General features: G+C 47.9%; 121 protein-coding genes and 1 pseudogene (1 of these 122 running past the window's edge). 63 read left to right on the top strand and 59 right to left on the bottom strand.

Going from position 1 to position 115343, the window contains the following annotated elements; all coding sequences use genetic code 11:
• Positions 1–16, bottom strand: the 5' portion of a protein-coding gene (locus VIC_RS06065) for an alpha/beta fold hydrolase (protein ID WP_006958499.1). 761 nt of this gene lie to the left of the window's left edge; the window shows 16 of its 777 coding nt (coding positions 1–16); its start codon is at positions 14–16; its stop codon lies beyond the left edge, outside the window.
• Between the two features lie 410 nt (positions 17–426).
• Here VIC_RS06065 and VIC_RS06060 point away from each other — a divergent pair, with 410 nt between their 5' ends.
• Complete coding sequence (locus VIC_RS06060) at positions 427–1014, top strand: outer membrane beta-barrel protein (protein WP_006958497.1); 588 nt, start codon at positions 427–429, stop codon at positions 1012–1014.
• A 109-nt stretch (positions 1015–1123) separates the two neighbouring features.
• Here VIC_RS06060 and VIC_RS06055 read toward each other — a convergent pair whose 3' ends face one another.
• The 6 genes from VIC_RS06055 to budA form a co-directional block, all read right to left on the bottom strand.
• On the bottom strand, positions 1124–1801 hold the full coding sequence (locus VIC_RS06055) for a hypothetical protein (RefSeq protein WP_006958495.1): 678 nt from the start codon (positions 1799–1801) through the stop codon (positions 1124–1126).
• Positions 1802–1926: 125 nt separating this feature from the next.
• Positions 1927–3075 (bottom strand): PKD domain-containing protein, encoded by a 1149-nt coding sequence (locus VIC_RS06050; RefSeq protein ID WP_006958494.1) that lies wholly within the window; start codon positions 3073–3075, stop codon positions 1927–1929.
• A gap of 75 nt (positions 3076–3150) precedes the next feature.
• Positions 3151–4788 (bottom strand): ATP-binding protein, encoded by a 1638-nt coding sequence (locus tag VIC_RS06045; protein WP_006958493.1) that lies wholly within the window; start codon positions 4786–4788, stop codon positions 3151–3153.
• Between the two features lies 1 nt (position 4789).
• Complete coding sequence (locus tag VIC_RS06040; protein ID WP_006958492.1) at positions 4790–5503, bottom strand: winged helix-turn-helix domain-containing protein; 714 nt, start codon at positions 5501–5503, stop codon at positions 4790–4792.
• 256 nt (positions 5504–5759) lie between these two features.
• Positions 5760–7457: an acetolactate synthase AlsS gene (gene alsS, locus VIC_RS06035; RefSeq protein WP_039951513.1), complete on the bottom strand. Its 1698-nt coding sequence runs from the start codon at positions 7455–7457 to the stop codon at positions 5760–5762.
• Between the two features lie 24 nt (positions 7458–7481).
• Positions 7482–8270 (bottom strand): acetolactate decarboxylase, encoded by a 789-nt coding sequence (budA, locus tag VIC_RS06030; RefSeq protein WP_006958490.1) that lies wholly within the window; start codon positions 8268–8270, stop codon positions 7482–7484.
• Between the two features lie 108 nt (positions 8271–8378).
• Here budA and VIC_RS06025 point away from each other — a divergent pair, with 108 nt between their 5' ends.
• Entirely contained in the window at positions 8379–9275 is an 897-nt protein-coding gene (locus VIC_RS06025) for a LysR family transcriptional regulator (RefSeq protein WP_006958489.1), read from the top strand.
• Positions 9276–9335: 60 nt separating this feature from the next.
• Here the strand turns inward: VIC_RS06025 and VIC_RS06020 are convergent, their stop codons facing one another.
• Positions 9336–10220: a LysR family transcriptional regulator gene (locus tag VIC_RS06020; RefSeq protein ID WP_006958488.1), complete on the bottom strand. Its 885-nt coding sequence runs from the start codon at positions 10218–10220 to the stop codon at positions 9336–9338.
• Positions 10221–10323: 103 nt separating this feature from the next.
• Between VIC_RS06020 and VIC_RS06015 the strand changes: the two genes are divergently transcribed.
• Positions 10324–11061, top strand: coding sequence for an SDR family oxidoreductase (locus VIC_RS06015; RefSeq protein ID WP_006958487.1), 738 nt, complete (start codon positions 10324–10326; stop codon positions 11059–11061).
• A gap of 151 nt (positions 11062–11212) precedes the next feature.
• Here the strand turns inward: VIC_RS06015 and VIC_RS06010 are convergent, their stop codons facing one another.
• A complete protein-coding gene (locus VIC_RS06010; protein ID WP_006958486.1) occupies positions 11213–12175 on the bottom strand; it encodes a GlxA family transcriptional regulator in 963 nt (320 codons plus the stop codon).
• A 174-nt stretch (positions 12176–12349) separates the two neighbouring features.
• Here VIC_RS06010 and VIC_RS06005 point away from each other — a divergent pair, with 174 nt between their 5' ends.
• From VIC_RS06005 to VIC_RS05990, 4 genes are all read left to right on the top strand, one after another.
• Positions 12350–13066 (top strand): response regulator, encoded by a 717-nt coding sequence (locus tag VIC_RS06005; protein WP_006958485.1) that lies wholly within the window; start codon positions 12350–12352, stop codon positions 13064–13066.
• A 19-nt stretch (positions 13067–13085) separates the two neighbouring features.
• Positions 13086–14360 carry an ATP-binding protein gene (locus VIC_RS06000; RefSeq protein ID WP_006958484.1) on the top strand — a complete coding sequence of 425 codons (1275 nt, stop codon included), beginning with the start codon at positions 13086–13088 and terminating at the stop codon, positions 14358–14360.
• Between the two features lie 171 nt (positions 14361–14531).
• Complete coding sequence (locus VIC_RS05995; RefSeq protein ID WP_006958483.1) at positions 14532–16214, top strand: EAL domain-containing protein; 1683 nt, start codon at positions 14532–14534, stop codon at positions 16212–16214.
• Between the two features lie 107 nt (positions 16215–16321).
• Positions 16322–17101, top strand: coding sequence for a MipA/OmpV family protein (locus VIC_RS05990; RefSeq protein WP_006958482.1), 780 nt, complete (start codon positions 16322–16324; stop codon positions 17099–17101).
• 345 nt (positions 17102–17446) lie between these two features.
• Here VIC_RS05990 and VIC_RS05985 read toward each other — a convergent pair whose 3' ends face one another.
• The 5 genes from VIC_RS05985 to VIC_RS05965 form a co-directional block, all read right to left on the bottom strand.
• Positions 17447–17872, bottom strand: coding sequence for a hypothetical protein (locus VIC_RS05985; protein WP_039951359.1), 426 nt, complete (start codon positions 17870–17872; stop codon positions 17447–17449).
• Entirely contained in the window at positions 17869–19326 is a 1458-nt protein-coding gene (locus VIC_RS05980) for a methyl-accepting chemotaxis protein (protein ID WP_039951358.1), read from the bottom strand. Before VIC_RS05980 ends, VIC_RS05985 begins: the two co-directional genes overlap by 4 nt.
• Before the next feature lie 91 nt (positions 19327–19417).
• Positions 19418–20374: a GlxA family transcriptional regulator gene (locus tag VIC_RS05975; RefSeq protein WP_006958479.1), complete on the bottom strand. Its 957-nt coding sequence runs from the start codon at positions 20372–20374 to the stop codon at positions 19418–19420.
• A 378-nt stretch (positions 20375–20752) separates the two neighbouring features.
• Positions 20753–21109: a nuclear transport factor 2 family protein gene (locus tag VIC_RS05970; RefSeq protein WP_006958478.1), complete on the bottom strand. Its 357-nt coding sequence runs from the start codon at positions 21107–21109 to the stop codon at positions 20753–20755.
• A gap of 24 nt (positions 21110–21133) precedes the next feature.
• On the bottom strand, positions 21134–22036 hold the full coding sequence (locus tag VIC_RS05965) for a DMT family transporter (RefSeq protein WP_006958477.1): 903 nt from the start codon (positions 22034–22036) through the stop codon (positions 21134–21136).
• 104 nt (positions 22037–22140) lie between these two features.
• Here VIC_RS05965 and VIC_RS05960 point away from each other — a divergent pair, with 104 nt between their 5' ends.
• Positions 22141–23043: a LysR family transcriptional regulator gene (locus tag VIC_RS05960; protein ID WP_006958476.1), complete on the top strand. Its 903-nt coding sequence runs from the start codon at positions 22141–22143 to the stop codon at positions 23041–23043.
• On the opposite strand, the gene VIC_RS05955 is transcribed toward VIC_RS05960, so the two are convergent.
• Positions 23013–23918 carry a LysR family transcriptional regulator gene (locus VIC_RS05955; RefSeq protein WP_006958475.1) on the bottom strand — a complete coding sequence of 302 codons (906 nt, stop codon included), beginning with the start codon at positions 23916–23918 and terminating at the stop codon, positions 23013–23015. The genes VIC_RS05960 and VIC_RS05955 overlap by 31 nt on opposite strands.
• Before the next feature lie 123 nt (positions 23919–24041).
• Here VIC_RS05955 and VIC_RS05950 point away from each other — a divergent pair, with 123 nt between their 5' ends.
• Together VIC_RS05950 and VIC_RS05945 are read left to right on the top strand one after the other, a co-directional pair.
• Positions 24042–24581 (top strand): NADPH-dependent FMN reductase, encoded by a 540-nt coding sequence (locus VIC_RS05950; RefSeq protein WP_006958474.1) that lies wholly within the window; start codon positions 24042–24044, stop codon positions 24579–24581.
• Positions 24582–24593: 12 nt separating this feature from the next.
• The gene (locus VIC_RS05945; protein ID WP_006958473.1) at positions 24594–25217 is read left to right on the top strand and encodes a DsbA family oxidoreductase; all 624 of its coding nucleotides are present in this window, start codon (positions 24594–24596) and stop codon (positions 25215–25217) included.
• 21 nt (positions 25218–25238) lie between these two features.
• Here the strand turns inward: VIC_RS05945 and VIC_RS05940 are convergent, their stop codons facing one another.
• From VIC_RS05940 to VIC_RS05910, 7 genes are all read right to left on the bottom strand, one after another.
• Positions 25239–26594: a M4 family metallopeptidase gene (locus VIC_RS05940; protein ID WP_006958472.1), complete on the bottom strand. Its 1356-nt coding sequence runs from the start codon at positions 26592–26594 to the stop codon at positions 25239–25241.
• 2 nt (positions 26595–26596) lie between these two features.
• A complete protein-coding gene (locus VIC_RS05935; protein ID WP_006958471.1) occupies positions 26597–28276 on the bottom strand; it encodes an EAL domain-containing protein in 1680 nt (559 codons plus the stop codon).
• Between the two features lie 11 nt (positions 28277–28287).
• A complete protein-coding gene (locus tag VIC_RS05930) occupies positions 28288–29535 on the bottom strand; it encodes an HDOD domain-containing protein (protein WP_006958470.1) in 1248 nt (415 codons plus the stop codon).
• A 144-nt stretch (positions 29536–29679) separates the two neighbouring features.
• The gene (locus VIC_RS25990) at positions 29680–30606 is read right to left on the bottom strand and encodes a sensor domain-containing diguanylate cyclase (RefSeq protein WP_006958469.1); all 927 of its coding nucleotides are present in this window, start codon (positions 30604–30606) and stop codon (positions 29680–29682) included.
• A gap of 62 nt (positions 30607–30668) precedes the next feature.
• Positions 30669–31556: a ribose ABC transporter substrate-binding protein RbsB gene (gene rbsB, locus VIC_RS05920; RefSeq protein WP_006958468.1), complete on the bottom strand. Its 888-nt coding sequence runs from the start codon at positions 31554–31556 to the stop codon at positions 30669–30671.
• Between the two features lie 15 nt (positions 31557–31571).
• Positions 31572–33437: a methyl-accepting chemotaxis protein gene (locus VIC_RS25985; RefSeq protein WP_006958467.1), complete on the bottom strand. Its 1866-nt coding sequence runs from the start codon at positions 33435–33437 to the stop codon at positions 31572–31574.
• Between the two features lie 122 nt (positions 33438–33559).
• Complete coding sequence (locus tag VIC_RS05910; protein ID WP_006958466.1) at positions 33560–34324, bottom strand: phospholipase A; 765 nt, start codon at positions 34322–34324, stop codon at positions 33560–33562.
• 196 nt (positions 34325–34520) lie between these two features.
• Here VIC_RS05910 and VIC_RS05905 point away from each other — a divergent pair, with 196 nt between their 5' ends.
• On the top strand, positions 34521–35018 hold the full coding sequence (locus tag VIC_RS05905) for a GIY-YIG nuclease family protein (RefSeq protein ID WP_006958465.1): 498 nt from the start codon (positions 34521–34523) through the stop codon (positions 35016–35018).
• Positions 35019–35061: 43 nt separating this feature from the next.
• Here VIC_RS05905 and VIC_RS05900 read toward each other — a convergent pair whose 3' ends face one another.
• The 5 genes from VIC_RS05900 to VIC_RS25980 all read right to left on the bottom strand — a co-directional run bounded on the left by VIC_RS05900 (position 35062) and on the right by VIC_RS25980 (position 41378).
• On the bottom strand, positions 35062–36945 hold the full coding sequence (locus VIC_RS05900; protein ID WP_006958464.1) for a methyl-accepting chemotaxis protein: 1884 nt from the start codon (positions 36943–36945) through the stop codon (positions 35062–35064).
• 194 nt (positions 36946–37139) lie between these two features.
• Complete coding sequence (locus VIC_RS05895) at positions 37140–39185, bottom strand: methyl-accepting chemotaxis protein (RefSeq protein ID WP_006958463.1); 2046 nt, start codon at positions 39183–39185, stop codon at positions 37140–37142.
• A gap of 65 nt (positions 39186–39250) precedes the next feature.
• Positions 39251–39652, bottom strand: a complete 402-nt coding sequence (locus tag VIC_RS05890) for a hypothetical protein (RefSeq protein ID WP_039951356.1) — start codon at positions 39650–39652, stop codon at positions 39251–39253.
• Positions 39653–39877: 225 nt separating this feature from the next.
• Positions 39878–40744, bottom strand: a complete 867-nt coding sequence (locus tag VIC_RS05885; RefSeq protein WP_006958461.1) for an SDR family oxidoreductase — start codon at positions 40742–40744, stop codon at positions 39878–39880.
• Between the two features lies 1 nt (position 40745).
• Entirely contained in the window at positions 40746–41378 is a 633-nt protein-coding gene (locus VIC_RS25980) for a TetR/AcrR family transcriptional regulator (RefSeq protein WP_006958460.1), read from the bottom strand.
• Between the two features lie 151 nt (positions 41379–41529).
• Here VIC_RS25980 and VIC_RS05875 point away from each other — a divergent pair, with 151 nt between their 5' ends.
• Positions 41530–41889 carry a MerR family transcriptional regulator gene (locus VIC_RS05875; RefSeq protein ID WP_039951355.1) on the top strand — a complete coding sequence of 120 codons (360 nt, stop codon included), beginning with the start codon at positions 41530–41532 and terminating at the stop codon, positions 41887–41889.
• 51 nt (positions 41890–41940) lie between these two features.
• Entirely contained in the window at positions 41941–42516 is a 576-nt protein-coding gene (locus VIC_RS05870; protein WP_039951354.1) for an NAD(P)H-dependent oxidoreductase, read from the top strand.
• Between the two features lie 380 nt (positions 42517–42896).
• Here VIC_RS05870 and VIC_RS05865 read toward each other — a convergent pair whose 3' ends face one another.
• Complete coding sequence (locus VIC_RS05865; protein WP_006958458.1) at positions 42897–43781, bottom strand: flagellar motor protein MotB; 885 nt, start codon at positions 43779–43781, stop codon at positions 42897–42899.
• Between the two features lie 178 nt (positions 43782–43959).
• On the opposite strand from VIC_RS05865, the gene VIC_RS05860 reads away from it, so the two are divergent.
• The gene (locus VIC_RS05860) at positions 43960–44313 is read left to right on the top strand and encodes a hypothetical protein (protein WP_039951353.1); all 354 of its coding nucleotides are present in this window, start codon (positions 43960–43962) and stop codon (positions 44311–44313) included.
• Between the two features lie 64 nt (positions 44314–44377).
• Here VIC_RS05860 and VIC_RS05855 read toward each other — a convergent pair whose 3' ends face one another.
• Positions 44378–45148, bottom strand: coding sequence for a class I SAM-dependent methyltransferase (locus VIC_RS05855; protein WP_006958457.1), 771 nt, complete (start codon positions 45146–45148; stop codon positions 44378–44380).
• A 252-nt stretch (positions 45149–45400) separates the two neighbouring features.
• Positions 45401–45937 carry a TetR/AcrR family transcriptional regulator gene (locus tag VIC_RS05850; RefSeq protein ID WP_039951352.1) on the bottom strand — a complete coding sequence of 179 codons (537 nt, stop codon included), beginning with the start codon at positions 45935–45937 and terminating at the stop codon, positions 45401–45403.
• 198 nt (positions 45938–46135) lie between these two features.
• On the opposite strand from VIC_RS05850, the gene VIC_RS05845 reads away from it, so the two are divergent.
• The 3 genes from VIC_RS05845 to VIC_RS05835 all read left to right on the top strand — a co-directional run bounded on the left by VIC_RS05845 (position 46136) and on the right by VIC_RS05835 (position 48503).
• The gene (locus VIC_RS05845; protein WP_006958455.1) at positions 46136–46756 is read left to right on the top strand and encodes a hypothetical protein; all 621 of its coding nucleotides are present in this window, start codon (positions 46136–46138) and stop codon (positions 46754–46756) included.
• A 221-nt stretch (positions 46757–46977) separates the two neighbouring features.
• The gene (locus VIC_RS05840; protein ID WP_006958454.1) at positions 46978–47658 is read left to right on the top strand and encodes a hypothetical protein; all 681 of its coding nucleotides are present in this window, start codon (positions 46978–46980) and stop codon (positions 47656–47658) included.
• A 122-nt stretch (positions 47659–47780) separates the two neighbouring features.
• Positions 47781–48503, top strand: coding sequence for a protease inhibitor I42 family protein (locus tag VIC_RS05835; RefSeq protein WP_006958453.1), 723 nt, complete (start codon positions 47781–47783; stop codon positions 48501–48503).
• A gap of 83 nt (positions 48504–48586) precedes the next feature.
• On the opposite strand, the gene VIC_RS05830 is transcribed toward VIC_RS05835, so the two are convergent.
• The 6 genes from VIC_RS05830 to VIC_RS05805 form a co-directional block, all read right to left on the bottom strand.
• Complete coding sequence (locus VIC_RS05830) at positions 48587–50965, bottom strand: RICIN domain-containing protein (protein WP_006958452.1); 2379 nt, start codon at positions 50963–50965, stop codon at positions 48587–48589.
• A 431-nt stretch (positions 50966–51396) separates the two neighbouring features.
• Positions 51397–52383, bottom strand: coding sequence for a thermonuclease family protein (locus VIC_RS05825; protein WP_006958451.1), 987 nt, complete (start codon positions 52381–52383; stop codon positions 51397–51399).
• A gap of 165 nt (positions 52384–52548) precedes the next feature.
• Positions 52549–53502 carry a sensor histidine kinase gene (locus VIC_RS05820; protein WP_006958450.1) on the bottom strand — a complete coding sequence of 318 codons (954 nt, stop codon included), beginning with the start codon at positions 53500–53502 and terminating at the stop codon, positions 52549–52551.
• A 12-nt stretch (positions 53503–53514) separates the two neighbouring features.
• On the bottom strand, positions 53515–54057 hold the full coding sequence (locus tag VIC_RS05815) for a heme NO-binding domain-containing protein (protein ID WP_006958449.1): 543 nt from the start codon (positions 54055–54057) through the stop codon (positions 53515–53517).
• Between the two features lie 141 nt (positions 54058–54198).
• Positions 54199–54729, bottom strand: coding sequence for a GNAT family N-acetyltransferase (locus VIC_RS05810; protein WP_050778595.1), 531 nt, complete (start codon positions 54727–54729; stop codon positions 54199–54201).
• A 76-nt stretch (positions 54730–54805) separates the two neighbouring features.
• Complete coding sequence (locus VIC_RS05805) at positions 54806–55273, bottom strand: hypothetical protein (RefSeq protein WP_039951347.1); 468 nt, start codon at positions 55271–55273, stop codon at positions 54806–54808.
• 38 nt (positions 55274–55311) lie between these two features.
• Here VIC_RS05805 and VIC_RS26670 point away from each other — a divergent pair, with 38 nt between their 5' ends.
• The 3 genes from VIC_RS26670 (at position 55312) to VIC_RS05795 (ending at position 58736) form a co-directional block, all read left to right on the top strand.
• Positions 55312–55467: a hypothetical protein gene (locus tag VIC_RS26670; RefSeq protein ID WP_006958447.1), complete on the top strand. Its 156-nt coding sequence runs from the start codon at positions 55312–55314 to the stop codon at positions 55465–55467.
• Positions 55468–56255: 788 nt separating this feature from the next.
• On the top strand, positions 56256–57071 hold the full coding sequence (locus tag VIC_RS05800) for a phosphate/phosphite/phosphonate ABC transporter substrate-binding protein (protein WP_006958446.1): 816 nt from the start codon (positions 56256–56258) through the stop codon (positions 57069–57071).
• Between the two features lie 9 nt (positions 57072–57080).
• Complete coding sequence (locus tag VIC_RS05795; RefSeq protein WP_006958445.1) at positions 57081–58736, top strand: sensor histidine kinase; 1656 nt, start codon at positions 57081–57083, stop codon at positions 58734–58736.
• Here the strand turns inward: VIC_RS05795 and VIC_RS05790 are convergent.
• The 10 genes from VIC_RS05790 to VIC_RS05740 form a co-directional block, all read right to left on the bottom strand.
• Positions 58711–59064 (bottom strand): Hpt domain-containing protein, encoded by a 354-nt coding sequence (locus tag VIC_RS05790; RefSeq protein ID WP_006958443.1) that lies wholly within the window; start codon positions 59062–59064, stop codon positions 58711–58713. The two genes, VIC_RS05795 and VIC_RS05790, sit on opposite strands and share 26 nt — an antisense overlap.
• 22 nt (positions 59065–59086) lie before the next feature.
• Positions 59087–60388 (bottom strand): response regulator c-di-GMP phosphodiesterase, NosR family, encoded by a 1302-nt coding sequence (locus VIC_RS05785; RefSeq protein WP_006958441.1) that lies wholly within the window; start codon positions 60386–60388, stop codon positions 59087–59089.
• Positions 60385–62010: an EAL domain-containing protein gene (locus VIC_RS05780; RefSeq protein ID WP_006958439.1), complete on the bottom strand. Its 1626-nt coding sequence runs from the start codon at positions 62008–62010 to the stop codon at positions 60385–60387. The genes VIC_RS05785 and VIC_RS05780 overlap by 4 nt, the downstream gene beginning before the upstream one ends.
• A 23-nt stretch (positions 62011–62033) precedes the next feature.
• Complete coding sequence (locus tag VIC_RS05775; RefSeq protein WP_006958437.1) at positions 62034–63341, bottom strand: sensor histidine kinase; 1308 nt, start codon at positions 63339–63341, stop codon at positions 62034–62036.
• A gap of 12 nt (positions 63342–63353) precedes the next feature.
• Positions 63354–63938 (bottom strand): chemotaxis protein CheC, encoded by a 585-nt coding sequence (locus VIC_RS05770; RefSeq protein ID WP_039951344.1) that lies wholly within the window; start codon positions 63936–63938, stop codon positions 63354–63356.
• A complete protein-coding gene (locus VIC_RS05765) occupies positions 63935–64303 on the bottom strand; it encodes a response regulator (RefSeq protein WP_039951339.1) in 369 nt (122 codons plus the stop codon). Before VIC_RS05765 ends, VIC_RS05770 begins: the two co-directional genes overlap by 4 nt.
• Positions 64304–64312: 9 nt before the next feature.
• Positions 64313–65464, bottom strand: coding sequence for an HDOD domain-containing protein (locus VIC_RS05760; protein WP_006958434.1), 1152 nt, complete (start codon positions 65462–65464; stop codon positions 64313–64315).
• Between the two features lie 286 nt (positions 65465–65750).
• Positions 65751–66173 (bottom strand): hypothetical protein, encoded by a 423-nt coding sequence (locus VIC_RS05755; protein WP_039951337.1) that lies wholly within the window; start codon positions 66171–66173, stop codon positions 65751–65753.
• A gap of 88 nt (positions 66174–66261) precedes the next feature.
• Positions 66262–66927, bottom strand: coding sequence for a hypothetical protein (locus VIC_RS05750; protein ID WP_006958432.1), 666 nt, complete (start codon positions 66925–66927; stop codon positions 66262–66264).
• A gap of 208 nt (positions 66928–67135) precedes the next feature.
• A complete protein-coding gene (locus VIC_RS05740; RefSeq protein WP_039951334.1) occupies positions 67136–67543 on the bottom strand; it encodes a winged helix-turn-helix domain-containing protein in 408 nt (135 codons plus the stop codon).
• Positions 67544–67940: 397 nt separating this feature from the next.
• Between VIC_RS05740 and VIC_RS05735 the strand changes: the two genes are divergently transcribed.
• Positions 67941–68669 carry a winged helix-turn-helix domain-containing protein gene (locus VIC_RS05735; RefSeq protein WP_006958428.1) on the top strand — a complete coding sequence of 243 codons (729 nt, stop codon included), beginning with the start codon at positions 67941–67943 and terminating at the stop codon, positions 68667–68669.
• A 13-nt stretch (positions 68670–68682) separates the two neighbouring features.
• On the opposite strand, the gene VIC_RS05730 is transcribed toward VIC_RS05735, so the two are convergent.
• The 3 genes from VIC_RS05730 to VIC_RS05725 all read right to left on the bottom strand — a co-directional run bounded on the left by VIC_RS05730 (position 68683) and on the right by VIC_RS05725 (position 71259).
• Entirely contained in the window at positions 68683–70113 is a 1431-nt protein-coding gene (locus tag VIC_RS05730; protein WP_006958426.1) for a tryptophanase, read from the bottom strand.
• A 144-nt stretch (positions 70114–70257) separates the two neighbouring features.
• Positions 70258–70449, bottom strand: coding sequence for a hypothetical protein (locus tag VIC_RS26665; RefSeq protein WP_157622089.1), 192 nt, complete (start codon positions 70447–70449; stop codon positions 70258–70260).
• A 78-nt stretch (positions 70450–70527) separates the two neighbouring features.
• Positions 70528–71259: a hypothetical protein gene (locus VIC_RS05725; protein ID WP_157622087.1), complete on the bottom strand. Its 732-nt coding sequence runs from the start codon at positions 71257–71259 to the stop codon at positions 70528–70530.
• 192 nt (positions 71260–71451) lie between these two features.
• Here VIC_RS05725 and VIC_RS05720 point away from each other — a divergent pair, with 192 nt between their 5' ends.
• A complete protein-coding gene (locus VIC_RS05720; RefSeq protein ID WP_006958422.1) occupies positions 71452–72651 on the top strand; it encodes an aromatic amino acid transport family protein in 1200 nt (399 codons plus the stop codon).
• A 27-nt stretch (positions 72652–72678) separates the two neighbouring features.
• Positions 72679–74313, top strand: coding sequence for an MFS transporter (locus VIC_RS05715; protein ID WP_006958420.1), 1635 nt, complete (start codon positions 72679–72681; stop codon positions 74311–74313).
• Here the strand turns inward: VIC_RS05715 and VIC_RS26125 are convergent.
• The 3 genes and pseudogenes from VIC_RS26125 to VIC_RS05705 all read right to left on the bottom strand — a co-directional run.
• Positions 74301–74459, bottom strand: a pseudogene (locus VIC_RS26125) (ParB family protein); the annotation flags it as partial. The gene VIC_RS05715 and the pseudogene VIC_RS26125 overlap by 13 nt on opposite strands.
• Positions 74460–74740: 281 nt before the next feature.
• Positions 74741–75106 (bottom strand): hypothetical protein, encoded by a 366-nt coding sequence (locus VIC_RS05710; protein ID WP_006958416.1) that lies wholly within the window; start codon positions 75104–75106, stop codon positions 74741–74743.
• Between the two features lie 33 nt (positions 75107–75139).
• Positions 75140–75634, bottom strand: a complete 495-nt coding sequence (locus VIC_RS05705) for a hypothetical protein (RefSeq protein WP_006958414.1) — start codon at positions 75632–75634, stop codon at positions 75140–75142.
• A gap of 152 nt (positions 75635–75786) precedes the next feature.
• Here VIC_RS05705 and VIC_RS05700 point away from each other — a divergent pair, with 152 nt between their 5' ends.
• The 4 genes from VIC_RS05700 to sctJ all read left to right on the top strand — a co-directional run bounded on the left by VIC_RS05700 (position 75787) and on the right by sctJ (position 77549).
• Positions 75787–76128 (top strand): hypothetical protein, encoded by a 342-nt coding sequence (locus VIC_RS05700; protein ID WP_006958412.1) that lies wholly within the window; start codon positions 75787–75789, stop codon positions 76126–76128.
• A 61-nt stretch (positions 76129–76189) separates the two neighbouring features.
• The gene (locus VIC_RS05695) at positions 76190–76411 is read left to right on the top strand and encodes a hypothetical protein (RefSeq protein ID WP_039951330.1); all 222 of its coding nucleotides are present in this window, start codon (positions 76190–76192) and stop codon (positions 76409–76411) included.
• Between the two features lie 9 nt (positions 76412–76420).
• A complete protein-coding gene (locus VIC_RS05690; protein ID WP_006958410.1) occupies positions 76421–76768 on the top strand; it encodes an EscI/YscI/HrpB family type III secretion system inner rod protein in 348 nt (115 codons plus the stop codon).
• 16 nt (positions 76769–76784) lie between these two features.
• Positions 76785–77549 (top strand): type III secretion system inner membrane ring lipoprotein SctJ, encoded by a 765-nt coding sequence (gene sctJ / locus VIC_RS05685; RefSeq protein WP_157622126.1) that lies wholly within the window; start codon positions 76785–76787, stop codon positions 77547–77549.
• Between the two features lie 19 nt (positions 77550–77568).
• Here sctJ and VIC_RS27240 read toward each other — a convergent pair whose 3' ends face one another.
• The gene (locus VIC_RS27240) at positions 77569–77997 is read right to left on the bottom strand and encodes an A24 family peptidase (RefSeq protein WP_050778594.1); all 429 of its coding nucleotides are present in this window, start codon (positions 77995–77997) and stop codon (positions 77569–77571) included.
• A 232-nt stretch (positions 77998–78229) separates the two neighbouring features.
• Here VIC_RS27240 and VIC_RS05675 point away from each other — a divergent pair, with 232 nt between their 5' ends.
• From VIC_RS05675 to VIC_RS05610, 14 genes are all read left to right on the top strand, one after another.
• Complete coding sequence (locus tag VIC_RS05675; protein ID WP_157622083.1) at positions 78230–79180, top strand: sigma 54-interacting transcriptional regulator; 951 nt, start codon at positions 78230–78232, stop codon at positions 79178–79180.
• A gap of 107 nt (positions 79181–79287) precedes the next feature.
• The gene (locus VIC_RS05670) at positions 79288–79515 is read left to right on the top strand and encodes a type III secretion system major pilin HrpA (protein WP_006958404.1); all 228 of its coding nucleotides are present in this window, start codon (positions 79288–79290) and stop codon (positions 79513–79515) included.
• A gap of 53 nt (positions 79516–79568) precedes the next feature.
• Entirely contained in the window at positions 79569–80681 is a 1113-nt protein-coding gene (locus tag VIC_RS05665; protein ID WP_006958402.1) for a DUF1521 domain-containing protein, read from the top strand.
• 75 nt (positions 80682–80756) lie between these two features.
• Positions 80757–81668, top strand: coding sequence for an FHA domain-containing protein (locus tag VIC_RS05660; RefSeq protein WP_006958400.1), 912 nt, complete (start codon positions 80757–80759; stop codon positions 81666–81668).
• Positions 81669–81679: 11 nt separating this feature from the next.
• The gene (locus VIC_RS05655; RefSeq protein ID WP_413788330.1) at positions 81680–83014 is read left to right on the top strand and encodes a FliI/YscN family ATPase; all 1335 of its coding nucleotides are present in this window, start codon (positions 81680–81682) and stop codon (positions 83012–83014) included.
• Positions 83008–83463 carry a hypothetical protein gene (locus tag VIC_RS05650; RefSeq protein WP_006958396.1) on the top strand — a complete coding sequence of 152 codons (456 nt, stop codon included), beginning with the start codon at positions 83008–83010 and terminating at the stop codon, positions 83461–83463. Before VIC_RS05655 ends, VIC_RS05650 begins: the two co-directional genes overlap by 7 nt.
• Position 83464: 1 nt before the next feature.
• On the top strand, positions 83465–83890 hold the full coding sequence (locus tag VIC_RS05645) for a hypothetical protein (protein ID WP_039951328.1): 426 nt from the start codon (positions 83465–83467) through the stop codon (positions 83888–83890).
• 2 nt (positions 83891–83892) lie between these two features.
• Complete coding sequence (locus tag VIC_RS05640) at positions 83893–84609, top strand: hypothetical protein (protein ID WP_006958395.1); 717 nt, start codon at positions 83893–83895, stop codon at positions 84607–84609.
• On the top strand, positions 84609–84929 hold the full coding sequence (locus tag VIC_RS05635) for a FliM/FliN family flagellar motor switch protein (protein ID WP_006958394.1): 321 nt from the start codon (positions 84609–84611) through the stop codon (positions 84927–84929). The genes VIC_RS05640 and VIC_RS05635 overlap by 1 nt, the downstream gene beginning before the upstream one ends.
• Positions 84929–85579, top strand: coding sequence for a type III secretion system export apparatus subunit SctR (gene sctR, locus VIC_RS05630; protein ID WP_006958393.1), 651 nt, complete (start codon positions 84929–84931; stop codon positions 85577–85579). Before VIC_RS05635 ends, sctR begins: the two co-directional genes overlap by 1 nt.
• Before the next feature lie 8 nt (positions 85580–85587).
• Positions 85588–85845 (top strand): type III secretion system export apparatus subunit SctS, encoded by a 258-nt coding sequence (sctS, locus tag VIC_RS05625; RefSeq protein WP_006958392.1) that lies wholly within the window; start codon positions 85588–85590, stop codon positions 85843–85845.
• A 9-nt stretch (positions 85846–85854) separates the two neighbouring features.
• Positions 85855–86628, top strand: coding sequence for a type III secretion system export apparatus subunit SctT (gene sctT, locus VIC_RS05620; protein WP_157622081.1), 774 nt, complete (start codon positions 85855–85857; stop codon positions 86626–86628).
• Positions 86629–86639: 11 nt separating this feature from the next.
• On the top strand, positions 86640–87698 hold the full coding sequence (sctU, locus tag VIC_RS05615; RefSeq protein WP_006958390.1) for a type III secretion system export apparatus subunit SctU: 1059 nt from the start codon (positions 86640–86642) through the stop codon (positions 87696–87698).
• A 121-nt stretch (positions 87699–87819) separates the two neighbouring features.
• Complete coding sequence (locus VIC_RS05610) at positions 87820–88227, top strand: hypothetical protein (RefSeq protein ID WP_006958389.1); 408 nt, start codon at positions 87820–87822, stop codon at positions 88225–88227.
• 172 nt (positions 88228–88399) lie between these two features.
• Here the strand turns inward: VIC_RS05610 and VIC_RS05605 are convergent, their stop codons facing one another.
• Positions 88400–88936, bottom strand: a complete 537-nt coding sequence (locus tag VIC_RS05605; protein WP_006958388.1) for an RNA polymerase sigma factor — start codon at positions 88934–88936, stop codon at positions 88400–88402.
• Between the two features lie 233 nt (positions 88937–89169).
• Here VIC_RS05605 and VIC_RS05600 point away from each other — a divergent pair, with 233 nt between their 5' ends.
• Complete coding sequence (locus VIC_RS05600; RefSeq protein WP_157622079.1) at positions 89170–90267, top strand: HrpJ domain-containing protein; 1098 nt, start codon at positions 89170–89172, stop codon at positions 90265–90267.
• Between the two features lie 2 nt (positions 90268–90269).
• A complete protein-coding gene (gene sctV / locus VIC_RS05595) occupies positions 90270–92408 on the top strand; it encodes a type III secretion system export apparatus subunit SctV (protein WP_006958386.1) in 2139 nt (712 codons plus the stop codon).
• Between the two features lie 490 nt (positions 92409–92898).
• Here sctV and VIC_RS05590 read toward each other — a convergent pair whose 3' ends face one another.
• Both VIC_RS05590 and VIC_RS05580 read right to left on the bottom strand, forming a co-directional pair.
• Entirely contained in the window at positions 92899–93576 is a 678-nt protein-coding gene (locus VIC_RS05590) for a hypothetical protein (protein ID WP_157622077.1), read from the bottom strand.
• Between the two features lie 629 nt (positions 93577–94205).
• A complete protein-coding gene (locus VIC_RS05580; protein WP_039951324.1) occupies positions 94206–94685 on the bottom strand; it encodes a winged helix-turn-helix domain-containing protein in 480 nt (159 codons plus the stop codon).
• A gap of 491 nt (positions 94686–95176) precedes the next feature.
• Between VIC_RS05580 and VIC_RS05575 the strand changes: the two genes are divergently transcribed.
• Entirely contained in the window at positions 95177–95920 is a 744-nt protein-coding gene (locus VIC_RS05575; RefSeq protein ID WP_006958383.1) for a helix-turn-helix domain-containing protein, read from the top strand.
• Entirely contained in the window at positions 95917–96456 is a 540-nt protein-coding gene (locus VIC_RS05570; protein ID WP_050778593.1) for an RNA polymerase sigma factor, read from the top strand. The genes VIC_RS05575 and VIC_RS05570 overlap by 4 nt, the downstream gene beginning before the upstream one ends.
• Before the next feature lie 151 nt (positions 96457–96607).
• On the opposite strand, the gene VIC_RS05565 is transcribed toward VIC_RS05570, so the two are convergent.
• Together VIC_RS05565 and VIC_RS05560 are read right to left on the bottom strand one after the other, a co-directional pair.
• On the bottom strand, positions 96608–97234 hold the full coding sequence (locus VIC_RS05565) for an HrpE/YscL family type III secretion apparatus protein (RefSeq protein ID WP_006958382.1): 627 nt from the start codon (positions 97232–97234) through the stop codon (positions 96608–96610).
• Entirely contained in the window at positions 97227–97793 is a 567-nt protein-coding gene (locus tag VIC_RS05560) for a hypothetical protein (protein ID WP_039951322.1), read from the bottom strand. Before VIC_RS05560 ends, VIC_RS05565 begins: the two co-directional genes overlap by 8 nt.
• A 138-nt stretch (positions 97794–97931) precedes the next feature.
• Between VIC_RS05560 and VIC_RS05555 the strand changes: the two genes are divergently transcribed.
• From VIC_RS05555 to VIC_RS05480, 16 genes are all read left to right on the top strand, one after another.
• Complete coding sequence (locus VIC_RS05555; protein WP_039951320.1) at positions 97932–98162, top strand: hypothetical protein; 231 nt, start codon at positions 97932–97934, stop codon at positions 98160–98162.
• A gap of 28 nt (positions 98163–98190) precedes the next feature.
• A complete protein-coding gene (locus tag VIC_RS05550; RefSeq protein WP_006958381.1) occupies positions 98191–98400 on the top strand; it encodes a Flp family type IVb pilin in 210 nt (69 codons plus the stop codon).
• A gap of 123 nt (positions 98401–98523) precedes the next feature.
• Positions 98524–99315, top strand: a complete 792-nt coding sequence (gene cpaB / locus VIC_RS05545; protein WP_006958380.1) for a Flp pilus assembly protein CpaB — start codon at positions 98524–98526, stop codon at positions 99313–99315.
• A gap of 13 nt (positions 99316–99328) precedes the next feature.
• Entirely contained in the window at positions 99329–100657 is a 1329-nt protein-coding gene (locus VIC_RS05540) for a type II and III secretion system protein family protein (RefSeq protein WP_006958379.1), read from the top strand.
• Entirely contained in the window at positions 100654–101139 is a 486-nt protein-coding gene (locus tag VIC_RS05535; protein ID WP_157622075.1) for a hypothetical protein, read from the top strand. The genes VIC_RS05540 and VIC_RS05535 overlap by 4 nt, the downstream gene beginning before the upstream one ends.
• 4 nt (positions 101140–101143) lie before the next feature.
• Positions 101144–102379, top strand: coding sequence for an AAA family ATPase (locus tag VIC_RS05530; protein WP_006958377.1), 1236 nt, complete (start codon positions 101144–101146; stop codon positions 102377–102379).
• Positions 102376–103659 (top strand): CpaF family protein, encoded by a 1284-nt coding sequence (locus tag VIC_RS05525; protein WP_006958376.1) that lies wholly within the window; start codon positions 102376–102378, stop codon positions 103657–103659. The genes VIC_RS05530 and VIC_RS05525 overlap by 4 nt, the downstream gene beginning before the upstream one ends.
• Positions 103659–104579, top strand: a complete 921-nt coding sequence (locus VIC_RS05520; RefSeq protein WP_006958375.1) for a type II secretion system F family protein — start codon at positions 103659–103661, stop codon at positions 104577–104579. Before VIC_RS05525 ends, VIC_RS05520 begins: the two co-directional genes overlap by 1 nt.
• Positions 104580–105458 carry a type II secretion system F family protein gene (locus VIC_RS05515; RefSeq protein ID WP_006958374.1) on the top strand — a complete coding sequence of 293 codons (879 nt, stop codon included), beginning with the start codon at positions 104580–104582 and terminating at the stop codon, positions 105456–105458.
• A complete protein-coding gene (locus VIC_RS05510; protein ID WP_006958373.1) occupies positions 105445–106287 on the top strand; it encodes a tetratricopeptide repeat protein in 843 nt (280 codons plus the stop codon). The genes VIC_RS05515 and VIC_RS05510 overlap by 14 nt, the downstream gene beginning before the upstream one ends.
• A complete protein-coding gene (locus VIC_RS05505; protein ID WP_006958372.1) occupies positions 106284–106778 on the top strand; it encodes a TadE family protein in 495 nt (164 codons plus the stop codon). The genes VIC_RS05510 and VIC_RS05505 overlap by 4 nt, the downstream gene beginning before the upstream one ends.
• Positions 106762–107283 (top strand): tight adherence pilus pseudopilin TadF, encoded by a 522-nt coding sequence (gene tadF, locus VIC_RS05500; protein ID WP_006958371.1) that lies wholly within the window; start codon positions 106762–106764, stop codon positions 107281–107283. The genes VIC_RS05505 and tadF overlap by 17 nt, the downstream gene beginning before the upstream one ends.
• A gap of 3 nt (positions 107284–107286) precedes the next feature.
• Positions 107287–108510: a vWA domain-containing protein gene (locus tag VIC_RS05495; RefSeq protein ID WP_006958370.1), complete on the top strand. Its 1224-nt coding sequence runs from the start codon at positions 107287–107289 to the stop codon at positions 108508–108510.
• Positions 108511–108513: 3 nt separating this feature from the next.
• Positions 108514–109134, top strand: a complete 621-nt coding sequence (locus tag VIC_RS25975) for an OmpA family protein (protein WP_050778592.1) — start codon at positions 108514–108516, stop codon at positions 109132–109134.
• A 67-nt stretch (positions 109135–109201) separates the two neighbouring features.
• Positions 109202–111262 (top strand): type III secretion system outer membrane ring subunit SctC, encoded by a 2061-nt coding sequence (sctC, locus tag VIC_RS05485; RefSeq protein WP_006958369.1) that lies wholly within the window; start codon positions 109202–109204, stop codon positions 111260–111262.
• Positions 111262–111480 carry a hypothetical protein gene (locus VIC_RS05480; protein WP_006958368.1) on the top strand — a complete coding sequence of 73 codons (219 nt, stop codon included), beginning with the start codon at positions 111262–111264 and terminating at the stop codon, positions 111478–111480. The genes sctC and VIC_RS05480 overlap by 1 nt, the downstream gene beginning before the upstream one ends.
• Before the next feature lie 49 nt (positions 111481–111529).
• Here the strand turns inward: VIC_RS05480 and VIC_RS05475 are convergent, their stop codons facing one another.
• The gene (locus tag VIC_RS05475; protein ID WP_039951316.1) at positions 111530–112090 is read right to left on the bottom strand and encodes a GNAT family N-acetyltransferase; all 561 of its coding nucleotides are present in this window, start codon (positions 112088–112090) and stop codon (positions 111530–111532) included.
• Between the two features lie 184 nt (positions 112091–112274).
• On the opposite strand from VIC_RS05475, the gene VIC_RS05470 reads away from it, so the two are divergent.
• The gene (locus tag VIC_RS05470; protein ID WP_006958367.1) at positions 112275–113345 is read left to right on the top strand and encodes a S1 family peptidase; all 1071 of its coding nucleotides are present in this window, start codon (positions 112275–112277) and stop codon (positions 113343–113345) included.
• Positions 113346–113523: 178 nt separating this feature from the next.
• The gene (locus VIC_RS26795; protein ID WP_039951313.1) at positions 113524–115215 is read left to right on the top strand and encodes a hypothetical protein; all 1692 of its coding nucleotides are present in this window, start codon (positions 113524–113526) and stop codon (positions 115213–115215) included.
• The last annotated feature ends 128 nt before the right edge of the window (positions 115216–115343 follow it).

Here is a 115343-nt window from a genome sequence, read left to right as displayed (position 1 = left end):
CCTGAAATTCTTTCATTGGTTCCTACTTGTATTATTGGTGCCATGTAAAGTCGTGAGTGACAGCGATTTGTCCATACCTATTTGCTTGCCCAGCCCAATTCATGAAGGCAAAGGGCTTTTCATTGGGTGATACGGTCCCCCATTCGCCTAGCTCTTGACGTCGAACCTGACTCTAAGCCTCTGACAAGACTATCAAACTTCCAAACTCGACGTACAGTAATCCTTCACTCCCCTCCTGCCTTTTGATGACAACTTATGAATGATTGTGACGAATTAAGGTAAAAATTCATCCAAATTCTACATGTTTTAACCGATATCGATTGATTACTATCACTGCGTTTCGAAACCCAATGAAAAGGACAACATTGGCTGCCCAAGGACGTGGACTTTTGATAAATGACAATAAACGATAGGCAGTTAATCACAATGTTAAAGAAAACCATACTTGCAGCAGCACTTTTTGCCGCGTGCACCACAGCCAGCGCCAACGGTTATCTGGGTTTGTCGGCAGGCCAAGCTCGCTTCGACAACATCCAGGGTCACCTATCTTCTCCGATCTACTCGACCAGCCAGTCACTTGAGATCTCCGACGACGACAGCCCGGCCATCAAGCTATTTGGTGGTTACGAGTTCAACCAGTACATCGCTATCGAGGGATCGATTGGCGGATATGATGCGCTCGATGGTCAAACGGTATCGGTGGGCGACATGAAGTTCGCGGCAGTGCAAGCCAAAGGCATGTTGCCAATCGGCGAGCAGTTCAACCTGTTTGCAAAAGGCGGCTTTGCGTACTTTGGGGCGGAATTCAAGTCAAACCTTTACACCGTATCGGATGAAACGGTGACAGGCAAATTTGGCCTCGGTGCTGAATACGCCCTGACGCCGAATGTGCGCGTCATGGCCGAATGGGAGTACATGAAGCCGGAATTGGATCTGCTGAAAGCAGGCAGCGCCACAGCAAGCATTGATGCGGAAATCAACGTGTTATCACTGGGTGTGAGCTACCACTTCTAACCCGGAAGATCCTGGAATTCCCGAGATGAAAAGGCGTCAACCATCGTGTTAACGCCTTTTTGCGCTGCGCACTTATCCGCTGGTTTAGCATTTAAAGTATGTGGCACTCTTACAACGTCGTGTCGAGAGTATGGTAACGTTCAGTCCCCATCACCAAGGCATAGAAACCTTCTGACGATTTAATCTTCGCCATCACGGGGGCATGCAACAAGCGCGCGAGCAGTGTCTCCATGGCACAATAATACTCACTATTCCATCGCATACTTCTGGGTTGCTGGCAGTGATGCTGATAGGCCGCCTCCTCGAACCCATCCAATCCATAAAATGGCAACATGTATTGCGCCTCCCAACTCTCAGGGCAATGGCGAAGATGCTGTTTGAGAGCGAGCTGCTCTACACTTTGAGGCTGGCGCAGCGCCTGTCTCGCAGTGTTGACCGCAGACAACACCGCGGCTTTGTCCGACACCCTCAAATGCGTGGCATTCCCGCTGATTGACGGCAGTAGCGGAAACAGAGCACTCAGAGTTTCTAAATCATTCCATGTGTTGAGCCTACGCCCCTGGCTGTCTTCAAAGCTCGCCCAGTCTTCGAGATGCACATGCTCATCGGCCCACCAACGCTGGTACGCCTTCCACGTCCGTTGCCAACCGGCTTCGGTGTGGATAAATAAAGCGCCTTGGTCAATGACCAAGGCATAGAGAGATTCGTGCTGATGCGCGTGGATCAGTGACGTGAACAGAGGATCAATCGTCCGATACAACACGTCCGCATTTAACGCCTGGCTCATGCTCACTCTCCTCCTTCTGCTCAGAGTTGACTCGCGGGTTATCACAAGTGCTTGGTTATTATTATGAAACCAAGCTTATATCATTTCCACCCTTCGAGCTCTCTTAAGCCAGAATTTAAAATGCGTTATTGGTGTTCAGAATTGAGCGGCGCTGCGCCCCATAGCTTGATTTCTGGACTCTCTCCGTGACGCCCCAACGCCCAATCAGGGTAGAGCAAGACCGGAGGCCCTCCAGCCTCTTGCGCGGCCAAAAATCGCGTTAACTTGGTCTCCTTATTACCCTCCCTGTCCATCCGGACAGGCTTGCCTCCAAGCAGCGCATTGGCCCGGAGTGCATAACATTCAGGCTCAGCGGAGCGACGCCACAGACACACTGACGTGTCTTGATAGGCAAAAAGCTTGAAAAGGGTTAACTCCGTTTGCAGATCGCGGGCAGACGCCGTCAGCCCTGTCAGTACCCATTCCTGAGCATTAGGGTATCGCTGCAGTTCATGGCGGATGGCCTGTTCCAGCTCATGTGGCTGCCCATTCGGAACCCTTATGATACGCAGCGTCACAATACCGTTTGTCATCTGACTCTCTACCCTGGTTCCCGAACTTTGCCATGCCACCGTCTCGGGCTGCACGTGCGCCCGAAGATCGAGCAATAGCTGCTCCCATTGCGTCTCTGATTCTATCGCACTGGCTTTGAGCAAATAGGGCTGATAGATCTGCTGCCATTGATCTTGAATGACCTCGTACTGGCCGTAGTGCTCGGTCACGGACGTCCACATAACGTCAAAGTCGTCTGCATAACCTTGTGTACTTGCGGCCCTCAGTTGCGCCGCCACCTCACGCAAAACGACCGTCACACGGTCGGTGTTCGTTCGGCCCAGGCTATCTTTGGCATACAGTTCAAATTCGTAGGTGCCTGCTGCCGTTGGGTTGAGGGCCATCGCCGTCAGCTCGTCTTCATTCAGCAGCACCAACGGCTGAGGTCCCGAAACCTGCCGCCAATGGGTGGTTTTGATGGAGTATAAGTAATCAGGATACGTTTTGGCGGAGCCGCTCAGGATCAGGCGTTCGACGGGCAGCGTATGCGCTTGATCGCTGCCGGCGTTTACGGTGGGCTTCGTGTACTTTTCACCATCGCTGGCATCGTCCACACAGCCCACCAACAGGGGGAATACCATCAGCAGAGACAACCCTGCCAGGAAGTGGGCCAGTTGGCCCCTTGTTGAGGTCACGGAGCTGCGAGCGAGGGTTATCAGTCGGGCCAAGCGTCCTAGTGTCATGTGAGGTCCTTTTGAGTCACTGAATAAACGGTCTCTCAAAACTACCATTCACAATATTGATAAATCGTTGGCGTTTTATGGACTGATTGTGTCTGATTTGGTCACAATCCTCTCACCTTTACTCGGCGGTGGCGTTTGACAGGGCCAGCGTAACTCAAATTTCGCGCCTCCCAGTGAGGAGGTGTGCACCTGGACACTGCCCTCATGCCACAGCATGATTTGTTTCACGATCGCCAGCCCCAATCCGTGTCCTTTGCCGCTCGTGCGCGTGTGATTATCGAGTTGCACAAAGGGCTCAAATACTCGCTCCACTTCATCGGGTGGAATGCCTACCCCATCGTCTTCCACACCGATCACGTACTCGGTCTCGTGTTGCTCAAAGGTCAGACGAACGGATTGGCGTGCGTACCGCCCCGCGTTCGCGAGCATATTTTTCACGGCTCGCATCAACCCAGAGTGGTCGAGAAATAGCGTGTGTTGGTCGAGGGGATGCGGAGATAACCACTCCACAGTCAGGTGTGGGTGCACCAAGCGATACTCTTCGACTTCCTGACGCAAGGCCGGCACCAGGCGCGCGTGTGAAAACTGGCGCCAGTCAGTCATGCGGCTATAGCGCGCCAAGAGCAGGTTTTGGTTGATCAAGTGGTCCAAATCCTCAATGCTGTTTTGGACCGAGCGTTGATATTTGCTCTTTTGTGCTGCCGAGAGTGTCTCATCCTCAAGCATTTCCAGCGCAAAGCGCAAACGGTACAGGGGCGTACGCAAATCGTGGGCAATGGCGTTGGTCAGTTCTCGCTGGCCCGCGATCAGTGTTTCAATGTTATCGGCCATGGCGTTAAAGGAAACGCTCAACTGGGACACTACAGATAAGCGGCTGGCGCTGGCCCGTTGCGAGAGCTGCCCCTGGCCGAAGGCCGTCGCGGTGATCACCAAACGTTTGAGATCGCGCCACAGCGGATAGACCCAAATCACCAAAGCCAGAGAGACCGATAAAAAGAACAACCCTCCAACGGCGCCGGTGAGTTTGACTTGAGTGGTCTGAGACAAGTGGTCTGCCACCTGCAACCAGGTCCCTTGCCCTACTGGGGCTAGGAGTTCCACCAGCCCCTCTTCGTTGAGATAACTCACCGCCTCGCCCGGAGCAAGCGCAATGGCTGTCCGCGCCTGCGACGATAATTGCTCATCGCTTTTCAGCGTGACCACAAAGGGAATCGAGGCCGTGTGCTCGGCCAGATGCGACACCCATAGCGCAGTGGGCTGTGCCCGCAAAGACTCAGCCATTAGATACAAGGTGCCTTTGGCTTGATTCAGCGCCGCCTGTTGCGTGGATTCATTCAGGGCAAAATAGATCAGTTGATCGCTGTCTCCGACACGCTGCAGCAACGCCATGGGATCGCCATAGAGAAATGTCATCTGTCCCTTAACAAGGGATAGGTACTTGGCGTCGTTCTCTTGGTAATCCGCCAGCGCTTGTAGCCGAAGGGGGTAAGCAAAATGCTGGGCGTATTGATGCACCACCGATGGCCATTCTGCTTGCGGATAAGTCAGCAACGTTTGTGTTAGCGTCGATACGTTGTTGGCATAGATTTGCTGATAGAAGTCTTCGGAAAAGGTTTCGTTGAGACGTTGAATAGGGTTCCACTGAGTCGGGAGGAGGAGCAAGATAATGGGCATAAAGACCGCCAACCACAGCACAGAAAACGCACGGATCATATTAGGCTCCTTGAGTCGCAAGGCACAATTGGTACCCTATGCCCCGTACGGTCTTGATCAGAGCCGGGTCGTGGGGATCGTCATGGAGTGTTCGCCGCAGGCGAGAGATACGCCGGTCAATCGAGCGGTCAAGCCCATCATACTCAAAGCCGCGGAGTCGCTGAGCAATGTCATCGCGCGATACTACTTGGCCGGCGTGTTGGGCAAGCAACAGCAGCAGTTCAAATTCGGACGTCGTCAGTTTCAGTGCCTGTTGGTGGAGTGCCACACTGCGATGGTGCAGATTGATCACCAATGACCCTACTCTGAGTTCGTCTGCCGTTTCTCCCGCGACAGTGCGCTCGTGACGACGGAGTAAGGCGCGAATGCGAGACAGGAGTAGCCTCGGCTTCACCTGTTTAACGATGTAATCATCGGCGCCCAACTCAAGACCCATGACCTGATCCAAATCGTCGTCCAGCGCGGTTTGCATTAAGATCATACCCTGAAAATGCGACCGAACGGCGCGGCATACCTCCATCCCATTTTGTCCGGGTAACATGATGTCCAGCACTACCAAGTCTGGGGAGTCGGTGAGAATACGTTCAACCGCTTCTCGGCCGTCGGTCACAATCGTGACGGTAAATTCGTAGTTCTGGAGAAAGTCTCGGATCAATTCGGCGAGTTCCAGGTCGTCTTCAACGAGCAGGACTCGGTAGGGCGTTGGCACCTTCATAATCACCTTTTAGTGAATGTTTTCACATCGAACTATACCTTTAGAAAATACCAACTCGTGTGACCATTTGTGACCAATCCTCAAACTTGTGACGCGCCTTGGACAAAACTGACGCCGAGGTACCGGTCTTTTTGTGGTGCTTACCCTCAGCCTTCTCTTGTCATCATGGCCAAATCGGCGCTTTGGTATGAGGGGCGCAAAAAGCGCGAAGGACGCCATCGCAACGGCCGCCCTCCGCGAAGGGGGTAATCCATAGTCAGAGGACAGTAGCCCCTTGCTCAGCCCCTCTTTCCATCAACGCGGTGTACGGGGCCATGAGCTCAGGGTTGTGCGAATAGTCCACGGGCAGAGCTACCACCACGGGACCTGATATCGCCATCGCACGTTGCAAGATCGGCATCAGCGCTTCGGCGCACGTGACGGTAAAGGCTGTCGCGCCAAAGGCCTCAGCATAAGCCTGAATATCCAGCGGACCAAACTTGACGCACGAGCTGCGCTGGTATTTTTTCAACGCCTGCATTTCGACCATATTGTAGGCATTATCTACCCACACCAGATGCAACAGGTTACTCTCAAGACGAACAGCCGTTTCCAGTTCCATACTCGATTGCAAAAACCCACCATCGCCTGACACGGACACCACTTTTGCATGGGGGTTGAGCAAACTCGCAGTGATGGCCCAAGGCAACGCGACACCCATGGTTTGCTGACCATTAGACACCAGCATCTGTCGAGCCCGGCAGCAATTCAGGTAGCGAGCGATCCAGATATGAAAACTGCCCATGTCCAAACACAAGGTCGTGTCGGGTGTGATCAGACGTTGTAAGGCTTTCACCAACGTCAAGGGATGAATACCGCCCGCTCCCCAAGTCACGGGACACGTTTGGATCCGCTGGCGCTGCGCGGCGACGATGTCCAACACCTGTCCGGCCCGTTGGGATAAAGGAGTGACTGCGCTCACCTGCTGACTGATTTGCTCAAGACTGTGCGCCAGATCACCGACGATTTCTAAACAGGGCCGATAGTGATTTTGATAGTCAGCGGGATCAATATCGATGTGGATCAGCTCATGATACGCTGGCATCCACAATTCAGGATCGTACTCGATGGGGTTGAAACCAATTGCCACTATCATATCCGCCTCGCGCAGTAACACATCACCAGGTTGGTTGTTAAACAGCCCTACCCGACCGGCAAACCGGTGATAGTAATGCGTACTCACCGCCCCAGCCGCCTGATAAGTGCCGACAACGGGCAGTTGGGTTCGTTGAAGAAAGGAAGTCAGTGCATGGGAGACGCGCGGCACACTCGCATTTAACCCTACCAGTACCACCGCACGCTCCGCCTGGGCGATCCGCTCCGCTACGGCGCAGGCACGGTCCCGATCAAGTGTGGCTTGGGGGCGCAGCGGCGTGGGCACGATAGGCGTACGAGTGGTTCTTGCGTCGAGAACATCTTGAGGCACACTGACAAAACACGCGCCTTGACGGCCGGATTCAGCGATACGAAACGCATTGGCCAGTACTTCATTGGTGGCGTCAACATGGCTGATCTCGGCACTGAACTGTGTGATGGAGCGAAAAATACTGACCGAAGCCATGCTTTGATGCGTTTGTTTATGTTGATCGCACCGTTTGACGGCCCCTCCAATGGCGATCATCGCATCTCCTTCCGAGTTCGCCGTCGCCACACCAGTGACCAAGTTGCCGCACCCGGGACCTGACGTGACTAACGCGACACCTGCACGCCCTGTCAGACGGCCCACACACCCCGCCATAAAGGCGGCGTTGGCCTCATGACGAACGGGGATCACTGTAATGCTGGTGTCGTTTAGGGCATCGAACAATCGGTCAATTTTGGCGCCGGGGAGGCCAAAGACGTATTGAACTCCTGTTGCTTCAAGTTGTTGTGCCATCAGTTGCGCGCCTGTGCGCGCTTCAAGCGGTGTGTTCATCATGACCATTCTCCTCGTGTTAACTCAACGTTCGGCGTGTTCAATGGCCGCGTGTAGGTGTTCTGGTGTCAAATTGGCGTGAAGAAAATCCGTCGTAGTCGGGGTCTCGATCACCACGCGTGACAAGGTCTCAATCTGCACCTGCCCTGACTGCAACACATAGTCCTGAACGTGTCCCCCACCCGTACGATCGTGCGTCACGAAATGTTCATGATACCCCGGTACGTTGATACCTTGCGTATAGGTAGGGTTACGGAACGCGACAATCGACCCATCCTGCCCTTCGAATGTGAACGTGGGTTGGCCTTTGATGGCATCCACCATAGGAGGATAAGGGCTCACCTGCTTGGGCACGGTCCGAGTGCGAACCTGCATAAAGCGGCCCTCGATACGAATGGCACAGTACAGGTTATCACTGGGCACCCGTGCATCGATCTCTTGATGCAGCTTCTGGCGCGACATCGGTTCCCTGACGGCGAGCTGCTGATGAGGGGTAAAACGCGTCATGACCGCAAAGGGGACACGCTGATGAGGAGGCGCCACGCAGGCGGAGCCATCCGCTCGAAGTTGGTAGATCTGCCCATCTAATGCCACCAGTTCCCCATCCAACTCGTGAAACGTGCCTAGGCCAAAATCGCCTTGTTGCAACAAAGTCCCTACCGATGTGCTGCCTTGATAGACACCTGCGATCAGCGCACTCATTAACGACGTCTGGTATATCACGCCTTCACCCCAGGTGTGTGGTGGGGTTATATTTTCCCTGCCTATCTGACTGGCCAGCGGCACCGATGATCCGTGCGTCACCTTCTCCATACCTTTGCTCCAATATGCATCAAAGTGTGTATTTAGATTGACTTTTATCCTTGATGGAATCCAATATAAAAAAGATTTATTTTGATATGAAAATTATATAGGTCTGTGATGGAGTTTCGTTATCTCAAGTATTTTGTCACTGTCGCTGAAACTCGCCATTTTACCCGTGCGGCAGAACAATTAGGGATCGCTCAGCCGCCGCTGAGCCAGCAGATCAAAAAACTGGAGCGCGAACTGGGAGTGACCTTATTTGTCCGACGGTCGCGTGGCGTCACACTCACTGAAGCTGGGCACTTATTGTTGGACGAAGCCCGGGAGATCTTGGCAAAGGTCGAGCAGTTAAGCCATACGTTGCAGCAGCGCGCACGAGGAGAACATCGGTCTCTGCGATTGGGCTTTGCGTCTTCCACTACCTGCAGTCGACGCGTCCTCGATGCTCTGCGACAGCTTCGTGAGCAGCATCCTGACCTGGTCCTACACGCCGAAGAACACAGTATGCCCGAGCTGGCGCAGCGATTGACCACGCACCAATTGGATGTCGCCGTGATGCGGCTGCCGTGCTACGCGAGTGCCACGCTGCAACACCAGAACTTATTTGATGACCCGTTTGTTGCCGTGATCCCAGCTGCACATCCGTTGTCGCTCGTCCCCATCGTCACCTTGTCCGACTTGCACCAAGAACCGGTGTTGATGTTTCCGCGAGAAACCGGCCCGGCGCTGAGTGATCAGCTTGAAGCGGCCTTTGCCGCGGCGCAAGTGGGGATCGATCGTGCCTACACCGCTCCTCAATTGCGGACGGCAATCACCATGGCCCAAGCAGGCCTTGGCATTGCCATTGCGCCCGCTTCTCTGACCGAACGCTTAGACGACTCAGTTTGTATTCGTCCTTTGCAAGGCCACGGCCTACTCAGTCACGTGGCGCTCGTATGGGCACCAGACCATCAACACCCCGGCCTAAGGCGCTATCTCTCGAGCATGGCTCATACGTCCTCCGTTGGGGCTTGATGATCCACCGTGTCACCGCCGCAGACCACACAGTGCACAGCCGCTCGTTATCAATCTTTTTTAAAACTCCAGCGTCTGTTGGAGCCACTCGATGAACACCCGCACGCGTGAAGACGCCTGACGATGGGGCGGGAACAACACCCAAACAGGAGAGGGCTCAGGCGGATACGCCTCGAGTAACGCCACCAGTTCCCCCTGTGATAAGGCGTTCGCCACGTGATAGCGAGGCACTTGAATGATCCCCAGATCGCGCTTGGCCGCCTCCACGAGAGACTCGGCCGAATTGACCCACAGTGACGCGGCTAAGTGCTGTGTGGTCACTTTGCGGTTCACCTGAAACTCAAGGGGCATCGCCACCGACTGACCGGATGCGCAATACCCCACCATCTGGTGATCCTTGAGCGCATTCAACGATCTCGGGGTACCCAACTTTGCCAGGTAGGCTGGCGAAGCAACGGTCACCTCTTCGAGCAGGCCAATCTGGCGCGCCACCACATCATCTTGCTGCAAGTGGCCAATACGCACCACACAGTCAATGCCTTCTCTGAGTGGATCCACTCGTCGGTCTGCTTCGCTCAGAAACAGGTTAATACCGGGATAGCGTTGTAAAAACGCCCCAAGCCTTGGCAAAATAAAATGCCGACTGAAAGAGCCGTGGGCATCGACTCGCAACGCCCCTTTGGGATTTTCATCTTGAAACGCAGACTCAGCGTCATCGATATCACGTAGAATTTGGACGCAGCGCGCATAGAAATTGTCCCCATCTAAGGTCGGGCTCACATGACGGGTGGTGCGTTCAAGCAGCCGTACTCCCAGTCGGGTCTCCCACTTCTTGACGGCGTCCGTGACGGTCGATCGTGGCAACCCCAAATCCGTTGCGGCCAAAGTAAAGCTTCGCCGTTCCAAAACGCGGGTGAACACCCGCATGGCATCAATTCTGTCCATGATTATTCGTATTCTCCGAACACAGATAACAATTTATACCCCATTATCCGATTAATTCTCAATGGTAGAGTGCACGTACTGTTTTCAACAACGGAGCTCAATCATGACTCAGCCCACTTCTCTTGCTCTCATCACTGGTGCCTCTGGTGGCATTGGTACCGCGATTGCTCAGCGCCTGTCCAAGGACGGGGTGGCCGTTATCCTTAACTACGCTACCAATAAGACCGCTGCAGAGGAGGTCGCACAAGAAATCCAATTTAACGGCGGACACGCCTTCCTGCATCAAGCGGATGTCTCCGATCCCCATGCCATGGCCCAGATGTTTGATGACATCGAACAACAACATGGGCCGATCGACATTTTGGTCAACAGCGCAGGGATCATGCACCTCGCTCCGTTAGCGGAAGTCGATGACGAAGCGCTCAGCCGGCAGATCGCCATCAACTTGAACGGAACCGTCTATGGGTTGAGAGAGGCGGCCAAACGCATGCCTTCTGGCGGGCGCATTATCAACCTGTCTACGTCGGTGGTGGGATTAAATCTGGGAGGGTATGGCGTGTATGCCGCGACGAAAGCGGCCGTAGAGAGCCTGACACGCATCGGCGCCAACGAGTTCAGAGGTCGGTCGGTGACCGTCAATGCGATCGCACCTGGGCCTACTGCCACAGAGCTGTTTTTGAAAGGCAAATCCGAGGCGCAGATTGCACGGTTGGCCAACATGGCCCCGATGGAGCGTCTTGGTACCCCAGAAGACATCGCCTCGATCGTGGCTTTCCTCTGTGGCCCTGAAGGCCAATGGGTCAATGGCCAGGTCCTGCGAGTCAACGGCGGTTTAGTTTGACGAAGTTTACGTAGTTGAGCTAATTGACTTTTGGACAATCATATTTATTGGATGACTATTGTATTACCTCCGTCGAGTTAACACTACGCACACGTATTCGTCACTCCAAGCAATAGCCTCCCAAGCATTTGGGGACGTGTATCGTTAGACTCTATGCCGCAGGAGCTTGCTTATATTCGCTGGGTAAGCGTCCTGCGTATTTTATGAAAGCGCGCTTCATGTTTTCAGCTCTTGAGTAACCGCAAGAAGACGCGATATAGCTCAGAGAATGATCTGACTGCTCTACCAAGCTCACCGCCACATTGAAACGCTCTTGGTCGATCAATTTTTTTGGGGATTGACCGAACTTTTGATGACAATGGCGCGTGAAATTCCGGGGACTCATTGCCATATGGTTTGCTAATACATCGACCGTCAAGGCTCGTGAGATATTTTGTCTGATCCAAGGGATCAATTGCTGCCATCGTTCCTCGCTGCTAGAAGTTTGAATCTGCATTTGAAGCGGCAATTGTTGTTCCTTTTCTCGACGAACCCCAGGCATCACCATTTTTTTTGAAACAACATTGAATAGCTTCCGGCTACCAAAAAGATTCAAGAGGTGCAGACTCATATCGATGGCTGTGGAACTGCCTGCACATGACCAAATGGGCCCGGTAGCGTAATAAGAGATATCATGTTTTACATGCACGTTTTCGTATTGGCTTTCTAAGTTTTTGGTAAAACGCCAGTGAGTCGTCGCCGTCAACTGTTCATTGATTAGGGCTGCGGCGACCGAAAAGATGCCCGTATAGGAGGTACAAATCAGTACTCCCTGTCGAAACCTTTGTTGAATGAAAAGCTCCAATTTCGGCTCTACCTGCGCCAGATGGTCCTCACTACCGACGACCCAAACAATGTCGTTCTCGAATACTTCGACCGTATCTAACGCCACGGTATCAAACGCAATTCCCGAGCGTGAAGTTATCTTACCCCCATTTGCACTGCAGATGATCATTCCAAATTGCGACAAGTTTTCTGGCATCACTTGGTTAGCAATGGAAAATACATCGATAGGTCCTGCTAAATCCAATAAATTAAAATTTTCTTCACAAAAAAATATCAGTTTCTTAGCCATACATCACTTTAGTAAATATCAATACCACAGATTCGACGGTGTATGTTATTAACAATAAAATTGATAGTATTAATTAGTGTGGACGTTTTCATTCACAAATATGTTATCATATGTAATATTAGTACGTGATATGTATCACAAGTTATTTATGTCTATATTTAGGTGAGCGTTTATATGAAAACTAATATACTTGTCGTTGAAGACCATATTAAATACGCGCAGCAAATCACTCGTTTTTTAATGACCCACCACTATCATGTCGACGTCATCAATAATGGTAAGGAAGCCTTATCCGTAATTAACCACCAGCAGCCGGATATTGTTTTACTGGATATAGTCTTACCTGGAATGAGTGGTTTCGAAGTCTGTCGCTCCATCCGCCCTACATTCACAGGTAAAATTTTGGTACTAACGGGTTGCGACGAAGACTTTGATCAGATAGCAGGACTCGAATTGGGGGCTGACGGATATCTTGTGAAACCGATCAAGCCGCAGGTTCTTTTGGCTCATATCCGCCTACTCGAACGGCAGCTTGGGGCGCAGAAAACTACCCAGAGCTACTTGTCATTCAAACATCACAATGTACTCACTGTGAATCAACTGACTATCAACCTAGATGCCAAATCGGTCAGTTACCGAAATACCTTGCATAGCCTTCGCCCAGCGGAATACGAGGTCCTTGTTGTTCTGGCAAAACATGCCGATCAGACAGTCACTCGCGAGCATATTATTCAAGCGCTTAGAGGTATTGACTACAATGGACTCGACCGTTCCGTGGACGTCAAAGTAGCAGCTCTACGTAAACAGTTTCGCGACCAAGGAAATGAGCCAGAAAAAATTGTGACACACAGGAATAGAGGCTATCGATTGATCACCAGTGCCTGGACGTAAATAAGACTCTCACCCTACTATGTTTAAATTGTTTTTCCCTATATATTTGTGTATTTTCTCGACTTGGCTCTCCAGTGGGTTATTGCTCAAAGAAGCCGTCATCACGCTATTCCCTGAATCCGTTGCCAGTGACATTCGGCACGATTTTTCCGGGGGCATGGCCATGGCAGAACAGTTGCTGCTTCAAACGCCTGAAGCAGATTGGGGCTCACTTCTGAACACTATTTCCTCGCCGAACATACCAGTAAAGATCGTCACTCCACAGGCACTGACTGCGAGCCAGAAAATGGCCTGGTTAAATGGCGAGCTCGTCGTCACTGATGTCGAACACGCCATCATCATCAAACGACTGCTTTCTGATGGTCGAACTCTTCAATTTGGCCCCGTCAGCACACACCAAACGCTGGTTTTTCATCAGTACATTTCTGCGATCGGGCTGACCGGATTATTCGCTGTGGGAGTTGTAATCTGGACATGGTCACTGCAACGAAAACTACAGCACTTCAAGCAGGCCCTAGAAACTTTCTCAAGTGGAAAGTTAAGTGCTAGAGCATCAACAAGAGATGGATTACGACTCGGAACACTCAATGCCCACTTTAATACCATGGCATCACGTCTAGAAGATGCCATTACAACGAATCAGCGCTTAGCAATAGGCGTATCACACGAACTGAGAGCCCCCCTAGCTCGTATTCAATTTGAGCTAGAACACGCCCGTAAACCAGTCACGGACAGCGATTGTAGCCAGTCACTCATCAGCATTGAAGACGATTTTAAAGAACTCGAGGCCTTAGTGGATGAGTCTCTCCTCTACGCTAAACATATGACTTACGATACTCACGAGCCCACAGAGTTTCTCACTTCCACTTTCCTACACCAGTGGTTGGACAATTTCAAACCTTTGCCTCAAGTCCGGACTATTCCGATTTTTCGCCAGTCATCAGGCTTGGAAACAGAGTTCCTTATTGATGGGCATCTGTTAGCTCGGGCGTTGGATAACTTACTCCACAACGCGCTTAGACATGCCCACAGCTACGTTGAAGTCTCGTGGTCCCTCTCCTCTGCTCATTTATCTATTTCGGTTCGAGATGATGGTCCAGGCATCGCCAAACCGATACGAGAGCAGATTTTTCAACCCTTCTTCCGTGCCCCAAAAAGTGGTCTTCAACCCGGGTATGGGCTTGGACTGTACATCGCTCAAGGGATAATCGAACGGCATGGGTGGCAGATAGAGGCGAACAATCATCAACACGGCGGCGCTGTATTTACCATTGGTTTCACCAACACTTTGTAGATTAAACCGATGATTACAACGGCAGTGTAAAGCGCCTTTCCTGACAACAAACGCGCATTTTCGGCCAGCTATAAGAGGTGAGGTAGCATTGTCGAAGGCGATGTGCTGAAGTGATATCGTCGGCAGAAGGCTCACTCACAATACAATCGTCGACGCAAACTTGGATGACACATGAGCAAAGAATCGCGCGACGTATACAGCAACACTAATCTATGCCAGATTTTCAACACGACCAAAGAAGGCCTGTGGTCCATGTCTGGCGACAACGAACTCTCGTTTTTCAATCATACGTTCTATCAACAATTCTCTCTACCCTTTGGCCGAGTAACGCTGGCACATTGGAAATCACTGATCCACCCTGCCGATCTTCAACACTTCTCTCGTACATTGGACGAACAAATTCAATACGGTTTCGACAAGATCACGGTGCATTATCGCGTTCAAAATCGTCAGCAACGTTTTGTTTGGATTGAGGCCACTAGTTTGGTCGTCTATGAAGCCGACGGGGAACACTATTTAGTCGGTAACCATCGCGATGTCTCCGAAAAAATGTGGGTTGAAGATTACCTGACTCACGCTGCCTACCACGATGAAGAAACTGGAGTATACAATCGGCGTAAGTTATTGGATGACAGTGACTTTGACGTCAACGCCCATACCGTTTTTGCCCTTCGCATACCTAAAATGGGCGAACTTATCCGTCGCTGGGGCCATCATATCGTCTCGGAAATCGCTTACGATCTTATCTCAAGACTCAAGGACACCTTCGGTCATGCACCCTATCGAATCTACCGCTGTACTCTCGATATGTTTGTCGTACGCGCCGCGGGAGACTACTCTCGAAGTAAACTAGAAAATATTACCTCGAAGTTGCTTGCGTCATACTTTGTCAAAGACCATGAACAGAAATGGCTAACTTCTCAGGACATTGCTATCGGCATTATGACTTCGAACATCAAGATGGCACCAGATAGGCTACTCGATACCTTGAGTAAACTCTGTGAGCACGCCCAGTCACTTCCGGTCGACCGTGTCGCACTGTATACCGGAAAAATTCAAACGAATATTGAACGCTATTTTGTCATTCGGGCCACATTGCCTCAAGCCATCCAGACTCAAGCCATATCATTCCAAGTTCAACCAATATTCAGTCTTGAAACGACTCAGGTCACTGGCTATGAAGTCTTCGCCCGTTGGGTTCACCCTGAGCTGGGCTTGCTCGAACCAGACGAATTTGTCATCGTCGCTGAACAATTAGGCCTCATACAGTCATTAGGATACTCTATTTTCCAGCAAGCCTGCCGATACTTTTCTACATTGGAAGTACATCATTTTGAACTATTCTCTGTCCATTTGAACATCTCTATCCTTGAGTTGCTCAACCCACAGTTTGCGCTCCTGCTCAGGCATACAGTAGAGCGGTTTAATCTCCAGCCCCACTATATTGTTCTGGAGTTATCAGAACTTCAGTTGGAGGATTTTGATACTCAAATCCTCCATCAGTTGAGCCAACTGCACCGCCACGGATTCCGCTTAGCAATTGACCAATTTGGCACCAGTTTGCAATCATTAACCCACCTTATTAAACTCCCCGTATCACTCATCAAAATCGCACCAGGGTTGGTGGCAAGTGCCCAGCACGATCCAAGGTGTTATCAGACACTGCAGATTTTGATTGAGTTCAGCGTCGATCGAGACATTGAGGTTATCGCAGTTGGTATTGAAAACGCCGAAGACAAAACATTGATTCAAAAACTTGGAGTGCATCTCTATCAAGGGTTCCTCTCCTATCCGCCAGTGGAACCGAACTCGTTTCTCCCTAAGCCTCCCCACTCAGCAAACCCTCCAGCCTAAAGGTGGTCAAACTGTTCTGTCCTTTTTTGCACGACATTGGGCCAAAACAGGCAACAAAAACAACGTAGCATGAGTCCCCGCATCTTCATGAACCAAGGGAATTAACGATGATGAATTACACTCCAATCATACTAAGCGGTTGCGCTTTGCTGGTGAGTGCATCGAGCCATGCAACTGTGCACATCAAGCATGGCAACGTGTATACGAACGAGAATACGTGGCTCATAGGAGCGGGACTGTCTTTTGGCCAAGAATTGTATCGTGGCACTGAGAATGAATGGATACCTGAGGTAGATATTGGATATCTTGGCAACGATTTCTCTTTAACTTCGTCGGGTTTAGGCTATCGATTCCTCGGTAGCGACACCAGTCCTATTAACCTAAGTGTCAAAGTCAATCTAAGCCACAGTGGTTATGAGGCTGACGACTCTGAATTTCTTAAAGGAATGCAAGAACGAGAAGCTACTTATGATGCGAGCTTGGTGAGCGACTTTTACACACCTTGGGGCGTGTCTTCCGCCTACATTGCTCACGACATTATGGGCCGATATAAATCTTATAATCTAGGACTCACTCAGTTCTTTCCGATCGATATGGGTAAAATTACATTCACTCCATCCATGAGCCTTCATTATTTTTCTAAAAAGTTTACTCAATATTATTTTGGGATAGAGAGTAATGAGGAAAATATTAGTCGCCCCCGTTATTCCACAGACAGTGAAATTGCCGTAGATTTTTCTTATTATTTTTCTTATGAGTTTTCCTCAAAGTGGCAAATAATCAATTCCACCTCTTGGGTATTATATGGCAATGAGATTAAAAACTCCCCCATTATATCAAATGATCACCAATTTTATTCCTCTCTTTCCGCTTATTATTATTTTTAATTTAACCATAATTACTTAAAAATAAAATAGGGTAAAGAAATTACCCTATTTTATCCCCTTTCAGACATTAAAACGGAGGGGCTTAGGCCAACATATTGCTCTTCCATTTCTCTCACTGCGATTTCTACCATACTCGGTCAGTAATTCGCCACCTCAACGACCAACTTTATGCTTGAACAGCTCAGCAACCAACTCAAGCCCCTCTCGTGCCCCTTTCAAGAAGGAAGCCACCCGTTAGATTGCTGTCTAGCCATCGATATGGTCCACGCCACAAGCATCCCCGGCACCTCTCACCGCCAAGATAATGGCCCAGCGAAAGCTAGAAACGTGTCGTAAGCTTATCGTTCATGATGGGTTGCCTAGGACAGGCAAACGCATCCCAACGCGATCCTGCTCAGGAAACACGATAATGCGCATCGCTTGGTTTGAGCAATATGGGATCATGACTCGATAACGGTTCTGACCTAACGGCTCTGCTTTGATCGTGCCAAATCTCTGGTCATCCGAACTCACATACAATGTGCCTGCCTCTGGCCAGCTCGCCGAAGACTTCCAATGAAACAGAGTTTCCCGGAGTGGCGTAAATTGGCCCACTTCTAAAGTCAGAATCACATCCTCGGCGTAACATCGCCCTCCAGAAAGTTGACAGTCTTGGACGTGACTCGGTAGAGCAGCCTCTATAAATGTCTGCTTCTTAGGTAATACGTCTGGCAATCCAAACCCAAGTAAAAATGCGACGGTCGTTGAGAGCAACATTATTGCTTTACTCATTTATCCACCAATTTCTCGCTCATTGACCGAAGCAACTGCATTTGCGCTTGCAGCTCGTCGATTGATTGGCGCTGGGATTCCATGCGAGAGTTCACGCTTTGTGAGGAGGTATTGAGCGAAGCCATATTATTGTTGATTTGGCTTAAGGCGCTATTCTGTTGAGTGATCGCAGATGACACTTGGTACATCTCATCATTCACGGCTGTCACATTTCCTGAAATATCCTGATAGCCCCCAATCAATTCATCCAATGCATGACCCACTTGATCCGCTGATTGCAGCATACTGGCGACGTGACTATTGGACTTCGTCACGCTGTCGGCCAGTTGAGTCAAGGATTTCTGTATGTGATCTAAACTGGTATCAGTTCGGTTAGCAAGTTGGCGAACTTCGTCTGCCACCACTGAAAATCCGCGCCCTGCCTCCCCAGCCCGAGCGGCCTCAATCGTAGCATTCAATGCCAGCAAGTTGGTTTGGTCGGATAACGTGGCAATGGTCTCCAGTACCGCCGAAATCTGACCGGCGTCCTTTGTGACGTTCTCAATAATAACTTGAGTATCACTAGCCAAAGTCATCAGTGCATTTAAACCCAAACGACAATCCTCGGCTTTTGACATACTGTTCTGGCTGAGCTGGTGGGCTTTTCCAGTATTTTCATTACACTGCTCTGTGGACGAAGTAATCGTGTTAAATGAGGTCCCCAACTCTTCGATGGCGGTTGCCACCATTTCAGTGTTCACAGCGTGAGAAGAGAGTTCATCATTAATACTTTGGATATCTTCCCCCAAAGAGCGAGTCACACTAGACACAGAAACGACGGCGTTACTTTGCGCAGCAGCCAACTCTTTAAGACGATGAATCACTTGGTTAAACTTGACTTCAAACTCTCCGTCGTCTTTAAGTAACACATCCAAAAACAGTTTGTCATCTCTAACCATGTGCTCAATTGAAGTTTCGACATAGTCCAGTTTGTCCAAGTTTTGACGAAGAGACAAACTGCCGTAAATGGAGACAAAAGCTTGCAATGCCGCGTACAAGCAGTGTTCGATAGTCATTAAAAATGGGCTATTCGGTGGGAATATGAAAATAGGAAATTGGGCGTTAAATTGAAGGTAGTAGAACAACAAATGATGCACAGCTGCAGCAATGAGGCAATGAAACACCACTTTCCAGTCATTATAAATTGTCGTGCAAGCCAATAATATGAAGACCTCAAAGTGCAACATCGTATCACCGTAGGCTTGATGAATATGCAAGGCGACAAAACCATACAGTAAATACGGGAGTAGCGTCTTGAATCGCTCTTGATTGAGCATCAAGATGGCCGCTACCAATCCAACATTGACGAACAGGTCAAAAGTCGAATACCCATACCTGAACATGTACAGAAAAGTCAGTAGACTCAGTGGTGCGAGAATAACGTATGTCTTATCAGTAAATTTGAGTGTTTTCATTGCCGAAACTATTTGGTTAGGGGGTGGTCTATCCATAACATCAGAAAATGGCCCCCAAGAAACGACAATCACACCGCAAAAAATGACAGAGTTATGAGGATCCTCTAACCAACCGGCGCAACGCAAAGGGCGTCATCCCTTTCCCTTTTAAAAATGCTCGTTTCATGTTTTCCTCGCGACCGTACCCGCACCGATTGGCGATGTAGGACAGGGAATAGGCCGTTTCTTGTAGGAGAGAATTGGCCAATTCTATGCGAATTCTGTCGACCAGCTTCTTCGGCGTGATGTCAAATTCTTGCTTACATCGCCGCGTAAAATTTCGTGGGCTCATAGCCATAAAACTGGCCATCTTTTCGGTGTCCAAAGGCGTGGCGATATTTTCTTGGATCCAATGCAGCAGGTTCTCCCATTTCGTGTCACTGCATTCAAATTGCAACAGAAGATGGAAGCTCAACTGAGCATCGTTTTGACGGCGTCGATTGGGTAAGACCATCGCCATTGTAACTTGCTGAGCGAGACGGCGCCCACAATGTTGCTCTAACAAATGCAGCGACATATCGATGGCCGTCGAGATCCCAGCAGAGGACCAGAGCTTGCCATCATTCACAAAAGGCGCATTGGGATGCAACTCTATATTTGGGAACTTCGATCGCAACACATCAAAATAGCGCCAGTGAGTCGTAGCTTTATAAGGCATGTGCCGCAGAGCCGCGGCAAGGATAAATAATCCTGTACAAATGGTGCATACTGAACTTGCTCGATCATGCGCCTCATCAAGAAAACGCACCACCGCGGGTGACGGTAATCGCTCCACGTCGAGCCCATTGATCACAAATAGCACATCTCGTTCGTCAACGATCACGTCATTGATCGAGGATGTTTCAACTTCAACCCCTGAGTTAGACCGCAAGCGCCCCCCGAATTCACTGACATACTGCATGGTAAAGTGTTCCACTTCAGATAGAATATTGGCGATCGCAAATACATCAGCGGGTCCAGACAAGTCCAGCAGTTGAAAGTTGTCTGCACAATAAAACAGCAGTCTCATAAAAACACTTTTATCAGTAATAAGGTTATTTCAAGCATAGTATAAACTTACCAACGCAATAACAAGCCAACGCCTTGTCCGAAAATGCGTATTCATTGTCTGCACATTATCCGTTTGTAGTATTAAGCTTAATGTGTATTATCTCCTGACGGTGACTGGTCACTGCCTCCTTTGAGCTAATGCTGTGTTTTTTCCCTCAGGATCTTCGGGTCCCTTCACCGATAGGGGTTAGACATGAATACTGTGACACTTTAGTGTGAAAATGGTGGAATGCGGAGGAATAACCCTTTAGGCGATGGAGCACTGCTTTGAACTACAGGCTAATTGGTGAAGTTAAGCTGCCAAATTGGCAGCTTTTTTTTTGACAAGTAAATTACGCTAGAGCCCAGATACATCAGCAAAGATTTTATACTGGTAAATCAGGCCATCTTTTAACGTCAGAATTGTTGCAAATTTTGCGTCATACGCACTGCCATCCAAGCGGATATAATCCACTTGCCCTTCACAAACTAAAGTATCTCCCACCTCGTACATACCCGCAAAGGTATGGTTCATCGTTTGGATAGACGCGAAAAACTGCGCATTGATTGCCGTCACCGCATTCACTCCACTCACCGTCTCGGCATTGGAAAAAGTAAACATCACGTCCGGGTGAAGCAATTCCGCTAATGCGCGAGCATCTTTGTTATCTACGATTTGATAAAGGGTACGAATGAAGTCGCTATAATGAGACATAGTCTTTCTCCTATTAAAAATAACCTAAGATTTATTGAACAAGTACAAGCTAGCGCCCAATAGTAGAGTCGCAGCACACAACTCAACGGTGATCGCTTCACCGTATACAAGCACGCCCAGTAAGACCCCTGTTACCGTGACGACATTGCCTACTTGGCTGAACCCGATCCCATCTGTCACTTGTTGAAATCGAAAGGTCAATAGATAACTAAGCGAGGCGTTTACAGCCATAACGCCTAGCACCCATTCCTCCCCTGATGGAGCAAGTAAAATTGACGGATTCGCCGCTGGTAACCAAAGCCCACTTTGCAGGGCAAGCATCCCAGCCGCCAACGCAACGGGGTTGGCGTTGGCGGGAAATGCACGACTGCGATATACATTGCCAGCGCCTAACAACAAAGGCACTAACAAAGCAATTAACACACTGTATCCATCCACCTCACTCTGCATCGAAGGCGTGATCGTCACCATCATTGCAGCCAGAACTCCCACTGTGATGGCCAAAATTTTAGGCATGGTCAGCGTGCTGCGTTCAAAAGGAATCGCAAACAATAACGTGAATATGGGTGACAAAGTCACTAGGACACTAAATGTACTGGCATTAAGATTTTGAAGCGCGACACTGGACGCTAAATTGGGCAAACTCACGCCCAATAAGCCTGCGAAAAAGTAATAACGAATGTGACGAAACTCCTTGAATCGCCACTGACGCTGACTCACCAGCATCAGCATCAGTAAAGCCGCAGCGCCCACCATAGGAAAAACCGCGACATCGATCGGTTTGATCCCTTGATTAACGGCGTATTTGGATAGGGTAAAGTTAATCGCTACTAACCCACCAATACACACGACATAAAGCAGCTTCTTGAACCAAGCTGGATCATGATGTGTGATTCGCTTCTCCACCCCAGTATCGAGTGTTTTCATAGTTCGCTCTCCCTTATTGATGTGGAAAAACCAGTTTACGCTCACTGTAATGGTTAGAGAACAGAGCATATACTATTCACACTGTATCCAAAAAGGTGACAATCATGACGCATTTAGATGCAATCCCTTTTTTCCTTGAGGTAGTTAAACACGCCAGTTTTGCTCAAGCAGCACGGGAATTAGGCGTGTCTCGATCCGCCGTCAACAAACGTGTGGTTCAGTTAGAAGAGGGACTAGGTGTGCGTTTGCTGCACAGAACCACACGACAAGTGTCTCTCACAGAGGCTGGCATGAACTTCCATCAGCATGTAAATCAGGCTTACTATTGGTTGCAAAAGGCTGAGGATGCCGCCACCAGTCAACAGAGTCAGGCGATTGGAACACTTAAGATCAGTGCCCCGATGTCGTTTGGGCGGTTAGTCGTTGCCCCCATTATTCCCACTTTCCTAGAGCAATTTTCAGGCATTCAAATCGACATGACCATGAGTGACGATTATGTAGATATTGTGGCAGGCGGCTATGACTTGGCCATTCGAGGAGGGGATCTTGATGATTCCAGTTTGATCGCTAGAAAGCTCATCAAGAGTCGCAGCGTCGTATGCGCCTCCCCTCTCTATTTTGAGTCTAACGCACGTTCCGTCCCAAGCCATCCTAGAGAGCTTATTCAGCATAATGCTTTAACGTATCGACACACATCAGAGACGGCAGAATGGGTTTTCGCCCAAGGGCACGAAATTGAGAGCATCTCTGTAACCGGTAATTACCGAGTCAATAACAGCGAAGCCTTATTGTCGGCCACAACTCAAGGGCTTGGTATTGCGAGACTGCCCGATTTCATAGCCAGACCATACCTTCATTCGGGAGAGTTATTGCAATTACTCCCACAGTATGTAATGCCAGAAAAAAGCATCTATGCTCTCTTCCCGGAGCGCGACCATATGCCTATCAAATTGCGAGTATTTCTCGACTTTTTGACTCAGAAGCTAGCTTCAAGCGCCATCTCTTGAGATAAAAAACGGATCAGTTCGGCCACCATTAGGGAATGCTCTTTGTGCTGCGGATAGACAGCATACACATCGTGATTGGGGATTCGCCAATCGGTCAAAATAGGTTGGAGCACACCGCGAGTAAGTTCTTCTTCCACCATTATCTTGGGCGCCAGCATCACACCTAACCCTTCAACGCAAGCTTGCTTAAGCGCTAGGGTGTTATTGGTTTGCATTCGAATCTGATGAATGGCGATCTGACACTCTTCAGCCTCTGAATAAAATAACCAGTTTGTTGGCGAGGTAGACAAGCTGTAAATCAAGCAATCATGATGGCTAAGGTCCGAGGGATGATTAAGAGGAAGATCAATATCGGCCAAATAACAAGGGGCAGCACATAATACTCTTGGGAGAGTATCAAGTTTACGCGCATGCAGCGTCGAATCTTTAAGATGCCCACTGCCACGAATAGCGACATCAATACCTCCAGTGACAAGATCAATTTGCTCATCTGAAAGAAGAACATTGAGCAGTAGGTCTGGATACTGCTTGGCAAACTGACACAATTTGGGTTGAATGGACACCAAACCCAGCGACATCGGAATGCTGACAGTGAGAGTCCCTTGCATTCTGCTTGAAGCGGCCATCGCCTGTTGATCGGCCATCGCCCACATATCCAGCAATTGGCAAACCTGGCGATAGTACTCCTCACCAGTCGGTGTCACGCGCATAGTGCGTGTAGTGCGCGTAATGAGTGCAACCCCAAGAAATCCCTCTAGCTCAGCAATGTTCTTACTCACCGCAGATCGAGACAAGCCAAGGTCGTCTGCCGCGAGGTGAAAACTGTCCAATTCAACCACTCGCTTGAACACGTTGGCCGCCACCAATTTATCCACTGTATTTCCTCCTCCAAAAAATTATTTACTGATAGTGAATTATATAGTCACAAAAAGGAACTTTATCATCCTACAGTAAACATTATAGTGAATCACGGATGATTCATTTAACAGGAGAATATAATGAAAAAGATCCTCGCAATTTCGGGAAGCAACCACCAAGGCTCTATCAACACCAAGTTGTTAAAGCAAACGGTGTCGCATTTTCAATCTCACACCACGACCTTACTGGATTTGATAGAGTACCCTTTACCCATCTACAGTCAGGACATTGAATCCAATGGTATTCCTGACAATGTACAATTACTCTGGGATATTTTCTCTGAGCACGATGCACTGGTGATCGCCGTCCCAGAACATAATGGCTTTATGCCTGCTTTTCTGAAGAATGTTATCGACTGGTTATCTCGTTTATCGACGACAGAAACCGGCTTTTTTGGTACTCACAATATTCCCGTTCTGTTGCTCAGTACGTCACCAGGGGCAAACGGCGGAGCTACTAGCCTGCAGACTTTGCATAGTCTAATGCCGTGGTGGGGAGCTGAAGTCAAAGCTACGTTTAGTCTTGGCTGCTTTGGGACCCATTACATCGAAGGCCAATTCACTTCGGACACGGACCTTACGTTAAAACGTTTGGCGACCGAATTTGAAGGCATGCTTTAAGAGGAGCCGACCATGACCATTCATATCGAGTTCTTTCATGATGTGGTATGTGGTTGGTGCTACATCCAATCATCAGTGCTTCGACAACTAGAGAAAAAATACCCTCTGAAGATAACGCACCGTAGCTACGTGCTTCAGCGAACACCGCAGGACATGGCTGAGCGTTTCGGTTCTTTGGCGCAAGCAAAACAAGAGATCCTAGCGCATTGGGCCTCGTGTGAACGGTTTGAGGGCTCAACTGATCGATTCAATATTGAGGCGATGGCAAAGGCGTCGTTTAGCTATCCGAGCGGTTTGCTCGCAGCGCAGGCAACCCAAGCCGCGGAGCAGTTGGCAGGCGAAAACGGTCATTGGGACATGTTTGATGCTTTACAACGAGCTCACCTCCAACGAGCGGAAAACATCGCTGATATTGATGTGCTACTCAATATCGCTCGAACGCTTGGTTATGATACGGATGCCTTTCTCGAAGTCATGTATGCCCCAACAACCTTTGCCCGTTTGGACACCGATCGTCAGCGCGCACAAGCACTAGATATTCGATCGATTCCTACTTTCATCGTTAACGGGCAAGAGCTGTTTCGTCAAACGACTCGCTATGATGACTTAGATCGCTTTTTCACCTCACTCCTCTAATGTACTCAGCCATGCCGCTGCTTATAACAGCGGCATGTTGACTGCGTCAAAAGCTTCATAAACATCAGACGTCGGATACCCTAATTGACCAGCGGATGACACGATGCACCGTGCCCCGTCAATCAATGTCGACTCAGCTGTCCAGCACCGAGTAGCATCAATATAAACCTGATATGTCGATTCTACCCCCCACTTCTGCGACAGTAGATAAAATGGGTAGGTGATCAATCCTATTCTCAAGTACGGATTGTTGCCCGCAGTGGCGTAATCCAGATAGCTTGACACTGCGGCGGATTCGGTTTGAATTTGGTTCAATTTACGAATTGAGCCGTCGGTTTCTTCACCATGCCACCAAAGGTTGGTAGTCGGATCAAGCCAGTGCTTAGCCATTACGCCTGATAGATCACTGAACGCTTCCGATAGAGTTTGCGCATCTAGACCTAACGGTGTGGTGTAAGACATCGAGGATAGGCGCAGCAGCACCCCATGGGCGACTTCGTGCGCGATAATATCTAGGGACGCCGTCGAGTATTGAAATGGATAGGCATCAGAAAAGTTAGCATAAGCTCCATCCCAAAACGCCCGGACTGACGAACGGGGACCGTAATGTACCCGCAAGCGGATTTGATGATCTAACGGTGGTTCTCCAAGATAATGGACAAACATGTTGTGCACTATCGTTCCATAATACAGAGCATCATTTAACGCCGAGTATGTCCAAATACCCCCACTGTCACTGATACTCTTTTGAGCATGGTATGTCGACGCCGAACAGTCAAAATTATAGGGCTGATAGGTATCATCGTCTATGCGATTTGCCGCCATAGGCGAACTTTGTGGGTCGGTGGTATTCTGCATGTCAATCACTGCAACTATGCCATTGTTAAGGTAACAATGATTGCCCCTGCGAGTAACACGCAACGAAGGACGCTCAATACCATAGAGCCAAGCCTGCTTGGCGTTGCCTCCTGGCCCCTGAACCTCAATCTCGCCGGACGCATCGAAAAATCGAACTGCTTGCTGCACGTTGATAAACTGTTCGCTCTCCAACTTCACTAACAAACGGTCGACAAGAGCTGTATTCAACGAAGACTCTGGAATTGAAATCGTAGTCGGTAAACTCGTGATGGTTTGCTCCACTATGTCTTGACTACCAAGTGATACTGTTAAAGTGGCAGGTCCGTTGAGCAAAAGGGGCTCGCGACGCGTTTGTCGAATTTCCAGATCTCCCGAAATGACTTGTTTATGGTTCTGGGTATCCACAAACGCCATGATTAATGTTGGCAACGTCTGAAGATGCATGTCGGTACTCGAGGAGCCCCCACCACCGCAGGACGTCAGCCCTGCCAATGCTAGGCCCACTGTTGATTTACGCAATTCTATTTACTCAATTGATCGCAAGCAAAACGAGCCTGCCATTGTGTGATAGCTGCCGGGTGCTCGATCGCAAATCCCTGTAGGTGGGAAACATTCAAGGTGGCACATTGATCGATTTGGTGTTGATGCTCGAGTCCTTCAGCGACAATATCTATCCCATTGACCTCACCAAGATCGGTCAGAAAACGGATAAAAGCCTGACATGAGCGATTATGCTGCGCTTCAGAGATGATAAGTTTGTCGATTTTAATTTGGTTGAATGGCAAGTTGAACAGCCCGTAAACGGAGCTGTAACCAGACCCAAAATCGTCCAACGAGAGTTGAAACCCTAACGCTCGCAACCGGTACAATTTCTTAACAATACTCTCATCGGCATCAAGCAATACCGATTCGGTGATCTCTAACGTAATACGTTCAGCGGGCAGTCCCTGTCTTCGGAGCACTTGCATGGCTTTTTTCGCAAAATCGTGTCGCATAATCTGCAACGCAGAAACATTCACGTTGACCTTGATTGCTGGCTGGCCTTGTCGATCGGACATTGACAAAAATTGACATGCTTGTTCCAGCACGCTCAGGCCCAAAGCATGGATCAATCCTTGCTCCTCTGCCAACGGGATAAACTCATCTGGCGTTACGGAACCAATGTCAGGGTGCGTCCATCGAGCCAGCGCTTCGTAGCTGACCGTTCTCATCGATCCAGCCAGACAAATGGGCTGCAAAGCTATTGATATTTGCTGTGACTCGATCGCCGATTTTAACGACTCCTGAATGGTAAAAAACCGTTCAATATGTTGCTGAACCTCTCCATGATAAATGGCCACTCGACCAGCGCATTGTCGTCCCGCGTAATCACACGTCTTATCCAAAATTTCCAGCGTTTTCTCAGCCGAAGTAGTTTGGCAAATGAACACTCCGCCAATCGCTAATTCATCGCCAACAAATATCTTGCTGGACGAACCAAAGTCGGCAAAAAAAACGCGCATTTTCATGGCAAGAGCTCGCAGTGCGTTGACTGACATATTCATCGACATGAGGACTGCGTAGACACCCGATTTCAGTCGATAAAACGTATAGCTTTCGAGGTTTTGTTTGAGCATAAAGGCATGAATAGCCGAGACAAATTCGTCCTCCACCGATTGTCCATACTGACGCGAATAGAGGTGAGAACGTTGGATGGCTAACTGCAAAATTTGCCCCTCTAAATCGACGCGTTCCTCTAGGAGATCTACCCTCAGCTTGTTACGGTTCATCAAGCCAGAAACAGGGTCGAAATACGCCGTTTGGTACAGATAGTCCTGCATCAATTTTCGATCGGAAATATTGCGATGGCAACCGACCATGAATGCACCTTCCTCATCCACCATCATGACTCCAGAGGCCTCTATCCAAAGATACTGACCTTGCCGGTTCTGCACTCTGTACTCGGACACTACCCGTTCCTCTTTGGCCATTGCGTGATGATGCATTTGCGTGCGAAACGTTTCGATATCCAGAGGATGAATAAGCCGGATCCAGTCTTCTACATCAGCATCTTCTTGAACAATATCAAATTGATGATAAAAGTCGTCGTTGTAGTAACGAATCCTCCCATTCATTCGCATCAACCATAATCCCTCGCTTCCCGTATCAAATACGTTCAGCAACTTGACCCTTTGATCGAGCAGTCCTTCGTGGGCTTCCATTCTCACCTCTGCTATTGGTATGGCTTCAGCATGCCTGGATGGCTTTGCTGCAGCTTTGACAAAGCCTCCCCACTCAGGCGTACATTAGCAAACCAATGAGGGGCAAATTTGGTCGGAAAGATCTGATTTTTATCCATGTTATCGAACACTGCGAACGCTCTTCCTTGGCCCAGTGCTACTCCATAGATTGAACGAGTGTCCAGAGGAGCGTCCTCCAAATCTTCCAGCAATGCTCTAGCTAGGGGCATTGCGCTCGGCCCCCAATCTATGTGTGCGATCAAACGCTCAACGATCCCTCTCTCATGCCTTTGTAGGAGCTGTGGCAGCAACACCAAGGGCATTTTTATCTCACTGCAAGCAAAATACTCCGTCATACAGTTACTCTGTCGATAGTCTTGCATCACTTGCAGCAGCGCTTCTTCAAATTGTGTTTGAAAGTGATTAATCACCACTAAGAGCCCAAGATGTCTGATCGTACCAAGTAACATGCCCTGCTCTGGAGAAACAACGCCAGCCTCTTCAAGCCGGTGGTGGGTAGCATTGGCACACACCAGTAAATGCTGCCAGACTTTATTACTGATGGAACTCATGACCCCATCAGTGGGTGTAGCAAGCGGTCGGGCCATCAGCAAGGGAAGGAACCGCCGACAGTTTTCTATTCCCAATTGTGCGAGAGCTACCTTCGGGTCGTCTAGAGCTGTCGTACGGCGAGTGCCTTTCATCGAGAAACGAGGGCTTTTGGCTAAGTGGATAACTTGCTTAGACAACGCTCGGTTGAGCTCACACATCGGATACAAGCGACTGAATGATAACGAGGGCTGGTAGGCCACGCTCACCAAGTAGCTGAAATCGGGTACTGGATTCAGTAGCTTCGAGAGATCGGCTTCCTGGAATAAAGTGGCCAACCTTGCTTTCAGGGTATTTTCAACGTTCTGCATCACGCGAGACTGGACTTTGAGTTTTTCCGCATGCGCGTCTTGACGGCTGGACTGGCTCGCTTGTTCACATTCAAGCAATTCTCGTTTGAAGCGCTGGCTGATGGCCTCATCCTCTTCCGAGAGCCCCCTAGATTTCGTCCATTGCTCGTCCAAAAAAAGGTCATCTGCATGCTGTAACGCGTACTTATGATTGACGAGCCACAAATGGTACCGTGTCATCACTTTTGACGTCAGCTGTTCCATTTTGTGTCGGTCATGAATTGAAAGTCTGCGGCGTCCCATCAAAGTATTAGGTGGGGTTAGGACACTATCTTTTGTCATTGAAATCACCAAAATGGTTTGTAAATAGCTTGGTTAGGTGGCTTTCTAACGATGATAAAACTATCAAGAACTTTAGAGCGGACAAATCCAGAGCAATTTAAGACAAAAACCGATTTATAATCTGATCACGCCTTCAGCGTGTTGTTATTGGGACGGGATATCCTGGACAAACAGATAAGGCATCGATTGTGCCTTAGAGGCGTACATAGCCTTATCACATCGATCGATCAGTACCTCCCATTCTGGGTGGTCCTCCGGGTAAACTCCCAGCCCCATATTCATAACAAGTGAGACGTTCAAGCGCTTATCCGGCAGATAAAACGGCGCAGCCAGGACACTGCACAATGCATCAGCTTTAATCCTCATTTCGTCACGTCCTTGGCCTTTCGATTGCAACTCGAACAACACCAAAAACTCATCTCCCCCCACTCGTATCGCTTTATCTTGTGGTCTAAGCATCTGTTTAAGTCGTACCGAAAATTCCCGCAGCACGGTATCCCCGCACTTGTGGCCATATTGATCGTTGATGTGCTTAAACTTGCCTAAATCACAATAGGCGACCCCCACTGATGTATTGCTTTTCGGTGATCGCGTCAGCCAGTCTTCGAGGTAACGTCCGTTAAACAACCCTGTCAGCTTATCCGTAACCGCGTCCTGGTTAAGCTTCGATATGAGGTCGTAGACACTGGAGTAGTCATGAATGATAGCCATTCCATATCGTGAACCGCCTGCTTCAATACTCGATACGGATACGCGCGCATTGAAGACTTGCCCATTAGCACGCACGCATGGGATCGCCTCTCTCACTAGAATCGGGGAGGAAGAACGCTGAATTGTCCGAGAGGGGTGCTGATTTCGAATATACGTTCGCATTCTGTCGTTGTGGCCTTCTCGAACCCCGTGATTCGCCATTAGTTGTTCTACCTTTAAGGACACAAACTCCTGCTTGGTGTATTGAAACAGCTTTTGGCTAGCACTGTTGGCGAATACGACGTTCGATTCCTCGTCCACCACCACCACCGCATCCCCCAAATAATCCAAAAATACCTCAATATCCTCCAAGCTACGCACTGTCATTCCTCCCGTTTAGCGCTCCTTAAATTCCATCCGTCTACCATATCCTTCCAAAGGCGTTATTTGGGCGTTGGACCAGTGATCAACTTCAGTTCAACCGGGATATAAGCATCAACAGAATGGTTCATCATAAATCGCTGAACGGTCGCAACCGCGGTCGAACCAAGCAGTTTAGGTTGCTGTGCGATTGTGGCATGTATGATCTTCTCACTTACTGCCTTAATTCCCTCATCTGTGCCGTCAAAACCAATAATAATGACAGATTTCTGCGCAGCCATAACGGCTCTGGATGCTCCGAGCGCCATTTCATCGTTTTGGGCAAACACAGCTTGAACCTCGGGATACGAAACCAATAGATTCTCCATCACACTTAGCCCCTTACTGCGATCAAAGTCGGCGGGCTGACTCCCTAAAACCTCAAACTCTAATTGTTCGGCTGCCGAGATAAATCCTTGTCCTCGTTCTCGTGCAGCTGACGTACCTGGCAAGCCTTCCAATTGCACGACGGAGGCACCATGCCCTAACTGTTCTGCTAAAAACTGGCCCGCTAGGTATCCACCACGAACATTGTCGGATGCAATATGAGAGACCACCTCGCCATGACTTACGGTTCTGTCTAAGGTAAACACAGGCACAGACGCTCTGTTGGCAGCGCGAACCGATGCGGAAGAAGCATCACTGTCTGTCGGGTTAAGGAGCAAAGCATCCACTTGGCGTACCAACAAATCTTCGACAATTGCGAGTTCTTTTGCTGGATCGTTATGGGAGTCAAGAACAATCAAACGGTACCCCAATTGATTAGCTCGTTGCTCTGCCCCCTCTTTCATCGTGACAAAAAACGGATTGTTGAGACTCGAAATCACCAACGCTAACGTCTCTTGAGCCTGAGCAAATGACGCAATAAGTCCAGCTAAAACGCCAACGGTTCTAATCACATAATGTTTCATTTAGTTCTCCTTTAGTTAAACGACAAAGCCTGAAACGGCGTCCTTTTGCGCAAGTGTCAATGACATCTGACAGGTCATTCTCTCATGCGTTTGTGAGGCGGACTCCGATACCCCCTGTGACAACACCTTAATATCATTGGTGTTTGAGCTAACTTCCAATGCCACTGTCTTTTGCTGGTCTGCCGCCATTTCTGTGTCGTTGATCAAGTCCGAAATCGTCAGAACAGACATTTCAACTTCCTCGAGCATCTGGTGTGACGCCTCACCCTGTTTGACGGTGGTATCTGCCGTGATCAAACTCTGCTTCATCACATGACTGGCAGCCATCGCACTGTCTCGCAGTTGGATGACGGATTGCTGGATCTGCCGTGTGGAGTCCTGAGTTCGTTTGGCCAAGGAACGGACTTCGTCGGCGACTACCGCAAACCCGCGACCAGATTCGCCTGCTCTAGCAGCTTCAATAGCGGCGTTCAGTGCCAAAAGGTTGGTTTGTTCTGCGATATCCTCGATCACCGACATCACGTGCTCAATGTCGTTTGCATTCGCTTGAACCCGTTCAATAACATTGGCCGCATCTTTGATTTCCCCCGACATCGATGCAATCGCTCGACGTGTTTCATGCACAACGGTACGTCCTTGTGAAACAGATGTTTGCGCTAACTTTGCCGACTCCGCCGCTTGGTATGCGATATCAGCCACCGAGTGAGAAGAGGCGGAGAGCTGTTCCATGGCCACTGACAACTGTTCCAATTTGTCAAGCTGGCGCTTTGCGACATCGGACACACCATTGGCATCACTAGAGGTTTGCTGTGCGCCTTCATGCAATTGCTCATTGAGGCTCTTTACTGTGTTTATTGTGCCGTGCAATTTGTCCGCAAATTGGTTGACATTAAGTGCAATTTCAGCGAATTCGGTCTCCTTAGGTAACGTCAGTCGACGAGTTAAATCACTGCTCCCCGAAGCCAAGTCCGTAATCATGCTGGCCAGACTCTCTAAAGGTCGACATAGGTAGCTCAATAGCCACACCATAAAACCTGTCCCTAAGATCACTATACCCACCGTCAAAGCTCCCATATCACGAGTCATCTGGGTAAGACTCGCGAACGCCACACTGTTAGGAGTAGCTACACTCAGAGTCCACACGTTCGCTTGGGAAATAGCTACCGTTTGTTGGTACACCGAAGTCAAAACGCCTTCAATGACCTGCTCTCTTTTCTGTAGCTCTCCAGATGCGATATGGCTGACGTCACTCGTGAATAGCGGTGTACCCTGCAGAGGTAATGAACTGTAAAGTACGTCACCGTGATTATTCTGCAGATAGATATCTACATCATGTTGCTCCGCTTTTTCGATGAAAGAATGCAACTCATTGAGTGGCTTGGTTGCTTTCAATACACCACGATGCTTGCCTTCATAGTAAAATGGCACCGATACTTGTAACGCGGTCTCGTTGCTGCTCAATGTCATTGCTTTCGCGCGAGATGCACCTTGGTACCACGCTTCTTTGCGTGGGTCGTAAAAATACACATTACCGATCCCAGTGTCAGAGTGATAAGAGCGCCCGTCTTGGAAAGCGACTAGCACTTCGCTGGCTCGGGTCGCTTTTTGTATTTGCTCCACCATCAATTGGATTTGAAGATCACGACGATCGATTGAAAAGTCCGGCGCCACTTGTTCGACAGCGTGTGTGAACGACGACGCCCATTGCGCAATACCATCAGTCAGGATCTGCAGTTTGAGGTCGGAAATTGTCTCTATGTGCTTTTTGGCGTCTGAAGAGACGAGAAAGTAGGAAAGCGATGTCAGGATAATGAGACAAGCAAGCAAGAGCGACGAGGTCGCGACCAAGATTTTCGATTTAAAAGATCGTATGACTACCACTCATCCTTCTTAGCAATAAGATATGCATAACGTTGAATTTATATACTCAGTAAATCAGACTTTCCCTCTTCAAACATGCCAAAGCTTACGCTTTTTGAGACAATCCTTGACCTATCTTGAAATCAGAAGCGTGAAGGGAACAGTCGGAATCCTAATGTAATGCGGGTGTTACGAGTTCGATAATCCAGCAATGAGTCCCCATATCCTGAGCGATACTGGGCAAACACCGCCAGATCATGGGTTAGCGGATGCGTCACTGAAGTCTCAATAAAACCGCGCGATGCAGGTCCTCCATAGGCACCAGTAACAGCCCACTCCCCCCTTCCAATGGGGACGTTCACATCCAACTGCCACGGAGGAATAAAGTGGGAAATATCAGGATTATCACTCAGTGCGAACGCATGCCACCCTTGAAGAGTCATCCCCCAAGAGCCCGTATCGAAGTGCATGGCCAAAAAGTAACGCTCCCAGCTCCGAGAGAGTGCGCCCCCTCGTCCATTCGACTGATGACGATAGCCTTGAGATACGCTTAGCCTGCGGCTCACATGATGCAGGCTAAAGAGTTCTGGACGGTAATTGCTGTCTCTAAAAGGAGAAGATCGGTCAGTGTTGCCTAATTGCCAAAAAGACGTCTGCGTGAATGCCCCCATAATGGCCCTATCTCGCTGTTCAAAGAGAGGGAATTTCAGACTGAACTGAAATTTCGCTTCAGTGTTTTTCATTCCTTGATACTCCCCATGCTCCCCTTCAACTGCGACGCTAGTATTGACCTGGTCAACATAGCCAAAAGTGAAATAATTTGGTTCATGAAGCGTAATTTTACCTTGTGCCCCTGACGCTAACAGAGCACTTGCGACTGCCATTATCACATTTGTAATCCAATTCATCTTTCCTGCTCTTCACATGGACGTAAGCGTCCTACTTTAGACGGAGCGTTTCGCTAAAATCAGACAAAACAGCGCAGTTTTCAGCCAAGCGTTCAGGACGACATAAATTGCCTCCTCTTTGTCCGTTATTGAAGAGAGGTTTTAGCGACACTGGAGGGCAATGACACGCCGCTTGTGACCTTTATTTGGAGACCACATGATGAAAATTCTAGAAATGACCTTTGACGGCTACTGGTTGTATCGCCATCGCCACCGACTGCCAAAAATTGGCGGACTGTATCTTGTTTATACCTGTGAGTTTGCCGTTGACCGTAACACGCTCAGGCTGCTCAACTTAATTTATGTCGGCTGTAGCACTGACATTCATCGGGCTTTTTCTCAACACCCGCTCAGCCTCGACTTTCTCGCTGAACTAGAACCAGGTCAAACACTGTGTATTGCGACGACCCCACTAGCGCCGTTTGAACGTCACCTAGCCAAAGCCGCTCTCGCACAAACCTTCTCCCCTCCATGTAATCAAGAAGTGGAATTTCAGTTAGAGGAACAAGCCATCCAACTGTCACTCTATGGTCGAAGTGGAAATCTTCCAACCCACTTTAGCACTCAGCTATTACGCATTGCGCCGCCACCTCCCACCCACACTCCCAAACCAGAGAAGCCGACCTTGAGTAAGGTATTCCATTGCACATGGTGACGTGACTAAAACCTCAGCCTTGGCTGAGGTTTGAATACGGAACTTAGTCGAGTTCAAAACGAGTAATTTGTTCATCCATTGAGTTTGATAATGCCATCAGTTCTGAAGCAAAACCGCGGTTGCGTTCAGAGCCTTGTTGTGTGGTGGTGGCAATGGTATGGGCGTCATGTACTGACTGATTAATTTGGCTACCCACCACTGACTGCTCTTCGGTGGCCGTCGCCACCAAACCATTTTGGTCTTGGATAATTAGCACAGAGCCTTCAATAGTTTGTAGGGCGACCGAGGCAGACTGAGAACGATTCAATATAGTGTGAACATTCTCAGTGTTACTCGACATGATAGTCACGGATCGAGTAATGGTGCTCTGCAACCCTGTAATCAGTGACTGGATTTCCGCCGTGCTGCTTTGAGTTCGACTGGCCAACTGGCGTACTTCGTCAGCCACAACAGCAAACCCACGCCCCTGCTCCCCAGCCCGAGCCGCTTCAATTGCCGCATTCAAGGCCAGCAAATTAGTCTGTTCGGCGATCGCTTGGATCACATCCAAGATTTTTTCTACTTGTCTCGACTGCTCTTCCACCAACTCGATAGCTTGTTGCGCCTCACTCACACCTTCACCCAGAGAGCGCAAACCCGTATCCACTTCAGCCACCAAGGCAAGCCCTTGGGCGACATCTCCCATTGCCTGTTGTACAGACGACGAGGCTCGATTTGCATTGCTAGCCACGTCGTCTACGGACGAGGCCATCTCAGTCATGGCTGTGGCCGTTTGCTCTAACTGCTGCATTTGGTTGAAGGCGTTGCTATTGACATCAGCAGCACCGCGATCGATAGCGCATGCGATTTCCTCCACTTGCCCCGACAGATAGCGGATCCGCATCAATAAAGATTTGAGCTGTTCAGCCATTACCAGCGTTTCGCGGTAAATACCTGAGGCCGTGTTGGATGGCAAATCAAACGTCAGTTGCCCGTTGGCCACTCGCTGCATGAGCGTGACTATCTTTTCTGGCTCCTCACCAAGCGGTCGAACGACATAAAAATGAACACATCGATACATCAGCCCTAATAATAAGGCGCCAAAAAGCAAAGCCATCCCCCCGAGTTCCAAAAGATTCTTCTCTGAGGCTTCAGTCATACTCTCCCACTCCGTCCACTCCCACACCGTCCATCCTAGTGAAGGAATTTGGTGTGACACGACAAAAAATTGGGTCTCCCCGAGCCAATAAGTATGTTCACTCGCCTTATGATTTTTGAAGGCACGGTAACTGGGTCGGACACCGTAAATGTCTTCCCCAATCAAATCTGGGTATTTTGCTGCCAGTATGTAGCCATCTTCACGAGTCACCCAAAGCTGATTGTCGTGAGACAAGCTAGCGATGTAGCGCGTCAAGAGATCCACTTTCATGTTCGACACTAGGGCGGCGACAACTCTTCCCTCTAGCATGACGGGCACCCCTAACGCCATCACCACCTCACCTTCCGCACTCAGGTATGGTGCGGTAATCACCCGGGTTTCCCCTGAAAAAATACGTTGGTACCATTCTCGTTGTTTATCTCGAGCGTTGAAGTTCGGCACAAACCCTCCCGATGACGTGGAGAACGTTTGGCCATTTTCCAGCGCGACATAGGCGTTCAGCACCTCCAGCGTATCCACGATCGCCTCAAGTGTGCTCAATGTTGACGAGGCATCCAACGAATGCGTTGTCAAATCAAGTTGACGAGCCGCTAAGTTCAATGTATCAAAATTGCGAGACATTCGTTCATCGACCGCTTGCCCAATCAGCCTTGCTTCTTCTGACAAAAGGTGGCGAGATTTTGAAATGGATTCATTGCGAAATTCAACATAGCCAACCCCTGTCGTCGTCATTAAAGTGACAGAGAACAGCACTCCTAGTATCAACATCAGTTTGTTGTTCAGTTTCATAAAACCCCTTACTCAACATATTCCCTCTCTCCGAAAGATGCAGGCATTAGTAAATGTACGATTAGAGAGAGGATTCAATGCTATACGTGTAACAGATCCATATACAGGCGCCTATCGGCAGACTGCTCTTGGGTATCTTTTTGTCTGCTTTTGCGCCGCGGTTGTCTGAACATCACTTCTAAAGGCCTCCAGCTTCAAAGTTGAAACTTGTTCAGCTCACCGCGCAACGTGTGCATTGACCTCTGTATTTCACTGGTGAGATTAGACAGATGATCGGCCGTTTGCGCTGCGGATTGGTTGAGAGTGTCAATGTGGTGCGCTTGATTGGCGAGAGATTGAGAGACTTGAGCCTGCTCTTCGGTGGTGGTGGCAATTCCGGCAGTTTCGGTATTGATGTCGTCAATCAGGTGACCCATTTCTGATACGCTTTCTTCCAGTGCTATCATCGTGCTATGCATTTTTTCGCTTTGCTGAGACGTTTTAACCATACCATTAACTACTTCATGGACACGCTTGCCTAAGGCCTCCGTCATGGTTGATATTTCCCGAATCGCTGCTTGAGTTTTTGCAGCTAGGATACGTACTTCGTCTGACACCACCGCGAATCCTCGTCCCGCTTCACCCGCGCGAGCCGCCTCGATGGCAGCATTTAACGCCAGCAAATTAGTTTGCTCAGCCACCTCGCCTATCAGACCAGTGACCTGCTCGATTTGAGCGGCTTGGACCTCCAGAGCCCGAATTTTGTCTTTCAGCTCAGCCTGATCATTAGCCATCTTATCCAATGAGTCTCTGGTTTGATGAGCGGAGTGTTGACTCGCTTGCCCTTGCATCCTGGCTCTCTCCGCTTTTTCGGATATCTTAATAACTTGTTCAGCTATCGCGCCAGAAGACGCCGAGAGCTCTTCTACCGCACAAACCATCTGACTCAACTGTTCCTGAGCATTGTGTGAGTCCGTCTTCAATCGCGCCGCGCTGCTTTCCAAACTCGAAATCTGGACATCACTTGTGGAAGCTATCTGCTGATTACTGCTCAAGATAGCACGAACTGACCAGACCATATTTCGCGCGGCCTCATTTAATTTACGGACCTCATTCTGCCCTGTCTCTTGAGAGCTTGCTGCCATACTCACATTAAACTGCCCTTGGCCCAATCGATGCAATAGCATTGTAATCTCTAGTAGGGGAGCAAATACTCGAGCCACACACCAGTTGAGACTTAATATCATCAGGAACGAACCAAAACCAAACACCCCTAGGAGTTGCATGATCACCGTTTTACTCTCCTGAGCCAGCTCAGATTCAAACGTTCCCCCCATGATCACCCAGTCCCACCCTTCAACATATTGGTACGCAGTGTATTTCCGTTGAGCGTTTCCAGCTCCAGACGCCAACTCATACGACACAATTCCAGAGGTGCTTTCAAACAACTGTCGAAAAGGGTTAGTGTCTTCTGTCGCGCCGATATCAGTAACTCGGTCATTCGAAGTGTAATGAGGGTGGAGCAAAAACTGTCCTTGCCGCTCCCCCGATTTCCCCTCTACCACCATAGAATACCCCGTCTGCCCCCATACAATCGCTCTTAGGCTTGAGAACAACTCTTTTTGCACCTGTTGCAAAGGAATTCCGACAAAGCTCACACCAATCACTTGGTCGCCCTCAGTGATCGCTTGGTAATACGATAAGTATTCTTGCCCAAACAGCGACACTCGACTGCTGTACTCACCGCCAGCCCGCAGAGTCTCGTAAGCCGGGTGTGATTTACCTAAGGTGGTACCGTAGGCTCTTTGATAATTGGACTTCATCAGCGATGTCGTGATCCGAATGAAATCGCCATCCTGCGTCGCAGCAAAAATTGTGGCCACGACACCGGTATCCTGCAAAAACTGATCGACCTGAGTAAAACGTTCAGTCACCCTTTCACCCTCGGTGGTCAATTCCTGATACTGGACTCCGTTTAGCATCCGAATGGCAGTGGCGGACCGAATACTCGGTAAATACGCTGAGCGTAGTATCTGATTGAATCGTCGCGCTTTTTTTTGATATGTCTGATATTGGTGTTGCAACTGTGTCGACAAAGCAGAAAGCTGAGTGCGAGTACTTTGTATTCCTTTGTTAATCAAAATAGCGGACACTTGGTGGTAAGTCATATTCCCTATGAATGTTATAGCTACGAGCAAGAGGCCACAAAGCGTCAACTTAAGTTGTGTTTTGATACTCTGTTTCTTGATCCAATCTAGCATTGCCTTTTCCTTTAAATGAAAGCACCTGCAGTGATATGCAATCAACCGCAGATAAAAGGTTTGAATCATCGAGAAGAGTGATTTGAAAATGAGGGAAGATCTGGTTCTAAATCGGAAGCGGTTAGCTGGGCAATACTTTCTTTAAACTGGGTGATCTCTCGTAAGAACTGAACTTTATACTGCTCTTCGCCAGAGAATGCGTTAGTAAAAATGGTACGAGAAAGGGCTTCTAGTTCACTGATTAGTTGCGACACCTGCTGCCGCTCAAGAGCCGATAGATGCTCAGTGCGGTGTAGAGAGTTAAACACGCGCTTCTTCGACACTTGAAGCACCATACTGTAATAACTCCACGGTTTGACATTTTGTGCATTGTCCAAGCAAAGTGTGATGCATTCTGTGCAAGCTTGATGTATCGGTTCGATATTGTCATGATTTCCTAGACAAATTCGGCAAACAGATTTTGACATTGTGGTTCCTTTTCCGTCTCGTTGTATGACGTTTTACGCTATCGGATACCCACTATTGCAACAAGGCCATCACCTAACATTGACACTTTTTGCGCGTTGATTGACACTTATGATTATGACTTCATGCCGACAAAATTTCTCTCCTCATACCGCACTAGAGGCGCTACTTCCCCTTTCCCAGATAGATGGCAGAGAGGGGATGCGACACCCAACCTTACGTTGTATTTATTGGCCCTCACGCGCCAGTTCAGTATAATGCGCCCTGAGCGAGTGCGTACCAACTTGCGGGGCAATCATATCCCGTGCCGTTACGGTTAAAAAGAACTCTGCTGGTCCTCCCCATTTTTCGGGCAGCCACCCTACGAACCTCAATCCGATCTTTCTAACCCAATCGGGGACGTGTACGATCGAAGGACGCTTGTGCTGCGCTTCAAAAGCCAATTGTGCGATCTCGGTCATGGAGAGAATATCTGGTCCGCCCACGTCCAGTTCGGTTTCAGAAGCATCGATCGCTTCGACACAGAACTGCGCGAGGTCCGAGCCATGAATAGGGTTCAATCGAGCCTCACCGGAGCCAAACACGTACGCAGTCCCCCTGCTTGCCATGTCGTACACTTCTTTGAGATCGGAGAAGAAACCATTTGGTCGGATGACACAAGGGGTGATGGTCTCCGACGCTAGCAGTCGTTGGGCAAACTGTTCTTTGGCATGTAACAAACGCACCTCTTGATGCAATGGCGCATTTAATGCTGACACATAGATAAACTTCTTCACCCCTGACCTTTCAGCGTCTTGCAAGACGTTAAGGTTTGCTTGGTAGTCCACATCCATGTACCCAAGGCCGTCTTTTTGACGCGTGATACCCAAACACGAGATTACAACATCGACCCCTTGGCAGATCCCTGCTAACGACGCGGACGCCGTCACATCAGCTTGGTGGATCTGTGACTCAGGTACCCCCATAGCAATCAGTTTAGATGAGTTTCTGACCACGGCCGTAAACGTTCGCTGCTGGTCCAGCAATACTTGGACAATATGACGTCCAAGATAGCCAGTTGCGCCAACGACAAGAATCTTTGGTTCACTCTTCATTTCAATCATTCCCCATGGTAACGCTTCGAAGAAAAAAACGGGTACGAGAGGCAACATGCTCGTATAGTTGCGACTCGGTCACCGTCATGTTGCCTTTTACCCGTGCCGCATCGTAGATCCCGCTGCGCCACAGATGAAACAAAATGTCAGCTAGGTCCTCTATGTCTGATTCTATGCCCGCCATGAGCAAAAGCTGGGCTATGCGCTCATGCAGGCGCTTAGGTCCCTGAACATAAAGTTGCTCTCTTAGATCACCGAATAATTGACCACTCCCCAATAAAGCATTGTCAAAAGCGATAACACGAGGATTCCCAATCAGATTCAGAGTATCAATTCCCAGAACAATCAGTTGTTCCTCCAGCGAACGCACGTCAAGCCGGACAGTCGCGTCCAACTGAATGGAATGTGCAGCTTGACTGGTGTAGTACTCAACGTACGCTCTCAGCATGGACTCTAGTGTTCCAAAGCGGCGATAAAGTGTCACTTTTGATACGTTTGCTATCTTGGCAACTTTTTCTATCGATAGCCCGGCGACACCTTCTTCCACCAAAACGGTATCAATAGCATCGAACATCCGACGCGTGCGCTCGTGATCAATTGGTCGACCGGGTTTGACCACTGTTGTGTTGCTCATAGGTTCTCCTTAATGCTTAAAAAGCATACACCAATAATTATGAAACGCAAGCGTAACATAATTATTTTCACTACGGTTGTCCTACTAGTGTTCTGGGATAGAATGGCATACACTTTCTCGCACATATTCATAGATACGCAAGGGATACGCGATGTTTATAGGAGAGGTAGCCAAAAAAACAGGCTCGACCCCCAGAGCAATCCGGCTGTACGAATCACTCGGTTTATTGCACGTAAATCGCCATGGGAAGTATCGTGTCTACACACAGCAAGATGTCGAATTCATTGTCATTATCAAAGAGGCTCAAGCGCTGGGCATCAAATTAGCGGAATTGCAGTCTCTAAAGACTCGACAAGCTGATCTCGATTGGGTCGCTGTCTTATCAGTTCTAGACTCAAAACGGACGGAGGCTTTGGCGGATATAAGAGAGCGCCAACGTTACCTAGAAAAAGTGCAACAATGTAAAGAAGAAATCATAGCGTGCATAAAAGCACTTGACTCTGCCCCTTAGGTCACAGTGTATCTTCTGCTTAACTTCACACTATCTTGTAGAGGATTTACCATGAAGAAGATACTGGTCATCAATGCCAACCCTAAGTCAAGCAGTCTATGCCATGCTTTAGCCGAGCACTACGCTGAGTCCGCGTCTGTTCGACACGAAGTAAAAACAATTCACACCGGGGGCATGAACTTTCAACCTGACTTAAGTGAAGGATATGATAAGCTTATGCCCCTCGAAGCAGACTTGATCCAGTTTCAAGAAAAAATCTCTTGGGCCGACCACATTGTGATTGTTACCCCAGTCTGGTGGGGCACTGTTCCGGCAAAATTTAAAGGCATCATTGATCGCACATTCTTATCGGGATTTGCTTTCAAGTACGAAGCAGGTAAAACTCTTCCTAAAAAGCTGCTCAAGGGAAAAACGTCCGAGCTTATCATCACGCTGGATACGCCCGTTTTTTGGTACAAATGGGTTCAAGGTAATCCAATTTATCATCACCTCAAACGCACAATCTTAGACTTTGCCGGCATCAAGAATCTATCCACACTCTTCTTAGGACCGGTGATTCATTCCAAGCCTGAGAATAGGGAAAAATGGGTGAAGAAAGTGCAGCGCAGAGGCGCCACTTTCGCTTAGACTGGCACTTTTTGCGTAAATGTTGTCAGAAAACACCGTCCTCTTTTGGATACACTGGTTTTCCTTTCCAAGTCCAATATGCAGGTCTGCTAAATGGGACGGACTTGGGGAGTACTAAGCTCGGTTAGTGGGGCTAGTTGAAACATCATATTGAGTATTTCAATATACCACAGCCAACCAGTTCTCCTTCTTGGTTGGCTTTTTTTCAATTCTTCTCTTTTTCCTGTTTGATGGACCGTTTATGCCGAATTCTTTTCAGCACTTTTCCCCTTACAAAGCCATAACGAATTGGTTTGATTGATCATACTTTGTAGCTTGAGCATTATTACGATCACTCTCACTACGTTTATTTCATGGCTAAGTGATGAACCCTCTCACTATTATTGAGGTGAGCCTACCTCTTGATCTTGTACACTGACCTCATCACTGATTGTGGGCTCACCTTGTCGCAGACTGATCTCCACACGCCGACTACTCCCAACTGAATTAGGGTATTGCTCGGAAGACAAAGGCTTGTGTTCAGACCAACCTTGTATCGCCACACGGTGAGAATCAAATCCCGGGACCTTTTCCATTTCCAACACCACTGAAGCAGCTCGCAACGCTGACAGATCCCAGGAAGAACGATAGAGCTCGGAATCAAACGTCATCGACGAGGTGTGGCCCGCGATCCGGATTTGACCAGGCACATCTTTTATTAAATCGGCTAGCTGCCGTATCAATGGCCGAAAAGCAGGCTGGAGGAAAGCCGAGCCTTGAGGAAACATGCCCTTCTCTCGGATCCGTATCACTAACTCCTGCCCCAAGTCTTCCACGTCTACCATCCCTTCATCCACTTCTCGTTTGAATGCGGCTTGAATAATCGCAGCCAAAGCTTTATTGGCCTCATTTGACTCAGCCTCCTCGTGCCCCTTTCCCCCTCCTTGCCGCTCCTCACCGGGCTGGAGATCTAGATGTGGTTTCGTCAGTTCACTGGTGTGCTGCATGATGAAGTTCAGCGGAGTCGGTTCCGGCCTTCCAGGCCGAAATTCGGTGGCGATGACGCTCGTGCCTTTTGGGATGTCGACCACCTTTATCTGATGTTGCACACCAAAAGCATACTCCATTGAGCCGGCGATTTGCTTAAACTTGAGCACGTCCATTTCGGAAAACGACAACAATAGAACGAAAAAACACATCAGCAGCGACATCAAGTCAGCAAACGTCGACAACCACTTCGGTGCCCCCGGTGGTGGGCAAGTTACTTTGTCGTCATCTAGGAGCATTTTTTGTCACCTTTTAGGCGTTCTTTTCAAGACTATACTTATCATCCTAAAGCTTCCCAGATCATGGATATAGCCTCAGTAGAGAAGCTGTCTATTTCTGCGGCTGTATTGTCCTTTTCAATGACGCACGATGCGGTTAATTTCTTACACCTATGTCCCCCTATAAGGTCTTCAGACTATGGTCGAAACCACCCCACCACAGCCTCAAACGCTGCCAAGTCTTCGTGCTTCTTGGACGGTGGAAAACAAAGTCGAATGGCTCCTATCGGAAGGTCCACCGAGGCCGAAAGCAGTCAATGCCACTCAACGACACCAGAATTTATTACTATTCTGTGATTTGCGAGAAAGTTCACACCTGCTAAACCACGTAAACCTACTGGCAGTGTTATACAGCTTACACTGGTTCGCCCTGTTACTGCTCTGTCTTGAGTGGATGTCTTGGCCAGCTTTTCTTGTCAACTTCGGTCTGCTGGCTGGGGGACAAGTTACGCTTATGGGTCGTTTAAGGCGGCGGATCTGCACGGCCAGCTAATTAGAATTTCGGCCCATTAGCCCTCCCTCGCGGAAGAGAGACGCTCATAAGCGGGCAATTGTCATCAACCTTTGGTCGCTTTGATTGAAAACAGCATTGGAACCTGCTGATTTTGATGTAAAAACTGGTACCCTTCATTTGGGACATATTCAAGCCCATCGAAGCAGTTGTATGGGCTAAAAGGATGTTCCGAAAACGCATTGATAATCAACCCAGCATCGAGTAACGCCGCTAGAATTTCTCCGAGTGAGTGCGACCACGTCACCGTCGTAGACTCTGTCCCATCACAGTTTTCAGTGTAGGTCCCTTCTTGCTCAATTTCAGGTTCTTGCATAGGGAAGTAGGAATAACCACCGAGCAAGTCGTTAAACGGGTGAAACTCAACTAAATGGAATTCGCCCCCAGCTTTCAGAGCACCCGCGATCATTTGCGCCCACTGAGTCAAGTCAGGTAACCAGCTGAGCACACCATACGAAGTAAACACGATATCGAACTTTTGATGGTTGTGCTGTCCAAATTGGATCACGTCACTTTCAACAAACGAGGCCTCCAAACCAAGAGCGTGGGCAAGCGATTTCGCTTGGTCTATCGCCTCGCCGGATAAGTCAACTCCTGTAACCTTCGCTCCAAGCCGGGCCCAAGACAGCGTATCTTGACCGAAATGACACTGAAGATGCAGTAACGATTTCCCCTCCACATCCCCGACCTGTTTAAGCTCTACGGCATTGAGTGAACTCTGACCGTTCATGAATGATTCAACATCATAAAAGTTTGAGTCGACGTGGATTTTTGTGCGTTGATTCCACGTCTTTTTATTGATGTCCAAGTAGTCCATAATTTTTGTTCCTATTGATCAGCTTAACTAAATAAAGGTTCCAGTACCCTAGTGTTATTCGCTTGGGCTGGGCGTGTTATGCGCATTTGCATCCTCAGTTTAGTAAAGATAGACACACCAGAGCGGAGTGAGCGTCTCAGCGACCTTCATTTCACAGCTCCCCTATACGCCCCGTACAATACGCTGGTATGGAAACAAAAAATGACAAATTTCAGGAAAAAACAGACAAATCATACTGCGTCAATATAGCCATTACTCACTTAGAGCAGTAATCCAAGACACAACTGTATCAATAGGCGTTGGGTTGGCGCTCAATAAACGCATCAATAACCCCCCCATGAGCAAAGCTAACGCCTGCTGCGCGTTCGATTTACCCACCCACTTCTCCAACTCGATCAGCAACCTTTCATCAGACATTTTCAACAGCACGTCGTCGGCCAATTGTTGTCGGTCTTGATTTTTCACATAATCCAACAAGACCGTCATCTCACCTTTAAACCGGAGATCCAGTGAACTTACCAATTTTCTCAACGCATCCTGCTTGTTCTCTGGGACTGACTCGCCAGAGGATAAACCGTATAGGCTCGAAGGTTCTAACACAGATTCCGTACACGCTGTAAACAATGCCTCTTTGGTCGAAAAATAATAGTAAAGTGCCCCCTTGGACATACCAAGTGCTTGCGCTATTTTTCTCATTCCTAACCCGTGATAGCCATGTTCAGAAAATATCGTTACCGCTTTTGTGACGATCTCTTTTCGGTACGCTTCATGATCAACTATTTTTGGCACTTTGAGCTTCTCTTTCGGTCAACGGATACCATCATAACGTGTTTTCATCAGAGTCAGTACCCTTACCTTCCAAATAAAAGTCCACTTGGACTAAAAAGTTGACATAGTGCTCAATTTCGAATTATATACATTTTAGACCGATTGGACTTTTAAAGTAATCAGCTTTTTCACCCTATTTTTCAAAACGAGGAGCGACTAGTGTCAGAGAACCACATTACTGTAAAAGGTGCCGTTATAGACTGGCGCTGTCAGGGGAGATTCAATTTTACCTCCGGCTATGGCGCCACTCGTGCAGAGCATGCCCTCGCCAATTATGCGGCACTTATTGTCCCTGTGATTTTGTATTTCTTTTCGTGGCGAGAGTTAAACTGGAATCTGTGGCAAGTAGGCATTGCAGCGGTCTTGACCCTCGATATGGTTGGAGGTGTGTTGACCAATTCCTTAAACTCGATGAAGCGTTTTCTGCATACAGAGGGGAACGTAAGCAATGAGAGCTGGCTCGCGCAACTAGTCAGAAGTCGATTTTTGTTTCCTGCGATACATGGCCAGCTGTATCTCGTACCGTTATTCTTTGACATTGGGTGGTCATATGCGTTCATCTGGTACACCATTATGATGCTGTCTGTTTTGCTGTTGCATTTTTTGCCCCTATACCTTCACCGGCCAGTGGCCTTACTAGCAGTCATGCTGTCCATAATCCTGTCTGATCTATTACCTTCCCCGATCGGCTTGACTTGGCTAGCCCCTGTTTTCATCATTAAACTGGTGCTGTCTCATGGCGTTCGTGAAGAACCCTACCGCCCTAAAGTGCTGGTATGAACATTGAGACATCAATGCCATCCGTTTCATAAAAGAGCCCGATTACTATAACCATCAATCATCGTGGTAAACACTCTTTAGCAATGAAACAAGAACAATTCCAACGAAGTACAAAATAAGCCTCAATGCAGGCTTTTTTGTACTTGATACCGAAATGAGACTGCACAGCTGATAAAAACAGGGTTCAATAAAACCACCCCCATCGTTACCGTGGAAAAGATATGTTTTTGTTAACCCATCCTGAACAACCAATGCCTCATCCCTTTATCTCTTCGCCTTTGGCGTTTCAAATCTCTTCTTTAACTTGGTTTCGCACCCAACAAGTGTTTGACGTGAGTGTGCAACCTGAACCAGATACCGCCCCTCTGCGCGCTATTTGGTCTGGGCAATTTGCCTTTTCTCATCAAACATTTCCGGACGCATTGCCTCATGATTTAATGACGCAACAAGGGAAGAACGAAGCTGGCTTACAGCTTGCACTCCGCATAAGCAATGACAAGGTCCGCCCACGCTCAACCTTGACCATCCCCACGAACGCCTTTGTGCTCAGCCAAGCGCACATCGGGACCTTCATTCTCTCAGCATTTGACGACATTGACGCCATGGTGCGCTTTTTTTGCTCATACCCCGTTTATGTAGTTGATGCTCCTTTCCTTGAAGCCAACGGTCAGACAATGGATTGGCAGCTCCATCTGAGCGACGCGCACCATCGCCGCGCCGTTCTCACCAAAACGCAGCAAACGCTGCACATTCATTGCTCAGCCCTGCCCCCTCCTCTTGCCAACGTCACCCACCTCCCTTTTGCTTTCCGTTTCGATGGGTACCAAGTGGTGATTGACACGCTCCCTACCACCAACCGGTTTTTATCCGAGAGCGTCTTCATCGCTCGACACATTGAATGATACCGAATTGATACTGCCTGGACGCCTCATCCTGCCTAGAGTATGGACGTCACGCAAACAATCACATTCACATGCGGGACAAGGCATACGCCTTTTTATTATTCAACGTCAGGAGAAAACCAATGACCACACTCCAACAAAAACACATCAAAAAGGGCAGCACTTTTCAAATCGAACTCAAAGGCAATGCATCCACTGGTATGAATTGGTGTCTAAAAACGTTACCCTCTAGCCTGATGCTAGTAGGCACAGAGGTGTACCCAGATCCGCATCCAAGACACGTCGTCGGCTACGGTAACACCCAGGCATTCACCTTCAAAGCGATCGCCACGACCACTCAGCCGCAATTGCTTGAATTCGTTCTGATGCGCGTTTGGGAGACCGAAGCGGTTGAGACTCAGCAATTTGAGGTGACCGTCAGCGAGCATGACCATGAAGTGTCATACCAGGTCATCAACAATTACTTCAGTGGCAACACGCTACCTGCGGACGAACAACGCTATTTCGTGTTTGATGATCTGAAAGCCTTCCAGTCGGTCTTTTATCCTGCTGCAACCATGGGGCCTCAAACTTGGCTCACCGAGAAGGACTTCAAACACCATTTGGTGGTTGCAGTGGTCGAGCCCGAAGCTCAGGCCATCACTGAGTACGCGTTCAACACCCCACCTTACATTGAAAATGACACCTTAGTAATTAACTACCGCACTGAACAGCGCCCTATTGTCGGTACCACATTCCGATTTAGTAAAATCATCATGGTCGAACGTGAGGATTACCAAACCGTGCGCTTTATTGACAACGAGCACGAGATCACCGAGCCAGTGCCAGCGCTCACCCAGGCGTAACACCTAAGTTTGAATGAGGTAAAACCGATATTAGTAAGGAAAAAAGGCGCGAAAACGCGCCTTTGGTTGCGAGTACCACCCGATCAAGGCGTTGAGAATGTCCAGGCTTTACTGCTCTCATCACTACAATTGATCACCACCGCACGGTACGAATTCCACTGGTTGGCCTGCATGGATTTCAAGCACTTTCCGGTGCTGCGGTTTCGGATCTGGAACTTATCGTTATCATAGGGCCCCAAGAAATCCCAAGTGGCGCTGTCACTGGCCGTACTGACGGTGGCCATCGCCGCAAAGTCATACTCGTTGGCCCCTTCGTCGGCCAGGTAGGTTCGATTGCCCGTGTCCATCAGCAGATACCCATCGTTGTGGCTTTCCAACGACAGGTGCTGTTTCGACAGGCTGCACATGCCCACGGCGTAACCGTCAGGCGAGCCGGCGACGTTGTATTTTTTCGCCAAGCAACGACCGTCGTCCTCAAGTGCGAGGTTTTGTCCCACAGGTGGGGTTTGGTACTCCAGAGCCCAGACTTCAGTCGCAGCACTATCGCCACACGCTTGGGCGCTGGAGCCAGACACCATGCACTGACCTGTCGATTGATTACGCAAGGCGAAATAGCCATCGCCATTGGTATCCAGCACATACCATACGCTGTCACCGTTGATGGAAATCGTCCCTCCTGCGCGAGGCGCATCATTGTAGTAGTAAGTGGTGGTAGAAAAGACGATCCCGCTATTTTGGTGTTTGAGGTACGCCGCATCCGTCCAGCGTTTGATTTCGTAGCCATCGGCCAGTTCAGTCAGCACAAATTCATACGCATTGGCGCTGCACGCTTGGCTGAGACAGGTTTGAGTTTGTACATTTTTGAACCGCACTAAGCGATCGTCGGTGGGTACATGGCTGCCATCGATGTTCCAGGCGTAGGTATCCCAAGAACAGGTGGTGGTCATGACTGCATCGCTGTCATCGGCCTGCAAGCACAATTGGGTGTGCTTGTTGCGGATCTGATAGGCGCCAAGCGTATTGGGTCCGTCGAGATACCACGTTGAGTCGGTGCCGCGCACCGAGCGGATCACAAACCCTGTGTCGTCTTCCCCTTTGTCTTTAAGGTAACGCGCGTCTTCGGCGCGCATGATGGAATACCCATCACTGTAGGGTTCAAAAACAAAGTGGTTGGCGTTGGTTTTGCAGTAGTCCGTCACCTGCCCGGCGGCGTTCATACAACGATTGCGTTCACTGTGCCTGAGGCGCAGCGCGTTATGAAAGTCAATCGCCCCCACGGAGTCAAGGTGCTCGTTGCGCGTCTTAATAAGGTTAGTCAGATCCCACGCATCAAGCACATGAGCCAAATCGTAGAGTGTCGCTTTGACATCCGGGATCTTCGAATCGGGATCCACCAAAGACGCGTTGTACACCTCAGCCACTCGATTGTCTCGCCAGGTGGCACACATCGAGCTTGGGTAGCTGGTGTAACCACTGTATTCATCGGTGTAAGTTTCCCCACTGCACTGACCAATAAACGAGGCTCGGTAATCCATCAGCTTAGAGTTGGCGAAGTCAACATTGACAGAGATAAGGTGGGCGTTGCGGCCATTGGCCACCACCTCCAAACCGATCTGTCGCAGAGTTTCGCCCCACAGGCCTTGTTTGACATTCATGAAATCAAAAAAGGTGCCGTAGCCGAGGCTGCAGTTGTAATCGTAGGTTTTGGCCGTCTCCGGGCGCGTCAGCACCGATTCGATATCGATGTTGTAGTCGTAGACATCAAATAGAGTGGTGTACGCTGGCAACGCATCATTGTCCACCCCATTCCAATACGGCGGCTCTGCTAGGTTTTGGCAATAGTGATCGAACTCGGCGCGATGCAAAAACGCCATTTGCATCGCCGCAACAAACCCAGGAATGGTGGTGTTGGCCAGAGTATCAAACACGGCGACTGAGCCGTGCCCATTCTCCATATCGGCAAAGCGATCTTGGATCTTATACGCCAATTCATTGGCCAAATCCGCGTAACGTTCTGCGGCTTCGAACTGGTAGTAGTCCAACCCAGATGAGACATTGCGCTGCACGTCATGAATGATGGTTTCCAAGGCGTACATGTCGTCAGTCAGTTGGTCCACTTCCAAACTCGACAAACGTGATTCGAACTGGGCAAGACACGCCACCAGCTCTGGATCGGCGCCAGTCACACTTTTTTCGGCGATGCCGCTGGTGATGGTAAAATACAAGATGGGATACAAGGTAGCGAGGGCCGACAGATCGGACGAACTGCCGAGTGCAAGGCCCACCAAGCTACGGACTAGGGTGGTCGATGCGGCTTGGTAGTCAACGGACGTGGAGGTGCTGCTGGTTTTGGAGGCATAGTCATAGCACGCGCCATAAAGGCCGGAGGCTTGCGCCGAAGGCGTCGTGATGGCGGCACCTAACCCAAGCGAAACGGCCAACGCCAGAGTGGGTTTGTTCATGGAGTCTCTCTTATTATTGATTAGTGAGGTGAAATAGTGAATTCCAAATGTTGCCCGTCTCACCGGAGGGGGAGTTCCGCGTCAACTCATCCGCAAACAAAATACTAATGACAACAATTATTACCAAAAGTAAAACCAATTTACAAAATAGCAACATTTGGAGGGCGCGATTATAGGTTGCCATCCGTCGATAATGCAACCGTTCCCACTACGAGCAACAACGCCCTAAAAAACAATTTAACTCCTTGATATTTAATTATTTATAATCTATAAAACCAGGCTCCTCCGACCACGAATTCGTCGCCCTTTCCGAGCACAGAGTTGGATCCCGATCCCTTTCTCAACAGATCCCCTTCCTATCCCTGTGAGTCTCAACCCTCGCTGACAAAAAAGCCGCATCGAGTGCGGCTTAAAGGAGCGTTTGTTCATGATTAGGTCTGCTTTGTCCAGCCTCGTTGCTCAAACAATGGAACATACTCTGGTGGAATGAACAGTCGGTCTTCTGGCCGCGTGTGGATGTAGTTACACGGCGCGCAGATCACGTCGTCGTCCGCCGACAAATCGATAAAGGGGCGGGACGGGGCACAGCGGCGACTGAGGAAGCGCAGCTCAAATGGCTCAAGCAACAAGGGGGCAACGTCGGCCCCTTTTGGATCTTGCGTGTGACCAAACACGCCTTTCTGCGACTCTCGAGCGCGACGAACGGCGGTTCTGGCACGTTGTAACGAGTGATCTCCCCGCAGTTGTTGCCTAAAGGTTTCTGGATCGTCATACACCGCGGCCAGCACACTCTCTGCTCGTCGAAATGGATTGACATTGGGCCAAATGAAGTAAGGCAGTGCGTGGCCCGTTTCTAACAAATGTTGATTGTAGGACATCACATAAGCCGGAGGCACTTCCATCGCGGGGTTGCGTTTGTCCAGTTGCACGTAGCTGAGTAGTCGCCCGTAGCTATCGACGATATCGTAGGCGAAGGGAAGAAAGAACCGAAAGGTCTCGCGCGTCAAACCGTAAATATGCATGTCGGCCTCAATGAGCGCTTCGAGCTGTCGTTCGGCACGCTTAGCGTGCACACTGTGGTTGAACGCCACGGCAGGCTGTGCCAGTCGCTGGCGCAGATCGGCACTCAATGACTCACCGAGCACGACATCCATGTCAGACCAATCCTCGACTAGGGCCTCAAGATAAGCGTGCCAAGCTTGGGTACCCAAGGACTGAAAATCGCCATCCCCTTGGATCTCGAACGACGTTTCAGGGGTATCAATGCCCAGAAAGCGAATGGAAAAATTGCCGTCTACAGCGATGGTCAGCGTGTCTCCGTCATGCACCGCTTGCTTCGCCGAGCCAATGTGATCACCATAGCGCCCAAGTTGACCGCTGGTGTATTTGAGGGTGTTGCCTTGGATCACTTTGCCCATGGGGTCCTCTCCTTGCTGTCGTCTGTCCAACGAAAAATGAAACTATGCGCATAATCATTCACAAGCATAGACGATGAGAAACGGACAGTTGCGCGCGAGCACTGTAAACAGCAAGTTTTGAGCGGACGATCACACCGCGTAAATGATCACGCTGATAATCCCTCTTCACTCGCTCGCTGGCCCAAGGGGGAGAAAAATACCAAAGCAGGTCCCCACCCCCACTTTGCTGTTGACACTGATGTGACCTCCGTGTTTTTCGACCAAATTGTGGGTCACGGACAAGCCCAACCCGGTGCCTTCGCCCACTTTCTTAGTGGTATAAAATGGGTCGAAGATTTTCTCTTTGACCTCGTCGGACATCCCTGCTCCATCGTCTTTGACTTTGATCAGGATACCTTGCACGCCTTTGTAGACCTGCGTCTGCGTGCTGACGGTGAGTGTCCCTTTATCCTCACACGCGTGGGCGGCATTGATGAACATATTAATGAGGATCTGCTGAATGCTTTGCCCATCTGCCTGCACCGAGGGAAGCTCGGGCAGCAAGTGCTTGGCCACCTCCATCTTGTATTTGATTTCATTCCACACCACTTTCAGCGATTCGTCGATGCAGCGATTGATGTCGCACAGCTCCCTCGAATTGCCGCCTGCATGGGTCACTTGCTTGAGGCTCGATACGATGTTGCGAACTCGGTCAAGTCCGCCAAGCGTTTCATCGATCAGCGCCTGCGTGTCGTCTTTGAGTTCGTCCATTGCCAACGCTTGACGCTGCTGCTCGTATTGATGTTTCAGATCATCGGGAAGTGCCGCTTGGGTCATCATCCACTGGTCGAGTTGAAAAATGTGTGACAGGTATTCACTCAGGGTTTGGACGTTGCTCATCGAGAACCCGACGGGGTTATTGATTTCATGAGCCACCCCGGCGGCTAGTTGGCCGATGGACGCCATTTTAGCGGCCTGAATGAGCTGCTTTTGACTCACTTTTAATTCTTCCAACGTCTTTTCCAGCACGATCACGTTGTCGTACAAATCTCGCGTTTTGTCCGCCAGCAAACGCTCGGCTTCGGTTCGCGCTAACCGCTCACGCTCGTAGGCGCGCTGATAATTCACCCCACCGCTCATGGTTATGCTCCATTAATCAAATGAAACGATGATCTTGCAGTGCTGATCGTCCCGATGCAGGCACTCTGGGTGCGCCAAGTGGATGGGTTGGTTGAAATGTTCAGAAGCGCCAACAATCAGTCCTTCCGCTAGTTCACACAGCGCTCTGTCAGAATTATAATAAATCACCAACGACCCATCGTCTTGTTCCTCGTACGCGAATGTGGGCAAATAGGCTTGGGGGTAGAGCCGTTTGACTTCTTTGTGAATGACGCTGTCGATCGCGAGCAGGAAGGTTTTGAGATCGGTGATTTGCGAGATGTCGGTGGGGCAACTGTCATAGAGTTTTTTGAACAGGTAGTGGCCAAATGCACGCACCAGTTCCCCGGCGGGCAGGTTGGTCTTCTCGGCTAACGCACCAACCATGTTGATCAGCTCACTGTCGGCGTAGTTGCCACCTGCGGTGTAGACACCGCCGGATTCTGGTTCGGTCGAGTCGATCAGATCATCGAGCATCTCCATGCCCATTTTTTCGATGATCATATCGGAAAATGCTGTAAAGACGGCTCCTTGCATACCGATCTCCTTCTCTGTTGGCTGATGAGGGGTCAAACGCCAGCGCCTGGAAGCTCACACTGCTTCTTTAAGGTATAGCACCAAATGGTTAAAAAATCGGGGAAAAATCGTCCATTTTGTTACGCTAATGTGCCCAATGTCTTACTGTCCATTCTCACCAGCGCTAGATCGGGAATACCAGCTCGAGGCCTTCAATATCCACTGCCCCTTCGCCGTCTGAGGCTGCCTGCTATCGCCTTCGAAGCCGAGTCGGGACAGAAAGAGGCACGAGCGAGACTGAGGGGCAGGCGCTAGGGCGTACACCGCGTTCAACGCCAGAGAGCCGAACGCATAACGAAGTGCGAACGTCGCGGCCTCTTGAGCCAAGCCAGCCCCCCAATAGGTGGGGGACAGACGCGCATCCAACAGCACCTGCTCTTCGCCCAAAGGGGATAGCTCCAGTTGCAACCCCGCAAAGCCAACGAAGGCGTGGGTGGCTCTCAGCTCCAACGCCCACAGCCCCCAGCCGCGCGCTTCAATGAGCGATTCACACTGCGCTGCGAAGCGGTCACTGGCATCACGCGATTGCTGATCTGCGCAGCAACCCACCATGTTAGGATGTTGGTTGAGCTGGGCGAACGGCGCTCGGTCGCTAGGGAGCCAAGATCGAATGATCAGTCGGTCGGTGTGCATAGTACGCCCTCCTTATTGACGCCCCTCTGCCTGAAGGCCAAGGGTGATTTTCATACGGCGCCCTTTCCGGTCGCGATCACCGTCGCGTCGTCAGAGTCGCTGAACGGGCTTTGGTCCATTGGCAGGGGCGCCCTTCACTGTATGCCAGCAAACGATCATTGACTTCCGATGCACTCCACAGCAGAGTCGATTCAAGAGGCAGGCATTGTTCATAGGTGGCTTCACGGTGGCTCTCACAACTGACGATGGCAAACGTTCGGGTCAACGGATCGTAGCGGTAGAAGTCAAACGAACGCTCAATCCAAGGGTGGTCGATCACCTGACCGATCACCTGCCAATTGTCCGGACACTGGTTCAAGTGTTTCATCCTGAGGACAAACGTTGGCCAGTCAAACACCGAGGTAATGGGCTCAGGGCAGACCGTCAGCGTCATTCTGGAAAACGCCATCAGAGGGGATCTGAGCGCGAGGCCAAAACCTAATCGCCCATTATTCAAGGTAATTTGCACAATACTGCCAGGGAGGGTTTGAGGTTGGGGTATCATCACATGTCTCCTTGTTGCAGATGCCCTGTGGATGGGTCGTGACCTCTGAATCGACCATCAGTGGCCTGGTTGTTTACTGGCTGTCTCCCTCACTTGCGGCCTGCCTTTGGGTGGACTATGGTTACCACAGCGCGGGTGGGGCTGGGCGACTAGGCACACATGCAAATGGCCGCTGGGCGGCCATTTGGTCTTAGCTTAGGAGACAGTTTCTAGCTTGTTGACGTCGTTTCTCTGGTGCGAGAAATCTTCAATCGTCCAAACCCAGCTTCACCCCGGCGCGTGCTGATACGCTTCCTTTCCCCTGCCCCGTGATTATGTGTGTTTTTTCGGAACCGTTCGGGGGTGTCATTGGGTTTTCCGGCCGGTTTGGCGCAAAACGGTCTTCGCCTATCGTTCCGGCCGCAGCATAAGGGACGAAACGTCAGAACGACGGGAAGTGAGTCTGAAAAGGTTCCCGCCCCACCCACTAACGCATTTTCATGCAGGGACAAGTTCGCAGGTGCAGCGAAACGCTGGACAAGATGTGCGTGTTCATAACCGTGAAACATTCTCAAACTCCCGCTTTGACCAAACCTAACCGGAAAAGAATGCCAACTGACCAAAATTCTTGTGTTTCCTTAAACGTGGTGCATGTTGAGCACTCTGTCAAATAATTTTTTTTATTCTCATTATTGAGACAACTGCGTCATCACAATGACACTATCCCGAATAACAAAAATCCAAGTAAAATACTGATTTTAATTATCTTTCTATAACAATGCATAATAGATGCCCAAGTTTTGACGTTGCGTCGATTGCGCCCCCGATGGCGACCAAGTGTTGGACGATCCACAGAGTTCCCCCTCGCCAAGTTAGGGGGCGAGAAATCACTCGACGGTGTCACATTACGTTTCTTCAACGCCATGAAAACTCATAAAAAATTCGAATTTTTCCACCTTTTGTCTACGCTTTAAGTAAGTTGGCTATGGAAAGGGATAACAACATGAAAAAACTGGCATTGGTGGCGTTAATCGTCGGGCTGCCGCTGCAGGCTCAGGAAAACGTCCTGACGTTCGGCATAGTTCCACAACAATCGGCGATCACCCTCGCCAAAAACTGGGGCCCGATCTTGCAGCACCTATCCGAAGAGACCGGCTACAAAATCGTCTTTCGCACCGCCAAGGACATCCCAGAATTTGAGCAGCGCGTGCTCAAAGGCGAGTACGATATCGCCTACATGAACCCTTATCACTATACGGTGTTTCATCAAAAACCGGGGTACGAAGCGTTTGCCAAACAAAAAGACAAGCTGATCCGTGGCATCGTCATCACCAAGAGCGACAGTCCCATCCAAGACTTGAAGGATTTGGATGGTGAGACGTTGGTCTTTCCTTCGCCCGCAGCCTTTGCCGCGAGTGTCGTCCCCCGGTCGTCGTTGCAAGCGATGGGGATCACCTTCACGCCGCAATATGTCTCTTCGCACGATTCGGTGTACATCAACGTCGCCAAAGATTTCTTCCCAGCAGGGGGCGGAATAGAGCGCACCCTTAACAACACCGATCCAGCGGTACGCAGTCAGCTCAAGGTGTTGTGGCGCACCCCCGGCTACACACCGCATGCATTTGCGACCCATCCCGCTCTGCCGCCAGACGTAAGCGCGAAGATCGCCGAGGCGATGTTGGCACTGAATGACGACAGCGAAGGACAAGCGCTGTTAGGGCGGATCAAATTCAAGGGGATCGAGCCGGCGCAGGACAGCGACTGGGACGATGTCCGTGCCCTAAATATCACCTTGCTCGACAAGTATCTAACGCCTTAGGTTCGAACCATGTCACTGAGACTGAAAACCATCCTCGGGGTGGCCCTGATTGAAGCTGTGCTGTTGGCTATTCTATTGACGTTGACGCTCAATTACTTACGCACAACCAACTTTGACGGTTTGGATCAACGCGCTTTTTCCACCTCTGACTTGTTCGCCTCCACGGTCAAAAATGCGGTGCTCTCTTACGATCTGGCGACCGTCGAATCCTTTACCCAAGAGTTGCTACGCAACGAAGACATTGTCTATGTGGCGGTGTTCGGTGAGGGTGGGCAAGTCTTGTCAAGTGTCGGTTCAGTGCCCAGTGATCACGATCCTTCACGCTTGGAGAAGGGCTCGCATCTAGTGACGGATGGTATTTTTGATGTTTCGAGCCCGATCGCCGAAGCTGGAATCGAATTTGGCGCGGTGTGGCTTGGTTTTGACCTGTCGGCCCTTAATGCTGCCATCGATTCGGCCAAGAAATGGAGCACGCTTATCGTGGTCGGTGAAATGACCTTAGTGGCGCTATTCTCCTATGTGCTCGGAGCGTATCTGACTCAACGATTGAGCGAACTGCGACGGGCCGCAGACGACATCGCGGCGGGTGCGAGGGATGTCGACGTTCGCACTGACGGCCGAGACGAGCTGGCCACGGTATCGCGCGCCTTCAGTAACATGGTCGCCCAGATCAAAGTGTCCGAAGACAAAGCTGAACGCTATCATAACGAGTTGGCGGAAGCCAACGCGACATTAGAAACCCGAGTACAAAGGCGCACGCAAGCGCTGACCGAGGCCAATCATCAGTTGACGGCCACGAATGAGCAGCTTAAAAATACCCAAGAGAAGCTGGTCGAGTCGGAGAAACTGGCATCGATTGGTACCATGGCTGCTGGGGTGGCGCATGAAATCAACAACCCCATGGGGGCTGTGAGCAGTAACCTTCAAATGTGCCAGACCTACCTAGGTACTTACCAAACGTGGATTGAGCGCAGTGAAGCGTTGCGCGATGGCAGCGATGCTCAAGCCAATCAAGACCTAGAGCAATGGAAACAAGCCCAGTACGTAGAGTGTCTAGAGGAAGACTTTCGTGACAGCCTGAACGATGCGCTGGTGAGCGTGGACCGGGTCCGAGCGATCGTCACGGCGTTGCAACGTTACGCCACCCAGCTTCACCAAGAGAAAGGCACTCGAGAGCCCATTTTGCTCAAACAGTTAGTGACTCACTGCCTAGAGACGCTGGCGCCGCCGGAGACATTGAGCATCACTGTCAGCGCGTCGCTCACTGACTTACCCCAATGGCGCGTGCACCCAGACGACTTTCGACAATTATTCACTGAACTGCTGAGGAACGCCATTCAAGCGTGCGAGCTCAAGCCTAACCCAGAGGAAGGCCAGATCTCCATCGCCGCCCAACAAGACGGCCAACGTTGGGTGATCCACGTGGTGGATAACGGGGTGGGTATTGAAGCGGCGGATCTCAAGCGGGTGTACGACCCCTTCTTTACCACCTTGCCAGTTGGTCAAGGAATGGGGTTGGGATTGACCTTCGCGTATAATATCGTGCGTCATCATGATGGGGTGATGCGCGTCCAAAACCGCGATGTCGGCGGTGTGGTTGTCACGCTGGCCTTCCCCCTTTCACTCTCAGATCAGGCGATCAACGAGACTGCAGATAGTGCGTGATTTGCGTATTGATGTCTTTTAATTGCAGTTGAAGGTCGGTCGCCATGGTGGTGATGGCCCCGTTGCACACCGCGCCATCCTTACACGCCGTTTCCAAGGCGAGCGCCTCTTCGGCCACTCGCTCAGCCCCGACAAACTGGCTGGCCGCCTTCAGTGAATGCACCGTGCGATAAAACGTGGCATTGACCACTTCCCCTAGAGCCGGAGCGGGCATTGCTAAATATTGATTGGCCAACCCCTGATATTCGGTGAGCAATTCTTCAATGCCCTCCTCTCCCACTAACCCGGCGATGGTATCTGGGGAAAAGCCGTAGGTAGGTTTTGTCATATTTACCTCTCTTTCTATCGGATCAGACGTACACGGCAATAGGCACTTCCACGGACGCTTCAATTTGTTTCAGTTTATTGAGTAACGCCTCGTTGATCTCTTGGCCCGCAGACAGCATCATCTGACCATTCGGGTGATACACGTCCTGCTTAAGCACAGCGCCAATTTTAAGTTCATCAAGGCCGACACATAAGTCGACGTCGGCGTCTTCCACTTCGGTCTTGAGCACTTCCAAGAAATGGCGAACCACCTCAGGATCGTACAGCGTGCCCGCTTGTTGCTCTAAAAAGGCCCTCGCACTGCTCGGCTTGAGACGGGCGGAATTGTGCAGACTCGAGACAAAAAAATCGTAATTTTTGATCACGCGTAAAATTCGGGCACCGACGGGGATGGCATCCCCGGCAAGATGATCAGGGTGGCCAGTCCCGTCAAAGTTTTCGTCCTGATGACGAATGATATCTACCAACGGGCTAAAGCGCTGAATTTGACCAATGATGGTGGCGCCGACTTCCGCATTTGCCGGAGGAGCCAGGCGGATCTGCGCCCCCTCTCCTTGGGTCGTCAGTACTTCGGGCGCGGGGCTGTCACCTATCAAGCCAATTTCATGCAGCAGGGCACTCAAGTAACAATGGGTCACCTGGGCTTCGGGCAGTGCCATACGTGCCGCGACCAACTTAGTGTATTCGGCGACCCGCTCACTTTGGTGGTGTGGTTGACCCGTGGCGTGTTGAATAATGGCGGACAGGGCGGCGAGGATGTCTTTAAACGTTCGGGTCCGACTGGTCAGCAGCGCACTCATCTTCTTATTGGAATCTTGCAATGCGGCAGTGCGCTGTTTGACTTTGTCTTCTAGGGCGTCATTCCAGTCACTCAGTTGAGCGTTCTTTTGTTGCAGTTCATCAGTCAGCGCCTGCTTTTGACGGCGCAATTCGAACAGCTCAGAGGCTTTAGACAGCGTCAGTTTTAAGCCTTCGTTGTCCCAAGGTTTGGCAATGTAGGTGTGGATCCCCCCTTCATTGACCGCTCGAATGGTCGACTCCATGTCGCTGTACCCCGTTAAGAGAAACCGAATGGAGTTAGGACGGATCGCGCGGGCTTTAGTGAGAAATTCCGCACCGTCCATCTCAGGCATGCGCATGTCAGAGATGATGATCGACACGTCATGCTCTTCGAGATGCGCCAAGGCGTCATGACCGTTGTTGAACGACACCACTTGATAATCAAAACGCAACACACGCGTCAAGGACTTGAGAATGTCGGGTTCGTCGTCCAAGAGCAAAAGGTGTAACTTTTCTGCGGGGGCACTGACGTCAGCATCATTCATAATTCGGCTCCTGTCACACGGTTGTCTAAAAAATACAAAAATTCGTCTAGGGGCAGTGGTGGACTGACCAGATACCCTTGAATGCGAGTGCAGCCTTTGCGCTTAAGGTACTCGGCCTGACGGCGCTTCTCGACCCATTCTGCGACCACCTCCATTTTGAGTGATTTGGCACTGTTGGTGATCGAGGACAAAATGACCTCATCGGATAAATTGTTGCCCAGAGCACGAACGAAGCGGCCGTCAATTTTCACCACATCGAACGGCAGTTCGCACAGGGATTCAAAGCCTGAGTACCCGGTACCAAAATCGTCCATGGCAATCGTGACTCCCAGATCATGCAACTGATGAAACTGCGTGAGCGCCCGCGGGTAGTCGAAGATCTGATCACTTTCCACAACTTCGAGTTCGATATCACTAAGGACCACCGCAGGGTGGGGCTCAAGCTCACGCAGCAAGCGCTGGGCATACCCCGTGATCAGTTGCTTGGCCGTGACATTAACACTCACCGTCAACGTCCCTGGTGCGCCTTTGCGTTTCAACATGGCCACAGCATGACGCAGCATGACGACGGTCAGCAAGTCGTCGAGGTCATACTTATGGATCAAATGCAAAAAATCCGCTGGGCTTTGATAGGAACTGTCGGGCAGTCGGCGCCGAACCAAGGCTTCACAGTGCGTAATATCACCAGTCTCGAGTGTCAATTGGGGTTGGAAAAACGCCTCGACTTTGCCCTGCTCCAGATCTTGGATTAGGGTGCCTAATTCGGTGTACTCCTCAGCGATCGCCCGGTTGCCCTCTTGCACCAGCCAGTAGACGTGAGCATTGATGGGCAAAGCGTTGGTTTTACTCGACGACATCTGTTGCTCATTCCAGCCATCCCATTGTTTGGCCTCGCTAACGTAACAGCGCATGTCAACCGCTTGTGGGTGCGCTGAACAGATCGCCTTAATGCGCTGACTGAGGGTGTCAATCGTTTGATGGCCTTCGGCCGAGTATTCGGTGAGCGTGACAAACTTGTCATCAGCTCGATACCAGACTTGGTCCGTACTGCGCTGGATAGCGATGGCCATCTGCTGGATCAGGGTGTTGCCAGAGGCTTTACCGTGCGTGTTGTTGTAGGCGTCCAACTCGGCAATGTCGACAATGACCAGCAGCCAGGGCCGGCCATTCTCCGTGTGCTCAGGCAGCAACGCCAAACGTCGGTCAAGCTCTCGGCGAGTCGCCATTTGAGTTCGCCGATCTCGAACGGGATCGTGGTCATGCAACGTGGTGGCGATGGCTGAGGCCAGTTTATTGGCGTCCCAAGGTTTATCCACGTACTGATTGAGTACGCCAGCATTGATGGCCGCCGTCACCCCACTCAGATCAGCCTGGCCTGACAACATGATCGCGGGGACTTCTGGGTGTCGTTGCTTAACTTCCAGCAGCAGTTCGGTGCCGGTCATCCTCGGCATACGGTAATCGGTGATGATTAAATCGATGTGGTGGGCGTCGAGGACCTCGAGCGCCTGAGCCGCATTTTCCGCAGTGTGTACGGTGGCGACTTTAAAGCGCAACTCTCGTCGTAGCGCATTTCGGATGCTCATTTCATCATCCACTATGAGAATCTCAGCAAAATCCATGACAACCCATCCTGTCGACTGCGTTAACTGATCGGATCGGCGGCGTCCGCCGTGGTTTTGTGCACAGGTAGAGTCAGCGTAAAGGTGGTCCCCTTACCCACTTCGCTATCCACTTCGATGGTTCCCCCGTGTGCATTGACGATCCCATACGACACAGAGAGCCCCAACCCTGTGCCATCGCCGACGGGTTTGGTCGTAAAAAACGGCTCAAAGATCGCCGACAGGTTTTCTTTAGGGATACCCGCGCCGTTGTCTTCGATCTGAATTTGCACCTGGTCGTTCGCGAGTGGTTGCACCCGCACCCGGATCACGCCATTTTCTTGAATGGCGTGACTGGCGTTAACCAACAGATTGAGAAACACCTGATTAAGCTGCATAGGTTGGCAGTAGACACTTGGCACGTCGTCAGCGTATTCGCGCTCGACGGTGGCGGTGTATTTGATTTCGTTGTTGATGATGCGCAGAGTGGAGTCTAATCCTTGTCTGAGATCACTATAAAGCCATTCAGAGTCGTCGGCGTGGGAGAATTCTTTCAGGTTCTTCACAATCGCCATCACTCGGGAGGAGCCCTCCAGCGACTCTGCGATCAGATCGGTGACGTCTTCCAGCACATACGTCAGTTGAGACTGTTCCATCAACTGCCGTTTTTGCTCGACCAGCGGCGCGTCACCCGACCCGTCGATCGCTTCCCCCAGTGTACTCACGACGTCAGAGATCTTGCGAAAGTAGTCGTCCAACGTCTGAATGTTGGAGGTAATAAAGCCGAGAGGGTTATTGATTTCATGGGCGATGCCCGCCGACAATTGACCAATCGACGCCATTTTCTCCGACTGCAGCAGTTGGCTTTGGGCATTTTTAAGGTGGGCTAACGCGTCTTTGAGTTCTTTTTGTTCACGATGCAGGCGGCGAGACAGGCTCTTGAGTTCGGTTTGTTGACAGGCTTGAGCCGTGAGATCGTAGACACAGATGCACACGTGGTCCAGAGCACCGTCTTGGCCATGGATAGGGATAAACTCCAGATCTTGGAACATTTCCTCTTCTTGTCCAGATACTTGGCGAGAAGACTGGAACGGCAGAACGTGGGGAGCTTGTTCCCAAGACGAAAAGCTTGGCGATTCAATGACAAACGCCGTGTCGATTTTGCGTTTCAGTAACGCGGCGCCGTCTGAGAAGACCGACAAGACGTTTTGCCCTAGTAGCGCGTCTTTGGCGAGGCCTGCCCGTGACTGGAAGTACGCGTTGGCCATCACGATGGTGTAGTCTTTACGAACGATGCACATCGCTACCGACAGTTGGTTGAGTAAATCTGAGAGCGCCAGTTTTGCTTTCATATCTCCCCCTTGCTACAACCACTCGTCCAATCGGTTTACGATGACATTAAACCCATCTTCGGCGAAACAAATGATGGTCTTGGTTTCAAAACTTGCAGACTCGATCAAGAAAGAAACATGCAAAATGATCGCTTGTTGCCATTTATTGCTAGGAATGGGTTGGCGCGCCGGGGAATACATGACCGGAGGTTGAGTCCGCGTATCCAGCTCAATTTGCTCACACAGCCCTCTCAAGCTCGCGCCAGACAGGATGTTCGACACCTCGAGCAAACTGTCGTGGAGCGTTTGGCTATCGATCACTTGGTCATCGTCCAGTGCCAACAAATCACTGGCAATGGTGTGGCCCCCTTGCTTGGTCAGTTGGGTAATGACTTCGCCAGACATTTGGCCGAAAAACGGTTGCCTAGTGTAGTAATTGGCTTTGACATCACCGAACATTTCCATCAACTGACCTGGCGAAGCGATGTCAATGCTGGGAATAGTCAAGGTCACTGGATGATTGAGCAAAGTGGCCAGTTTACAGGCCGCCTGTCCCATCGAAATGTTGAGCAACTCTTTGAGCGAGTCTTCATGGTCGGCACTTAAGGTCGGATTCATATTATGCCTACCTCATGCAGCAGTTCTTTCAACATCGACGCATCCAGTGGTTTTTTAAGAAACGACACCGCGCCCAGCTCCATGACTTTTTGCTGAGACGTAGGCTGAATATCGGCGCTGATCACAAACACGAAGTTCCGTGCGGCCTGTTTTTTTAGCTCAGACAAAACTTCAAAGCCGTCCATGATGGGCATGGTCAGATCCAAAAACATGACATCGGCTTTCCCCTCATGGAATTTTTCAAGGGCTTCTACCCCATTGGTGGCTTCATAGACGTTGTCATGCAACTCTGGCGGCAAGGCACGCATCACAGCTTTCCGTGACATTTTAGAATCATCAACAATGGTGATTGAAATGGATGACATAGGCTCCTCCTACTCTTCCGGTGATAGCAACAGGGCCGGCAACACGGCCAATGGCTCAGGCAGGGAGTCCAGCCATTCGTTCAACGTCCCGGCATGCTGCGCTTGCGTATAGTCGTGGCAAAAGTGCACCAGTTGACCCATTTCCCACTGATGAGGTTCAGCGACGTCGGACGTCTGGCCGAGCGTCAGAATCGCTTCCGCCACGGGCAAATGGTAGCCCCACAAGATCAGCACGTAGGCACTGATCACGTCGGTGTCTCGATAGCCCACTTGTAAATCAAGCGGATTGTCGCTGTCCAGCGATTGCGTGTGGCCCATCTCCTTGAGGATCAATTCCCCAATCGCAGACAATAAACACACTAAATAGACGTTGTCTTGCTCTTCCACAGACCAATGTAATTGCTGGGCAAGAGCCCCAGCAAGGTTAGCAAGCGTTTGATGGTGTGCCACGATCGCCTCATGCTCTTCATCGCTAAGTTGGCGAAAAGCGTTGCGATTCATCATGGTCATCGCAATGCCGCAGACCACCTTCATGCCCAATCGAGACACAGCGGTACTCAACGAGTTGGTACGGCTTTCGAACCCCAAATACACGGAATTCGCGGCTTTGATCACCTGACCCACCAAGGGAGGCTCATTGGCAACGATATGGGCAAACTCAGCACTGCCACATTGTTCGTCGTCCATACACCGTTCCAGCTGTCGAACGATGCTGGGCAGCACTGGCAAGTTCTCGATACCGGCTAATTTTTGTCGACAGCGGGTGGAGAACGGTAAAGTCCTGAGCCTCTCAGCACACGTGAGAATTTGCTCAAAGTCTTTTTCGGAGAACGGTTTGGGTAATATAAAATGGGTCCAGTTATTGGTCAACGCTTCGATCTCGACCGTGGTGTCGCCGGTGATCAAGGCTCGGATGCTATTGGGAAAATGTTGGCTGACTTGCGCTAGAAGCTCGTCTCCCTTTAGCTCAGGCATGATGAGATCGCTCAACACCAAATCAGGGGATATGGCCTGAGCGTCAGTCAGATCCCGCCACGTCGCCGGATCTTGGATCAAGGTGATTGACCAGTCGGGTTTCAAACGCCTCAGCAACCGACTGGCGGCTTTCAGCATGAATTCATCATCATCGATGTAGAGAACCTGAAAACTGCTCTTTGCCATACTCTCTCGCTTGTCATTCTTCCTAAGATTCTGGTGATGCCCATCACGACTTCATAGCAAACTCAGTCGCTTAACTAAAGCATAGACAAAAAATTAGGCTTTGCTGGTAATCGCTCAACAAGTGTGAAAAAAATGCGTATAGCGAGGGCGAATCCGACCTCAAACGGTCCAGACAGAGGTTGTTTTTTTGACTTTCAAATCGCCAAGAGTTTGACGTCCATAACGGCAGGTTAATCAATGACGAAACAGACGTTATTGCGGCCTGCCGCATGAACACGACGGAGCTCTAGGCTATTGGTAGCCACCGCCCTTGCGTTAGGGTTTCTAACGCTGAAGGGCTCAGTTGAAGGACGACGTCAAGCTGCACTACGGGTAAGGTTATCCAACGTTGTGTCAACAGTCGACTATCCAATACCACCACCGAGGAGGCAGTCTGCGTCATCGACAGATCGGGATCAAACGCTTGTACCGAGTCTTGATGGTGGATACAGTGACCCAACGTTCGCCCGAGGGCACGCGCGATACGCTGTGCGCAAGGGGGGACCACATCGGCACTGATCACTAAGGTACTCTCCCCTCGTTCGGCTTGCCAGAAGCGGTGTAGGTGTGCATTGGGTTCTCGGGTAGGCGGATGGTGGACACGCACACTGTGGCCTTGTAAGGCGAGGAAGGCATGAACTTGTGCAATACTGAGGGGCAATGCAGTCATCTTGGTATCCATCCGGGAACGTCCCTTTACTTTACTGCACGCGTTATCTGTTGACTATAACAACTTTCTTGCGCACGCGGTTGTCCGATCATGGCCAATGTCGTTCCGAACGAAACCCCGACAGATGAATACTATAGTGGCGACATGGCATGGGGGTAGTTTCCCCCGCGCGAAACCCCATCACAAAACATTCCATGACAATCTGGTAGAGCATGGTGGATATGTATTGAGTGTCACGGTGGGACAATGGGGCGGATGCCAAGCGGTGATCGACGCTCAGCCAAGGCGGTCGTTCCTCCTCACGATGTTCCTCAATGGTCACCCAAAGGGTACCGTCAATGCGTAGACCCAGTATGCATACTGCGTCTTTCGGCCAAGTTACCTGATGAAGACGGGCGCGAAAAGCGGGGATATCCCCATCGGAACATACACAGATCACCAAGGGCCGACCCTGAGCGACCAGCAGATCTCGAGTCAGCCACTCGGCGACCTTCAACGCTCGATCGCTGTGGAGCACGACAGAAGAGAACCACTGCGCGGGTTGGCTTTGCTCCACAACAATACCGTAGCCTCGCGGCCCAAAGAGTTGGTGCTGCTGCGCATTAAGGTTCATTTGCACCACTTTCCCTTTTGAGGCATACAGTTCGCTTAGCACATGTTCGTGACAGGCTCGGTATAAGAACACCCGCTCAGCGACGGTCACGCGCTTGTGTTGAGGGGACAGAACAAAGGGTCGGATAAAGTAAGGGGGCATTTATGACCTCTCCAGGCTCAAGCCGCTCGCGATCCTATGGTGAGAACTGGATCAACCCTGCTGCAGGGGAGTCAGCACGCCTGGTGTTGATCGCTACGAAAACACAGCCGCCACCGCACGTCCTGACGACAGGATTGATCCAGAAGTCACCAGAATACGGCAAGTCGCGTCGATATCGGCATTAAAAATCTTTATATCAATTTATTGCTTAGCTGGCGGATGATTGCAGCATCACAATTGGTCTTCGGTCAATCAAACGCTTGTTTCTTGCGTTATGAAAAACGAAGCCTTTATTACGAAGGGTCACAATTTCGTAGGGACTGGCCGCGATCAGCCGCCGCACTTCATGCATCAAGACAGGCAAACTGCTCATGCCTACGATGCCGCCCTGCCAGACGTAGTCCTCGATTTCCGCTTTGGTAACAAGGCAATCCTGCATCTTGCAAAAGTAGCACATGGCTCGAACGGCATTCAGGCTGCAACCTATGTGTCGATTACCCTGTACCACGGACATTTTCCCATTGGTCGAACGAATTTGAATTCCTAGCACCTGTTCAATCAAACGAATTTCTCGACAAAACGCGCATGAAATTTTCGTGCATTCAACGGCCGACATGTCGCCTCCTTCTTCTCCCTGCTCCGATGTGATCTCTATTTGAAATAAATTATTTTATTATTTCAATCAATATATTAGAGTAATCACTTTGCGTTATTAATTGAAAAACATACACTTTTTTATTTAAATGTAAAAAAATGACTTATTTATCATTAAATTAGTTTTCTGCCATGTCGACCCTTTCCCGAGCGCTCAAAGTTATATTAATGATTATTAACGTGACCGTCGCCATTGAGGTACGTTTTTGGATTACGCTTAAGTGACGTCGTCACATTTAAAAACTGTTAATGAAGTCAGCGCACAGACCATCAAAAATCAAGTTAAAAATTACTAATAAGTTGAGAAACTCATTGCGTATGACAAGGTGGTTTGATGTCAATATGTGGAAAGTGCCGTCATGAAAATCTTGTTGCTGACGCAAACGTCTGTCGATTATAGTCAGGATGTGATCCATCGCCTCACTAACCTTGAGTCATTTGAAGTCCAAGTGTCGTATGCCAACAGCTACGCTTTTACCATTCCGATGTTGAGAGGCTATGACTGTATCGCGATCATGCGTCCTCTCCAAGCGGTGATCGACTTATTGGAGTCCCCTCACCTTCCTTACTTTCCGTCACCTTTACTATGGATAACCGATCGCTTGCCCGAAGAAGAGTCGATCCCCTGTCCGATTACGGGCATGCTCGATTGGATCATGATGCCCGTGACCACGCTCGAGTTGAAAACCCGTTTGACGTTTATCTTGGAGCGCTGGCATCACGGTGTGATGGCCGAGAGTCGCCTGGTTTATGGGCCCTTGCATTTGCATGTTCACGACCACACTCTCCGTTGCCAATCCGTCACCGTACCACTGACAGCGTCTGAGTTTGATTTTATGGCTTATTTGGTGCTGAACGTAAACCGCTATGCATCATTGGACGACATTGCAGTTTCTATTCGTCACAACCAACTTGTAAACCATGATGCAGTCCGGGTTTTGGTTTGTCGGTTAAGGAGGAAAATGCGGACAGAACTCGGGCGGTCATTTATTCATACCAAGCGTAACATTGGCTACCAATTGTGCTTGGCTGACGATGAAAAAACCCCATCCGATCAGGATGGGGGAAGCTTAGACATTACTCAGTAAAACCTACGTTGACTTATTGGTCGACAGGTTTGAGGCGAGCCAAGAAATGGCGTAACACAGGTGGTTCATAGTCAAACTCATAACCGCCTATTTGTGAGGCTCGAGCTTTGATACGACGTAGCACATCGACCACATAGGACAATTGATCATTGGTATAGACACGTCTAGGGATGGCCAATCGTGTCAGCTCAACACCACTTTCTTTTTGTTCTCCGGTGTCAGGATCACGTCCAATCAAAAACGAACCAATTTCCGCGCTTCGTACCCCACCTTCTAAATACAGCTCATTTGCAAGCGCATGGCCTGGGAACTGCGTCTTAGGAATGTGAGGAAGAAGTTGCGCGGCATCAACGAAAATGGCGTGTCCACCCACTGGAGTCTGGATAGGGATCCCAGCCTCAATCAGTTCTTTACCAAATGCTTCCACTTGGCTCACTCGGGCATGCAAGTAATATTCATCCACCGACTCTTTTAGCCCCACCGCCAAACATTGGATATCTCGGCCTGATAACCCCCCGTAACTGATAAAGCCTTCGTTCAAAATACACAGTACTTGCACTTGACGGAAGAGATCGTCGTCGTCCTTGACAGCTAACAGCCCCCCGATATTGACCATAGGGTCTTTTTTAGCGGACACCGTGATCACATCGCCATAAGTGAACATCTCCAATGCGATGTCCGCGATGGTTTCACTTTGGTAGCCGACTTCCCGCTGTTTAATAAAATAGGCATTTTCAGCAAAGCGCGCGGCGTCGATGACTACAGGGATACCGTGTTTTTTCGCCAATGCGTACGTATCTCTCAAGTTCGCCATTGACACGGGTTGTCCACCCATGCTGTTACAAGTGATCGTCATGACCAGACCAGCAACATTTTCAGCACCATACTCTTCGATCTGTTGTTTGGCCTTTTCTAGGTTCAAGTTCCCTTTGAACGGGTAGCTTTTACCAGTGTCAAACGCTTCATCCACCACGCTATTAATGGTTTTAGCGCCTGCTATTTCTGCATGTGCCGCCGTAGTATCAAAGTGGAAATTGGAGATAAAGACTGGTTTAACGTCTTTGCTCGCCTCACTACGACGTTCTTTCACCCGCTTTACCAAGATAGGAAAAAGTATTTTTTCTGATCCACGCCCTTGGTGGGTCGGAACAAAATGCTCATAACCATACACCTGTTTCACCGACTCAGTGAGCGCTTCAAAACTTCGACTCCCAGAGTAAGCTTCGTCGCCCACCATCAGAGCGGCCCACTGATCTTGACTCAAGGCTCCAGTCCCTGAATCGGTATGCAGATCGATGTACACTTCTCGACTTTTTAGACCAAAAGGGTTGTAGCCTGAGTCGATTAGAGCTTGCTTTCGCGCTTCCTTGGACAACAATCGAATGGGCTCAACCGTTTTAATTTTGTAGGCAAAGGCGGGGATTGCGCTGTTTTCCGTTGACATAACAGTACTCCTAACAGTAGTGGAGTGTCATCGTCTCTAGTCAATGACCACTCCGAGTTACGAATTAAACAACCTTTCAGGCATCGTACGCCAGCCTCTTATACAGCACGATTCATTATGATTTATTAGACATTAAAACCCTCATCATCGCTCAATGCTCACCCTGAGCATTGACAACTCATAATCCCATCGGAGTACCACACGGACACTGGCCCAACGTTCATCGGCTGCACTCCATCGTGCCATGCTCACCCTGAGCATTGACAACTCACAATCCCAGCGGAATACCACACGGACACTCGCACAACGTTCATCGGCTGCACTCCATCGTGCCATGCTCACCCTGAGCATTGACAACTCACAATCCCAGCGCAGTGCCACACGGACACTCGCACAACATTCATCGGCTTCACTTCATCGTGCCATGCTCACCCTGAGCATTGACAACTCACAATCCCATCGGAGTACCACACGGACACTCGCACAACGTTCATCCGCTGCACTCCATCGCGCCATGCTCACCCTGAGCATTGACAACTCACAATCCCAGCGCAGTGCCAAACGCCCATTGACCCAACGCTCATCGGCTGCACTCCATCGTGCCATGCTCACCCTGAGCATTGACAACTCACAATCCCATCGGAGTACCACACGGACACTGGCCCAACGTTCATCGGCTGCACTCCATCGTGCCATGCTCACCCTGAGCATTGACAACTCACAATCCCAGCGCAGTGCCAAACGCACACTCGCACAACGTTCATCGGCTGCACTCCATCGTGCCATGCTCACCCTGAGCATTGACAACTCACAATCCCAGCGCAGTGCCAAACGCACACTCGCACAACGTTCATCCGCTGCACTCCATCGTGCCATGCTCACCCTGAGCATTGACAACTCACAATCCCATCGGAGTACCACACGGACACTGGCCCAACGTTCATCCGCTGCACTCCATCGCGCCATGCTCACCCTGAGCATTGACAACTCACAATCCCAGCGCAGTGCCAAACGCCCATTGACCCAACGCTCATCGGCTGCACTCCATCGCGCCATGCTCACCCTGAGCATTGACAACTCATAATCCCATCGGAGTACCACACGGACACTGGCCCAACGTTTATCGGCTGCACTCCATCGTGCCATGCTCACCCTGAGCATTGACAAATTTCATGGGAGTATACAGGGAAGAAGTGTGTACGATGCCCGTCACTAATGTTGCTTAATAAATATCAATAACTGGCATTGCTCCCCATACATCAATCACGATGATTGTCCTCTAGGTCACCCACCACCGACGTTGGGCGATACCCTTAACAATACGCAGAGGAACCTAAGATGCGCCGTTCTCATCGTGTCACTCTCGGTACCAATACTCAAAAAGCCGTTTCTGGCGCCGCCGTGGTATTTGGTTCATGCATTGGATTAGGCTTCATTATCTTACCGGTCTTGAGCGTCACCGCTTGGACCTCCGGCGTCATCATCATTTTACTCGTCACCTTAGCCGTAAGTTATACAGCCAGCGTCAAGTACTTGGAAATTTCAAGCTATCACAGGGTTTCCGATGGAATGCGCCAAATCCTAGAAAAAGAAGTCGGCGCCTACGGTCGAAAGTGGGTCGATGCCATCATCATCCTATCTCTGTTTGTCTTGTTGTACGCGTATTTCTCGGTCATCAGTGAGCTGACTGTGTCTTTGTTGCCATTCCACCTTCCTCATGGCGTGGTTACTATTATCATCGGCGTCATCTGTTTTGTGATGATGGCTCTGGGTATCCGATGCATGTCGGCTGTTGTCCTAATCTGCAACGTGCTATTGCTGATCATTTTTGTCAGCCTAATTGTTACCTTATTCCCGCAATTGCACGTCCAGAACCTATTTGCAGAGGATGCGATGGGCATGCTGGACGATCCGAGAGTCGCTCTTCCTTTGTTGCCCATCTTCTTTGCGAATTGTTTTGGTTTCCAACCCATGATGCCCGCACTGAGAGTCCTGCATGACCAAGGGAGAAAGCGGAAAGGGGTAATCGCATCACTACGTCTTGGCGTCATCTTCATTGTGATTGGTTATGCCATATGGCTAGGCATATTTTTGAGTTTGTTTGACCAACAATCGGTGCTCAGTCAGTTGGCCTTGGACGTCAGTTCTTTCGATGTGCTGTATCAAGTCTTCTCTATGAGTGGGTTAACAAAAGCGTTTTTAATCGTTTGGTTGGTTGCTCTCTTAGTTCCTCCCATCTACGGGGTATCCAAAGGCCTCTACGATTACTTATTGTCTGATCAGATAAACGTGAGTGGGCGAGCATTCCTCCAGTCAGGGCTCATTGCCTTCATCCCTCCCATGGTGTTTTCGTACGTTTTCCCCCACGGGTTTCTGGTTGCCATTGGATTTGTTGCTGTCATTTTTGGCGCGATATGGTGTCTCCTCATCCCTTGGCTACATTGGCAACGACGCCGAGTGGGGTGGATATCGAGTGCCCTCATCGCCCTCTATTGGCTGCTAATGACCGTCTGTTTTTTTGTCTATTCCATTTTCTGAAGTCTTACTTTCCCTGGGAGAGCAATCATGGCCATGACTCAATCTCGCGCCGCCATTAATGCGGTTGTCTTTGCCTCAACGGTAGGTTTTATGGGGATCGGTTTGGTCGATCCCATTTTGGTGGCCATCGCAGATGGTCTGAATGCGACGCCCAGTGAAGTCTCACTCTTATTCACGAGCTATTTTTTGATCACTGCGGTGATGATGTTAATCACCGATATCGCCGCCACGCGCATTGGGTTGAAAAACACCATCATGCTTGGGGCTTTCGTCGTGGCACTCTTCGCACTCGGCTCAGGCAACTCAAACACCGTAGGTCAGTTAGTGGGCTACCGAAGCGGATGGGGCTTAGGTAATGCGTTGTTTGTCGCAACAGCGTTGACCTTAATAGTGACATTGTCACAAAAGAAAGGCAAAGAATCGGTTCGTCTTTATGAAGCCGCGTTGGGGGTGGGCATCGCCATCGGCCCGTTGGTCGGTGCATTACTGGGGCAGGGCTCTTGGCGCTATCCCTTCTGGGGGACGGCCCTCCTGATGTTGATAGGTTTTGTCTCCATCGCGTATTTTGTGCCGGCCACGCCCGTGCAGCGCCAACAGCGTCACTCCTTAGCGGCGCCCTTTCAGGCACTGAAGCAGCCCAAACTTCGTCTGATCAGCCTTAGTGCGTTTTTCTACAACTTCGTCTTTTTCGCCATACTCGCGTATTCCCCGTTTGTTCTTCAGTTAGGGGTACTGGAGATCGGGGCGGTCTTTTTTGGATGGGGATTGGCACTGGCCATCACTTCAACGCTCATTACCCCAAGATGGCAAAGCCGACTGCACCCAGTTTCGATTATCATCCGGTGTCAGTGGGTACTCGTGGTTCTGATGCTCATTATGGGTTACTTTGCCGCGCCCGCCCACTTTGACAAAACCCCGCTGGTGATTGCCATCATCGTGTCTGGCGCATTGTTTGGAGTAGTGAATACGCTGTTTACAGAATTAGCCATCGAAACCCACCCAACTTCCACGTCTATCGCCTCTGCCGCGTACAACTTTGTTCGCTGGTTAGGGGGAGCCATTGCCCCGATCTTAATCACACACATCGGCGAACACTATGGCTCGGCCTACAGCTTCTCGTTGGCGGCCGTCTTTGCCTTGATTGCGTGTGCGATCATTTCCAGGGCTAAACTACCCAAGCCACAAATCAGCCATCCTTTGCCGCCCCTAAGAGCGACAGTTGCAGCGCCTCGCCGTCCGGTAATGATTTTGATGGATGGCAGTCCGTCTGACACACTGGCTGTGGATTATGCGCATCAATTTCTTCAGCCCCAGAATCATCGACTGCTATTGGTGACTGTGAATGTTGTCGAAGGGGTAGAAGGGGAGGGGGTAAGAGAAACGCCCGTTCAGGAGATGGGGCAGCTCAAGCACTATCTTCAAAAGCTGAGTGAACGCGGATTTGATGTCATGAGCGAAGCCATTTCGGATGTGCTGCCCATGCAAGTGGCGAAAACGATTATCCGCCGGGGTGAGGCACTAGATGCGCAGTTGCTCGTAATGGTCAAGCACAGTCATGCTTCCTTCATCCAACGCGCGTTATCATTTTCAGTGACTCAAGAGGTGACCGAGCAGGCTCGCTGCCCGGTATTGGTGATCCCAAAAGGCGATCAGTCTTCGTGATACGCGTCTAGGACCTGGCACACCGCATCATCGAGCGCTTGCTGCACGGATTTGGGTAATCGCCCAAATTCGTAACTGAAGTTACGCCCTTTCACTCGCTTTCGGGCGAACTGCGCACTCGATGAGAACGCTTTTAACTGGGTGACTGACACGCTGGCATCCACCTGCTAAAAGCAGCGAATTGAGATCCGTCAGCGACGCTTCGATTAATTGCCATTCAACACTTTGTCCGCCCGACTCAACACTAAAGTGGGTGCCAATCCCGACGTAAGTAACGTTGGCCTAGAAATACATCAACATACGAGGCCTGAATTTTCACAATCCTCATACATCTTCGCCACTATAGTCTTTGCTAAGTTTCCCTCTTCGCAGACATCCAGTACAGTTGAAAGGATGTCTGCGAATCACACTACCTAGGCATTCTCAGTTAGAAATTGATACCCTTAGCGATTTGAGTCCCTGCATTGTTGAGCTTGTTTCCTGTATCTTGAACACCGTTGAGGATCGCCGCTATGGTATCTGTCGTGTGTTTATTCCTGTCCTGTATGCTCTTTACAATAAAATCGTCAGTCTCTTGCCGTGCCGTAGCCAATGCGTGACTCAGCTTCTCGCCCTGAAACGCACTCATTTGGTGTTCGTAACTATCGATGTCTATAGACGAATTAACATCTTTTGACTGCTCCTTTTCTTTTTTTTCATTTTTTCCATCGGCACTATCGTTGCTCTTTGGAACATCAAATCGATGGTTAAAGTCGCTAGGTAAATTGGTGGTGTTTGGGTTAGTAACTTGCATAATATGTTTTCCTCAAAATAGGGTTAATGTTGTTTAAAAGTGAATGGGGGAGTGCATATAGCCGCCATAGTGCTTGACGACATCACCTGTGCCTGTGTGGACAGCGTTTTCGGTGCTGTAAGAATCATTCAGAGTTTGAGAGAGTGCTTTGAGTTCTTCCTTATAACCATCTAGGCGCTCTTGAATTACCTGAATATTTTGCTGTTGTGCGTCCATTTCAGAGGCTTTGATATCGCTACTGTAGGGTCGAAATGCCTTTGTGATAGACCCTACAAAGCCTTCACCAGTCGCTAACTCCTCATTCGTAGCTAATCCATACCCGCTTGAATCGTTCTTCCAACTAGTAAAGGCCTGTGTGTGGTCAGTGAGCAATTTTGTGTCTTTCTTGATCAAATCATTTAGCTCCCCCTGTCGTTTGTGCAATTCTGCTTGGTTGTCGTTGATGGCATCGACTTGATTGCTCAGTGTGCCCCACAATGTCGTTGTTTCGGAAGGATGGATACCATTGTTCATGTCTTTGTGCCCCATTGTTCATGTCTTTCCATAGAATCTGTCGCTAGTAGGGACATATGGTTCCCAAATCACGAAAAATTGTTCTTGCGCGGAGAGTCATAAATGTTTGGAACTATCTTGAACAAAGCCCCACTCACTCTATACACATAATGCAGAGGTAGAGAATAATGCATATACAGAATAACCACTTGCTAACCAATATCTTTGACAAATCTTTTCAGTCGGGTACCACGGGTATCAAAAGCACATCGGGTATGCATAAAGCGGCGATGGCCGCTGACATGGTCGAAGCGGCAGAAGATTTATCTTCGGGAGACACAAAGTCTGCGGCGACCAAAACGGGCTCTGTGATCGGCACAGCGGGAGGTATCGCTTTGGGATCAGCGATTGGTTCGTTTCTGTTCCCTGGTGCAGGTACAGCAATGGGTGGCTTTATCGGCGGTTTACTCGGAGACCTTTCTGGTAAAGCGATTGCTAACACTATATACGACCATACGGCATCCGCTTAACCTAAGAACTCACTTAGCTTATCAGTGTTTAGATGAGATAAACTCTAGGAGAAATTAAAAAATGACATTACAGCTCAATCGGCTGCAGGAGATGCCATATGCACGAGTGTATGGGGCATCGCCGGATATAAAAGCGATGCAGGAGAATTTTGAAACCTTAATGGGGTTTAATCAAAAGAAAATATTAGTGGACACAAAGGTAGCAATGCTAGACAGCGCTAGCGATTCGCTCTCGAAAGCGTTAAACGCCAATATAAAGCAATCTGATAATATCAGTTTTTAGGGTGGAACGATGAAAATTCAACCTACAGAGCAGTGGTCGACCAATGCAGTTTCACATACAGATGAGCCAAATTCAACGGATGTCGACTGGTTTTCTGCACGAATTGAGCATGGGAATACTGAGTTGTTGCCTAATGCAACTGCCCTAGAAACGACGATGGTGCGCGAAGTTCTGGCGGCAGGGCGAAATCGACAGCGTTTCGACGATTCCATTCAAAAGGTCGTGAACACTAGAGATCCACTGGACTTATTGAATGTTTCTAGGTCGATGTCCGAATTTTACACACACACCATGTTAGCAACGAAAATCATCGCAAAAGGTGTACAGAGTGTTGAAAAGCTTACGAGCCTTCAGTGAGCTCACTCGCGTGTTTATGGGGATCTTACTAGTTTTGCTTACTGGCTGCAGTGAGCAAGTTGAGTTGAACTCCGGCCTTTTGGAGAGAGATGCTAACGCAGTATTGAGTGCGCTCTCTGATAAAAACATTTCAGCTGAGAAACGGATGGACAAAAATGGCGTGACTATATTGGTGAATTCAAATCAGATGGGGAAGGCATTGAGGGTCCTGAGTATTGCTGGACTGCCAAAAGCCCCGCATGATTCACTCGGCTCAATGTTTCCAAACGACGGAGTTATTTCAACACCATTGGAAGAGCAAGCTCGATACATCCACGCGTTATCACAGGAGTTAGAATACACGTTATCCGAGATAGATGGTGTGGTATTAGCACGTGTTCATGTTGTTTTACCAGAAAAAATTGCGCCGGGCGAACCGATTTCACCAGCGTCTGCATCAGTGTTTATCAAACATCAAACAACGCTAGACCCGGACGTTATCAAAAATCGTATTCAACGTCTTGTGGCAGGGAGTATCCCTGGCTTAATTGATAACAAAAACAAGCTGTCCGTCGTTTTTGTCCCTGTCCAGAAAACAGAACCCCCTGTTGAAATGCAAAAGTTTGGACCGTTTTGGTTATCACCTCAAAACTATTATTTGAGGGATGTTGTGACCGTTACGCTGATTTTTATCATATTGCTTACAGTCTCAGCCTTGCTTTTTGTAATGTACCAGAAAGGGGTATTTACGCCCAAAAAGCTGAACCTTAGAGAATTTAAGTTTCCAGTGAAAAAGAAGTAGTATCTGAAGGGAGATATGCCTAGTGCGTCAGTTGTGTCAATGAATAAAAGATAAAGCCACTGAGACTAATGGGAAGAGTAAAAGGCAATCCGCGATTCCTTTTCGATCCAGGATGAAACCACATATACAGAGCTTGTATACCACCTAAGAGTCCAATAACGATTAAGTAAAGCAGAACGAATTCAGGTTTGATACCTAAGGCCAAGGCTGTGATCAGTTTGACGTCGCCCGCCCCCATGACTTGAATAGCCCAAAGAGAAAAGAAGGTCATAAATATTACTACAGTCAATATGATCTGGTTGGTGAGCTCGTCTGAGGAATTTAAGCTAATTATTGAAAAAATAAATACTAGAACAATATAATTGTTTCGAGCTTTCCTTTTTTTAAAATCTTCTTTCACTATCAATATTAGACATAATGATAGTGGTATGGACCACCATAATTCCATTTTTATAACTAGGTTGTTTTTGTATCATTATACCTAAGGCTTTTTTTTTGTAAATATGAATTTTTAAGTGTTTTAAGATATATAAATTGGAACTTTTTTATTGGTGAGTAACTTATATTTTAAGTACTAAAATATAAGTTACCTTTACTCTTATATATCCTCATTTATTGGGAAATAGATCGGCTGTGAGAGTGCTGGGTGGGGAGGCACCATGCTGGGAGAGGATCGACCGATGATTGGCATACCAATTAACAGTAATCACGACTCAGCTGAACCTAACCTCGATAAGTTATCCATAGGTCCAAACTTTGAGTCGGAGCGGGCAGTAAATTATCTCTCAAAGCTGCCGATTGACATCGTATTGGAAGGTGAAACTGGGACCGGAAAAGACACGCTGGCCATGCTTATTCATCGCAAGTCGGGTCGGTCAGGGCGATTCGTCGCTATTCATTGTGCTGCGTTACCTGAAACGATTGCGGAGAGTGAGTTGTTTGGAGTGAATGCCGGGGCGTTTACTGGTGCACGCGTGTCACGATCAGGGTTGATAGAGTCATCGCACAATGGCACGCTCTATCTGGATGAGATTGACAGTATGCCTCTGTCTTTGCAAGTAAAGTTGCTTAGGGTCTTGGAGCAACGAGCAGTCGTGAGGCTGGGATCCACTGTGGAAAAAACACTGAATTTGCGGGTCATAACATCTACGAAAACGCCTTTAAGCCAGCTTGTGGGGCAAGGAACGTTTCGTCAGGACTTGTTTTATCGGTTGAGCACGGTGGAACTGCACGTTACTCCGCTCCGAGAGCATCGTTCGTGCATTCTACCGATGTTTTCCAAATTTATGACCCAATTTTCTCAAAAAATATCCTCTGATGTTCCCGAAATCTCGGGGGCTCTGCGCTGCCAATTGCTGCACTATTCTTGGCCGGGAAATGTTCGAGAGCTCCGGTTCTGTGCAGAGCGTATTGTAATTGGCCTACCGATTTTCACTCAGCGAAGAAAGCAAGGACTTCGAACATTAAAACAACAAATGATTGAACATGAAAAAAACATTATTCAGGAGTCAGTGGATTTCAATCAAGGAGAAATAGATATTGTTGCTAGGGATTTAGGGCTACCCAAAAGAACACTATATTACAAAATCAGCAAGCTTAATATTTCCCCTAAACAATGTTCTCAAAAATAAAATGTAGATGACTAATTACTTTGGAACCAATTTTTTCTATTTACGACTTAATTATTGGATGCAAAGTCGAGCATCTAAATAATTTGTTTTCAGTTAGGAGAATATTTATGAATGGTATGAATGGCGTTGGTGGTGGCAGTCAATCAGTACAAGCAAGTTATGCCGCGATGCAAAAAATGGATCAGACCATGGCGCAGACGACGGCAATCAAAGCGGAAGCCGACTCTACGAAATTGATCAACGATACGATGAACTCAATTATGGATGGTGCAATGGATTCGGCGACGAAATCCGGAAATGCAGCTACAAAGGCTGCAAAATCCATTCAGTATTAATTATGGCAGGGGGAATGCTCCCCCTGTCAGCTTTTATCTATAAAGGAGCGGCGATGATTATGGCAGAAATCAACTCATTTCAGATCAGCTGGTCGGTTAACACACAATCGCATCAACATCAGTCAAACAATACAGAAATGCACAGAAATCAAGTGAGTCGGGGTGGTCCTAATACTCAGACAAATAGCTCAAATGATACAACCAGCAGCAATGGGAGTAGTTGGGGAGGACCTGTTGAGCCAGATGATGGGTCCTCTTATGACCTGAAGTCTTATGAGCCTAGCTCCGGAAAGGCGACCTTAGAAAACGATCGCTACACCATTAATATAGACGAGTCTTCCTCTGAAATTGAAGTGATCGACAAGCAGAATCCAGAAGATTCGTTTCGTATTTACGGTGATCCGCACTTTGATATAGGAAATGATGGAGATACAGATTTCGATTTCAAAAAAGACATGTCGATTGAGCTAGATGATGGTACGAAGCTTCATATTCATACAACACCGACCAGTAATGGTGAAACGTTAGCTACATCGCTCGCAATTGAGGAACCAGATGGCAGCGGTTGGTACATTGAAGGGATAGATAGCGATCAAAAAGGCGATCTCGAAGTGAAGGAGTACAATAATATTAATTATTCCGGTGGAACAGTCAATGATGACGCAGCCTTAGAGCTCCAGGTACGAGATGGTAACTATTTCTTGAATTCCGATAATGGCTGGGAGACGCTTGAGGAAGACAAGAAAGCATCGAATGATGCCATTGTGAATGATATAGAAACAGCTATCAAAAACCAACCGTGGGGAATCTCGAATCAGGAAGACTTTCTCAACGATATGTATGCCAATAATCCCAACAGCCGAACTTTCGAAGACTACTTGAGTAGTGTGAAAGAGATGTTTGAGCAAATGGGAATAACATCAAATAACGTAAACGCGACGGAGCCGGATGAAAAGAGCGACAGAGAGAAAGTCCTTGACGCGCTATCTTTGCTTTCCCAGCTCTACAATACGCTGAACAATATGAATGATCGGATTAACAATCCGAACCAAACGAATCTAGGTGACTCAATCAAAAATGTCCATTCGTTCAACAATGATCAGCTATTTGGTCAAGGCCAAAACAATAACAGAGGCGTTGTTGTTATCACGATTAGGGCAGCATAAAAAATTCTATGGCATCTAGGGAACTAACTGCTCCGGCATACCACTTAATGGTCGTAACTTTAGTATGAGATCCCAATGCTTGAAATCAGAGTACTTACAGGGTTGTATCAAGGAGCAGTTTTCCCCCTTCTCGACGAAACGCTGGTGATAGGAGCGAGTGACGACTGTGACCTTACTGTATCAGATACTGGTGTATGCGACTTTCACCTGACACTGTTATTTAATGGTGCTGAGTGTATTGTCGACAAAAAAGAAGGGGATGTATTGGGTTTAGCAAATGAGCGACTAGCGGTTGGTCATTCGCTGTTACTTAAATCTCCTTTTCGTATTGGCTCAGTCTGGCTGATATATACTGACTCGAACGACGAATGGCTCGAGAATCCCTTTGAAGACGTTAAAGGTCGGGATGATCAGGCAGAGGCTCATCCGTCATCAGATGATAGTGAAAACTCCCAACGTGACTTCAGTATTCTGTCCCACTGGAAAGTGGGGGCTGCCATAGTGATTTCGTTGCCAGCGGTGCTATTTTTGCTGGTCGCATTTACAACGGATAATTCTAGTCCGAGTGTTTTGGAGCTTCAACCTCCCACCCCGACCCTGAACGTTGAAGATTCGCTGGCTAAACTAACCAGCATGCTTGACGAACGTGGATTGAACTTAGCTGTAGATACTCAGATCGTTGATGAGAAAAAGATAATCATGAGCGGGGAGTTGACGACGCATCAGTATGGTGTTTTTAAACGTATGTTGAGGCGTTTTCAGCACGATTATACCAGTTTGGTGTCCGTCATTGATGATACGCAACTGCTATCGACAACCCTACCTTTTGGTATCGTGACCGTAGTGGGAGGCCCGCATTCTCATGTTGTTACTGATGGCGGTGATTTCTTGTTCATCGGTGACGAAAAAGAGGGGTTTCGGTTGTCTGAAATTCGTCACGATACCGTGTTTTTTGTTGGTCCTTCAGAGGTTACGCTTCCATGGTAATAGACACCATCTTGACGGAATATCATAACCAGACAGATCGGATTTTGGCTGAGATGAAACAGGCTGCTTTGATCCGAGTTGAAGGTCAAGTAACCAGCATTCAAGGCACATTGATCGTCAGTCGATTTCCTGCACCCCGTATAGGTGACCTGTGCGAAGTGTGGCCGAATAAGTCAGCGACACTGCTCGCGGAGGTAGTGGCCTTTGATGATGAAAAGGTATGGTTATCTGCATTGAATCCTCTTGATGGTGTGGAAGCGGGGGCAAAACTAGTCCCTCTATATCTACCCCATAGAGTTCGAGTAGGAGATTTTGCATTAGGTCGTGTCTTGGATGGTTTTGGTCGAGATATGAAAGGCGAAGGCGGGGTGTTTTCTTTGCTAGATGTGACCCAATCCGGCTCGGCCAAGGTGCTTATTGATGATATTGATCCAACCGATAAGCCGAGGATATCTCATCCGATGCCTACTGGTGTCAGGGCGATCGATGCCTTGCTAACCCTAGGAGAGGGACAACGCGTCGGACTTTTTGCGGGGGCAGGGTGTGGGAAAACAACCCTCATAGCAGAAATTGCCCGAGGCATGCCCTGCGATGTGATTGTGTTTGGGCTGATAGGTGAACGAGGACGTGAGCTTAACGAATTCATCGAATATGAGTTGGATGAGGAGCTACAGGCCCGCACGGTCCTGGTTTGCGCTACTTCCGATAGAAGCAGTACAGAACGAGCTCGAGCGGCATTCACGGCAACGGCTATTGCCGAGGCGTTTCGTGATCAAGGGAAAAAAGTTCTTTTGATGATCGATTCATTGACGCGTTTTGCACGTGCACAACGGGAAATTGGCTTGGCAGCGGGCGAACCGCCAGGAAGAGGAGGTTTTCCCCCTTCAGTTGCGGCGTTAATGCCTAGGTTGCTTGAGCGCGCAGGTCCCTCATCAAAGGGGTCGATCACAGCTATCTACACAGTGTTAATTGAGCAGGACTCAATGGCAGACCCCGTGGCGGACGAAGCCCGATCGTTGCTTGATGGTCACATTATTCTTTCACGTAAGTTGGCCGATAGAGGACATTATCCAGCCATTGATGTTCTCCCAAGTTTAAGCCGAACCATGTCAAACGTGACAACGCAAGAGCATCAAATAGCAGCGCGCCGCTTTCGTGAACTCCTGGCGGCTTACCGAGACGTTGAGTTATTAATAAAACTTGGCGAGTATCAACCTGGAAGCGATCCACTTACGGATGTGGCGGTCGACCAACACGCGGCAATGATGACCTTCCTGCAACAGTCTCTGCATGAACCTCAACCCTTTGAAAACTGTCTTGAACAGTTCAAGCAGGTTATATGTTAATCACTCGCCAAACTGGGGCTAGTGAGCCTCCTATAGCTGAGGGGAGTGAATATGATGATGCGTTATGTGACCTATTAGCGGTGAAAGCTATCAAAAAACGTATTTTAGCCTCTCAAGTTTTGGCCTATCGACGCCGATGCACTGCAGCTCAAACTGAGCTCGACTCCCTCTCCATGAAATTTGCACGCAATTGCCGAGCGCGAGCATCTCTTGAAAAAGAGATCCTCTTAGCAGTCGCAGGTCAACGTACAGGGCTGGATGATATTATGCAGGTGAATCGTAAGGTTATGGCTCTCAAAACTCAAAACACCACGGAGCAAATGACGATTCAAGCGAAAGAAAGTGAACTAGACATGCTTTTGTCTGAAAAACGCAGTTTGGAACAAACGTTAAATGACTTAGAGCACCAGGAAGAGAAAATTCAAGCCTTGTTAGGGAAGGAGGCTTAGCATGGCTCGAGTGGCTAAAACATCAATCAGCCGTGTTGTTAGAGAAGATAAACTTCACCGCCTTTCATTTAGGAGTCAATTGCAGCGTCGACTGGCGGGAGTTTGGGCGGTCGCATTGAACCGCCCTCTTTCCAACGATACGTTATGTGAAGAAAGTATCGAAGAAATCGCTAGAGATATTCAGTATGGTCTTGAACAGCTGCCTCAGTACGCTCTGTCTGTGACCATCGTTACACCGAATTTCGGTCTGCTGGAGTTTCGGATCCGGCAACTGTCCGAATGCTGCACGTCCATTCAACTTTCACATGGCCAAGAAGCATCTGCCGCCTTTTTACATCGACATCGCTCGACATTATCTGCCGCATTGTCTCGTCAGATGAAATCTGACGTACAGGTCGATGTCTGTAGTTATTTAATACAGGGATGAATATGTGGACAGTTAAATCACTCACGTACAAGCAGGCAGAGGCGACACAGCTATTGTCAGCGGGTGTTATCCTAAATGAACCTGAGAACATACCTACCGTGATTCTAAAGAATGCAGACCATGCATTTTGCTCTTGTAGCTACGATTGGTATTTCAGTCGTTGGGGGCCTATTGCAATCGAGCATTACTCGATTTTTATGAGCCTAATGAATCCATATCCTGCTGAAGAATGGTCTCAATCAAAGGAGTTCGAAGCTCTTAGTTACGCGGTGCGTAGTCATGTAAGTTTGCAATCATCCTCACCACTCGTGTATGAAGCGTTTCATTGTATGAGGCCTGCGACGACCACACGCCCACCTTGGTTAGATAAAGCGATACCTGTTGTGATACAGCTGGGTTTTGACCGACAAGATTATGAATTCCGAGCACTAGTGACTGAAGAATTCATTCCCCTCTTAAAACGCGCTCGAAGTGGTTCTGTCGATCTTTCGAACTCTGCAATCATACAAGAGTACTCTGCTAGGATCGCGGAACTTGCGCTGTCATCTGACGAAATCTCACAGCTTTCTGTTGGCGATGTATTACTGTTTCATGATGTCCAGTTGAAGGGGGATATTGGAGGCACTGTGCGTTTTGGCAGTTTAAAACTGTCACCCTGTCGAGTTAGTGCGTGCAATGAACAATATCGAATCACAGTGTTGAACCTAAAGGAGGAATAATGGACGGACAGGATGACGTTAAGAGTGAAGACAGCGCCTTGCTACTGGGTGGTTCAGATGAACATTTAAGTTCGGAATCGGATATGCCTAACGATCAGACAGGCCGTATAACAGTAAATTTGGGGTTGGAGATTGGACGTGTTCGCTTGCCACTTTCGGAATGGGCACAGGTGGGACCGGGTAGTGTGTTGATGCTCAGTGGCGTTGGTGTGGGTGAAGCGTACTTAACCGATGCTGAAGGCGTAGTTGCTTATGGAGAGTTGGTCGATGTGGCTGGAGTGATGGGGTTTAAAATCAAGCGTTGGCGAGGTATATCGTAATGTCGTTGGACGGCAACCCTGTAACTTTGGCCCTATTTCTCGGAGCGATGTCTCTAATTCCTCTTATGTTCATCACTACAACGGCATTTTTAAAAATAGCCATGGTGTTGATGATCGTACGAAATGCGTTGGGCGTGCAGCAAGTCCCTCCTTCGATGGCGGTTTACAGTATTGCACTAGCAGCGACTTTCTTCGTGATGGCGCCCGTATTTTCCGAGATCCAAAATTCAGTTAAAGGTACAGAATCCGGCGCTTTAAACGAAGATCAGATTGTGGAGACTATAGATAGAATCAAGACGCCACTAATGGGCTTTATGGCATCAAACGTAGATACGCAAATCAGTGAGCGGCTGAAAAGCACAGCGCGTGAGATGTGGCCAGCACGCATGTCTCAGTCGATGACCAACGAGAGCTTCTTTATTCTTTTGCCTTCCTTTGTTATCTCAGAGCTTCAAGCAGGGTTCAAGATTGGCTTTCTCATATATATTCCGTTTGTGGTGATAGACCTTATTGTATCTAACATCCTATTGGCACTCGGTATGCAAATGGTCGCACCCATTACAGTCACTGTCCCAATTAAAATACTGTTGTTTGTTCTTGTGGACGGTTGGGCAAAACTGTTGGAATCGCTTATCTATACGTACCTGTAGGAAACCTTATGGATATTTTGACCGTTTTTGCTCAATCCTTGTGGTTGGTTGTTGTGCTCTCCTTACCTTGCCTTATCGTCGCCTCTGGGGTTGGTGTATTGGTGTCCCTGATCCAAGCATTGATGCAGCTCCAAGATCAAACTCTGCCATTCGTTATTAAGTTGATCTCAGTGGGGTTGACATTGGTGATGACGGGGCGATGGATGTCTGTTGAAGTGATTGAACTGACCGAGCACATTTTTCGGGCGGTCTCATTGGGATGGTAGAAGATGTCTATGAATGAGATGATGGATGGGCTGCTATGGCTGAAAACCTTGTCGGTCGCATTAGCACGGGTTTTGCCCATCGTAATAATGGTTCCTCTCTTTTCTTCGCGAGAGCTGAAAGGCGTGATACGTTATGGAGTAGCGTTTGCCTTGTGCATGTTTATCGCACCATTAATTTACGGTGATGACGCCTTGCATACGATGGCATCAAATCAGCTGAGTTTTCTGCTGTTGAAAGAGCTGGTGCTGGGTATTGTGATTGGGGCACTCATGGCGATGCCTTTTTGGTTGTTTGACTCGGTAGGCGCTCTCTTTGACAACCAACGAGGGGCATTGATTGGTGGGCAATTTAACCCGTTGCTATCCGGTGTCAGCTCGCCTTTATCACATATGTTGCAGCAATGCGCGATCATCGTGTTGATTGAGGTTGTTGGGGTCAATGTATTGCTCGATACCATCTGGAACAGTTATAGGGCATGGCCTCCTCTTAGATGGACTCCCGCCTTTTCTCCTGACATGAACCAGCAGTGGCTGGCAAATATCAGTATTACGTTCACAAAAATGATTCTATATGCAGCTCCGCTTATTGTGGTGATGTTGTTCATTGAGTTTGCTATGGCCCTTTTGGGTCTTTATTCCCCACAAATGCAAGTATTTGTGTTGTCTATCCCCATAAAGTGCTTGGTGGGCATGGCGATGTTAACCATTTATCTTAGCGTGTTACTTCGCTTCATGGAGCAGGATATGGAATACTTCGGCGACTTATTGCGTTTATTTGTTTAGGCGCGTATCTGATGGCCGAGAAAACCGAAAAACCCACACAAAAAAAAATCCAAGACTCTCGCAAAAGAGGGCAGGTTGCGCAAACTCCTGACATCCCTAAGTTACTCGCTTGTGTGTTGACATTTGAAGTTCTAGTTGCCTGCTCTGAGTGGTTAATGGCCGAACTGAAAACATTAGTGTACATGCCTATTACGCTTTTCAATCAACCGTTTGAACATGGATTTCTATCAGTCCTTGAGGTGGCCAAGCATGTGCTGTTTCTGTTCATTTTAATCGTCATTCCAGTGAGCTTCTTCGCTGCTTTGATTGGCCGCTGGGGACAATTTGGTTTTCTGTTCGCTCCGGAAGCTTTGAAGCTAGATTTCAATAAACTCAACCCTTTTTCCCAGCTAAAGCAGCTGTTTTCAGGGCAAAAACTAACGGAAGTTCTGAATAACATCTTCAAATCAATCCTGATATTTGTAGTGTTCTACATATTGTTAAATGATCTAGCCCATGCCGTATTTAAGCTTCCGAACTTGCCCTTAGACCGGATGTGGCTGGCTGCCATCGACCTATTTATTTACGTGGCTCGGGTCTGTTTACTGTTACTGCTTGCTCCAGCCATATTGGATTTTGCGCTCAAGAAATTTTTTCACTTAAAACAATTAAAAATGGATAAACAGGAGGTTAAGCAAGAATTTAAAGACAGTGAAGGAGATCCTTTTGTTAAATCTCAGCGCCGTCAATTGGGCATGGAATTGGTGGAAGGCTCACCACAAACGACCAATGCATCGATGGATGAGATGGACATGTTAGTGGTGAATCCTACCCACTTTGCGGTTGGGTTGCATTATAACCCAGGTGTCACACCATTACCTGTCGTTGGGGCCAAGGGTAAGGATAGGGAGGCTCTTGAACTTATTCAACAAGCAGATCATTCAGGAGTTCCTGTGATTCGTTACGTTTGGCTTGCTCGCACGCTCTACCAGCAAGAACTAGGCAGTTACATTAATCGAGATACCCTCGACGCCGTCGCGTCACTTTATACTTTGCTCAATGATATGGATTCTTCTACAGAGGATCGATAAGAGTGGTGTGATAGTCAACACGGCTTGACGTGTGACCTTTTCGAAAAGTACTTAAAGAGTTTGGAACCGTATTTCGTTCTGTGACACTAAAGCCTCGGGAAAAACAAAATAGAGAGAAGGTATGACAAAGATTAATCATGTATCACGCTCACCGAATGATATGAACAATGCGCCTCAAACGATGGAGCAAAAGGTGGCTGGGTTGATGTCTGATCAAACCTACACCGATACACAAAAATTGACCATGTTGAGTCGATTATTGTCACACTCTACTACTGTTGAAGAGCGAGGGATCGTTCTCCTGGCTCTGACGCAGTCCATGATGGAAGTGAGTAGAGAAGTAAAACGCGTGAACCGAACGTTTTCTTCAATTAAGCAACTGGTCGATACCCATTCAGAATTGATTCAAGATATGTCAGCGGAAAATTGGGAAGTACTGGGTGGATTTCTGGAAGCATTTCTTCGGTGTTCTAACCTGGCAAAGGCAGACAAATCCTTCAACGATAAGTCTCGCTCTTTTAAGAGTTGATAAAGTCGTTGCCTAACATTGATCTTATCTTGGGAATAGCACTGAGGAGATTATCCCTTCCTTATATAAAAGAGGATTTCGCTGTTTTAAAGACCTGACTCTGAAGCTCCCTCCATACCCAACAGAGGTAACCGTTTGTTGCGGATTACCTCAACCTTCGTCGTTGATTTTCTTAGACTTGTTTAAGCCCAATCTTCAACCAACTTCTTGCCCTCGATAATCGTGAACGTACCGTGCCCACGGCGACGTTTAGCTTTAGCGCCGCTTCTTCATAACTGAGACCATCAATGATCACGAGATTGAATACACACCGCATGTCATTAGGCATACCAGCTAACTCATCTGGACACTTATTCAGCAGTCGTTGGGAATGAACTCTCTCATGAACATCAATGACATCAATCGCGAATTGAAGTGGGATCTGATCCAGATCTAGGCTATTTGGCTGCTTGTAAGTAGCCCGGTTGTGATTGCGTACAAGATTAAATGCGATACCAAATAGCCAAGTTTTTAGTTGAGATTGTCCCCGAAATTGGTGCCAGTTTTTGAGTGCCTCCAGATAGGTGAATTGAGCTAGGTCCTCAACGGCGTCTTTATCGTGTAGGTGCTTTCGGATGAAACGTTTTAACTGTTCGTTGTGATGAAGGGCAAGCTGTTCGATTTCGGCTTCGCGTTTGCCAAGGTAGTTTTCTTTTCTCGTGATTTTCATAGCAACTCCTTTAAATGGTGTTGCTGTTAGAGCATGATATGTACCACAAACCTTACTTAAAATAAGTCATTGAAATTAATAACAAATATAACCACATCATTAACGGTATTTTTGCCATTCTTTGCACGGGGCCCATGAAGGCATGCAGGTTCCTACACTAGGGCTAGAATGGAACAGAAATGGGTGGAGAACCACACAGAACAATACAGTCTTTGGGTTACATGAGGACACCAATGAAAATACCAAGCGAGCCGATCACCTCCTATAGAACACTTGATGTTAGTCATTCCACTCTCTCGGATGACAAGTTCAATAAAAACGGCTTAGAAGAAGTGGGCATTACCTTTCGTGGTGATGTGAAAGGAACCAAGAAAAAGAAGAAAGCACCAAAACGTGGGATGTCACTCTCTGTTCAAGATGTACTCTTCCATGTCCAGAAGAAAGAGCAGGCGGCTTTAATTACTCAGCATTACTCGGCATTGGGCAAGCGAGAGGGGAAGACTCTTACACAACATGCCTCTAGATTGCGACACCATCTCACAAAAGGTGGTACCGTCGAAGAGTTCTTGAAAGATCATGAACCAGTGATGACCTATCTCATCGCGGCCCACGGACTTGTCTTGGGTGACAAGCGCGATCGGCCACTTTTCACTGGGGTGACGGAACTCTTACACCAGCAGCACGAGCAAGAGATTACCTCTGGGCTTAATACCGCGTTTGCATTTGCAGAATTCAGCTCTGACCCAGATATTAAGAAAAAAATTCGTTCGATTTACTTTGACAGTATGATCATGAAATCGTCATTGCATGAGCTCTTTGAACAACTTTTGTCTTTGTCGGAGTTGGGACAACTCAGCTTTGAGCTAGGGATAAAAAGCGTCCAAAGAGGATTGGCGGATGACTTGCACTCCGAGGTTTCCTCCACCAACAAAAGTGTGCTTGGCACCCTGTTGTCACACTTAAAGCAAACGTCCACGATTATGGGGTTGGTGAATAACGTTACGCAGTTTCGAAATCGCCTCTTGGCTGCGGGCGTGGCAGTGCATCCAAAGTCGGTGGATATTTGTAAAGACCTCATTAGAGTTACACTAAATCCGATGTATTCCAGAGACATACATCGGATTGTTGAACGCTCCATTACGATGAAAGAAGGTGGTGTTGCGTTATTTCTAGATGGATATCTGAAGCTTATCAAAGAGCTACCCATTAGCCTTTGGAAAGAGCAGCGCATTAGGGCTACCACATTGATGATGATGACGAGCATGTTAGAGAGCCAGTATGCTGACGAGCTCAAGCTTCCTCACAATGAGGGCCGAGTAAGAAGAATTTAGCCATGACCCACTTTATTTCATTATTGAATAAATTCGCTCATCATGCGATGAAGCAGAACGAGATGGTGATCGCCGTCGTAGTAGTCGCGGTCATTTTTATGTTGATCTTGCCTATGCCCACGCAACTGGTTGACAGCTTGATCGCGGTAAACATTTGTATATCCACATTGCTGATCGTGTTAGTCACGTACATGCCAGGACCTTTGGCCTTTTCAACATTCCCCGGTATGCTTTTGATCACAACGCTTTTTCGGCTAGCGTTATCGATATCGACGACTCGCCTTATTTTACTTGAGCAAGACGCCGGAGACATAGTTGAAACGTTTGGCAATTTTGTTGCAGGAGGCAATCTCGCGGTTGGGCTGGTGATTTTTTTAATCATCACAGTGGCGCAGTTTTTGGTGATTGCGAAGGGCTCTGAGCGTGTGGCTGAAGTCGCGGCACGCTTTACTTTAGACGCAATGCCGGGAAAACAAATGTCCATAGACAGTGATTTGAGAGCGGGGCTGATCGATGCTCGTGAAGCACGGCAAATGCGGATGGATTTATCGAAAGAGAGCAGCTTATTTGGAGCACTTGATGGAGCGATGAAGTTTGTCAAAGGAGATGCGATTGCAGGTTTGGTGATCGTAGCAGTCAACCTCATTGGAGGATTGTGTGTCGGCGTTCTTCAATATGACATGTCAGCGGGCGAAGCGATGCAATTGTACTCGATTTTAACCATCGGTGATGGATTAATTGCACAGATCCCAGCGCTCCTCATCTCACTAACAGCAGGTATTATCATCACTCGCGTGTCATCGGGTGGTGGAGAGGCAGGTGAAAACAATATCGGTGTTGAGATGGCCACACAGCTGCTCGATCAGCCAAGAGCGTGGCTTATTGCATCGGTGTGTATGACTGGGTTTGCGTTGGTTCCAGGAATGCCAACACTGACGTTTCTTATGATCGCCTTAGTTACTGGCTGCATCGGGGGATATCGAATATTTACAATCAACTATCAGGCACTCCAAGCTGCTCAATCAATTGAGGGAGACCACGATGGTGATATTGATGGTAAACAGGATCTACGGAGATTTACACCCTCGAAAGCATACTTGATTCAATTACATCGTATTTGGGAAGAAGATCATCTTTCCCTCACGCTGATCGAATCTATTAGGAAACGCCGCAATCATATCGTCCACAGCTATGGTATTACTCTACCGTCGTTAGATATCGAGTACACAGAAAACATTGCTGAAGATGAAATCGTATTTAGCATCTATGAAGTGCCAAGGGTGCGAGCGACGTTGAACCGAGAGCGCGCCGCAATAATGAAAAGTAAGCTGACTATCATGTCAGACGATTTTAGGTTAGGAGAACGAATCAGAGAAGAGGAACACTTGGTATGGGTGACAGCAGAGCAGTGTCAAGACATGGGATTGTCAGAGAGCTCTGTATGGCTATCAACGAGCATGATCGTGAGCCGTTTGGAGCATATTTTTTTCATGACCGGTGCAGAATTTATTGGCCTTCAAGAGACACGGGCTATCATGAGTTTTATTGAGCAGGACCAACCAGAACTGGGGCAAGAGTTGCAAAGAACCATCCCATTGGCTCAATTTGCGGCCATTCTTCGAAAGCTCGCAAGTGAGCGCATGTCACTGAGGTCAATCCGCCAGATCTCGGAAACATTGATTGAGTATGCCCAGTACGAAAAAGACATCGATGTCCTGTCTGATTATGTGAGAGTAGCGTTAAAGGCACAACTGTGTTTTCAGTATGCGCCAGAGGGAGTAATGAAAGCGAGGCTACTCAGTCCCAAACTGGAAGAGATCCTGCGGGACTCTGTACGCCATTCCAACAACAGTAGTTTCTTCGTACTGGCGCCGGAGGTTGCTAATGCCTTGAGAACAGAGCTTAAATGCCTGTATCCAATGCACGCGTCCAATGATGCGGTGTTGTTGGTTGCACAGGATCTGAGACGAATGTTTCGTACCTTAATCGAAGAGCACTTTCACCATGTTCCCGTTCTATCTTTTGCAGAGCTCACACCAGCTACTGAACTGGAGGTAATTGAGTATATAGATATTGAAGTCAACACAAGCATAGAAAATGAAACTCTGAACGAAGAGGGGATAGAAGGCCAGAGTAATTAATCACAATCTAACTCGGATAGGGTGTGCGAATACCTTCGGAACTTCATTGTGCGGACAGCAGAATATCAAAGTAGAGAGGATAGTTAAGGAACGACTATGTCTACAATGTCAATTTCGGCTCAGAAGTCTGAGTTACCTGTAATATCTTTGGAGTCATTAACAGCAATGCAACCAAACCCTATCAGAAGACGCTAACAACCAGAGTGCTCAACTCATTACCCTTCATATAGATATCGTTTCAATAGATGGGGCTAATCAAACCGTCGATGCTATACCACAGTTTCAGCCGCACCTGAAAGTCGGGAGCAAAGCTCTCTAAATCCACAGGGTTGAAAGGAGGAATCACCATCAACAGTCAAGAGTTCGCTGTGCTTTATAATATGTAGTTCAAAATGGTAGAGCGCTAACCACTATTCCTCCTGACCCGTGCCATTTTTTGTCAGGTCCATGTTTAGTGGTGTTGAGCAGAGAGGCGAGAGGCAGAGAGAGGCTATTTAAGGGGAAGACGTACAGCGAGAGGTGTTCCGTATTTTTTGGCTTCCTGTTTGGCTCTTTTTCCGTTAGGAGCACAAATACGAATCCATGTTTTTGGGCGTAATGGCCTTTGGATAAACACTTCAAATGTACATAGGTCGTCGCGCACCATTTCCTCAACACAGTCCGCTATCGACTGTTCGTCGTTGCAGGAACAATAACTCACAACACCTTTTATTTGTATTGCGGTGAGTACATTAATTCCGTCTAATTTGATTCCTTTCGCCCTAAGTAGTGTTTCAATCTTTTTTGTGTCTGGTATGTTTCGGAACCACAAGTGCCGGTTGGGCACAAAGCTGTTGCAGACCTCGTGTGGACTAGCGTGGGATACCATTCGTCTTGCAACCAAAGGCTGACCATATTTCAGCGCTTTCTGTTTGGCAGTATGATGATCATTCGCCATCACATTCACCCATTTCTTAGGGCGATGTGGGCGAGTGATCAACACTTCGTACTTAAACAGATGGCGCTTGATGGTGTTCTCAAAAAAACTGGCAATGACTTCTTCTGACGCCTCTTGGTTACCAAGGAAGCAATGCGCTTGGCCACCAATCTCTAATGCAGGAAGAATCATGGGTTCACTTGGGATATGCCTTTCCTTAAGTAATGCATGGACCTTTTTAATACTTGCCAAAGTGATAACCTACTGCGCTTTTGATCTCGATGATGTTAACTAAGTGTCCAATAAACAAAAAAGTTCCATCGGCGCTAAAAAAGAGGAGCTCATATAGAAGTTAGATTGCCCTCTCGCGCAGGTGATGCACTGAAAGGACAACTGATAGATAGTGGTTAGTGAACAGAGTTAGGGGGATGATAATTGCGATATCGTTTGGCAGGCTTCGCCCCGACATTGCAAGTATGATTCTATATCGCGATGGGCAAACACGGAATAATAATACAGCCGCGTCCCCTTTAATGTCACAGGTACCAATCCTTTCATCCAATAATCACGAATCCATACATGTTTCTCGATATTATGGCGGCCAATCACAGGTCGGAAACTTGTCGTGTATACTAAAACTCTGTGAGGGAAAAATCGGAGTAAAAAGCCTTTCATTCTGAATACCCCCACTAGGTTCTCAGCGCTGTTTTTTACGCGATAAACTAACTCAAAACTACCATTGTTTACGATGACCTCTCCTTGGTATTCATTTTTGGCAATGGTATGGCTATAAACTAAGTGGTCGTTATAAGACACACTGTACAGAATTGGCCATAATAGAAGAATAAATAAAACCGACAAAATAATATTTCTAATGTTTTTCATAGTAAACCTACCATAGAATAAAATTTCAATATTACAATAACTAAAATTAAAGAAATAATGGTAATTAAAATATCTGAAACTTTTGAAAATAAAGACGAAATCTTTTTAAAACCTTGACATCGGTCTATATTGGATCTTATTTCTAATTCTTCTTTAGATATGTCATTTACCACTAAAGCTATTGATTCTGAAAGTAGATAACCTATTCCTCTTATGTAGATAATTTGTATTTTTAATCCAAGTTCATCGTTTAATACTCTCCTAAGCTTGTGAATGGACACTTTTAGTGATGACTCTGTAACAATTTTCTCTGGCCAAGCTAGCGCTGTTAATGTTTCTTTATCAAGACCTGAGGGAAAAGCCAATGTTAAGTTTTTTAAAACCGAGTAATCACTTTCGGCCAACTTAGTCAGACTGTTAGTATTACCTGTGCTTAACCTTCTTGTACTCGTCGAGTATATTAGTTTTTTTACCATATTATTTTATCTATTTCTTATACTATTTTTATAAAAGGATTCTAGTCCAATTGTGGAATACAATGCCCTTTTTATATTTAATTTTATTTACATTTATGATTTTAATGGTTAATAACTTAAAATTATTATAAGAAACTTGTTGTAATGCCTTCCTTATCATACACGAAGAGAAAGATGGTTTTTACGATGAGGTATAGGCTACCTTATTCATTACTTGATGTAGCTATAAATACTAAGTTTTCATGAAGGTGAATTATTCAAAAAAAAACATTTATACCTATCATCAGGCAGTTTATTTCTACTATATATTTTTTACTTTTATTTTTATTTACGATTAGAAATATTATATATATGAAAATTATAACACTGGTTACTAACCATGGTGTTTTTATGATAACTAAATTTATTGAAAATTTATTTATTTTTTAATCGCTTAGTTGATATCATTTTGTTTTGTAACGTGTATTTATTATCGTTTCTTGGAGTGAAATATGAATGGTTTTTCTAATTTTATCTGTCAATATAGAGAAAATAATGAGGTTAGTAGAGAAGAAGTTGTTGATATTATAAAGTCAAAATTCCATAGAATATCTGGTATTGATTCCAAAAGTATATCCATGTGGGAACGAAATACTTCATGTCCATCAATAAAAAAAATGTGTCAAGTTATCAGTGCATTAGAAAAGAACGTCAGTGTAATAGAAATCCTAAAAACATTTACATTACCGAAGAATGCTAGGTTAAGAAACACTCTCGACCGTGTTGTTACTAGAAAGGTAGGCAGCATTCCTTTTAACCATAAAATCGGGCCTGCACATTGGTTTAATGATGAAGGGCAGGGAGGGTATTTAGAAGCGTTTATAGGTATAGATCCATGTCACTCTTCAAAAAAAAAGAAAGCCTTCAAAATAATGAGGCTGTCTGTCAATAATATGGATGCTGGGATTATTATTTACTCGGCAGTCCAAGATGGTATCTACATACATTACATCAATTATATTGATATCAATGCCCTTCGGCATTGTTTGATGAAATTGTGTGACCTCCTTGAATTTTCGAATTGCGACTATTTAATGGCTCACAATCTCGACCAAACCATGATGGATTTTATGATGTTACTCCGAGGGACGATAACACAACGTAAAATTGTTATGGATAAATTTTTCGTGATCTCTCGAGTCGCATTGATCCTCAATGAACTAGATCCTTCTCCACAGCGTAAGGCTTTGTCATGAGCGTACTGACTATCCACGCGAGAAATCAAGCGATCGAGCAATTAGCTCGAGAGCACGATGTAAAGTTGAGACGTTTTGTAATGAAGCATTCCTATAATAAGGAATGCGTGGATGACATAGTCCAGTCTACGTACATCGAAGCCATTAAAAACCTCCACCAGTTTAGAGGGCAGTCATTGTTGAAAACTTGGTTTTTTGGCATCGCATACAACCTTGTTCGAAACCACAATCGCTCGAATTATAAGGAAACAAGCTATGTCACATTAGACGCTAACCTTCAGCTCTCGTTCGATGGTCAGAGGGCTCTCGATGAAACACTTTATTCGCAATTTGTCCTGAAACAGTGCCCAGATAAGATAGCCCAAATGCCAATCAAGATGAGGAAGGTGTTTGAGTTAATTGTTGTGCAGGGAAAGAATTACGAACACACGGCCGAAGAGTTAGAGATCTCGGTAGGAACAGTAAGGTCACGATTATTTCGAGCTCGTCAATGGTTGAGAGATAAGCTTGGCGCAGAGGAACTGATGTTGACATAGTTAGAGTACGGCAGGCTAATTGGTTCAAATACGCTTAGGAGGGAAGTTGAGATGATATTAAGACAAAAATTATGCATGAAGGCCGGTCGTTGGAAGACTGACTTACTATAGTTACCAGAGACCTCAACATGGATGTTGGGGTTTCCAAACATTACTCAACAGGCTTTTGAATGATAGCAGACAAAGTTGATATTGCTTGCTTCCAAGAAACTCTGTAGCGGCCAGAGCGTGATTCAAACACGAGTTCGTCTGTCGAGAGGGTGTCGTCTACCTGAATGCAAGTGGATGAGTAAAGAGGTTTTGTTGAGAGGTACATAGTGACCCTGTCCAAGGCACTCGAATGACAGGTAACATCAAGTATGAGTGTTTGTTTCGTGTGTGTTTCCATCAGATCTAAGATTGCTTTTAGTTTCGTTTCCGTTGGGACCTTCAATGCCAACATCGACAAAGCTTGCTCTAACATAGTCAAGGTTGTCGTTTGCATCAATTGCCACTGCGTGCGTCTATCATTTTCCGCTTCTTCGAATATGAAATCCAATTGATCCATAAAGTCTGACAACGCTCGACTCTTCTCATCTTCGATCAGGGTTTGTGCCTGCACTTTTGCTTGATTGCGGATGCGATCCGCTTCTTGGTGCGCACGCTCAATTTGCTTGCGCAGTGATTGTATTACATTGGCTTGGCTGCGCATTTTATTTTGCTGAGTTGTGGATAGAATACATCCTTCCACTTTAATTTCTGCTGGCAGGGTTAATTGGGGTAGTGAAAGATCAAGCATGCAAGATCACCTTGTTTGTAATAGCTCTGCCTAGGCGCTCTATTTGGCGCTGAACGGATTGTGGCAGTGGTTCGGTGTTATATCTTAGTACCTCGTTTTTCGGAAATAGAAGTTTAAGCCGGCTCCATAGTGCTGGCTCGGAATGAAAAAACCAATGCTGGCAAGTCAGATGAACGATACTCTCTGGGGTGTGGTGACTCGCCATGTGGTAGGTTATATCGCCTGACTGTATTGCCAACGATAGTCCATAGCACCATTTCCTCTGATCATCACTTAAACGTGGATTGTTCCCTCCAAATAAAGTTTGTTTTACTAAGTCGTCATACAAAGTGCGCTGAGCAGAATCGAAAGACAGAAAACGATAAAGCTCAATATCCTTTGCAAAACCCAACTTATCGTTGGTTTCGAAGTATTGATGAAGATCACAACGCATTGCGTTTAGTGAGGGAGTGCCGTTTAACGAAGTCAAAAGCCATTGGGGTAACCAAGAGGGGTGAGCATATCGCCAAGGCGCGCTATGAAAGTCCAGCCAAGTAATGGTCAGTTTATCATCCAACAAGAAATGTATCCTTTAGGAGCAAAAATTATACATGATGAGTGTTATAAATTCAGTATAGTTCCCAAATAAAAATTTTTTAGATTGGGAACTTTTTTTTTAAATAGCCACTTACTAATAGTATTTCTAAGGAGGCCTAATATGTCGATAATTGATCAAATAAATATGAAAAATGCTTTCATTAAAAACAGAAATGACATGTATTCCAATGCATTGAAGCTAGACCATGGAAATATTAATAGTTCAAGTGTAGAAGACTGGCATGCGTTCAATAATAGCTTGAAAAAAATGTCGATATTAAATTGGGCTATGGGTAAGGAAATATCCGTGACTCATTCACTCAATCGCGCTGTCATAAATGAAATTAAATAATACCAATAGAATCAAAAAGAGGCTCACAATGCTTAAGAATTTCTACATCCAGTTTTGTCATATCATGTCCAAGTTTCATAGTGATGAACGAGGTGTCACAGCAGTTGAATACGCCATAATTGCTGTCGCTATTTCTGCTATCGTCCTTGCTATGTTTAACGGTGAATTAAATGATGCACTGCAAACAGCAATGGATACCATTGCTGATAATATTAATGCAGCTAATACGGTGCCATGATAAATTCGCCATTATCACTATTTACATCTCTAAAAATAAACATTTTAATATTAAATAATAATCCTATTTATTTAATATTAAAAGAAAGATTGAAATGGCCTTAGAACTTATTAAGGACTAGCAGTGAAAAACAAAGTTATTATTTCTTTGGCGAGTTTCTCTATTCTTGTCGGTGCTTATGGGCTCTCTGCAGTTCTGAGCCCTAAACCAACAGACGCTACCGAAGTGGTCCCTACACGATACGTTAAGCTATGGGAGCTTAAAGAGCCAGCCAAAGCAAAACAAGAACTGACTCGGGAGCAGTTATCGGTGCGCAGGATGAAAGAAAATGAGGCTAACGAGTTAGGGTATGTTGATGATGTTTCATTGAGCATTGTTCCTGGGATGCTATTCCGCTCGAATATGGCGGAAGGCACCTTGGTCACTGCTGATGACTTTATACGACCGGATGATGCTGACTATGTCGACTTCATACTTGCAGAAGGGAAGATGCCTTACCGATTGACAGTGGTAACAGAGAACATTGTCGGCACCGCTATTGAAAGTGGGGACCTGATTGATATTTTGGCATTCACTGGGCTGAATGGTGAAGACGCTTACCAAGAAGTTGCTCTTGCGAGTAAGCCTGTTAAGGGCGCTATTTCGGTCACCCCTATTTTTGCAGCCATTAAAGTTCTCCGTGTGGAAACGGAGGTAAAAAAGGACGACACTCAGCCCCAAGCCACAACGTTTATTCTTGAAATGGACAGAAAACAAGCGGTGACACTGACCTTAGCCAAACGTATTGCTACTCTCGAAATTCAAAAATCGATTGGTCAGTTTGACATGTCCGAATATCAAGCAGATGCAGGGGATATTCTGCATGACTTTGATTCTATCGTTGAGCTCCGTGCTGACAAAACCACGATTAATTAAGGATGCATCACACATGTGGTTAAAAAAACTATTCACCGGAGCGCTTTCTCCATTGCTCTCTGTCGCGACTACTGTGGCGGCAAGTGAGTACCTGCCGATGGCGGAAGGCGATGCGCGCCCATTCGCCACACAACAAGAAATAGGCACAGTTTTTGTGTCTAATCCTGCGGTTGCAGATTACCAAGTGATTGATAAGCATAAAGTAGTTATTTATAGCAAGTCTACAGGGAAGAGCTCGCTGATTGTTTTTGATCAATCAGGTAACACCATCTTAAGCCGTAGAATTCAAGTGAATAAGAGTGCTGACTCCATCCAACGTTATCTACGTAACCATTACCCTAACGCTCAGGTAAACGCATATTACGTTGGAGAGCAGGTGGTATTGAGTGGAACGGTATCCAGTGAGCAGGTGAAGGATGAGATCTACATCGTAGTAGGTGAAATGTTGGAAAAGCCAGCAAATCGACAAAAGTTTGAGCTAGAGACAGAAGACGAATCTTATGAGATGAAGTTTATGGAGCGACGTGAATATGACGGTGTAGTCAATAATATTGAGGTCGTGGTAACCAAACAAGTTAACGTTAAAGTTTCGATTGCAGAAGTTTCGCAAAAAGCTCTGGAACAAATTGGGGTGTCCTATTTTTCGAAAGGCCAAGTCCCGGGTTCTGGTGTGTTTGTTAACGCCATCAATGCGTTCAGTGCAGACGATATTTTGATGATGATTAATGCTATTGACAATGAAAGTGTTGGCCGCGTTCTGGCAGAACCTAATTTATCAGTAACGTCAGGAGAAAGTGCAAGCTTTTTGGTGGGTGGTGAGTTACCTGTTGTCACGACAATCGATGGAGGCTCGTCGGTTAGCTACAAAGAGTTTGGTGTGCGATTGGAGTTGATGGCGAAAGTTAAACGCGACAACAAAATCACCTTGTCGTTGGTCCCTGAGGTGAGCTCTTTGGACTCGCAATATGAAAATGACACCTACGATTTACCAGCTTTAAAGACTCGTAGAGCGAGAACAACGGTTGAGTTGGGGGATGGACAAAGTTTTGTCCTAGGGGGATTACTTAGCAGCGAAGACATGGAGTCGCTCAGTAAGATACCACTTATTGGTGACATTCCTATTCTGGGTACCTTGTTCCGCAATGCAGAAACTGAGAGAAACAAAACTGAATTGATTATCGTCGCGACTGTGAATCTCGTGAAACCCGTTGAGACCTCAACTATTTCATTGCCAACGATCAACAGAACGTCGACGCTGAAAAGAATGTTCTCTTGGGAAAATGACGAAGAGAAAATAGAGAGCACGGAGATGTTGCTCGACAATGGGGGGTTCAAACAATGAGGCAATACTTAATGTGTTTGATGGGGCTCCTGGTGTTGGCCTCCGGTTGTGCGCAGACGGTTCCGCCAAGATATGGACCTGATCTGACTTTGTCTCCCGTCACAGACGCTATCACTGTAAGCCCAACCGAAAACTCGTTTGCTGATCAAGTTGCGGCAGACTTTATAGCCCTGCATTGGTCAACTATCAGTACCCAAGGCGCCGATTTAATCTGGCACACGCAAAAGGGTAAAGAATGGGTCAAGAGCATTCAGCGAGCGCTCCTTGCTCAAGGAGTGGACGCGGGCTTAATTCACTTGAGCCAAGCTTCGGCGTCAAAATCTGGGGCAGACTTTACGTTTTCTTCAACGAGTTACATGATAAGCGCTAAGCAGTGTGAGAAAGATGATGTATACAACCTAGGCGAAAACGAGCATGGCTGTACTCTTGAAACATTGCGCTGGAGCAGCATGGTCAACCCTCAAAAGATGATAGGAGATTGACGTAATGGCAGGACTGGTTGAGTTACTTAAAAGTAAGGACAGCGCGGAGTCAGGTGAACGAGGCCTACAGTCTCTTTTGGTCTACGGGTCTGAAGATTTTCGCGGATTTGTCGAAGAAGCCTATCGTTTTGAAGGGCTGACGGAACCTGATTGCCTTTCGTTACATGACATAGATCTTGAATACAAATTGGCGAGTGCCAAGGTACGTTTCTTAGTCTTGGATCTGACGGAAAGTACGAATGTTATGCAAGATATTGCTTCTAAGTCTCATGTTCTTCCAACCGAGATGGGTATTTTGGTGGTGGGCTGTGAAGATAAAATATCGGTAGAACGTCATATGCATATGCTGGGTTACCACTATACGTTTTTCAGCACTGATAAGGTAAGTTTTATCGATAGCGTTCAGAAAGCTCAAAAATCGCTTGTGAGCGCCACAGACAATGACTTACGTCGGCAAGCGAAACGTATCGCTGTGGTTGGGACACGAGGAGGGAATGGAGCGACTTTAGTAGCGACACTGCTGGCCAAGTATTTATCGCAAGCACACAACAGCCACTGTGTCCTTGTTGACCAGAGTATGATGGCGGGGAACCTGGATGTCTTAATGGGGCTCAAACACTTTTCAAAGCGTGAGTTGGCGGCGGGAAGTTTAAGTTCGGCTATGGATGCAGGATCAGCCATGAGTCTCGCACAGAAAGTAGCGCCCCGTCTGTCGGTGTTGGCCATGCAATCATCTGAATTGGACGGCGTCAAGCTCAAAGAGTATTACCGCAGTCTATATCCCCAAATTGGGACTGCGTGTCATTTCATCATTGAGGACGTTCTATATGGCCTAGCCTCTCTAGGTGATGTCCAGTTGTTTTCCAAGGAGTTTGACATAGTGGTATTAGTGCTAGAGCCAAGCATTGAATCACTGCGTGAAGCGGCGAAGATCCGTAACAAACTAAAGGAGCAGAATGGAGCGCTCAGAATTTTATCTGTGGTTAATCACACCAAGCCAGAATCGACTTATGTTCTTACATTACAAGACATAGAACAGGTGCTACAGGTACCAGTAGATACGGTCATACCATTTGAGGCTAGACTCATGCAAATGCTCATTGATCACGAAGATATCTTAAACCAGAAGGGAAAACTACCGTCGCCTATCCAAGCATTGGCAAGGGCTATTTTAGGCCTCAGTCCGGTCAGTAGGAAACCTTCTTTATCATTGAAGCGTATATTGGGGAATCGTTCATGAGTACCAATCACGCGATCTTTTTGTCTGTCCGAGAACAGATCTTTGATGCCCTGGAAGCTGAGGCGGTCAATTCGCTTTCAAAAGACGACTTGGCAAAACAACTCTCTGATGCCGTGAACGTATTAATTGAGAAGAATGGTTGGTCGGTAGCTGAAATCATTCGAGCGGATTTTGTCAAACGTTTAGTCGATGAGCTTCGTGGCTTGGGGCCACTGCAGGCTTTGATTGATGATGACTCTATCAGTGACGTTATGGTGAATGGTTTTGATCGCGTCTTTATTGAACGCGGTGGAAAAATTCAAGCCTCTACGGTGTCATTTATCGATGAAACCCAGTTACTGACTATTGCGAAACGTATTGTGAGCCAGGTAGGACGTCGTATTGATGACTCTTCACCAACATGCGATGCGAGGTTATCGGATGGAAGTCGTGTCAATGTGGTGATCCCACCAATCGCATTGGATGGCACATCAATGTCAATCCGAAAATTTAGTAAACAAAGTGTCGACTTGTCACAATTGGTAGAGTTTGGTGCGATGACTCCTCAAATGGCTAATTTGTTGATCATTGCTTCTCGATGCCGCTTGAACATTTTGATTTCTGGCGGCACAGGTTCAGGTAAAACCACTCTGCTTAATGCCTTGTCACAATATGCTGATGAAACAGAGCGCATTGTTACAATTGAAGACGCGGCTGAATTAAAACTGCTCCAGCCTCATGTCGTAAGATTAGAAACACGAGTGTCTGGTGTTGAAGGAACTGGTGCTGTAACGCAACGCGATTTGGTGATCAATGCTCTGCGTATGCGCCCTGACAGAATCATTGTAGGCGAATGCCGTGGCGGGGAAGCGTTCGAGATGCTTCAAGCTATGAACACGGGGCATGATGGCTCGATGTCGACCTTGCATGCGAATACACCCCGCGATGCATTATCAAGAGTTGAATCTATGGTGATGATGGCCAATACCAATCTCCCTTTAGAAGCCATTCGACGTACGATAGTTAGCGCAGTCGATATCGTGATCCAAGCCAGTCGACTGCATGATGGTAGCCGAAAAGTAACCAGTATCTCAGAAGTGGTTGGCATTGAAGGGGATAATGTGGTGATTGAAGAAATCTTCCGCTTTCAACCTTTGTACCAATCGGATAATTCGGAAGGCAAAATTGAAGGTGAATTTATCGAGCATGGACTCCTTCAACGCTCTGTCTTGACCGAGAAAGCTCGATTTTTTGGTTTGTCTGAGCAGCTCAACGCGATCTTTAACAGGGAGTTGAATTGATGTTTTTGTCGTTGGTGATGATTTTAGGTGGGGCGTTCTTTTTGCTCTCCGTTCTGTTACAAGCTCGAAGACGACGACAATATTTCAAGGATGTTTCCCATTCCTCCGTGAGTCAATTAGTTGGGGATGTGGGTCAAGCGATCGATCTCAGAACGCTAGAAGAAACAAGTTGGTTGCAACAAGGCAAAAGCCGAGTAATCAGTTCTTACTATCAGCTTGGCAGTCAGCCAGCACTGAAAGTTATTGCGATTATTATCCTAGGGCTTGTGGTTTCGATTTATGTCAATCAAACGTACTTCCGAGTGCATCAAGTAGCTTTCTCTATAGGTATTAACCTCATTTTTATGTTGCTTGGTATGAACTGGTTGCAGGCCCGAGAAAAACAACATTTTGAGGAGGCTTTTCCGGATGCCTTGACGATGTTGGCCAGTGCTGTGAGTGCTGGGGAAGGGTTAATGCAGTCGTTTATATTCGTCGGTCGTACGCTGGATGGCCCTGTAGGTAAGGAGTTTAAAAAAATGGGCGACCGTCTACAAATGGGGGAGTCGACGAACGCGGTATTCAGTAAATCGTGTCAACGCTTTCCATACCCTTCTTTCCATTTCTTTGTCATCACGATGCGGGCCAATATTGATCGAGGTGGGCAAATTAAAGAGGTTGTTGCGAAACTGAATCGCGTAATGTTTTCTGCGAGGGCTATTGAGAAGAAAAAGTATGCTTTGACCTCTGAGGCAAGAGTCTCTGCAAAGATTGTTGGCGCGTTACCTTTTTTCTTCTTGTTTCTGTTGCAATACATCAGCCCAGACAATTTTGAATTCGTAATGTTTCACCCAGACGGTCGCCCAGTCCTGTATTACGTAATGATAAGTGAGTGCATCGGTATGGGGCTGATTTGGCTTTTAATGAAAGGAGTGAGATAAATGGAAAGAATAGTTCTTTTTATTTCACTAGTTGCTGTCTCAGCTGGCGTGCTTTTTTTGGGGGTGCTGTTCTTCAAGACTATGGCTAAGAAGAAGAAATTTCGCGCCTTATCCATTGGAGGAGCGGCAGATCGTGTTGCACATGAAGAGGATCAACTAAACCGAGAAACTCGCTGGTATGGCTTTTTGTACCAGGAAAACGGCGATATGGAGCAGAAACTTGAGAGAGCTGGCATCTACAACAATCGCTGGGCAGGCTTTTACCTGCCCGTAAAATACACCACGGCTTTTGTAGGAGTTGTCGCCCTTTACAGTTCAACGCTTGGTATTACCTCCATGAAACAGCTCGCCATCATTGCATTATGGTTAATAGCCGTAATCGTCGTTCCCGATTTGTATCTTGAGCACCGGCGTAAGGTTTTGCAGGACAAGATTTCGAATCAACTGCCTTACTTATTGGATCTGATGGCGATGTGTGTTCAGACCGGAATGACTGTGGAGGCTTCTATTCAATACCTCTCGTCAGAATTATCTGCACTAGACAAAGATCTGGGGCATACCATGAACATCGTCAACGAGCGCTCACGTTTAGTTGGCCTTGATCAAGCTCTAGATGAGCTTTATCAACGCTTTCCAGCAACGGAAGTACGTAGCTTTGTTATGACACTGAAACAAAGTTTACGATACGGCAGTGCGATTTACTCAGTTTTGAACAATTTAGCAAGCGATATCCGAGAGGTGAGAGTGTTAGCGCTTGAAGAAAAAATTGGTAAGTTGTCCGCCAAAATGTCTGTCCCGCTTATTCTTTTTATTCTAATACCGATAGTTATCTTGATCGCAGCACCCGGCATCATGAGGTTGATGTATGGCCAAATATAAACTGACTGGATTGATATTGACGGTGATTATTTCGGGCTGCAGTGCTTCTTCCAACTTCAATGAGTCGGTAGCTCAGGAAAGTATGCTGATCAAAACAAAAAATTATCCGGGCCTTATTGACTTCTACAAGGCACAACTTAAGGACTCGGAACATTCGGCAATACGTGCCAAACTCGCTCAAGCCTACTTAGACTATGGTGACCCGGACTCAGCATTATTCACCATCAGGCCACTGACGCAGAGCACTAATGAGCAGACAGCGCGTAAAAAGCAGCCGAGCAGCTCTCCTTGGGATATGGTGACTGAGCAAGTGTCATGGGAAAGCTGGGGACACGATGAAGTGAAGACTAATTGGTTGTTTATACAGGCGAATGCTGAGTTAGCCATGGGTAACAGCGATGCAGCGTTGTCATCAGCACTTCAAGCATTTCAGATGAACAAACAAGACGCAGAGATCGCCAATTTGATCGGTGTGATATACGCGGAAGAGGGCAATATCTACGAAGCACGACATTACTTTCATGTAGCGCGTAAAAACCTCTATGACGATGTCAAGGTTAAAAACAACTTAGCATTGCTGTATCTGTTGGAAGGAAAATTTGAGCGGGCTATTGATATGTTGCTGCCTTTGTATGTCAATGGGCAAGCGGATGAGAAAGTAGAAGCAAACTTGGTCCTCGCGTTGGTGAAAAACGGAGACATCAATTTAATGAGAAAAGTCTTAAGGCCCCAATATTCGGATAGAGAGATTGCGCAGAAATATCAGGTGTTGAGTTCGGTTCAACCTGCGAAATGGATACGTGCATATAATGGAGAGGAGAGCAGATGAGAGTCAGTCTACACCGTATCCGAGGCGTCGCGTCCGTCGAATTTGCCCTCGGGTTTATGCTGTTTTGGGCAATCTGCATGGGTTGGGTAGAGATGAGCTACATGTCGTTCGTGTCTGCTGTATGTGATGTGGTGCTGTCTGAGTCGGTACGTGAATCCAAGGTACAGGCAGAAGATTACCGCCAAGTGTTTACACAGGCTTTGTCGGAAGCGTCTAGTGTGTGGGGCAGTCTGGTCGACCCTAGTCAATTTAAACTGTCGATACAATACCTTGACTCGGTGGGAGAGTTAGAGCAATTGGAAAAGCCTTGCCTAGTGCCCGATGGGGAAGTGGTGTTTGAATGTGGAAATGAGACAATGCAAGCGATTGCGGTGTATCGCATTGACTACGACTTTTACTCATTCTCCAGCTATTTCTTGGATACCAGTAACATTTTCAGCCGAGAAGCCATAGTGATTCAGGAATACGAACGTGATGCATTTGAAATCTAAACAAGAGGGAAGCTTTACGGTTGAATTTGCCCTCATAGGTGTCATGTTGAGCTTTGTGTGGGCATTCAGCGGTGACATCATCATAAAAATGTCAACAAAAGGTAAACTGGACAGACTGTCTTATTCCTTAGTCAACATTCTCAAAGAGCGAACGCAGTTGTACGAGGCAGGACTGAGTATCACTCAAGAGGACGCTTTGGTTTTGTCCAACATCGCGACCAATTCCTTGTCTCGAACGGTCGGTGCGTTTGATTCAAATAAGTTGGCAGTGGTAGTTGAAGCGCGAACCTATGACCCTCAAGCACATACTGACCGATTTGGTCCGGCAGCCTGTCAACCCAATGGTCTAGAACGACTAGATAACTTATCGGTGTTGACGACTTGGGACCGACAAGCCCCGTTATACCGCGTGACAATTTGTTATGAGACCGATAACTGGATTGGCAGTTTGTTAGGACAGGAATATCAGATTGTGAGTTCCTCATCCATCTTGATCGGGAGGTAAGTGATGCATCATAAACAACAAGGGCATGCATCTATTCTGTTTGCCATGCTCATTCCACTTTTATTTGGTGTCTTCGCCTTAGGGAGCGATGGTGCGCGTGCGATACAGTCAAAAGCCAGAATAGAAGATGCATCAGAGGCGGCTGCCTTGGCGCTCTCAGCTCGAGATGATGAGCATGCTATGTCGGATGAAAATAAAACGATTGTGCAAGCCTATATCGAAGAGTACTTACCTGTTGAGGACAGCGACGTCACTATATTGGGTATCGAACGATTGGAATGTGACGATATGCCTGAGTGCCGTCAGGGTTCCGGTCGAGGAGAAGCACGATATACGCAGTACAGTGTTAGAGTCTCCGCAGATCAGACGCCTTGGTTTGGTGGAGGCTCCCCTGAGGTAGAAGTACCAGAAGTGTGGCGTTCTCAAGGAGGAGCTAAAGCCAGAAAATATCAAAGTAATGCAGTTGATATCGTATTTGCTGCGGATTTTTCAGGCTCTATGGCAAGTCCTTGGACTGGGGGTAGTCAGCCTAAATATCGCGACTTGATCGATATATTAGAAAAAGTGACAGTTGAACTTGCACCTTACAATTTCGACTCTCAACGCTATAACAGCAGCGTGGGCGTGTCTGGGTTTAACGCGTTGACCTATAGGAACGAGTTGTGCGCTGTAAATAATCTAGAGAAGCAGGGGTTATTAGGTGTGGTGGACTACAGTAGGACAGTTGCACGAATGTGGGAAACGAAGTCCTGTCGGCCACCAAGCATCAGTAATTCTGCTGGCTTTCATGATGTGCCCCTTACTGATGATTATTCAACTTTTAATCGTACGGTTGATAGATTTACCGCAAGAGGTGGGACGGCTTCGTACCAAGCGGTGATGAGTGGTGCCCGACTACTAGATCATGGTAGTAACAATCGGCAAATATTGATTGTGATCAGTGACGGTCAGGATAACAATTTGAACCACACTAACGGACTGGTAAACGCAGGAATGTGTCGAGACATAATTAGTCGCTTAGAGGGGCGACCCTCCGCGAATGGACGTGATGTATCTGCTCGGCTGGCATTTATTGGATTTGATTTCGAACCGAGCATGAATCCTGCCATGGTACGTTGCGTAGGCGAAGATAATGTATTTAAAGCTGAAAATACCGATGAATTATTTGAACAAATCATGTTTTTGATCAGAGAAGAAGTCGGCCATCTGGCAACGAGAAGAGATTAATTGATGAAAAAACTTACTATCGCTATGTGCATCATAGTGACGCCTTGGGTTTGGGCGAAAGAACAAGAAGAGACATTTGTCTGCATGACGGATTCTGGCGAGTATGAATATCAGATATCACTAGAATCGGAAAAAAGAGTCGCTCTAAACTCGGAGGAAAACGTTGTAGTTCTGGTCGAAGCAGGTCACTCGACTCGAGACCGATTGGCGTCAAAGAAACGCGTTCAAACACAAGAAAGTATCTGTGATAGCTATACACGCTATGAGCCGCTGGATACGAACAGTGATCGAGTGTCCACTGTGTATTTTGGGCTAAATTCATTTACAGTGGGGGCACGAGCGAAACAGCAGCTTAATCAATTGATGGGGACAATCGGTCAAAAGCCGCTTCCATTGAGGGTAGAAGGGCACACCGACAGTACAGGGAATCGCGCGAACAACAAGGCTCTAGCGCTCAAACGAGCCAATGCAGTGAAAGAGTATTTGGTGGCAATCGGTTATTCATCAGAGCTCATTACTGCTTCCACCGCCGGGCAGTTGTCCCCTAAATATTCAAATGAAACTAAAGACGGCCGCCAAAAAAATCGACGTGTAGAGATAAAAGTCCGAGCTACACCTCAATAGGGGCTAGGTAGGTGATCAGTATCGTTTTCACTTTCGCGCTCATATGAGCATGGGTAATGTCTAGCGTATGAACTATTCAAGCAGAACCTTGTTGGCTGTTGTACTCATGTTGTTTATGTGTTTTGGGACCAGCCAAGTACAAGGGAAACCTCAGGGGACTTTCCGACAAAGCCCATATTCCTATAGAGCTGATGATGTATTCATCGGTAAAGTATTGAAAGATTTTGCGCGTAGTTTTGGGGTTCAATTAGTCATTGACACGAAACTATCGGGAAAAGTAAACAGCCGAATTCGTACCAACAGTGCAGCGGCATTTTTGAATCGGCTTGGGCTTGAATATGGGTTTAACTGGTTTTTGTATAGTAACACGTTGTACATCACAGAGAGCCAAGATCATCAAGTGTATCGATTGGACGTGGCGGAGTCTTCCACGCATGATTTGAAGCTGGCCTTAGAAAACATCGGCTTGCTGGATCCCCGCTTTGGCTGGGGAGAATTACCCGATGAAGGGATAGTATTGGTGTCCGGCCCCAAAAGATATGTTGATTTGGTCAAGAAGTTCAGTCGCCCCTCTCTGAGAGCAATGAACAAAAAGAAAAAGTCCAAAAAACAACAAGAAGTGATGGTTTTTCCGCTTAAATATGCCTCTGTGACCGACAGAGAGGTGCGTTACCGAAACGAGCATATCGTTATCCCTGGCGTTACAAGCTTAATCAAAGAGTTATTGTCACAAGACCGCAACCCAGCGTTGAATGAGGTAGAGCATCTATACAACCTCAACCAAGAGCGGATCCTTCGTCAGACACAGTCCATTGAAGGGGGCGATCAGATGGATATTTCCCCGTATATCATGGGAGGAAGCCGTGCCCCGGAGACGAATTCAGTGAATAACGTTAGCGCTGATGTACGAAGTAATAGTGTCTTGATCTATGATGACCTAGCCAAAAGAAGTATGTATCAACGTCTAATTGAGAAGCTGGATAAGCCCAGTCGTATGGTCGAAATTGATGCCATTATTCTCGACATTGAGCGAAAACAGTTGTCACAGATCGGCGTGAATTGGGGATATCAAAAGAATGACTTTAGTTTGGGGTCGATGATGCCTCAAGGAGGGGTGCAGACTGCTACCTTATTCATCCAAGACAAAGGCCGCTTTTATGCTGAGCTTCAAGCACTTGAAATGAAAGGGAAAGCAACCGTTCTTGCTAATCCATCTGTGCTGACAATGGCCAATCAGCCCGCTGTGATTGACTCAAGTGAGACGGCATTTATCCAAACCGAAGGAGAACGAGTGGTCGATGTGAGGGAAGTAACGGCGGGAACGGGGCTGCAAGTGGTCCCACGCATACTCACTGGTGGGGGCAAAACGACAATCCAACTGAATGTCGATATTGAGGACGGCAATATTTTCGAAGAAGAAGATAAAGAAACACCGTCAGTGAACCGAAGCACGATCAGCACCCAAGCTCTGGTTACCCCCGAACAATCCTTGGTTTTTGGTGGATTTAATGTGTCAGAGAACACGAGGAGCACGAGCAAAGTCCCAGTTTTGGGCGATATTCCGCTACTGGGTAGCTTGTTTCAGGTTCAAAAAGAGGCTAGGACCAAACGGGTACGACTGTTCATTTTAACCCCTAGGATACTCGACAGCTCGATGACTCAAGACGTAAAAGACTACGTTCAATTTGACGAAGATCGGGATGTTGTCGCGAACGCTCAAGAAGAAATAAAGCGCCGCCGACACGGTAAGCAAGAAGCACTGAAGGTGGACGTTGGAGATGCATTGAGAAGCTTGATCAAAGGCTACATCCCCAATGGATTTGAAAAAGGCAAACTGGCCGAGCCGCACTGTCGTAAAGACGTCATTTTGACAAAGTTTGCAAAAGATGATCAGTACATTGGGCCCGAGTTTAATATTATAGCTGGGACAATCTATAACCCATCATCAGGGCGTCAACGGTATGATGAGAAAAATTGTGCGAGTCAAGGTGTGTTGGCGGTCTCTGCTTGGCCTTCAACCTTGCTAGAGCCTGGCGAGAAGGCAGAGATTTTTGTTGTCACAAAACCGAGCAAAACAAATGAAACTCAGAAAGCCCCCGAATTGCATGTAAAAGCCAAAGGAACGTAATGAATCGAGCAAGAGGTACTATCATTGCAATGGTTATGATGTTGATAGCTGGGTGTGCGGCAAATCCAGAGGATTTGTGTACTTATGACAAATGTCGTCGACCTTTATCCACGTCAGAGCATCTTGTGGTGTGGATCGACGAAACACTGCGGGAGCAGCCGACACATTTCTCAGACGACTTTTGGCAAGTCGCGATTGAGAACGACAGCAACCTTTAATTACAGGGGGAAATACGATACTAAGATGAAGGTAGCAAGGGAACTCATATCACGGTTGGTCTACCAATACTTTTTTCAAACTGTAGGTGTGTGATGTAAAAGATTGCATGGCATAAAACGAAAGAGCAGGCTTATTTTGCGCCCAGACGTCTAGATACGCATGAGTTGCACCATGTTGAAGAAAGGAGGTTTCAAGTCGACGTACTAATGCCTGCGCAATACCTAGGCGGCGAAATTTAGGGAGGGTATAAATTTCATCAATATTGCCTACACAATTAGATTGGAGTGCCGCGGATTTGAGTATATATACCCGGCCAGTTATAAATCCGACGATTTGGTTTGAGTGGATGGCTGCATAAACGAAATGGTTGGGTTCAACGAGATAGTAGGCGATGTCCTTTGCTTTTACTGCGTCTTTACCACTCTTAAAAGTGCAAGGCGACTTGCTGTGATGCTCTTCATGTAATGCACACAGGAGTTCATTGAGTACGTCTAACTGTTCAACTTGTGCTGCTCTTATGACGTATTGAGCTTCGCAGTTGGCAGATGTCTGCTGGGTGACCGTCGTATCAGAAGAGAAGGAGTAAACCTTAGGTTCGCATGAATTCATAGAAGATCTCTTTGTTTTGGTATTGTCATTTACATTCAGTGGCAAACCGGAGCAATCCGTTCCCAATCGATAAACTTACCTACCAAGGGGCATCGCAACATTGATGTCTTTCGTATTCATATGGAACCGAACACCTCGCTTGCCTACTTACTAGTGATAATGACCGAAACAAAGAGGCAAAGTGATGAAGTTTCCAGGGTTACTGTTGTTCACAGGTTTATTATCTTTAAACACCCAAGCACAGGTAAGTAATGAACAGATCAATCCAAGCGATGAGGTACGTCTTTTTGCTACGCGTCCGGATAGTGCAACAGAGGTTCCCCCAGCCTTAAGAAGTGAATTGGTTGCTCCTTTTATTATTGATGGAACCGTGGCGGATCCGGATACATACAACTTTCACGCCCGGTTGGTGGTTTTCCCTGCACCAATGTTCTTTCGGGATATATGTGGGGGTTCGATCATTAATTCCCATTTTATTCTGACGGCGGCGCATTGTGTTCAAGATCACCTGACAGGAGCGAAACAATTGGATTTGAAGAAGAGCGGAGTGGTGGTCAAAAACTTCTCTCGTGGGGATGTCTATCGAGACGAAGTGAAGGAAATCAGAGCCGTACATGTGTACGAATTGTTTGGGATTGACGCATATTATTATGGCGACATTGCAATATTGGAGCTGGCTCACCCGATTGTCGACAACGTGCGTTCGATGCCAATTGCTACGATGGTGGACAAAGCCAGTTATGACCAGCAGACGACTGGAGTTATTATCGGCATGGGAGATATTGATGACCAAAGTAGTCAGCCGGACACGTTGCTAATGAGCCAAGCCAATTTGCGTAGCCAACAACAATGTGAACGTGTTTTAGGGCAGAGAAACTACCCAGAAGTGATGTGCATACAATATGGAGGGAGAACATGCTTTGGTGATAGCGGTGGAGGGCTTCTCTATACCAATGGGCAAGGGCGTGTTCAACAAATCGGTATCACGTCATATGGTTACAAGCGGTGTGAGCTCAAAGAACAGTACAGTGTGTTTACTGAAATCGCCTATTACGAATCGTGGATAAACAGCATTGTGACTTACGGTCAGGCACTCACGTTTGATCCAAACGGTGACCATAATGGTTACCACAGCTACGGAGACGCCAGAGGACCAGTATCGTCCGACGGTGGTGACAATGGTGGCGCAGTGGCAATTTTGACCATAATACTGATGCTAAGCTGCTTGGCTTGTCGCCAACGGCCTACACACTGAGAAATGACCGCCAATAGTAAAGTCCCCCTAGTTCTTAGACTTCCCTGCATTCGATAAAACGGGGGCATAGTAGTTTGACCCGCTCTAAATGCTTGTCTTATGTCATGCAGACAAAACCTTTATCTCTAAGCCCTGTTTTTTTCGCGTGGGCTCCATTAGTTTAGGCAATGAACACTCTATGATTCCTATTCAAACACACCTGTCAGATCAGGTACCTTCATCCTCTGGCACAACACCAAACTTTCCCTCGGGCCCCGAAAAACACGATGAAGGTCCTCTACTTTCCAAGCTGAACAAGGTATTTGAGCATGTAATTGTGCCCACATTACCTGTGGCAAAAGAATATCGTGCGCGCGGTTACAACGCGGCAATGCCTGAGGTAGATTTTTCACAGCGAACTTTATTACAACAGCATGTCGACCAATTAGATAAAGTGCTCTGTGATCACGGAGATAAGTTTGAGCCTCATGCACAGCGCGAGATGGAAATTTTGTCACGTCGACTTCGAAAGCAAATTGAGTGCCTGACTGAGACCCAGGTAACCGAATGGGTAAAAAGGCAAGTTCCTAAAGTACATCAAACGACCGTGCCACCAATGGCGGGCATCCTGGGCATACAGGGAGTATCTGAATCGTCAGAACACATGGGAAGTCGCAAAACCGCTCAGGCGTTAGTCCGCCGTCTCGACGCGAGTCTCGCCGCTATGGTAGCTGTTGCTTGTGGACTTACAAATGTGGTTCTCCATCGAGATTTGGAGTGCATTAAACAACGGGTAGAGCGACACCTTCTCGAATCACTGACGTACCGCACCCAGTGCGCCGGCCCTCTTATACCTGAAGGGAAAGGTCGTCAAGATACCTTGATGTCCGGAACTTTTGATCAACCAGAGGCCCAGGAATTGATGGGATTAAAGGAGACTCTGGATTGGCATCAATTGCACAAGGCAAGAGTTCAAGCTGAGTTGGAAGAACAATTGGCGCAGCTTAAATGCACTTGCCAAACAATAGATGACGAGATCAAAAAGTTGTCTCCGCTCTTGGGGCGTCAAACTGAAACAGTTCGTCATGAGGGAGCGGCAGCTTATTTAAATGTCACTTACACTCTGTTAAAGGAAGCAACCTGCTGTTTAAAAAGTGGTATGGAAACCTTACAGCAACAATTGGAAAAACTGCAAGATATACAGCGCTCAAGAGGAGAGATCCATGCCACTTGGAGTCCTCCTTTGACAAAATCAACGGTGCATCCTTCGATCACTGAATGGTTCACCCAAAAAGTTGCTCTGTCTAAGCAAGAAACGTCCAGCATCAAAAGCAAAGCAAATATTATCGCTCAGAAAGCGTTGACGTTAGGTCAGAGCGGGTTGCAAGCGATTGATGAGTTTCACCAGCCCAAAACAGATACTCAACTTCTGAGTGACTCGATTGTTCGTAGCATCTTGTGGCGTTTACAACAGCATCCAGTGGCGTTAATCCAAGTGGCTATCCCCTTGATGTACTGTCTATCTGAGTTGGATAAAATGAAAGGAGGAAAGTCGATTGAACCTGCAGGAGTTCCGACTCTGCCATCTAACGCGTCACCTAACGACCGACTGCAACATATGCTATTGCTTGAATCTCCAGAAATGAAGCATCGAACGAAACTTATGACATTGAGTACTTTGCTCAACGCACGCCTGGATGAAGTCGAACGTGTCTGTGATACGGTCAAGCTCAATGGCACAATCTCGGCACTGAAGTCGCAAGCGGAAGCGTTTTATGAGTGTGTGTGTGTGTGTGTGTGTGTGTTTGTGTGTGTGTGTGTGTGTGTGTGTGTGTGTGTGTGTGTGTGTGTGTGTGCTTCAAGGGACATAACGCTGAGATTCGTGTTCTAGCAGAAGATCTTCGCCAGTCAACCGATCTGCTCAGACAGGCTATTACTGCAGGTAAAAGACGTACCCGAAATCTGTCTGAGGTTAAAAGGTTAGTTGAGCAGGCAGTAACGAAAGCCGTATTTGCAAAA

Origin of the sequence: Vibrio coralliilyticus ATCC BAA-450, assembly GCF_000176135.1 — a bacterium.
In the GTDB taxonomy this organism is placed as follows: domain Bacteria; phylum Pseudomonadota; class Gammaproteobacteria; order Enterobacterales; family Vibrionaceae; genus Vibrio; species Vibrio coralliilyticus.
This window is presented reverse-complemented; position numbering and strand designations above follow the sequence as displayed.

What these genes read in the sequence shown, in the direction of transcription:
- VIC_RS06040 (WP_006958492.1), bottom strand. Translation starts at nt 5,503, where the DNA reads ATGAAGGTGCCAACGCCCTACCGAGTCCTGCTCGTTGAAGACGACCTG.
- VIC_RS06020 (WP_006958488.1), bottom strand. Translation starts at nt 10,220, where the DNA reads ATGGACAGAATTGATGCCATGCGGGTGTTCACCCGCGTTTTGGAACGG.
- VIC_RS05525 (WP_006958376.1), top strand. Translation starts at nt 102,376, where the DNA reads ATGAGTACCAATCACGCGATCTTTTTGTCTGTCCGAGAACAGATCTTT.
- VIC_RS05815 (WP_006958449.1), bottom strand. Translation starts at nt 54,057, where the DNA reads ATGCAAGGAGCCGTCTTTACAGCATTTTCCGATATGATCATCGAAAAA.
- VIC_RS05965 (WP_006958477.1), bottom strand. Translation starts at nt 22,036, where the DNA reads ATGAAAACACTCGATACTGGGGTGGAGAAGCGAATCACACATCATGAT.
- VIC_RS05835 (WP_006958453.1), top strand. Translation starts at nt 47,781, where the DNA reads ATGACCACACTCCAACAAAAACACATCAAAAAGGGCAGCACTTTTCAA.
- VIC_RS05565 (WP_006958382.1), bottom strand. Translation starts at nt 97,234, where the DNA reads ATGCTTGATCTTTCACTACCCCAATTAACCCTGCCAGCAGAAATTAAA.
- sctV (WP_006958386.1), top strand. Translation starts at nt 90,270, where the DNA reads ATGACCCACTTTATTTCATTATTGAATAAATTCGCTCATCATGCGATG.
- rbsB (WP_006958468.1), bottom strand. Translation starts at nt 31,556, where the DNA reads ATGAAACATTATGTGATTAGAACCGTTGGCGTTTTAGCTGGACTTATT.
- VIC_RS06005 (WP_006958485.1), top strand. Translation starts at nt 12,350, where the DNA reads ATGAAAACTAATATACTTGTCGTTGAAGACCATATTAAATACGCGCAG.
- VIC_RS05740 (WP_039951334.1), bottom strand. Translation starts at nt 67,543, where the DNA reads ATGTCGGCCGTTGAATGCACGAAAATTTCATGCGCGTTTTGTCGAGAA.
- VIC_RS26795 (WP_039951313.1), top strand. Translation starts at nt 113,524, where the DNA reads ATGATTCCTATTCAAACACACCTGTCAGATCAGGTACCTTCATCCTCT.
- VIC_RS06055 (WP_006958495.1), bottom strand. Translation starts at nt 1,801, where the DNA reads ATGAGCCAGGCGTTAAATGCGGACGTGTTGTATCGGACGATTGATCCT.
- VIC_RS05735 (WP_006958428.1), top strand. Translation starts at nt 67,941, where the DNA reads ATGAAAATCTTGTTGCTGACGCAAACGTCTGTCGATTATAGTCAGGAT.
- VIC_RS06060 (WP_006958497.1), top strand. Translation starts at nt 427, where the DNA reads ATGTTAAAGAAAACCATACTTGCAGCAGCACTTTTTGCCGCGTGCACC.
- VIC_RS05765 (WP_039951339.1), bottom strand. Translation starts at nt 64,303, where the DNA reads ATGTCATCCATTTCAATCACCATTGTTGATGATTCTAAAATGTCACGG.
- VIC_RS05670 (WP_006958404.1), top strand. Translation starts at nt 79,288, where the DNA reads ATGAATGGTATGAATGGCGTTGGTGGTGGCAGTCAATCAGTACAAGCA.
- VIC_RS05530 (WP_006958377.1), top strand. Translation starts at nt 101,144, where the DNA reads ATGGCAGGACTGGTTGAGTTACTTAAAAGTAAGGACAGCGCGGAGTCA.
- VIC_RS06015 (WP_006958487.1), top strand. Translation starts at nt 10,324, where the DNA reads ATGACTCAGCCCACTTCTCTTGCTCTCATCACTGGTGCCTCTGGTGGC.
- VIC_RS05875 (WP_039951355.1), top strand. Translation starts at nt 41,530, where the DNA reads ATGTTTATAGGAGAGGTAGCCAAAAAAACAGGCTCGACCCCCAGAGCA.
- VIC_RS05945 (WP_006958473.1), top strand. Translation starts at nt 24,594, where the DNA reads ATGACCATTCATATCGAGTTCTTTCATGATGTGGTATGTGGTTGGTGC.
- VIC_RS05495 (WP_006958370.1), top strand. Translation starts at nt 107,287, where the DNA reads ATGCATCATAAACAACAAGGGCATGCATCTATTCTGTTTGCCATGCTC.
- VIC_RS05995 (WP_006958483.1), top strand. Translation starts at nt 14,532, where the DNA reads ATGAGCAAAGAATCGCGCGACGTATACAGCAACACTAATCTATGCCAG.
- VIC_RS05840 (WP_006958454.1), top strand. Translation starts at nt 46,978, where the DNA reads ATGTTTTTGTTAACCCATCCTGAACAACCAATGCCTCATCCCTTTATC.
- VIC_RS05505 (WP_006958372.1), top strand. Translation starts at nt 106,284, where the DNA reads ATGAGAGTCAGTCTACACCGTATCCGAGGCGTCGCGTCCGTCGAATTT.
- sctC (WP_006958369.1), top strand. Translation starts at nt 109,202, where the DNA reads ATGAACTATTCAAGCAGAACCTTGTTGGCTGTTGTACTCATGTTGTTT.
- VIC_RS05870 (WP_039951354.1), top strand. Translation starts at nt 41,941, where the DNA reads ATGAAGAAGATACTGGTCATCAATGCCAACCCTAAGTCAAGCAGTCTA.
- VIC_RS05930 (WP_006958470.1), bottom strand. Translation starts at nt 29,535, where the DNA reads ATGACAAAAGATAGTGTCCTAACCCCACCTAATACTTTGATGGGACGC.
- VIC_RS05790 (WP_006958443.1), bottom strand. Translation starts at nt 59,064, where the DNA reads ATGACAAAACCTACCTACGGCTTTTCCCCAGATACCATCGCCGGGTTA.
- VIC_RS05725 (WP_157622087.1), bottom strand. Translation starts at nt 71,259, where the DNA reads ATGGCACGATGGAGTGCAGCCGATAAACGTTGGGCCAGTGTCCGTGTG.
- sctU (WP_006958390.1), top strand. Translation starts at nt 86,640, where the DNA reads ATGGCCGAGAAAACCGAAAAACCCACACAAAAAAAAATCCAAGACTCT.
- VIC_RS05770 (WP_039951344.1), bottom strand. Translation starts at nt 63,938, where the DNA reads ATGAATCCGACCTTAAGTGCCGACCATGAAGACTCGCTCAAAGAGTTG.
- VIC_RS05890 (WP_039951356.1), bottom strand. Translation starts at nt 39,652, where the DNA reads ATGTCAAAATCTGTTTGCCGAATTTGTCTAGGAAATCATGACAATATC.
- VIC_RS05895 (WP_006958463.1), bottom strand. Translation starts at nt 39,185, where the DNA reads ATGCTAGATTGGATCAAGAAACAGAGTATCAAAACACAACTTAAGTTG.
- VIC_RS25980 (WP_006958460.1), bottom strand. Translation starts at nt 41,378, where the DNA reads ATGAGCAACACAACAGTGGTCAAACCCGGTCGACCAATTGATCACGAG.
- VIC_RS25975 (WP_050778592.1), top strand. Translation starts at nt 108,514, where the DNA reads ATGAAAAAACTTACTATCGCTATGTGCATCATAGTGACGCCTTGGGTT.
- VIC_RS05810 (WP_050778595.1), bottom strand. Translation starts at nt 54,729, where the DNA reads ATGCACACCGACCGACTGATCATTCGATCTTGGCTCCCTAGCGACCGA.
- VIC_RS05700 (WP_006958412.1), top strand. Translation starts at nt 75,787, where the DNA reads ATGCATATACAGAATAACCACTTGCTAACCAATATCTTTGACAAATCT.
- VIC_RS06050 (WP_006958494.1), bottom strand. Translation starts at nt 3,075, where the DNA reads ATGACACTAGGACGCTTGGCCCGACTGATAACCCTCGCTCGCAGCTCC.
- VIC_RS05935 (WP_006958471.1), bottom strand. Translation starts at nt 28,276, where the DNA reads ATGGAAGCCCACGAAGGACTGCTCGATCAAAGGGTCAAGTTGCTGAAC.
- VIC_RS05520 (WP_006958375.1), top strand. Translation starts at nt 103,659, where the DNA reads ATGTTTTTGTCGTTGGTGATGATTTTAGGTGGGGCGTTCTTTTTGCTC.
- VIC_RS27240 (WP_050778594.1), bottom strand. Translation starts at nt 77,997, where the DNA reads ATGGAATTATGGTGGTCCATACCACTATCATTATGTCTAATATTGATA.
- VIC_RS05900 (WP_006958464.1), bottom strand. Translation starts at nt 36,945, where the DNA reads ATGAAACTGAACAACAAACTGATGTTGATACTAGGAGTGCTGTTCTCT.
- VIC_RS05800 (WP_006958446.1), top strand. Translation starts at nt 56,256, where the DNA reads ATGAAAAAACTGGCATTGGTGGCGTTAATCGTCGGGCTGCCGCTGCAG.
- VIC_RS05575 (WP_006958383.1), top strand. Translation starts at nt 95,177, where the DNA reads ATGAATGGTTTTTCTAATTTTATCTGTCAATATAGAGAAAATAATGAG.
- VIC_RS05975 (WP_006958479.1), bottom strand. Translation starts at nt 20,374, where the DNA reads ATGAGACTGCTGTTTTATTGTGCAGACAACTTTCAACTGCTGGACTTG.
- VIC_RS05645 (WP_039951328.1), top strand. Translation starts at nt 83,465, where the DNA reads ATGGCTCGAGTGGCTAAAACATCAATCAGCCGTGTTGTTAGAGAAGAT.
- VIC_RS06000 (WP_006958484.1), top strand. Translation starts at nt 13,086, where the DNA reads ATGTTTAAATTGTTTTTCCCTATATATTTGTGTATTTTCTCGACTTGG.
- VIC_RS05600 (WP_157622079.1), top strand. Translation starts at nt 89,170, where the DNA reads ATGAAAATACCAAGCGAGCCGATCACCTCCTATAGAACACTTGATGTT.
- VIC_RS05695 (WP_039951330.1), top strand. Translation starts at nt 76,190, where the DNA reads ATGACATTACAGCTCAATCGGCTGCAGGAGATGCCATATGCACGAGTG.
- VIC_RS05480 (WP_006958368.1), top strand. Translation starts at nt 111,262, where the DNA reads ATGAATCGAGCAAGAGGTACTATCATTGCAATGGTTATGATGTTGATA.
- VIC_RS05980 (WP_039951358.1), bottom strand. Translation starts at nt 19,326, where the DNA reads ATGAAAACACTCAAATTTACTGATAAGACATACGTTATTCTCGCACCA.
- VIC_RS05570 (WP_050778593.1), top strand. Translation starts at nt 95,917, where the DNA reads ATGAGCGTACTGACTATCCACGCGAGAAATCAAGCGATCGAGCAATTA.
- VIC_RS05775 (WP_006958437.1), bottom strand. Translation starts at nt 63,341, where the DNA reads ATGAAAGCAAAACTGGCGCTCTCAGATTTACTCAACCAACTGTCGGTA.
- sctT (WP_157622081.1), top strand. Translation starts at nt 85,855, where the DNA reads ATGAATGAGATGATGGATGGGCTGCTATGGCTGAAAACCTTGTCGGTC.
- sctS (WP_006958392.1), top strand. Translation starts at nt 85,588, where the DNA reads ATGGATATTTTGACCGTTTTTGCTCAATCCTTGTGGTTGGTTGTTGTG.
- VIC_RS05820 (WP_006958450.1), bottom strand. Translation starts at nt 53,502, where the DNA reads ATGAGCGGTGGGGTGAATTATCAGCGCGCCTACGAGCGTGAGCGGTTA.
- VIC_RS05555 (WP_039951320.1), top strand. Translation starts at nt 97,932, where the DNA reads ATGTCGATAATTGATCAAATAAATATGAAAAATGCTTTCATTAAAAAC.
- VIC_RS05905 (WP_006958465.1), top strand. Translation starts at nt 34,521, where the DNA reads ATGATGAAAATTCTAGAAATGACCTTTGACGGCTACTGGTTGTATCGC.
- VIC_RS05640 (WP_006958395.1), top strand. Translation starts at nt 83,893, where the DNA reads ATGTGGACAGTTAAATCACTCACGTACAAGCAGGCAGAGGCGACACAG.
- sctJ (WP_157622126.1), top strand. Translation starts at nt 76,785, where the DNA reads ATGGGGATCTTACTAGTTTTGCTTACTGGCTGCAGTGAGCAAGTTGAG.
- VIC_RS05950 (WP_006958474.1), top strand. Translation starts at nt 24,042, where the DNA reads ATGAAAAAGATCCTCGCAATTTCGGGAAGCAACCACCAAGGCTCTATC.
- VIC_RS05605 (WP_006958388.1), bottom strand. Translation starts at nt 88,936, where the DNA reads ATGAAAATCACGAGAAAAGAAAACTACCTTGGCAAACGCGAAGCCGAA.
- VIC_RS05475 (WP_039951316.1), bottom strand. Translation starts at nt 112,090, where the DNA reads ATGAATTCATGCGAACCTAAGGTTTACTCCTTCTCTTCTGATACGACG.
- VIC_RS05780 (WP_006958439.1), bottom strand. Translation starts at nt 62,010, where the DNA reads ATGGATTTTGCTGAGATTCTCATAGTGGATGATGAAATGAGCATCCGA.
- VIC_RS05470 (WP_006958367.1), top strand. Translation starts at nt 112,275, where the DNA reads ATGAAGTTTCCAGGGTTACTGTTGTTCACAGGTTTATTATCTTTAAAC.
- VIC_RS05750 (WP_006958432.1), bottom strand. Translation starts at nt 66,927, where the DNA reads ATGCCCCCTTACTTTATCCGACCCTTTGTTCTGTCCCCTCAACACAAG.
- VIC_RS05805 (WP_039951347.1), bottom strand. Translation starts at nt 55,273, where the DNA reads ATGATACCCCAACCTCAAACCCTCCCTGGCAGTATTGTGCAAATTACC.
- VIC_RS05650 (WP_006958396.1), top strand. Translation starts at nt 83,008, where the DNA reads ATGTTAATCACTCGCCAAACTGGGGCTAGTGAGCCTCCTATAGCTGAG.
- VIC_RS05675 (WP_157622083.1), top strand. Translation starts at nt 78,230, where the DNA reads ATGATTGGCATACCAATTAACAGTAATCACGACTCAGCTGAACCTAAC.
- VIC_RS05885 (WP_006958461.1), bottom strand. Translation starts at nt 40,744, where the DNA reads ATGAAGAGTGAACCAAAGATTCTTGTCGTTGGCGCAACTGGCTATCTT.
- budA (WP_006958490.1), bottom strand. Translation starts at nt 8,270, where the DNA reads ATGGAGAAGGTGACGCACGGATCATCGGTGCCGCTGGCCAGTCAGATA.
- VIC_RS05720 (WP_006958422.1), top strand. Translation starts at nt 71,452, where the DNA reads ATGCGCCGTTCTCATCGTGTCACTCTCGGTACCAATACTCAAAAAGCC.
- VIC_RS05825 (WP_006958451.1), bottom strand. Translation starts at nt 52,383, where the DNA reads ATGGGCAAAGTGATCCAAGGCAACACCCTCAAATACACCAGCGGTCAA.
- VIC_RS05580 (WP_039951324.1), bottom strand. Translation starts at nt 94,685, where the DNA reads ATGGTAAAAAAACTAATATACTCGACGAGTACAAGAAGGTTAAGCACA.
- VIC_RS06045 (WP_006958493.1), bottom strand. Translation starts at nt 4,788, where the DNA reads ATGATCCGTGCGTTTTCTGTGCTGTGGTTGGCGGTCTTTATGCCCATT.
- VIC_RS05705 (WP_006958414.1), bottom strand. Translation starts at nt 75,634, where the DNA reads ATGGGGCACAAAGACATGAACAATGGTATCCATCCTTCCGAAACAACG.
- VIC_RS05795 (WP_006958445.1), top strand. Translation starts at nt 57,081, where the DNA reads ATGTCACTGAGACTGAAAACCATCCTCGGGGTGGCCCTGATTGAAGCT.
- VIC_RS05960 (WP_006958476.1), top strand. Translation starts at nt 22,141, where the DNA reads ATGACGCATTTAGATGCAATCCCTTTTTTCCTTGAGGTAGTTAAACAC.
- alsS (WP_039951513.1), bottom strand. Translation starts at nt 7,457, where the DNA reads ATGAACACACCGCTTGAAGCGCGCACAGGCGCGCAACTGATGGCACAA.
- VIC_RS05910 (WP_006958466.1), bottom strand. Translation starts at nt 34,324, where the DNA reads ATGAATTGGATTACAAATGTGATAATGGCAGTCGCAAGTGCTCTGTTA.
- VIC_RS05535 (WP_157622075.1), top strand. Translation starts at nt 100,654, where the DNA reads ATGAGGCAATACTTAATGTGTTTGATGGGGCTCCTGGTGTTGGCCTCC.
- VIC_RS05660 (WP_006958400.1), top strand. Translation starts at nt 80,757, where the DNA reads ATGCTTGAAATCAGAGTACTTACAGGGTTGTATCAAGGAGCAGTTTTC.
- VIC_RS05540 (WP_006958379.1), top strand. Translation starts at nt 99,329, where the DNA reads ATGTGGTTAAAAAAACTATTCACCGGAGCGCTTTCTCCATTGCTCTCT.
- VIC_RS05610 (WP_006958389.1), top strand. Translation starts at nt 87,820, where the DNA reads ATGACAAAGATTAATCATGTATCACGCTCACCGAATGATATGAACAAT.
- tadF (WP_006958371.1), top strand. Translation starts at nt 106,762, where the DNA reads ATGCATTTGAAATCTAAACAAGAGGGAAGCTTTACGGTTGAATTTGCC.
- sctR (WP_006958393.1), top strand. Translation starts at nt 84,929, where the DNA reads ATGTCGTTGGACGGCAACCCTGTAACTTTGGCCCTATTTCTCGGAGCG.
- VIC_RS06025 (WP_006958489.1), top strand. Translation starts at nt 8,379, where the DNA reads ATGGAGTTTCGTTATCTCAAGTATTTTGTCACTGTCGCTGAAACTCGC.
- VIC_RS05690 (WP_006958410.1), top strand. Translation starts at nt 76,421, where the DNA reads ATGAAAATTCAACCTACAGAGCAGTGGTCGACCAATGCAGTTTCACAT.
- VIC_RS05830 (WP_006958452.1), bottom strand. Translation starts at nt 50,965, where the DNA reads ATGAACAAACCCACTCTGGCGTTGGCCGTTTCGCTTGGGTTAGGTGCC.
- VIC_RS05715 (WP_006958420.1), top strand. Translation starts at nt 72,679, where the DNA reads ATGGCCATGACTCAATCTCGCGCCGCCATTAATGCGGTTGTCTTTGCC.
- VIC_RS05710 (WP_006958416.1), bottom strand. Translation starts at nt 75,106, where the DNA reads ATGCAAGTTACTAACCCAAACACCACCAATTTACCTAGCGACTTTAAC.
- VIC_RS05990 (WP_006958482.1), top strand. Translation starts at nt 16,322, where the DNA reads ATGATGAATTACACTCCAATCATACTAAGCGGTTGCGCTTTGCTGGTG.
- VIC_RS05985 (WP_039951359.1), bottom strand. Translation starts at nt 17,872, where the DNA reads ATGAGTAAAGCAATAATGTTGCTCTCAACGACCGTCGCATTTTTACTT.
- VIC_RS05785 (WP_006958441.1), bottom strand. Translation starts at nt 60,388, where the DNA reads ATGAATGATGCTGACGTCAGTGCCCCCGCAGAAAAGTTACACCTTTTG.
- VIC_RS05510 (WP_006958373.1), top strand. Translation starts at nt 105,445, where the DNA reads ATGGCCAAATATAAACTGACTGGATTGATATTGACGGTGATTATTTCG.
- VIC_RS05515 (WP_006958374.1), top strand. Translation starts at nt 104,580, where the DNA reads ATGGAAAGAATAGTTCTTTTTATTTCACTAGTTGCTGTCTCAGCTGGC.
- VIC_RS05760 (WP_006958434.1), bottom strand. Translation starts at nt 65,464, where the DNA reads ATGGCAAAGAGCAGTTTTCAGGTTCTCTACATCGATGATGATGAATTC.
- VIC_RS05665 (WP_006958402.1), top strand. Translation starts at nt 79,569, where the DNA reads ATGATTATGGCAGAAATCAACTCATTTCAGATCAGCTGGTCGGTTAAC.
- VIC_RS26665 (WP_157622089.1), bottom strand. Translation starts at nt 70,449, where the DNA reads ATGGCACGATGGAGTGCAGCCGATGAACGTTGTGCGAGTGTCCGTGTG.
- VIC_RS05860 (WP_039951353.1), top strand. Translation starts at nt 43,960, where the DNA reads ATGGTCGAAACCACCCCACCACAGCCTCAAACGCTGCCAAGTCTTCGT.
- VIC_RS05970 (WP_006958478.1), bottom strand. Translation starts at nt 21,109, where the DNA reads ATGTCTCATTATAGCGACTTCATTCGTACCCTTTATCAAATCGTAGAT.
- VIC_RS05855 (WP_006958457.1), bottom strand. Translation starts at nt 45,148, where the DNA reads ATGGACTACTTGGACATCAATAAAAAGACGTGGAATCAACGCACAAAA.
- VIC_RS05635 (WP_006958394.1), top strand. Translation starts at nt 84,609, where the DNA reads ATGGACGGACAGGATGACGTTAAGAGTGAAGACAGCGCCTTGCTACTG.
- VIC_RS05550 (WP_006958381.1), top strand. Translation starts at nt 98,191, where the DNA reads ATGCTTAAGAATTTCTACATCCAGTTTTGTCATATCATGTCCAAGTTT.
- VIC_RS05865 (WP_006958458.1), bottom strand. Translation starts at nt 43,781, where the DNA reads ATGCTCCTAGATGACGACAAAGTAACTTGCCCACCACCGGGGGCACCG.
- VIC_RS05730 (WP_006958426.1), bottom strand. Translation starts at nt 70,113, where the DNA reads ATGTCAACGGAAAACAGCGCAATCCCCGCCTTTGCCTACAAAATTAAA.
- VIC_RS05755 (WP_039951337.1), bottom strand. Translation starts at nt 66,173, where the DNA reads ATGACTGCATTGCCCCTCAGTATTGCACAAGTTCATGCCTTCCTCGCC.
- VIC_RS06010 (WP_006958486.1), bottom strand. Translation starts at nt 12,175, where the DNA reads ATGGCTAAGAAACTGATATTTTTTTGTGAAGAAAATTTTAATTTATTG.